This is a genomic window from Pseudomonas sp. TNT2022 ID642, assembly GCF_028656995.1.
Classification (GTDB): domain Bacteria; phylum Pseudomonadota; class Gammaproteobacteria; order Pseudomonadales; family Pseudomonadaceae; genus Aquipseudomonas.
In genome coordinates this window covers 1-115,343 of the sequence record NZ_JAMDGW010000019.1, presented here as the reverse complement: position 1 = coordinate 115,343, position 115,343 = coordinate 1, and the positions used below count along the sequence as shown (strand labels likewise).

The 115,343-nt window shown below is 59.4% G+C and carries 98 protein-coding genes and 1 tRNA gene (1 of these 99 running past the window's edge); 44 read left to right on the top strand and 55 right to left on the bottom strand.

What is annotated here, in order from left to right; all coding sequences use genetic code 11:
* On the bottom strand, nucleotides 1–630 hold the 5' portion of the coding sequence (locus tag M5G26_RS18730) for an acyltransferase (RefSeq protein WP_273916196.1). Its footprint begins 258 nt before the window's first position; 630 of the gene's 888 nt are visible here — the first part of the coding sequence; it begins with the start codon at nucleotides 628–630; the stop codon falls past the left edge of the window.
* Nucleotides 631–905: 275 nt separating this feature from the next.
* On the opposite strand from M5G26_RS18730, the gene rloA2 reads away from it, so the two are divergent.
* From rloA2 to creD, 4 genes are all read left to right on the top strand, one after another.
* The gene (rloA2, locus tag M5G26_RS18725) at nucleotides 906–1,409 is read left to right on the top strand and encodes a retropepsin-like aspartic peptidase RloA2 (RefSeq protein ID WP_134178044.1); all 504 of its coding nucleotides are present in this window, start codon (nucleotides 906–908) and stop codon (nucleotides 1,407–1,409) included.
* Nucleotides 1,410–1,477: 68 nt separating this feature from the next.
* A complete protein-coding gene (creB, locus tag M5G26_RS18720; protein WP_273916195.1) occupies nucleotides 1,478–2,158 on the top strand; it encodes a two-component system response regulator CreB in 681 nt (226 codons plus the stop codon).
* A complete protein-coding gene (gene creC, locus M5G26_RS18715; protein WP_273916194.1) occupies nucleotides 2,158–3,576 on the top strand; it encodes a two-component system sensor histidine kinase CreC in 1,419 nt (472 codons plus the stop codon). The genes creB and creC overlap by 1 nt, the downstream gene beginning before the upstream one ends.
* Before the next feature lie 169 nt (nucleotides 3,577–3,745).
* The gene (creD, locus tag M5G26_RS18710; protein ID WP_273916193.1) at nucleotides 3,746–5,116 is read left to right on the top strand and encodes a cell envelope integrity protein CreD; all 1,371 of its coding nucleotides are present in this window, start codon (nucleotides 3,746–3,748) and stop codon (nucleotides 5,114–5,116) included.
* 208 nt (nucleotides 5,117–5,324) lie between these two features.
* Here creD and M5G26_RS18705 read toward each other — a convergent pair whose 3' ends face one another.
* The 8 genes from M5G26_RS18705 to M5G26_RS18670 all read right to left on the bottom strand — a co-directional run bounded on the left by M5G26_RS18705 (nucleotide 5,325) and on the right by M5G26_RS18670 (nucleotide 14,649).
* A complete protein-coding gene (locus M5G26_RS18705; protein WP_134178039.1) occupies nucleotides 5,325–5,954 on the bottom strand; it encodes a glutathione S-transferase in 630 nt (209 codons plus the stop codon).
* 209 nt (nucleotides 5,955–6,163) lie between these two features.
* On the bottom strand, nucleotides 6,164–6,343 hold the full coding sequence (locus tag M5G26_RS18700; protein WP_038363227.1) for a hypothetical protein: 180 nt from the start codon (nucleotides 6,341–6,343) through the stop codon (nucleotides 6,164–6,166).
* Nucleotides 6,340–7,470 carry a PepSY-associated TM helix domain-containing protein gene (locus tag M5G26_RS18695; RefSeq protein ID WP_150693795.1) on the bottom strand — a complete coding sequence of 377 codons (1,131 nt, stop codon included), beginning with the start codon at nucleotides 7,468–7,470 and terminating at the stop codon, nucleotides 6,340–6,342. Before M5G26_RS18695 ends, M5G26_RS18700 begins: the two co-directional genes overlap by 4 nt.
* Nucleotides 7,471–7,544: 74 nt before the next feature.
* Entirely contained in the window at nucleotides 7,545–9,971 is a 2,427-nt protein-coding gene (locus M5G26_RS18690) for a TonB-dependent siderophore receptor (protein WP_273916192.1), read from the bottom strand.
* Between the two features lie 231 nt (nucleotides 9,972–10,202).
* Nucleotides 10,203–11,177, bottom strand: a complete 975-nt coding sequence (locus M5G26_RS18685; protein WP_273916191.1) for a FecR domain-containing protein — start codon at nucleotides 11,175–11,177, stop codon at nucleotides 10,203–10,205.
* Nucleotides 11,174–11,650 carry an RNA polymerase sigma factor gene (locus M5G26_RS18680; protein ID WP_235372422.1) on the bottom strand — a complete coding sequence of 159 codons (477 nt, stop codon included), beginning with the start codon at nucleotides 11,648–11,650 and terminating at the stop codon, nucleotides 11,174–11,176. Before M5G26_RS18680 ends, M5G26_RS18685 begins: the two co-directional genes overlap by 4 nt.
* A 354-nt stretch (nucleotides 11,651–12,004) precedes the next feature.
* A complete protein-coding gene (locus M5G26_RS18675; protein WP_273916190.1) occupies nucleotides 12,005–12,712 on the bottom strand; it encodes a 3'-5' exonuclease in 708 nt (235 codons plus the stop codon).
* The gene (locus M5G26_RS18670) at nucleotides 12,709–14,649 is read right to left on the bottom strand and encodes a putative nucleotidyltransferase substrate binding domain-containing protein (protein ID WP_038363240.1); all 1,941 of its coding nucleotides are present in this window, start codon (nucleotides 14,647–14,649) and stop codon (nucleotides 12,709–12,711) included. The genes M5G26_RS18675 and M5G26_RS18670 overlap by 4 nt, the downstream gene beginning before the upstream one ends.
* 253 nt (nucleotides 14,650–14,902) lie before the next feature.
* On the opposite strand from M5G26_RS18670, the gene M5G26_RS18665 reads away from it, so the two are divergent.
* Entirely contained in the window at nucleotides 14,903–15,349 is a 447-nt protein-coding gene (locus M5G26_RS18665) for a response regulator (RefSeq protein WP_016983746.1), read from the top strand.
* A gap of 281 nt (nucleotides 15,350–15,630) precedes the next feature.
* Here M5G26_RS18665 and M5G26_RS18660 read toward each other — a convergent pair whose 3' ends face one another.
* Nucleotides 15,631–17,808, bottom strand: a complete 2,178-nt coding sequence (locus tag M5G26_RS18660) for a malate synthase G (protein ID WP_273916189.1) — start codon at nucleotides 17,806–17,808, stop codon at nucleotides 15,631–15,633.
* A 503-nt stretch (nucleotides 17,809–18,311) separates the two neighbouring features.
* On the opposite strand from M5G26_RS18660, the gene M5G26_RS18655 reads away from it, so the two are divergent.
* Nucleotides 18,312–18,830: a glycine cleavage system protein R gene (locus tag M5G26_RS18655; RefSeq protein ID WP_095122549.1), complete on the top strand. Its 519-nt coding sequence runs from the start codon at nucleotides 18,312–18,314 to the stop codon at nucleotides 18,828–18,830.
* Nucleotides 18,831–19,053: 223 nt separating this feature from the next.
* Here M5G26_RS18655 and rarD read toward each other — a convergent pair whose 3' ends face one another.
* The 5 genes from rarD to M5G26_RS18630 form a co-directional block, all read right to left on the bottom strand.
* Nucleotides 19,054–19,941 carry an EamA family transporter RarD gene (gene rarD, locus M5G26_RS18650; RefSeq protein ID WP_007910020.1) on the bottom strand — a complete coding sequence of 296 codons (888 nt, stop codon included), beginning with the start codon at nucleotides 19,939–19,941 and terminating at the stop codon, nucleotides 19,054–19,056.
* Between the two features lie 160 nt (nucleotides 19,942–20,101).
* Nucleotides 20,102–21,076 carry a serine/threonine protein kinase gene (locus M5G26_RS18645; RefSeq protein WP_016983182.1) on the bottom strand — a complete coding sequence of 325 codons (975 nt, stop codon included), beginning with the start codon at nucleotides 21,074–21,076 and terminating at the stop codon, nucleotides 20,102–20,104.
* Nucleotides 21,077–21,242: 166 nt separating this feature from the next.
* Nucleotides 21,243–23,144, bottom strand: coding sequence for a PhoX family protein (locus tag M5G26_RS18640; protein WP_273916188.1), 1,902 nt, complete (start codon nucleotides 23,142–23,144; stop codon nucleotides 21,243–21,245).
* Nucleotides 23,145–23,214: 70 nt separating this feature from the next.
* Nucleotides 23,215–23,979 carry a TOBE domain-containing protein gene (locus M5G26_RS18635; protein ID WP_007910027.1) on the bottom strand — a complete coding sequence of 255 codons (765 nt, stop codon included), beginning with the start codon at nucleotides 23,977–23,979 and terminating at the stop codon, nucleotides 23,215–23,217.
* Nucleotides 23,980–24,166: 187 nt separating this feature from the next.
* Nucleotides 24,167–24,901 (bottom strand): ComF family protein, encoded by a 735-nt coding sequence (locus M5G26_RS18630; RefSeq protein ID WP_273916187.1) that lies wholly within the window; start codon nucleotides 24,899–24,901, stop codon nucleotides 24,167–24,169.
* 91 nt (nucleotides 24,902–24,992) lie between these two features.
* Here M5G26_RS18630 and bioB point away from each other — a divergent pair, with 91 nt between their 5' ends.
* The 11 genes from bioB to M5G26_RS18575 all read left to right on the top strand — a co-directional run bounded on the left by bioB (nucleotide 24,993) and on the right by M5G26_RS18575 (nucleotide 39,800).
* Nucleotides 24,993–26,048 (top strand): biotin synthase BioB, encoded by a 1,056-nt coding sequence (gene bioB / locus M5G26_RS18625; RefSeq protein WP_038363255.1) that lies wholly within the window; start codon nucleotides 24,993–24,995, stop codon nucleotides 26,046–26,048.
* A gap of 129 nt (nucleotides 26,049–26,177) precedes the next feature.
* Nucleotides 26,178–27,356 (top strand): 8-amino-7-oxononanoate synthase, encoded by a 1,179-nt coding sequence (gene bioF, locus M5G26_RS18620; protein WP_273916186.1) that lies wholly within the window; start codon nucleotides 26,178–26,180, stop codon nucleotides 27,354–27,356.
* Nucleotides 27,349–28,080, top strand: coding sequence for an alpha/beta fold hydrolase (locus tag M5G26_RS18615; protein WP_273916185.1), 732 nt, complete (start codon nucleotides 27,349–27,351; stop codon nucleotides 28,078–28,080). The genes bioF and M5G26_RS18615 overlap by 8 nt, the downstream gene beginning before the upstream one ends.
* A complete protein-coding gene (bioC, locus tag M5G26_RS18610; protein ID WP_273916184.1) occupies nucleotides 28,073–28,882 on the top strand; it encodes a malonyl-ACP O-methyltransferase BioC in 810 nt (269 codons plus the stop codon). Before M5G26_RS18615 ends, bioC begins: the two co-directional genes overlap by 8 nt.
* A complete protein-coding gene (gene bioD, locus M5G26_RS18605; protein WP_134178024.1) occupies nucleotides 28,879–29,559 on the top strand; it encodes a dethiobiotin synthase in 681 nt (226 codons plus the stop codon). The genes bioC and bioD overlap by 4 nt, the downstream gene beginning before the upstream one ends.
* A gap of 108 nt (nucleotides 29,560–29,667) precedes the next feature.
* Nucleotides 29,668–29,964 (top strand): pyrroloquinoline quinone biosynthesis protein PqqE, encoded by a 297-nt coding sequence (locus M5G26_RS18600; protein WP_122599233.1) that lies wholly within the window; start codon nucleotides 29,668–29,670, stop codon nucleotides 29,962–29,964.
* 274 nt (nucleotides 29,965–30,238) lie between these two features.
* Nucleotides 30,239–32,044 (top strand): phenylacyl-CoA dehydrogenase, encoded by a 1,806-nt coding sequence (locus M5G26_RS18595; RefSeq protein ID WP_150730230.1) that lies wholly within the window; start codon nucleotides 30,239–30,241, stop codon nucleotides 32,042–32,044.
* Nucleotides 32,045–32,316: 272 nt separating this feature from the next.
* Complete coding sequence (locus tag M5G26_RS18590; protein ID WP_273916183.1) at nucleotides 32,317–34,419, top strand: cytochrome-c peroxidase; 2,103 nt, start codon at nucleotides 32,317–32,319, stop codon at nucleotides 34,417–34,419.
* Between the two features lie 198 nt (nucleotides 34,420–34,617).
* Nucleotides 34,618–35,907, top strand: coding sequence for a GGDEF domain-containing protein (locus M5G26_RS18585; protein WP_122599231.1), 1,290 nt, complete (start codon nucleotides 34,618–34,620; stop codon nucleotides 35,905–35,907).
* 90 nt (nucleotides 35,908–35,997) lie between these two features.
* A complete protein-coding gene (locus tag M5G26_RS18580) occupies nucleotides 35,998–37,794 on the top strand; it encodes an acyl-CoA dehydrogenase C-terminal domain-containing protein (protein WP_273916182.1) in 1,797 nt (598 codons plus the stop codon).
* Nucleotides 37,795–38,021: 227 nt separating this feature from the next.
* Complete coding sequence (locus tag M5G26_RS18575) at nucleotides 38,022–39,800, top strand: acyl-CoA dehydrogenase C-terminal domain-containing protein (RefSeq protein WP_273916181.1); 1,779 nt, start codon at nucleotides 38,022–38,024, stop codon at nucleotides 39,798–39,800.
* Nucleotides 39,801–40,027: 227 nt separating this feature from the next.
* Here the strand turns inward: M5G26_RS18575 and M5G26_RS18570 are convergent, their stop codons facing one another.
* Complete coding sequence (locus M5G26_RS18570; protein WP_122599228.1) at nucleotides 40,028–40,942, bottom strand: LysR family transcriptional regulator; 915 nt, start codon at nucleotides 40,940–40,942, stop codon at nucleotides 40,028–40,030.
* Between the two features lie 169 nt (nucleotides 40,943–41,111).
* Between M5G26_RS18570 and M5G26_RS18565 the strand changes: the two genes are divergently transcribed.
* Together M5G26_RS18565 and M5G26_RS18560 are read left to right on the top strand one after the other, a co-directional pair.
* The gene (locus M5G26_RS18565) at nucleotides 41,112–42,395 is read left to right on the top strand and encodes an aspartate aminotransferase family protein (protein ID WP_273916180.1); all 1,284 of its coding nucleotides are present in this window, start codon (nucleotides 41,112–41,114) and stop codon (nucleotides 42,393–42,395) included.
* 193 nt (nucleotides 42,396–42,588) lie between these two features.
* A complete protein-coding gene (locus M5G26_RS18560; protein WP_003228885.1) occupies nucleotides 42,589–42,747 on the top strand; it encodes a YqaE/Pmp3 family membrane protein in 159 nt (52 codons plus the stop codon).
* Nucleotides 42,748–42,858: 111 nt separating this feature from the next.
* On the opposite strand, the gene M5G26_RS18555 is transcribed toward M5G26_RS18560, so the two are convergent.
* The 16 genes from M5G26_RS18555 to rpsU all read right to left on the bottom strand — a co-directional run bounded on the left by M5G26_RS18555 (nucleotide 42,859) and on the right by rpsU (nucleotide 63,402).
* A complete protein-coding gene (locus M5G26_RS18555; RefSeq protein WP_273916179.1) occupies nucleotides 42,859–44,670 on the bottom strand; it encodes a S9 family peptidase in 1,812 nt (603 codons plus the stop codon).
* Nucleotides 44,636–45,796, bottom strand: a complete 1,161-nt coding sequence (pqqE, locus tag M5G26_RS18550) for a pyrroloquinoline quinone biosynthesis protein PqqE (protein ID WP_095122580.1) — start codon at nucleotides 45,794–45,796, stop codon at nucleotides 44,636–44,638. The genes M5G26_RS18555 and pqqE overlap by 35 nt, the downstream gene beginning before the upstream one ends.
* Nucleotides 45,768–46,043 carry a pyrroloquinoline quinone biosynthesis peptide chaperone PqqD gene (gene pqqD / locus M5G26_RS18545; RefSeq protein ID WP_007910068.1) on the bottom strand — a complete coding sequence of 92 codons (276 nt, stop codon included), beginning with the start codon at nucleotides 46,041–46,043 and terminating at the stop codon, nucleotides 45,768–45,770. Before pqqD ends, pqqE begins: the two co-directional genes overlap by 29 nt.
* The gene (gene pqqC, locus M5G26_RS18540; RefSeq protein WP_122599223.1) at nucleotides 46,040–46,792 is read right to left on the bottom strand and encodes a pyrroloquinoline-quinone synthase PqqC; all 753 of its coding nucleotides are present in this window, start codon (nucleotides 46,790–46,792) and stop codon (nucleotides 46,040–46,042) included. Before pqqC ends, pqqD begins: the two co-directional genes overlap by 4 nt.
* Nucleotides 46,793–46,926: 134 nt before the next feature.
* A complete protein-coding gene (gene pqqB, locus M5G26_RS18535; protein WP_273916178.1) occupies nucleotides 46,927–47,838 on the bottom strand; it encodes a pyrroloquinoline quinone biosynthesis protein PqqB in 912 nt (303 codons plus the stop codon).
* 81 nt (nucleotides 47,839–47,919) lie between these two features.
* Nucleotides 47,920–47,994, bottom strand: a complete 75-nt coding sequence (gene pqqA / locus M5G26_RS18530; protein WP_003422658.1) for a pyrroloquinoline quinone precursor peptide PqqA — start codon at nucleotides 47,992–47,994, stop codon at nucleotides 47,920–47,922.
* 171 nt (nucleotides 47,995–48,165) lie between these two features.
* Nucleotides 48,166–50,565 (bottom strand): pyrroloquinoline quinone biosynthesis protein PqqF, encoded by a 2,400-nt coding sequence (gene pqqF / locus M5G26_RS18525; RefSeq protein WP_273916177.1) that lies wholly within the window; start codon nucleotides 50,563–50,565, stop codon nucleotides 48,166–48,168.
* A gap of 38 nt (nucleotides 50,566–50,603) precedes the next feature.
* Nucleotides 50,604–51,398, bottom strand: a complete 795-nt coding sequence (locus M5G26_RS18520) for a carbon-nitrogen hydrolase family protein (protein WP_150693811.1) — start codon at nucleotides 51,396–51,398, stop codon at nucleotides 50,604–50,606.
* A gap of 12 nt (nucleotides 51,399–51,410) precedes the next feature.
* The gene (locus M5G26_RS18515) at nucleotides 51,411–53,093 is read right to left on the bottom strand and encodes a flavin monoamine oxidase family protein (RefSeq protein WP_122604323.1); all 1,683 of its coding nucleotides are present in this window, start codon (nucleotides 53,091–53,093) and stop codon (nucleotides 51,411–51,413) included.
* A 223-nt stretch (nucleotides 53,094–53,316) separates the two neighbouring features.
* Nucleotides 53,317–53,778 (bottom strand): Lrp/AsnC family transcriptional regulator, encoded by a 462-nt coding sequence (locus tag M5G26_RS18510; RefSeq protein ID WP_150708514.1) that lies wholly within the window; start codon nucleotides 53,776–53,778, stop codon nucleotides 53,317–53,319.
* A 298-nt stretch (nucleotides 53,779–54,076) separates the two neighbouring features.
* Nucleotides 54,077–54,424, bottom strand: coding sequence for a PBECR2 nuclease fold domain-containing protein (locus tag M5G26_RS18505; protein ID WP_273916328.1), 348 nt, complete (start codon nucleotides 54,422–54,424; stop codon nucleotides 54,077–54,079).
* 435 nt (nucleotides 54,425–54,859) lie between these two features.
* A tRNA-Ile gene (locus M5G26_RS18500) sits at nucleotides 54,860–54,936 on the bottom strand.
* Between the two features lie 15 nt (nucleotides 54,937–54,951).
* Nucleotides 54,952–58,698 (bottom strand): bifunctional diguanylate cyclase/phosphodiesterase, encoded by a 3,747-nt coding sequence (locus M5G26_RS18495; RefSeq protein WP_273916176.1) that lies wholly within the window; start codon nucleotides 58,696–58,698, stop codon nucleotides 54,952–54,954.
* A gap of 126 nt (nucleotides 58,699–58,824) precedes the next feature.
* A complete protein-coding gene (gene rpoD / locus M5G26_RS18490; RefSeq protein ID WP_093441990.1) occupies nucleotides 58,825–60,669 on the bottom strand; it encodes an RNA polymerase sigma factor RpoD in 1,845 nt (614 codons plus the stop codon).
* Between the two features lie 67 nt (nucleotides 60,670–60,736).
* Nucleotides 60,737–62,701 carry a DNA primase gene (gene dnaG / locus M5G26_RS18485; RefSeq protein WP_127930004.1) on the bottom strand — a complete coding sequence of 655 codons (1,965 nt, stop codon included), beginning with the start codon at nucleotides 62,699–62,701 and terminating at the stop codon, nucleotides 60,737–60,739.
* Nucleotides 62,702–63,186: 485 nt separating this feature from the next.
* Nucleotides 63,187–63,402 (bottom strand): 30S ribosomal protein S21, encoded by a 216-nt coding sequence (gene rpsU, locus M5G26_RS18480; protein ID WP_002551877.1) that lies wholly within the window; start codon nucleotides 63,400–63,402, stop codon nucleotides 63,187–63,189.
* Nucleotides 63,403–63,601: 199 nt separating this feature from the next.
* Here rpsU and tsaD point away from each other — a divergent pair, with 199 nt between their 5' ends.
* The gene (gene tsaD, locus M5G26_RS18475; RefSeq protein ID WP_273916175.1) at nucleotides 63,602–64,627 is read left to right on the top strand and encodes a tRNA (adenosine(37)-N6)-threonylcarbamoyltransferase complex transferase subunit TsaD; all 1,026 of its coding nucleotides are present in this window, start codon (nucleotides 63,602–63,604) and stop codon (nucleotides 64,625–64,627) included.
* Between the two features lie 23 nt (nucleotides 64,628–64,650).
* Here tsaD and plsY read toward each other — a convergent pair whose 3' ends face one another.
* On the bottom strand, nucleotides 64,651–65,220 hold the full coding sequence (gene plsY, locus M5G26_RS18470; RefSeq protein WP_134178009.1) for a glycerol-3-phosphate 1-O-acyltransferase PlsY: 570 nt from the start codon (nucleotides 65,218–65,220) through the stop codon (nucleotides 64,651–64,653).
* Between the two features lie 74 nt (nucleotides 65,221–65,294).
* On the opposite strand from plsY, the gene folB reads away from it, so the two are divergent.
* Together folB and folK are read left to right on the top strand one after the other, a co-directional pair.
* Nucleotides 65,295–65,651: a dihydroneopterin aldolase gene (gene folB / locus M5G26_RS18465; protein WP_064390789.1), complete on the top strand. Its 357-nt coding sequence runs from the start codon at nucleotides 65,295–65,297 to the stop codon at nucleotides 65,649–65,651.
* The gene (gene folK, locus M5G26_RS18460; protein ID WP_273916174.1) at nucleotides 65,642–66,157 is read left to right on the top strand and encodes a 2-amino-4-hydroxy-6-hydroxymethyldihydropteridine diphosphokinase; all 516 of its coding nucleotides are present in this window, start codon (nucleotides 65,642–65,644) and stop codon (nucleotides 66,155–66,157) included. Before folB ends, folK begins: the two co-directional genes overlap by 10 nt.
* Nucleotides 66,158–66,248: 91 nt before the next feature.
* Here folK and M5G26_RS18455 read toward each other — a convergent pair whose 3' ends face one another.
* The 11 genes from M5G26_RS18455 to M5G26_RS18405 all read right to left on the bottom strand — a co-directional run bounded on the left by M5G26_RS18455 (nucleotide 66,249) and on the right by M5G26_RS18405 (nucleotide 80,345).
* Nucleotides 66,249–67,472 carry a multifunctional CCA addition/repair protein gene (locus M5G26_RS18455; RefSeq protein ID WP_273916173.1) on the bottom strand — a complete coding sequence of 408 codons (1,224 nt, stop codon included), beginning with the start codon at nucleotides 67,470–67,472 and terminating at the stop codon, nucleotides 66,249–66,251.
* Between the two features lie 63 nt (nucleotides 67,473–67,535).
* Nucleotides 67,536–69,098 carry a SpoVR family protein gene (locus M5G26_RS18450; RefSeq protein ID WP_095122610.1) on the bottom strand — a complete coding sequence of 521 codons (1,563 nt, stop codon included), beginning with the start codon at nucleotides 69,096–69,098 and terminating at the stop codon, nucleotides 67,536–67,538.
* Nucleotides 69,095–70,366, bottom strand: coding sequence for a YeaH/YhbH family protein (locus M5G26_RS18445; protein ID WP_007910114.1), 1,272 nt, complete (start codon nucleotides 70,364–70,366; stop codon nucleotides 69,095–69,097). Before M5G26_RS18445 ends, M5G26_RS18450 begins: the two co-directional genes overlap by 4 nt.
* 121 nt (nucleotides 70,367–70,487) lie before the next feature.
* Nucleotides 70,488–72,410, bottom strand: a complete 1,923-nt coding sequence (locus M5G26_RS18440; RefSeq protein ID WP_007910115.1) for a PrkA family serine protein kinase — start codon at nucleotides 72,408–72,410, stop codon at nucleotides 70,488–70,490.
* Between the two features lie 297 nt (nucleotides 72,411–72,707).
* Complete coding sequence (gene glpE / locus M5G26_RS18435) at nucleotides 72,708–73,037, bottom strand: thiosulfate sulfurtransferase GlpE (RefSeq protein ID WP_016983139.1); 330 nt, start codon at nucleotides 73,035–73,037, stop codon at nucleotides 72,708–72,710.
* A 33-nt stretch (nucleotides 73,038–73,070) separates the two neighbouring features.
* Nucleotides 73,071–73,952 carry a symmetrical bis(5'-nucleosyl)-tetraphosphatase gene (locus M5G26_RS18430; protein WP_273916172.1) on the bottom strand — a complete coding sequence of 294 codons (882 nt, stop codon included), beginning with the start codon at nucleotides 73,950–73,952 and terminating at the stop codon, nucleotides 73,071–73,073.
* A complete protein-coding gene (apaG, locus tag M5G26_RS18425) occupies nucleotides 73,952–74,332 on the bottom strand; it encodes a Co2+/Mg2+ efflux protein ApaG (protein WP_134178005.1) in 381 nt (126 codons plus the stop codon). The genes M5G26_RS18430 and apaG overlap by 1 nt, the downstream gene beginning before the upstream one ends.
* Before the next feature lie 113 nt (nucleotides 74,333–74,445).
* Nucleotides 74,446–75,264: a 16S rRNA (adenine(1518)-N(6)/adenine(1519)-N(6))-dimethyltransferase RsmA gene (gene rsmA, locus M5G26_RS18420; RefSeq protein ID WP_273916171.1), complete on the bottom strand. Its 819-nt coding sequence runs from the start codon at nucleotides 75,262–75,264 to the stop codon at nucleotides 74,446–74,448.
* On the bottom strand, nucleotides 75,261–76,250 hold the full coding sequence (gene pdxA, locus M5G26_RS18415; protein WP_273916170.1) for a 4-hydroxythreonine-4-phosphate dehydrogenase PdxA: 990 nt from the start codon (nucleotides 76,248–76,250) through the stop codon (nucleotides 75,261–75,263). Before pdxA ends, rsmA begins: the two co-directional genes overlap by 4 nt.
* Nucleotides 76,247–77,563, bottom strand: a complete 1,317-nt coding sequence (gene surA, locus M5G26_RS18410) for a peptidylprolyl isomerase SurA (RefSeq protein ID WP_150693820.1) — start codon at nucleotides 77,561–77,563, stop codon at nucleotides 76,247–76,249. The genes pdxA and surA overlap by 4 nt, the downstream gene beginning before the upstream one ends.
* Nucleotides 77,544–80,345: an LPS-assembly protein LptD gene (locus M5G26_RS18405; protein ID WP_273916169.1), complete on the bottom strand. Its 2,802-nt coding sequence runs from the start codon at nucleotides 80,343–80,345 to the stop codon at nucleotides 77,544–77,546. Before M5G26_RS18405 ends, surA begins: the two co-directional genes overlap by 20 nt.
* A 131-nt stretch (nucleotides 80,346–80,476) precedes the next feature.
* Here M5G26_RS18405 and M5G26_RS18400 point away from each other — a divergent pair, with 131 nt between their 5' ends.
* The 3 genes from M5G26_RS18400 to M5G26_RS18390 are packed head-to-tail and all read left to right on the top strand — an operon-like array spanning nucleotide 80,477 to nucleotide 82,933.
* Nucleotides 80,477–81,496, top strand: a complete 1,020-nt coding sequence (locus tag M5G26_RS18400) for an aminoglycoside phosphotransferase family protein (RefSeq protein ID WP_134178002.1) — start codon at nucleotides 80,477–80,479, stop codon at nucleotides 81,494–81,496.
* A complete protein-coding gene (gene murU / locus M5G26_RS18395) occupies nucleotides 81,493–82,164 on the top strand; it encodes an N-acetylmuramate alpha-1-phosphate uridylyltransferase MurU (RefSeq protein ID WP_273916168.1) in 672 nt (223 codons plus the stop codon). Before M5G26_RS18400 ends, murU begins: the two co-directional genes overlap by 4 nt.
* Before the next feature lies 1 nt (nucleotide 82,165).
* A complete protein-coding gene (locus M5G26_RS18390) occupies nucleotides 82,166–82,933 on the top strand; it encodes a TerB family tellurite resistance protein (protein WP_150693823.1) in 768 nt (255 codons plus the stop codon).
* A gap of 123 nt (nucleotides 82,934–83,056) precedes the next feature.
* On the opposite strand, the gene M5G26_RS18385 is transcribed toward M5G26_RS18390, so the two are convergent.
* On the bottom strand, nucleotides 83,057–84,040 hold the full coding sequence (locus M5G26_RS18385) for an alpha/beta hydrolase family protein (protein ID WP_273916167.1): 984 nt from the start codon (nucleotides 84,038–84,040) through the stop codon (nucleotides 83,057–83,059).
* A gap of 73 nt (nucleotides 84,041–84,113) precedes the next feature.
* Between M5G26_RS18385 and M5G26_RS18380 the strand changes: the two genes are divergently transcribed.
* From M5G26_RS18380 to trpE, 10 genes are all read left to right on the top strand, one after another.
* A complete protein-coding gene (locus M5G26_RS18380; RefSeq protein ID WP_273916166.1) occupies nucleotides 84,114–86,510 on the top strand; it encodes a PAS domain-containing sensor histidine kinase in 2,397 nt (798 codons plus the stop codon).
* A gap of 85 nt (nucleotides 86,511–86,595) precedes the next feature.
* A complete protein-coding gene (locus M5G26_RS18375) occupies nucleotides 86,596–87,225 on the top strand; it encodes a response regulator (protein WP_116028308.1) in 630 nt (209 codons plus the stop codon).
* Nucleotides 87,226–87,573: 348 nt separating this feature from the next.
* Nucleotides 87,574–88,698: an ABC transporter ATP-binding protein gene (locus tag M5G26_RS18370; RefSeq protein ID WP_134177997.1), complete on the top strand. Its 1,125-nt coding sequence runs from the start codon at nucleotides 87,574–87,576 to the stop codon at nucleotides 88,696–88,698.
* A 48-nt stretch (nucleotides 88,699–88,746) separates the two neighbouring features.
* Complete coding sequence (locus M5G26_RS18365) at nucleotides 88,747–89,790, top strand: ABC transporter substrate-binding protein (protein ID WP_038363355.1); 1,044 nt, start codon at nucleotides 88,747–88,749, stop codon at nucleotides 89,788–89,790.
* A gap of 194 nt (nucleotides 89,791–89,984) precedes the next feature.
* Nucleotides 89,985–91,232 carry an ABC transporter permease gene (locus M5G26_RS18360; RefSeq protein ID WP_273916165.1) on the top strand — a complete coding sequence of 416 codons (1,248 nt, stop codon included), beginning with the start codon at nucleotides 89,985–89,987 and terminating at the stop codon, nucleotides 91,230–91,232.
* Nucleotides 91,233–91,244: 12 nt separating this feature from the next.
* Entirely contained in the window at nucleotides 91,245–92,069 is an 825-nt protein-coding gene (locus M5G26_RS18355; RefSeq protein WP_008084123.1) for an ABC transporter permease, read from the top strand.
* A 390-nt stretch (nucleotides 92,070–92,459) separates the two neighbouring features.
* Nucleotides 92,460–93,608 carry an iron-containing alcohol dehydrogenase gene (locus M5G26_RS18350; protein ID WP_273916164.1) on the top strand — a complete coding sequence of 383 codons (1,149 nt, stop codon included), beginning with the start codon at nucleotides 92,460–92,462 and terminating at the stop codon, nucleotides 93,606–93,608.
* A gap of 114 nt (nucleotides 93,609–93,722) precedes the next feature.
* Nucleotides 93,723–94,397, top strand: a complete 675-nt coding sequence (gene rpe, locus M5G26_RS18345; protein WP_007918813.1) for a ribulose-phosphate 3-epimerase — start codon at nucleotides 93,723–93,725, stop codon at nucleotides 94,395–94,397.
* Nucleotides 94,394–95,212, top strand: coding sequence for a phosphoglycolate phosphatase (locus M5G26_RS18340; RefSeq protein WP_038363360.1), 819 nt, complete (start codon nucleotides 94,394–94,396; stop codon nucleotides 95,210–95,212). The genes rpe and M5G26_RS18340 overlap by 4 nt, the downstream gene beginning before the upstream one ends.
* 71 nt (nucleotides 95,213–95,283) lie before the next feature.
* On the top strand, nucleotides 95,284–96,765 hold the full coding sequence (gene trpE, locus M5G26_RS18335) for an anthranilate synthase component I (protein ID WP_007918809.1): 1,482 nt from the start codon (nucleotides 95,284–95,286) through the stop codon (nucleotides 96,763–96,765).
* A gap of 176 nt (nucleotides 96,766–96,941) precedes the next feature.
* Here the strand turns inward: trpE and estP are convergent, their stop codons facing one another.
* Nucleotides 96,942–98,849 carry an esterase EstP gene (estP, locus tag M5G26_RS18330; protein ID WP_134177994.1) on the bottom strand — a complete coding sequence of 636 codons (1,908 nt, stop codon included), beginning with the start codon at nucleotides 98,847–98,849 and terminating at the stop codon, nucleotides 96,942–96,944.
* Nucleotides 98,850–99,257: 408 nt separating this feature from the next.
* Between estP and M5G26_RS18325 the strand changes: the two genes are divergently transcribed.
* From M5G26_RS18325 to M5G26_RS18310, 4 genes are all read left to right on the top strand, one after another.
* Complete coding sequence (locus M5G26_RS18325) at nucleotides 99,258–99,851, top strand: aminodeoxychorismate/anthranilate synthase component II (RefSeq protein ID WP_016983475.1); 594 nt, start codon at nucleotides 99,258–99,260, stop codon at nucleotides 99,849–99,851.
* Nucleotides 99,852–99,860: 9 nt separating this feature from the next.
* A complete protein-coding gene (gene trpD / locus M5G26_RS18320; RefSeq protein WP_134177993.1) occupies nucleotides 99,861–100,910 on the top strand; it encodes an anthranilate phosphoribosyltransferase in 1,050 nt (349 codons plus the stop codon).
* Nucleotides 100,907–101,743 (top strand): indole-3-glycerol phosphate synthase TrpC, encoded by an 837-nt coding sequence (gene trpC / locus M5G26_RS18315; protein ID WP_102901756.1) that lies wholly within the window; start codon nucleotides 100,907–100,909, stop codon nucleotides 101,741–101,743. The genes trpD and trpC overlap by 4 nt, the downstream gene beginning before the upstream one ends.
* Before the next feature lie 135 nt (nucleotides 101,744–101,878).
* A complete protein-coding gene (locus M5G26_RS18310; protein WP_134177992.1) occupies nucleotides 101,879–102,580 on the top strand; it encodes a lipoate--protein ligase family protein in 702 nt (233 codons plus the stop codon).
* Between the two features lie 10 nt (nucleotides 102,581–102,590).
* Here M5G26_RS18310 and crp read toward each other — a convergent pair whose 3' ends face one another.
* The gene (gene crp / locus M5G26_RS18305) at nucleotides 102,591–103,235 is read right to left on the bottom strand and encodes a cAMP-activated global transcriptional regulator CRP (protein ID WP_103304388.1); all 645 of its coding nucleotides are present in this window, start codon (nucleotides 103,233–103,235) and stop codon (nucleotides 102,591–102,593) included.
* Nucleotides 103,236–103,471: 236 nt separating this feature from the next.
* On the opposite strand from crp, the gene M5G26_RS18300 reads away from it, so the two are divergent.
* Nucleotides 103,472–103,894: an OsmC family protein gene (locus tag M5G26_RS18300; protein WP_003228794.1), complete on the top strand. Its 423-nt coding sequence runs from the start codon at nucleotides 103,472–103,474 to the stop codon at nucleotides 103,892–103,894.
* 237 nt (nucleotides 103,895–104,131) lie between these two features.
* On the top strand, nucleotides 104,132–104,926 hold the full coding sequence (gene speD, locus M5G26_RS18295; RefSeq protein ID WP_016983471.1) for an adenosylmethionine decarboxylase: 795 nt from the start codon (nucleotides 104,132–104,134) through the stop codon (nucleotides 104,924–104,926).
* 119 nt (nucleotides 104,927–105,045) lie between these two features.
* On the opposite strand, the gene coq7 is transcribed toward speD, so the two are convergent.
* The 6 genes from coq7 to hemJ form a co-directional block, all read right to left on the bottom strand.
* A complete protein-coding gene (gene coq7 / locus M5G26_RS18290) occupies nucleotides 105,046–105,693 on the bottom strand; it encodes a 2-polyprenyl-3-methyl-6-methoxy-1,4-benzoquinone monooxygenase (protein ID WP_008077993.1) in 648 nt (215 codons plus the stop codon).
* Nucleotides 105,694–105,896: 203 nt separating this feature from the next.
* Nucleotides 105,897–106,235, bottom strand: coding sequence for a histidine triad nucleotide-binding protein (locus M5G26_RS18285; protein WP_003228789.1), 339 nt, complete (start codon nucleotides 106,233–106,235; stop codon nucleotides 105,897–105,899).
* Between the two features lie 81 nt (nucleotides 106,236–106,316).
* Entirely contained in the window at nucleotides 106,317–107,105 is a 789-nt protein-coding gene (locus tag M5G26_RS18280) for an SDR family NAD(P)-dependent oxidoreductase (protein ID WP_034155108.1), read from the bottom strand.
* Nucleotides 107,106–107,166: 61 nt separating this feature from the next.
* The gene (locus M5G26_RS18275; protein ID WP_273916163.1) at nucleotides 107,167–108,117 is read right to left on the bottom strand and encodes a DUF805 domain-containing protein; all 951 of its coding nucleotides are present in this window, start codon (nucleotides 108,115–108,117) and stop codon (nucleotides 107,167–107,169) included.
* A gap of 78 nt (nucleotides 108,118–108,195) precedes the next feature.
* Complete coding sequence (locus M5G26_RS18270; protein ID WP_095122656.1) at nucleotides 108,196–109,164, bottom strand: NAD(P)H-dependent flavin oxidoreductase; 969 nt, start codon at nucleotides 109,162–109,164, stop codon at nucleotides 108,196–108,198.
* A gap of 33 nt (nucleotides 109,165–109,197) precedes the next feature.
* Nucleotides 109,198–109,626 carry a protoporphyrinogen oxidase HemJ gene (gene hemJ, locus M5G26_RS18265; protein WP_150793336.1) on the bottom strand — a complete coding sequence of 143 codons (429 nt, stop codon included), beginning with the start codon at nucleotides 109,624–109,626 and terminating at the stop codon, nucleotides 109,198–109,200.
* A 133-nt stretch (nucleotides 109,627–109,759) separates the two neighbouring features.
* Here hemJ and argC point away from each other — a divergent pair, with 133 nt between their 5' ends.
* Together argC and erpA are read left to right on the top strand one after the other, a co-directional pair.
* On the top strand, nucleotides 109,760–110,794 hold the full coding sequence (argC, locus tag M5G26_RS18260) for an N-acetyl-gamma-glutamyl-phosphate reductase (protein ID WP_273916162.1): 1,035 nt from the start codon (nucleotides 109,760–109,762) through the stop codon (nucleotides 110,792–110,794).
* 168 nt (nucleotides 110,795–110,962) lie between these two features.
* Nucleotides 110,963–111,313 carry an iron-sulfur cluster insertion protein ErpA gene (erpA, locus tag M5G26_RS18255; protein ID WP_008077999.1) on the top strand — a complete coding sequence of 117 codons (351 nt, stop codon included), beginning with the start codon at nucleotides 110,963–110,965 and terminating at the stop codon, nucleotides 111,311–111,313.
* A gap of 71 nt (nucleotides 111,314–111,384) precedes the next feature.
* Here the strand turns inward: erpA and M5G26_RS18250 are convergent, their stop codons facing one another.
* The gene (locus M5G26_RS18250) at nucleotides 111,385–112,476 is read right to left on the bottom strand and encodes an anhydro-N-acetylmuramic acid kinase (RefSeq protein ID WP_273916161.1); all 1,092 of its coding nucleotides are present in this window, start codon (nucleotides 112,474–112,476) and stop codon (nucleotides 111,385–111,387) included.
* 3 nt (nucleotides 112,477–112,479) lie between these two features.
* Nucleotides 112,480–113,898 carry a peptidoglycan DD-metalloendopeptidase family protein gene (locus tag M5G26_RS18245; RefSeq protein ID WP_273916160.1) on the bottom strand — a complete coding sequence of 473 codons (1,419 nt, stop codon included), beginning with the start codon at nucleotides 113,896–113,898 and terminating at the stop codon, nucleotides 112,480–112,482.
* Between the two features lie 212 nt (nucleotides 113,899–114,110).
* Between M5G26_RS18245 and tyrS the strand changes: the two genes are divergently transcribed.
* Nucleotides 114,111–115,310: a tyrosine--tRNA ligase gene (gene tyrS / locus M5G26_RS18240; protein ID WP_273916159.1), complete on the top strand. Its 1,200-nt coding sequence runs from the start codon at nucleotides 114,111–114,113 to the stop codon at nucleotides 115,308–115,310.
* The last annotated feature ends 33 nt before the right edge of the window (nucleotides 115,311–115,343 follow it).

Sequence of the window (115,343 nt, the reverse complement as noted above, 5' to 3'; positions counted from 1 at the left end):
CGCCGCCAACACAAACGCCACGCCCCCGGCCTTGGGCTTGAGCAAGTGGCTAAACGGTGATTGCTGCTGCGCGCTTTTCGCAGCGGTGTAGCGGGTGCCTTCCAGATAATTCACCACGGTCACCGGCTGCCGCTTGAACAGCTCGCAGGCCTGTCTGGTGATTTCCAGATCCTTGCCGGCCAGCTCCGGGTGCTTCGCCAGAAACGCTTTTGTGTAGCGCTTCATGAACGGGTAATCCAGCGCCCACCACGCCAGCCCCAGAAACGGCACCCAGATCAGTTCTTTCTTGAGGAAGAACTTGAAGAACGGCGTGCGCCGGTTGAGCGTCTGGATCAGTGCCGGAATGTCGACCCACGACTGGTGATTGCTGACCACCAGGTACGAGGTGTCGCCACGCAGATCCTCGCCGCCGCGAATGTCCCATTGGGTGGGGATGCACAGACGGAAAATCAGCTTGTCGATTTCGGCCCAGGTCTCGGCGATCCACATCACCGCCCCCGACGCATAGTCGCGCCAGCGGCCCGGGGCGACCAGTTTGAGCAGAGCGAAAACCAGCAACGGCCCGATCAGAATCAGGGTGTTGAACAACAGCAGCAGGGTGACGAAACAGCCGGTGAGCAGGCGGCGCATAAGCAACTCTTTGCAAACGGATGGGCGCGCCATGATAAGCAGCTTCGCGCGACAGGCCAAATGTGCGCTGACGAATGTTTCACTTTTGTACCGCTATGCTGCGGGTTGGATGATCGCTCCCACGCTCTGCGTGGGAACGCCGCCCGGGACGCTCCGCGTCCCTTTGACGCAGAGCGTCACTGGATGCATGCCCACGCAGAGCGTGGGAACGATCGGGTGGAACAAGGTCTAAAATCTCGCGTCTGCCGCCCTCATTTTCCAAGGAAGCCCCTTACGTGAAATCCCTCCTTGCACTGTTTGCCCTCGTCGCCCTGCCGGTCATGGCCGCCGAGCCGACCCTGTACGGGCGCTATGAATACATCGCGCTGCCGGAAATCGGCGGTGAAGTGCTCAAGGCCAAGATGGACACCGGCGCACTGACCGCTTCGCTGTCGGCCAAGGACATCGAGACCTTCACCCGTGATGGCGATGAATGGGTGCGCTTCCGCCTCGGCACCAAAGACGCCAGCAACAAGGTTTATGAACACAAGGTCGCGCGGATCAGCAAGATCAAGAGCCGTTCGGATGAAGAGGACGAGGGCGAAAACAGCGAAGTCGCCAAGCGCCCGGTGGTCGATCTGGAGCTGTGTCTGGGCAACGTCAAGCGTACCGTTGAGGTCAACCTGACCGACCGCAGCAACTTCAACTATCCGCTGCTGATCGGTGCCAAGGCCTTGCGCGAGTTCGGCGCGGCAGTGAACCCGGCGCGTCGTTTTACGGCCGACAAGCCGGACTGCTAAGTGGTCTCATTGACGTAAGGTCAGGCTTGGGGCACCGTTCGCGCACTTAACCCACGGGCTCGGACGCCATGCCTCATATCCTGATTGTCGAAGACGAAGCGGCGATTGCCGACACGCTGATTTTCGCCCTGCAAGGCGAGGGCTTTAGCACGACGTGGCTGAGCCTCGGCGTGGCGGCGCTGGAGCATCAGCGGCAGACGCCGGCCGATCTGATCATCCTCGACATTGGCCTGCCGGACATCAGCGGTTTCGAGACCTGCAAGCAACTGCGGCGCTTCAGCGAAGTGCCGGTGCTGTTCCTCAGCGCCCGCGATGCCGAGATCGATCGTGTGGTCGGGCTGGAGATTGGCGCCGACGACTACGTGGTCAAGCCGTTCAGCCCGCGTGAAGTCGCGGCGCGGGTCAAGGCCATCCTCAAGCGCATGGCGCCGCGTCCAGTGATTGAAGCCACTTCGGCGCTGTTTCGCATCGATCCCGAGCGTGTACAAATCAGCTATCGAGGCCAGACGTTAAGCCTGACCCGCCACGAATTCCGCCTGTTGCAATGCCTCCTCGAACAACCCGAGCGGGTGTTCAGTCGCGAACAACTGCTTGATGCGTTGGGCGTGGCGGCCGACGCCGGTTACGAGCGCAGCATCGACAGCCACATCAAAAGCGTGCGCGCCAAACTGCGTCTGGTGCGTGCCGACGCCGAGCCGATCCAGACCCATCGCGGTCTCGGTTACAGCTACAGCCCGGGGCACAGCTGATGTCTTTGGGGCTGCGGATCTTTCTGGTGTATGTGCTGTTTGTCGGCCTCACCGGGTATTTCGTGCTCAACACGGTGATGGAAGAAATCCGCCCCGGCGTGCGCCAGTCCACCGAAGAAACCCTGGTCGATACCGCCAACCTGATGGCGGAAATCCTCCGTGACGATTTCAAGGCTGGCACTCTTAGCGAGAACCGCTGGCCGGAGTTGCTGCGCGCGTATGGTGATCGTCAGCCGCAAGCAACCATTTGGGGCTTACCGAAAAATCAGGTCAACCATCGCATCTACGTCACCGACGCCAAAGGCATCGTCGTGCTCGATTCCAGTGGTGTCGCGGTCGGTCAGGATTACTCGCGCTGGAACGACGTCTACCTGACCCTGCGCGGTGAATATGGCGCGCGTTCGAGCCGTAGCGATCCGAATGACGCGAGTTCGTCAGTGATGCACGTCGGCGCGCCGATCCGTGACAACGGCCAGATCATCGGCGTGGTCACCGTGGCCAAGCCCAACAGCTCATTGCAGCCTTATGTCGATCGCACCGAACGGCGCTTGCTGTTTTACGGCGCCGGATTGATCGGCCTCGGTCTGCTGTTCGGCGCGCTGTTGTCGTGGTGGCTGAGCCGCGCGCTGCACCGTTTGACCGGTTATGCCCAAGCGGTGAGCGAAGGGCGGCGGGTGGAAGTGCCGCATTACCGGGGTGGTGAACTGGAACAGCTCGCCTCGGCGGTTGAGCAGATGCGCACACAACTAGAGGGCAAGGCTTACGTTGAGCGCTATGTGCACACGCTGACCCATGAACTGAAAAGTCCGCTGGCGGCAATTCGTGGTGCGGCGGAGTTGCTGCAAGGTGACATGCCGCCGGTTCAGCGACTGCGCTTTGTCGGCAACATCGACAGCGAAAGTGCGCGGATGCAGCAGTTGATCGAACGGTTGTTGAATCTGGCGCAGGTCGAGCAACGTCAGGGACTGGAAGAACGGGTCGCTGTGCCGCTGGCGGTTTTGGTTGATGAGCTGTTGCAAGGGCAGGCGGCGCGGATTGAAGGAAAACAGTTGCGGGTCGAGCAGACGATCGCGCCGGATCTGCTGCTGATTGGCGAGCCGTTTCTGTTGCGTCAGGCGTTGGGTAATCTGCTGGAAAATGCGCTGGATTTCACCCCGCGTCAGGGCTTGTTGCGCTTCAGTGCCCAGCGCGAAGAGGAGCAGATTGTTTACCGGCTCTTCAATGAAACCGCGCCGATTCCCGATTACGCCTTGCCGCGATTGACTGAGCGTTTCTACTCGTTGCCGCGACCGGACAGTGGGCGGAAAAGCACGGGGCTGGGGCTTAACTTCGTCGAAGAGGTGGTCAAGTTGCATGGTGGGTCGATGCAGATTCGTAATGTCGAAAGTGGTGTTGAGGTGACATTGCGCTTGCCTTGATTCCGTCAAAAGATCGCAGCCTTCGGCAGCTCCTACATAGGGTTGCGTACACCTGTAGGAGCTGCCGAAGGCTGCGATCTTTTGATTTTTCCACACAATCTCCACATTCCCCCCACAAAACCCCCACACCCACTCAGCAGACTCTGCCCATCCAAACAGGGAGAGTCCCATGAACAAGAATCTGACGATAAAGCTCGGCGCCATCGCCGTGCTCATCCTGCTGTTGCTGATCCCGTTGCTGATGATCGACGGCGTCATCGACGACCGCCAACAGTTGCGCGACGGCGTGCTCGAAGACATCGCCCGCAGTTCCAGCTACAGCCAGCAACTCAGCGGGCCGGTAATGGTGGTGCCGTATCGCAAAGTGATTCACAACTGGAAAACCAACGATAAAACCAACCAGCGTTACGACGAACCGGGCGAAGAACGCGGGCGTTTGTACTTCCTGCCGGAACGATTTGAACTGGACGGCCAGGTGCAAACCGAACTGCGTGCGCGGGGCATTTATGAGGCGCGGCTGTTCCACGCCGATAACCGCATCAACGGCCATTTCTCATTGCCGGCGCAATTGGGCATCAAGGAAGACTTCAGCGACTACCAGTTCGATGCACCGTTTCTCGCGGTCGGTATCAGCGATATTCGCGGTATCGAAAATGCGCTGAAACTGGAGCTCGATGGCCAGCGCCTCGATTTCGTTCCGGGTACGCAAGTCGGTTGGCTCGGTGAAGGTGTGCGGGTCACGCTGCCGTTGCTCGACACCAGTAAAACCACGGAACTGAGCTTCGGCTTCGACCTGCGTCTGCAAGGCACTGGTTCATTGCAGGTGCTGCCGGTGGGCAAGAGCAGCAGCGTCAGCCTCACTGCCAACTGGCCGCATCCAAGCTTTGTCGGCAACTTCCTGCCGGGCAAACGTGAAATCAATGATCAAGGTTTCAGCGCCGATTGGCAGACCACGTTTTTCTCCACCAACCTGCAAGACGCCATGAGCCGTTGCGTGAGCAGCAATGATTGCGAGGCGTTCAACGGTCGTAGCTTCGGTGTGAGCTTTATCGATCCGGTGGATCAATATCTGAAGAGTGACCGGGCGATCAAGTATGCGCTGCTGTTCATCGTCCTGACATTCGCTGGTTTCTTCTTGTTCGAAGTACTCAAGAGCCTGGCCGTGCACCCGGTGCAATACGCGCTGGTCGGTGTGGCGCTGGCGTTCTTTTATCTGTTGCTGCTGTCGCTGTCGGAACACATCGGCTTCGCCCTGGCGTATCTGTTGTCGGCCAGTGCTTGTGTGCTGTTGATCGGGTTTTATGTCTGCCATGTGCTACGCAGTGTGCGTCATGGTTTGAGCTTTTCGGCAGGGCTGGCGGCGTTGTATGGCCTGCTCTATGGCTTGCTGAGCGCCGAGGATTACGCGTTGTTGATGGGTTCGTTGCTGCTGTTCGGTCTGCTCGGTGTGTTCATGGTGCTGACGCGCAAACTGGATTGGTACGGGATTGGGCAGAAGCCGGCGAAGCCGTTGGAGTTTGATGTCGGGGCGATGCAATGAGCCGGTCGCTGGGGTTGCGTGAGGATCAGTGCTGGAAGGATGAATTGGTGACGCGGATTATCGGGTATTTGCCTGTGGAACCGAGGTGGTGCCATCGCTGGCAAGCCAGCTCCCACAATGAGTTCGGTGATGACATAAATCTCCGATCTACCACAAATCCTGTGGGAGCTGGCTTGCCAGCGAAGAGGCCGGAACAGGCGCCGCCGATTTAAGGCTTGGGCATCGTGGCGATCATGGACGGTCGCTGACTCACCTCAAAGTACCAGTTGGCCAGTTGCGGGTTGGCATCACGCCAGCCCAGATCGGGGAAGCGCAAGTCGAGATAACCCAAGGCACACGCCACGCTGATCGCCGCGACATCGAAATGGCTGGTCAGCTCGGCAATCGCATCCTTTTCCAGTACAGCGAGGGCGCGGCGGATCTTGTCGCGCTGCGCTTCGAGCCATTCATCCCAATGTTTTTCCGGCGCGCGCAAAACCAGTTCATAACGCACCATCACCGACGCGTCCATGATCCCGTCGGCCATCGAAGCCAGGGTCAGACGGCGCCAGCGGGCCGCGCCTTCGCGCGGGATCAGCGGATTGCCGACGTGTTGTTGGTCGAGGTATTCGAGGATCACACGGCTGTCATGGATGACATTGCCGTCGGCCAGACGCAGGGCGGGAATCTTGCCCAGCGGGTTATCGGCATTGAGCTCGGCGCTCGGGCTGACCGGGCTGAGCACACAGTCTTGCAAGGCGACGCGATCCTGCTGGCCGGTTTCGTGCAGCAACACCATCACTTTGCGCACAAACGGGGAGAGCGTGTTGTGGTACAGGGTCATGCTGGGGGCGGACATTGGCAAACCTCGGTGATCGTCGAAGAGCAGGTGGTTAGCCTAGTCAGAACCGCGATGGCTGGCGAGGGAATTTATGGCGCCCATCCGGCCGCCATCGCTGGCAAGCCAGCTCCCACAGGTTTTTGCAGTGAACACACATTTCAGGCCCAGCAGAGATCCTTGTGGGAGCTGGCTTGCCAACGATGAGGCCATCACCGACAGCACAAAAACTACCTGCGCAGCAACAATCCCCTGATCGCTAGAAAGGCCGGAACACCCAGTCCGACCCAGCTCAGCGCATCCCAAATCCCATCCCCCAGCAACGCCGCAAACAACCCCGCCGCACTGAGCAGCGCAATCACGATCGGCGTGCTGAACACTTTCCAGAAATTCGACTGACGCGGCTTCATGCAGACGCCTCCGCCGTTTCCAGCAGGGGTTTGGCCGCTTTGCGCCGCACCACCCACAGATACACGCCACTGCCGAGCACGATGATCGTCAACACATCGAGAGTGGCCCAGAGGATTTTCATCGGCATGCCGCCATAGTCACCAAAGTGCAACGGCTGCGACATGCCCATGGCGTCCATGTACCACGGTCGTTCGGCCACCGCAGTGACCTGCAGCGTGGTGGCGTCGATCAGTACCGGCGTCAACAGATGCGAAGTCAGGTGCGTGCCGCCCTTCATGAACACCGAGTAATGGTGTTCGCTGGAAAAGCGTGTGCCGGGAAAGGCAATGAAGTCCGGTTTCATCTCCGGCGCAACTTCAGCAGCGATATCGAGCAAACGCGTGGCCGGCGCCAGGTGCGTCAGCGGTGGCGCATCGCGGTACGGTTCGATCAGCGCAGTCAGTGCGTCATTGCGCCAGGCAGCGATCAGCAGGTCGGCGCAGGCGCTGATCACACCGGTCACGCCGACCACCAGCGCCCAGGTCAGGGTGACAACACCGATCAGGTTATGCAGGTCGAGCCAGCGCAGCCGTGTCGACTTGTCCTGACGCACCGTGCCGAACTTCAAACGGCGCATGAACGGCAGGTACAGCACCGTCCCGGATACGATGGCCACGACAAACAGCAGCCCCATGAACGCCAGTAGTAATTTGCCCGGCAGCCCGGCGAACATGTCGACGTGCAGACGCAGGATAAACAGCATCAAGCCGCCATTGGCCGATGGGGTTTCCAGCGCTTCACCGGTACGTGCGTCGAGCATGAAGGTGTGCGAGGAGTTCGGTTCGGTGCCGGCGGTTTTCGCCATGATCGTCAGCACGGCGTTCGGTTCGTCGTCGTCGAAGCCAAAGTACTGCACGACGTCATCCGGGCGATGTTTTTCCGCTGCCTCGACCAGTTGCGCCAGATTCAGCCGCGGGGTGTCGGCCGGCATCTCGCGCACTTCGGGGGCATCGCCGAGCAGATGTTCGATCTCGTGATGGAAAATCAGCGGCAGACCGGTCAAGGCCAGCATCAGCAGAAACACAGTGCAAACCAGGCTGGTCCAGGTGTGGATGAACGACCAGCGGCGGATTGTTTTACTTTTCATTTCATGACCTTCAAAAACACCAAAGCCGTCCACGAGGGACGGCCAGGTAACAGGGCCTGTTTCAGCTCAATCGCTTACCACTTGTAAGTGGCGCTGGCGACGACACTGCGCGTGTCGCCGTAGTAGCAGTAGAAGCTGTCGCAGGTGGAAATGTATTCCTTGTCGAACAGGTTGGTCGCGTTGACGGCCAGCGACGCGCCATTGAGGCTGTTGACCAGACGACCGAGGTCGTAGTGCACGCTCGCGTCGAACACGGTGTAGGCGTCCGCCTTGCCCAGCCAGGTATTGGCCTTGTCGCCGTAGGTGTTGCCGGTGTAACGCACGCCACCGCCAATGCCGAAGCCGTCGAGGACGCCGGCGTGCCAGGTGTAATCGGTCCACAACGACGCTTGCTGGTTCGGCATCAGTTGCAGGCGATTGCCCTTGTCGACGCCATTCTGCACTTCCGATTTGGCCAGGGTGTAGGCAGCGATGACTTTCAGGTTGTCGGTGACGTCGGAAACCGCTTCCAGCTCCAGGCCTTTGACTTTCACTTCGCCGGTCTGACTGGTGATCGACACGTTGTTGACGAAGGTGTTGACCGAAACGTTCTTCTGGGTGAGGTCATACACGGCGGCGGTCAGCAGGGTTTTGCTGCCCGGTGGCTGGTACTTGATGCCCAGTTCCCACTGCTTGCCTTCGGTCGGTTTGAGCGAACCGGTCGAGGTGGCGTCGGCGCCTGTGGTCGGCTGGAAGGATTCGGCGTACGACAGGTACGGCACGAAACCGTTGTCGAAGACGTAGCTGAGCGCTGCGTTGCCGCTGAAGGCCTTGTCGCGCTGAGTGTTGGTGGCATCGCCCTTGTTGATGAATTTTGTGCTGGTGTGCACCCAGTCTTCACGGCCGCCGAGGGTCAGGCGCCACTGGTCGAGGGCCATCTGGTCCTGGATGTACAGGCCGGTCTGGTAGGTCTTCTGGTTGTAATCGTAAAACGCCGTGGAACGCGCCGGGCGCACGATCGGTTGACCGTAGATCGGCGTGATGACGTTGGTGGGCAGACCGTCACCGAAGATCGAGGTGTAGTTGGTGTTACTGCGCTGGTGGTCCAGACCCAGCAGCAGGGTGTGGCGGATGTCGCCGGTGGCGAAGTCGGCCTGGAAGTTGTTGTCGACGGCGAACTGGCTGATGTCTTCGTCGACGCTGGTGCTGGTGCGGTTCACATTGCCCTGAGCATCGACTTGCGCGAACGGGTAGGAGCCCGGTGTCAGCGACTGGAACGACAGATCCGACTTGGTGTAGCGCAGGTTCTGCTTGAATTGCCAGACATCGTTCAGACGATGTTCGAAGGCATAGCCCAGCGCGTAGTAGGTGCGATCGTAATATTCCCAGTCCGGATCACCCAGATTCTTGTGGTGGGAAATATCACCGAGCGGCGACTTGATCTTGGTGCCCTGCACCGGCAGGAACTGGCTGGTGATGCCGGTATCGTCGCGGGTGAACTGGCTCAGCAGGGTGAATTTGGTGTCGTCGTCGATGTTCCAGGTCAGGCTTGGTGCGATGTTGTAGCGCTTGTTGTCGACGTGATCGACCTGGGTGCCACTGTCGCGCACCACACCGCTGAGACCGTAGAGAAACTGGCCGGCGTCATCGATCTTGCCGGTGCTGGCGAAGTTGATCTGGCGGTGGTTGTCACTGCCGTATTGCAGCTGGATTTCATTGCTGGCTTCAGCGCTTGGACGACGGCTGACCATGTCCAGCAAACCGCCCGGCGGGGTCTGGCCGTAAACCGAGGAGGCTGGGCCGCGCAGCAGGGCGAGGCGGTCGAGGTTCCAGGTTTCCTGTTTCGGGTTGGCGTACACGCCTTTCGGCAGCGGCAGGCCGTCGAGGAACTGGGTCGGTTCGAAGCCGCGCACACGCAGCCAGTCGGCGCGGGTGTCGCTGCCGTAGCTGCTGGCGGTGATGCCCGGCATGTAGCGCACCGCGTCGTCGAGGCTGTGCACGCTGCGGTCGTCCATTTGCTGACGGGTCGCTACCGAGATCGAACGCGGCGCTTCGACTAGTGCGGTGTCGGTCTTGGTGCCGGCGGCGGTGCGGGTGGCGGTGTAGCCTTCAACCGGGCCCCAGGCGCTTTCGAAGTTTTCCACACCGATGACGGAAGTTTCCGGCAGGGCCAGCGTTCCTTCAGGCACGGCGACCAGGGTGTAGGTGCCGGTGCTGCTTTGTTCCAGTTGCAGACCGGTGCCGCGCAGCGCCGCGCGCAGAGCGTCTGCCGCATCGTACTGGCCGTTCACCGGTGCCGAGGTCTTGCCCGCCGCCAGCGCCGGATTCAGCGACAACGCAATACCGCCCTGGCTGGCGATCTGGTTCAGGGTGGTCGACAGCGGCGCCGCCGGCAGGTTGTAGGCGCGCGCGCTGGACGCTTGTTCAGCGGCAAGCAACGGACTGCTGATCAGCGGCGCACTGAGCGCGATGGCGACGGCCAGCAGACTGGGGCGCAACAAGGTGTCTAGCGAACGGGACATACGGCGGCTCCTGAATGGAAATATTTCTCAATTGCCTGTGTGCCGGATGAAAAGCAAAAAGTGATAGGGCTGGATGAAAATAATTTCGATTAACTGAAAGTGGAGGCTGTAGGGGCCTCATCGCTGGCAAGCCAGCTCCCACAGGTTTCAGTGCTGTTCACAAAATTGCTGCTCACCGCAGATCCCTGTGGGAGCTGGCTTGCCAGCGATGGCGGCCGCTCAGACACCACATTACTCAGGCTTGATATCGGCCTTTGCGACAGTGACCCAATACGGTGTATGCCGCTCGATCTGCACCGGCAAGGTCGGCAGCAATGCGCTCAAGGCTTTGTCGGTGTCATGCAGCGGGAAGCTGCCGGTAATCCGCAAATCCGCCACTTCCGGCGCCACACCCAAGTGCCCGCGACGATAACGCCCCAGCTCATGCACCAGATCGCCGAGTCGCGCGTTATCCACCACCAGCATGCCGCGGGTCCAGGCATCAGCGCCGGGATTGAGCGCGACAATCGAGCCCAGCCCGTCACTGCGTAGCAGCACTTGCTGGCCTTCATGGAGGATTTGCTCTTCAGGGTTGGATAGCGGGTGCGCCGCGACCGCCGACTGCAACACGCTCAGGCGCGTGCCTGCTTCTTCACGCTTGACCAGAAACCGCGTACCCAAGGCGCGCATGCTGCCTTCGCGGGTTTCAACGATGAACGGGCGCGCATCGCCATGACCGGTCTCGACGAGAATTTCGCCTTCCTGCAGGACGATCAATCGGCGCTGGTCATCGAACCGCACATCCACCGCACTGTGGGTATTGAGATTCAGCACAGTGCCGTCCGCCAGGCGCACGGTGCGCTGTTCGCCCGTAGCAGTGCGTTGATCGGCGAGCCAGTAATCCAGCGGCATGAACCGTTCGCTGGCGAACAGCCCCAGACCGACAAGCACCACAACGCTGGCCAGTCCACTGCCCAGTCTGCGCACCCGCCGGCGAATGCCCTCGCGTGATTGCAGCAGCGCACTGCGCGCCGGCCCTTTGGCCACACTGAAACGCTGATCGAGCATGCCCAGTTGCCGCCACGCGCGGGCGTGTTCTTCATGGGCCGCATGCCATTTGGCGAACTCTTCGCGCTCCAGCGGACTGCTCGAGTCGAGGGTCAGTTGCCAGGCAATCGCCGCATCCAGCACATGCGCCGGCACCGGTCTGGAACTGGCCGGGCTCACGTCGGCTCACCGTACAGGGCGATGTAGCACTGGCGTATGCCTTGCGCGAGATACTGGCGTACGCGCGGCACCGAGACGCCGAGCTTGTCGGCGATCTCGGCATGGCTGAGGCCATCGAGACGGTTATAAAGGAAAGCGGCGCGGGCCTTGGTCGACAGTTTGCCAAGCAAGCGGTCGATGGCTTTGAGGTCTTCGAGGATCATTTGCTGTTCTTCCACCGACGGTTGCTCGCCTTCGGGGATCAGCATCAACTCGGTGAGGTAGGCCTGTTCCAGGGCCGCGCGACGGAAGTAGTCGAACAGCAGACCTTTGGCGATCGCCACCAGAAAGGCCCGCGGCTCGCGCGGTGTCAGCAGGGTTTCGCGACCGAGCAGACGGACGAAGGTGTCCTGGCTCAGGTCCTCGGCGCGTTGTGGACACGTCACATTGCGTCGCAGCCATGCCAACAGCCAACCACGATGGTCGCGATACATCGCACCGACGAGCTCACTGTTAGGGCTTTGGACTGACGACACCGGACATCACCGATTGGGAAATGTTAACTAACGCGAATTGTTCGCGATTGTGGCAGAGGTGGGAATGGTTAGCAATTGGCCACTGGTCAGGTGGGCATGTAAAGGCAGACCCCTTCACCCTAGCCCTCTCCCGGGGGAGAGGGGACCGATTGGGGGATATTCAGGAGATACACCGACCTGAACGATTTTCAGTGAATCCACAATCAACTCGGTCTTTCAGGTCGATGAAAAGCCCGAGACACCTCGGTCGGCTCCCTCTCCCTCTGGGAGAGGGCTGGGGTGAGGGCGATGGATCTTGGACTTGACTCAACTTCAGAACGATGGCGCCTGCTGCCTACGCTTCCACTGACTCAACCGCTGCTGCAAATTCAACGGACTATGAATCTGCTGCCCCCGCGCCCGGCTGAACAGAATCAGCGCCAGTTCCGCCGTCGCCAGCGCATCGGCACTCGCGTTATGCCGCTCGAACACCTCAAGCTTGAACCAGTCGATCCATTCATCCAGCCCGGCCTCACGAATATTCGCTTGCGGACAGACCAGCGGTGCAATGTCGGCGACATCCAGAAACACCTGCTGCAACTTGTGCCCCAGATGCTCCTTCAACGCGCGCCCGAGCATGTGCTGATCGAACGGCGCATGAAACGCCAGCACCGGGCTGTCACCGACAAACTCCATGAACTCCAACAATGCTTCGGCCGGCTCACTGCCCGCCGCAATCGCATTCGGCCCCAATCCGTGAATCAACACGCTGGGGCTGAGCTTCAATTCGCGACATTGCAACGTGCGTTCGAACTGCTGACTGAAATCGATCGCGCCATCTTCGATCACTACCGCGCCAATCGACAGCACACGATCCTTGCTCAGGTTGAGTCCGGTGGTTTCCAGATCCAGCACGACCCAACGTTGTTCGCGCAACGTGCATTCGCTGAGCGGTGTAATCGTCGGCAACTGAGCCAGACGCTGCTGCAAATCCGCCGGCACCACCGCACTCGCCGGGCGCAGCCACGAGAACAGGCTCATAGCTGATACCGCAAGGTCAGGCTGCTTTGCAGGCGCTGGGCCTGGCGCAGGGATTCACGCAGGATGCGCCGGTCGAGGTGATTGAGGCTGTCCGGGTCGACACGGTTGGAGTAGGGCAGGTTCTCCCGCGTCTGCAGTTGATGCTGTTGCATGCGCGTCTGCTGAATGAAGTGATAGGCCTCTTCATACGCCGCGCCATCCAGTCGCTCGATGACTTCTTTCTCGACCAGCTGCCGGAAGCGCTCAAGGGTGTTGTTGGCGTCGATGCCGTTGGCCAGCGCGAGCAGTCGCGCGCCATCCACGAACGGCGTCAGCCCCTGCACCTTGAGATCCAGCGTGGCTTTCTCGCCGTTCTTGCGCGCCAGCACAAACTCGCGGAAACGCCCCACCGGTGGACGGTTGCGCAGGGCGTTCTCAGCCATCATGCGCTGGAACAAACGGTTGTCGCCGACCTGATCGAGAATGCCCCGGCGCAGTTGTTCACAGCCTTGTTCATCACCCCAGACCACGCGCAGGTCGAAATAAATGCTCGACCCGAGCAGATTCTCCGGCGTCGCCTCACGAATAAAAGCCGCAAAGCGCCGTGCCCATTCTGCCCGCGACAGACACAGCTCGGGGTTGCCGGCCATGATGTTGCCCTTGCACAGGGTGAAGCCGCACAGCGCCAGACTCTGGTTGATCTGCTGGGCAATCGGCAGCAGCTTGCCGCGAATCTCTGCCGCATGTGCTGCGTCCCGCGCGTCGAACAGAATGCCGTTGTCCTGATCGGTGTGCAGGGTCTGCTCGCGCCGGCCTTCGCTGCCGAAACACAGCCAACTGAACGGCACGCCGGGATCGCCTTTTTCGGCGAGGGTCAGTTCGATCACCCGGCACACGGTGTGGTCGTTGAGCAGGGTGATGATGTGGGTGATCTGCGTCGAAGAAGCACCGTGGGCGAGCATGCGTTCGACCAGTTGGCCGATCTCGCCGCGCAGGCTGACCAATTGTTCGACGCGCTGGGCGCTGCGAATCGTCCGGGCCAGATGCACCAGGTCGACTCGTTGCAGCGAGAACAGATCGCGCTCGGAGACCACGCCACACAGGCGCTGATCCTTGACCAGGCAGACATGCGCGATGTGCCGTTCGGTCATGGCAATCGCTGCATCGAACGCACTGTGATCCGGCGACAGATAGAAGGGCGCGCGAGTCATGTGGCGCTCGATGGCCTCGCTGAAATCGCCGATGCCTTCAGCCACGACATGGCGCAAATCGCGCAGGGTGAAAATCCCCAGCGGCGCCTTGTGCTCATCCACCGCGACGATGCTGCCGACCTGCTGCTCGTGCATCAGCTTCACCGCTTCACGCAATGGCGTGTCCGGGCTGCACGTCACCGGGTGCCGCATCGCCAGTTCGCCCAGTCGGGTGTTCAGCGAATATTGCGTACCGAGGGTTTCCACGGCTTTCTGCTGCACTTGCTGGTTGACCTGATCCAGCAGGCTGCTGACGCCGCGCAAGGCGAAGTCGCGGAAGGTGCTGGAGAGGGCGAACAGTTTGATGAACGCCAGTTTGTTCAGTTGCAGGCAGAACGTATCTTCGCCGGCCAGGTGTTCGGTGCGGGTCGCGCGTTCACCGAGCAGTGCGGCCAACGGAAAACATTCGCCGGTGGTGATTTCAAACGTGGTCTCGGTGCCGGGTTTGGTGATGTGCTGGCGTTCGCCAACCACCCGACCTTGTTTGACGATATAGAAATGTTCGACCGGGCCGTCGGCGGGTTTGATGATGCTCTCGCCCTGGCCGTAGAAACGCAGCTGACATTGCTCCACCAGATAAGCCAGGTGGGCGTGTTCCATCTGATTGAAGGGCGGGAAGCGCTGAAGGAATTGCAGGGTGCCCTGAATGTTCTGCAATACCGCGGTTTTCCCTGCCTGGGTGAAGGCGTCCGCTTTACTCATAACCATTACCGCAGTCTTTTTCGAATTGTTGTTGTCGGATCGTTCTGGCCATGGTCGACCCCTGCGGGCGGGGTGCCCATTGGACGTAAGTCTAGGTTTGCCATGCCGTTCGGCACATTTGGGAAGTGCCCTACAAAAACAGTCGGAAATTCGCCCTCCAGCCTCTTGGAAAAAAATCCGACGAAGTGCACATTGAAGCTCTGCTTAGCGATGTCTGACGACTGTGCCAGGTGATTGATTTGAAAACGTAGAGAACGCCATGTCCGACCACGATATTTTGAGCGACGCCGAGCGTGAAGCGCTCAGCGCTGTAATGCTCGAACCCGATTTGCCGCCGCAGCGTGTACTGATCGTCGATGACGATAAGGACGCCCGGGAGCTGTTGTCGGAGATACTCGCGTTGGATGGCATTCGTTGCATGACCGCAGCCAGTGGCGAAACGGCGCTGAAGATGCTGGAGGAGAAACCTTCGATCGGGCTGGTGATCACCGATCTGCGCATGGGGCATGTCGGTGGGCTTGAGTTGATCCGCCAGGTGCGCGAGTCAGTAAGGGCGGCGATGCCGATCATTATTGTGTCCGGCGATGCCGATGTGAAAGACGCGATTGCGGCGATGCATTTGAGCGTGGTGGATTTTCTGCTCAAGCCGATTGATACGGGCAAGTTGCTCGGTCTGGTCAAACACGAGTTGGGTATCGATCCTTAAAAGCCCCTCACCCTAGCCCTCCCGAAACGTCGGACCGCCCACAGGGAGAGGGGACTGACCGCGGTGGATGTGCAAGGTACACCGACCTGAAATTCCTCAGTCGAACTCCGGTTTTGAAAAGCACAGAGATCGGCTCCCTTTCCCCCTCTACCCCTTGGGGGAGAGGGCTGGGGTGAGGGGGATCGATCTTAAGCCCTCCACAAATACCAGCCCACACCGCACTAACAAAAAAGCCCTGATCTCTCGATCAGGGCTTTTTCATGTCCGGCATTCAGCGCAAGTTACAGGCCGTTGGCCTTTTTGAACTCGCGACGACGACGGTGCAATACCGGCTCGGTGTAACCATTCGGCTGTTTGGTGCCCTCGATCACCAGTTCGACCGCCGCCTGGAAGGCGATGTTGCTGTCGAAGTTCGGTGCCAGCGGACGGTACAGCGGATCGTTGGCGTTTTGACGATCCACCACCGGCGCCATGCGCTTGAGGCTTTCCATCACTTGCGCTTCGGTGACCACACCGTGGCGCAGCCAGTTGGCGATGTGCTGGCTGGAGATACGCAGCGTGGCACGGTCTTCCATCAGGCCGACGTCATTGATGTCCGGTACTTTCGAGCAGCCAACACCCTGGTCGATCCAACGCACCACGTAACCGAGAATGCCCTGGGCATTGTTGTCCAGTTCGTTCTTGATCTGCTCCGGCGTCCAGTTCGGATTGACCGCCAGCGGAATGGTCAGGATGTCGTCTACCGAAGCGCGAGCACGTTTGGCCAATTCGGCCTGGCGGGCGAACACGTCGACCTTGTGGTAGTGCAGCGCGTGCAGCGCAGCAGCAGTCGGCGATGGCACCCAAGCGGTGTTGGCGCCGGCCAGAGGGTGCGCGATTTTCTGCTCAAGCATCGCGGCCATCAGGTCGGGCATTGCCCACATGCCTTTACCGATTTGCGCACGACCTTGCAGGCCGGTGCTCAGACCGATATCGACGTTCCAGTTTTCGTAGGCGCCGATCCACTTCTCAGCCTTCATGTCAGCCTTGCGCACAACCGGGCCTGCTTCCATGGAGGTGTGGATTTCGTCGCCGGTGCGGTCGAGGAAACCGGTGTTGATGAACACCACGCGCTCGCTGGCTGCCTTGATGCAGGCCTTGAGGTTGACCGTGGTACGGCGCTCCTCGTCCATGATCCCGACTTTCAGAGTGTTGCGCGTAAGGCCCAGCACGTCTTCGATGCGGCCGAAGAGTTCGTTGGTGAACGCTGCTTCTTCCGGGCCGTGCATCTTCGGTTTAACGATGTAGACCGAACCGGTGCGGGTGTTGCGGCGCGAGGTGTTGCCATTGAGGTTGTGCATCGCCGCGAGGCAAGTGACCAGACCGTCGAGGATGCCTTCCGGCACTTCGTTACCTTGACTGTCGAGGATCGCGTCGATGGTCATCAGGTGACCAACGTTGCGCACGAACAACAGCGAACGACCGTGCAGCGTCACTTCACCGCCATTCGGCGCGGTGTAGGTGCGATCCGGGTTCATGGTGCGGGTGAAGGTCTGGCCACCCTTGGACACGGATTCCGCCAGGTCGCCCTTCATCAGGCCGAGCCAGTTGCGGTAGATCACCACTTTGTCGTCGGCATCGACGGCGGCCACGGAGTCTTCGCAGTCCATGATGGTGGTCAGCGCCGCTTCCATCAGGATGTCTTTGACGCCGGCGGCGTCGGTCTGGCCAACCGGAGTGGTGGCGTCGACCTGGATCTCGAAGTGCAGACCGTTGTGTTTCAGCAGGATGGCGATCGGCGCATTGGCGTCGCCCTGGAAACCGATCAGTTGCGCGTCATCGCGCAGGCCAGTGTTGCTGCCGCCCTTGAGGGTGACCAGCAGTTTGCCGTCAGCGATTTTGTAGGCGGTCGAATCGACATGGGAGCCAGCAGCCAATGGCGCAGCTTCGTCGAGGAAGGCTCGGGCGAAGGCGATGACTTTGTCGCCACGCACCTTGTTGTAGCCTTTGCCTTTTTCCGCGCCACCGTCTTCGCTGATCGCGTCGGTGCCGTAGAGGGCGTCATACAGCGAACCCCAGCGGGCGTTCGAGGCATTGAGAGCGAAGCGGGCGTTCATCACCGGCACCACGAGTTGCGGGCCGGCGGTACGGGCGATTTCATCATCGACGTTTTGTGTCGTTGCCTGGAAATCAGCCGCTTCTGGCAGCAGATAACCGATTTCTTGCAGGAAGGCTTTATAGGCCACGGCGTCGTGCGCCTGACCGTTGCGTTCCTGGTGCCAGGCATCGATACGAGCCTGGAAGTCATCGCGTTTGGCGAGTAGGGCTTTGTTCTTCGGCGCCAGGTCATGAATGACCTTGTCGGCACCTTCCCAGAATTTGTCGGCGGTGAGGCCGGTACCGGGAATGGCTTCGTTGTTCACGAAGTCGAACAGGACTTTGGCGACCTGCAGGCCACCGACTTGAACGTGTTCAGTCATTGCTTGCCTCACTCTGCTCAGCTATTTCGCTTTTCAGCTCTTCAATTTGACAATGAAGCCTCTGGCCATTTAAACCACAAACCTGCCGACCAGTACATGCCATTGCGGGCGGCTGGGCTGGGACCAATCAACGGCTTGGGGCCTTGCTGACGGGGCTTTCAGGGTTGCGAACAGGCCTTGGGCAGACATCGATCCAGCGTTATGTAGTGCGCGCTGCGGCATACTACATGATGAGTTGCGCTTGTGAAAATCAGACTAATTACGTCGTTCTGCGACCTCATGTCGCATTGCGGTCACATCGCGGAACGGGATGTTCTCAAAAAACCATTGGATTGTTCCAGCTAAATATAAAAAGTTGTACACATAAATGCTATTTGGCTGCTATGGCAGCGGTTTATGTGGGAGCGAGCCTGCTCGCGAAAGCGTCGGTCGCCTCAACGCAAATTCGACCCTTGCCTATACTTCCCCTTCTATAACAAAAGTCATGACAAGAGGGCGACGCCATGGACCATCTCGTACTCACTGTTTTCGCCCCGGACAAGCCCGGACAGGTCGAGCGCATCGCCCAATGCATCGCCGAGCATGGCGGTAACTGGCTGGAAAGCCGAATGTCGAGGATGGCCGGGCAGTTCGCGGGGATTCTTCGGGTGGGCGTGCCGGCGGAGGCTTACGACGAATTAGTCGATTCCCTACAAGCGCTGTCAGCTCACGGCATCCGCGTGTTGATTGCCGAAAGTGGTATCGAGCAGTCCTGCACCTGGAAACCGATTGCCATGGAACTGGTGGGCAATGATCGGCCCGGCATTGTCCGCGACATCACCCGGCTGTTGAGCGAGCAGGGCGTCAACCTTGAGCGACTGGTGACGGAAGTGCGTCCGGCACCGATGAGCAGCGAGCCGCTGTTTCACGCCGAAGCGATTCTTGCGGTGCCGCTGACCTTGTCGCTCGACGTCTTGCAGTCGCGCCTGGAAACCCTGGCCGACGATCTGATGGTCGAACTGGTGTTACGCACAGACGTTTAAGCGCTGAGCGGGTTATCCAGTTTTAACGTGCACCTGCCTGTGGATAACCTGTAGAGACCGGGCGCAGCGTCAAGCCGGCCGGGGCTTTCACGGAACTGATCAAAAAACCGCCAACATTCAGTGACTTGCACACAAACGGCGGGGATCACGCTGTGGATAACCTTGGGAAGGAACGATGCAGGCCACGAGAATCGCGGCCTGCGAGGGTTTGTGCGTTTTTTGATCAGCTGCGCCGACGCAAACTGATCACCGCATCGACGCTGTAAACGGCCAGACCGGCCCAGATGAAGATAAACGCGACCAGCGTGCTCGACGACAAGTGCTCGCCGAACAGCAGTACGGCTTGCAACAGCACCAGGGTCGGCGCCAGGTATTGCAGGAAACCGATCGTGGTGTACGGCAAGTGGCGCGTGGCGGCGTTGAAGCACACCAGCGGCACCAACGTCACCGGACCGGCCGCCACCAGCCACCAGGCTTGGGACGTGGTCCAGAACTCCGGTTGCGCGCTGGTTGCGGTCTGGTTGAACAGCAGCCAGGCGATGGCAATCGGCACCAGCATCCAGGTTTCCACCACCAGCCCCGGCAACGCCTTGACCGGTGCCTGCTTACGGATCAGACCGTAGAAGCCGAACGTCAGCGCCAGCACCAGCGACACCCACGGCAGACTGCCGACCTGCCACACCTGCTGCGCCACACCGACCGCCGCCAGGCCGACCGCGATCCACTGCATCCGGCGCAAGCGTTCGCCGAGAATCAACATGCCCAAGAGCACGTTTACCAACGGGTTGATGTAGTAACCGAGGCTCGCTTCGAGCATGCGCCCGTTATTCACCGACCACACGTAGGTCAGCCAGTTAGCCGCGATCAACGTGCCGCTCAGCGCCAGAATCGCCAAGCGTTTGGGATTGTCGAGCAGTTCGCGCAACCAGCCCGGGTGTTTCCACACCATCAGCAGCAGCGCACCGAACAGCGCCGACCACAGCACCCGATGGATGATGATCTCGACGGCCGGCACTTCGGCGATAGCTTTGAAGTAGATCGGGAACAGGCCCCAGATGATGTAGGCACTCAGGCCCAGAATGTACCCGCGACGCGGGTTGGCGGCTTGCATGCAGAATCCTTGCTTAGGCAGCTAACAAAGGAGGGATTGTAAGGAGGTTGTATAGATGTGTCGTGTCAGAACGCAAAAAGATCGCAGCCTTCGGCAGCTCCTACAGGGGAATGTATTCCAGGGTAGGAGCTGCCGAAGGCTGCGATCTTTTGATCTTTGATCAGAAGAGTTTCAGCGGTTCTTCGTTGAGCGCGGACAATTGCTCACGCAACGCCAACACCTGATCGCCCCAATAACGTTCGGTGCCGAACCACGGAAAGCTGTGCGGGAACGCCGGGTCATCCCAGCGCCGCGCTAGCCAGGCGCTGTAGTGCATCAGGCGCAAGGCGCGCAGCGGCTCGATCAGTGCCAGTTCGCGCGGGTCGAAATCGTGGAACTCGTTGTAGCCATCCATCAATTCCGACAACTGCCCGAGACATTCCTGGCGGTCGCCGGCGAGCATCATCCAGATGTCTTGCACCGCCGGGCCCATGCGGCAGTCGTCGAGGTCGACGATGTGGAACATTTCGTCGCGGCACATCATGTTGCCGGGGTGGCAATCGCCGTGCATGCGGATGTTCTGGTGCGGTGTGTTGGCGTAAGCATCTTCCACGCGCTTGAGCAGGTCGCGGGCGACGGACTCGTAGGCCGGCAGCAGGCTTTTCGGAATGAAGTTGCCTTCGAGCAAGGTGTTCAGCGAGGCGTGGCCGAAGTTCTGCACGGCGAGCGCTTCACGGTGTTCGAACGGCTTGGTCGCGCCGACCGCGTGAATCCGCCCGAGCAACTGGCCGAGGCGATACAGCTGATCGAGATTACCCGGCTCAGGTGCACGACCGCCACGACGCGGGAACAGAGTGAAGCGGAAGCCGGCATGCTCGTGCAGGGTTTCGCCGTTGTGGATCAGCGGTGCCACGACCGGAATTTCAACGTCGGCCAGCTCGAAGGTGAACTTGTGTTCTTCGAGAATCGCTTCGTTGGTCCAGCGCTGCGGACGGTAGAACTTGGCAATCAGCGGTTCGGAGTCTTCGATGCCGACCTGATAAACGCGGTTTTCGTAGCTGTTGAGCGCCAGAATGCGCGCATCGCTGAGGAAGCCGATGCTTTCAACGGCATCGAGCACGAGGTCGGGGGTGAGGGTTTCAAACGGGTGGGCCATGCTGACTCCTGCGCGCAGCAGGCTGCCGCGTCCGGCCCAGCATGGTAGCGCAGATGGCAGGCCCTTAGGGGTTTGGTGTCTGTGCTGACGCTATCGCGAGCAGGCTCACTCCTACAGGGGATCGCATTCCCAATGTGGGAGCGAGCCTGCTCGCGAAGGCGGTCTGTCAGGCGCCCACGACCCCGCCGTCCTCACGGGTAATCGCCATCACCGAGGAGCGCGGCTTGCCATTCGGCAGATGCTCAGGGAACGTCGACCCGCCGTTCTCCCCCGGATGCTGAATCCCGACAAACAGGGTTTTCTGATCCGGCGAGAAGCTGATCCCCGTCACCTCACAACCAATCGGCCCGACCATGAAGCGGCGAATCTCACCGGTCTTGGGGTCGGCGCAAAGCATCTGGTTGTTGCCCATCCCGGCAAAGTCCCCAGCATTGCTCGAATCACCGTCGGTGAGAATCCACAAACGCCCGGCCTTGTCGAAGCCCAAACCATCCGGGCTGTTGAACATGTTCTGCGGGGTGATGTTTTTCGAGCCACCTTTCGGCGTCCCGGCGTGCACGCCTGGGTTGCCAGCGACCACAAACAGGTCCCAGGCAAACGTCTTCGACGCGTGATCGTCACGGTCGGTGCGCCAGCGCAGGATCTGCCCGTAAACGTTCTTCTCACGCGGGTTCGGTCCGCCCACTGGTTGCCCGTCTTCGCCGCGCTTGGCGTTGTTGGTCAGGGTGCAATAGACCTGGCCGTCCTTCGGACTGACGACGATCCATTCCGGGCGGTCCATGCGCGTTGCGCCGACTACGCTGGCGGCGAGGCGCGCATGGATCAGCACTTCGGCCTGATCGGCAAAACCACTGCTGGCGTCGATGCCGTTTTTGCCGTGGGTCAGCTCGATCCACTGGCCCTGGCCTTTCGGGTGATCGGGGTTGCTGTCGCCAGCATCGAACTTGGCCACGTACAGGGTGCCGTGGTCGAGGATGTCGCGGTTAGCCTTGGCGTTGCGGTGGTTGATGCGGTCGCGGCTGACAAACTTGTAGATGAACTCGCCACGCTCGTCGTCGCCCATGTACACCACGGCGCGACCGTCGTCGGTCTCGGCCAGGGCGGCGTTTTCATGCTTGAAGCGGCCCAGCGCGGTGCGTTTGACCGGGGTCGATTGCGGATCGAACGGATCGATCTCGACCACCCAGCCGTGACGGTTGAGTTCGTTGGGGTTTTTCGCCATGTCGAAGCGCGGGTCGTACGGGTGCCAGTTGATTTCGCGGCTGGCGACCGTGACGCCGTAGCGCTTTTGCGCCGGGTCGAACTGCTGCTGGGCGTTGCTGCTGCCGAAGCAGTCGGTGAAGTTTTCTTCGCAGGTCAGGTAAGTGCCCCACGGCGTTTTACCGTTGGCGCAGTTCTGGAAGGTGCCGAGGACTTTTTTGCCGTGTTTGTCGGCGGCGGTTTTCATCAATTCGTGACCGGCTGCCGGGCCGCTGATGCGCAGCGGCGAGTTGCCGTGAATGCGGCGGTTGTAGCGCGAACCCTGAACGAACTGCCACTGACCGTTCTTGCGCTGCACTTCAATCACCGACACGCCTTCGCAGGCCAGTGCCTTGCGCACGTCTTCGGCCGATTGCGGCATGCCGCCGTGCGGGTAGAGGTAGCGGTAGTTGGTGTATTCGTTGTTGATCGCCATCAACGCGCGATTGCGGTCGTCGGGGAAGGCGAACAGGCTCATGCCGTCGTTGTTGTCGCCGAATTGCACTTCCTGTGCGGCGGCGGTGCCGTTACCGCTAGGGTCGAAGGCCGGGCCGTTTTTCTGCAATGGCTGGCCCCAACTGATCAGCACAGAAGACTTGTAGCCTTTGGGCAGCGTGATGACATCGGTGGTCGCAGCGGGAATGCTCTCGAAACCGAGCAGGCGGCTGTTGCCGGCGCTGACGCCGGTGGCCAGCGCGCTGCGACTCAACAGACTACCGCCGAGGAACATTGCCGCGCCACACAGTGCGCCGGCGCCGATGAAACCGCGACGGCTGAGGCCGACCATTTTTTCCAGGTCAGTGGATTGGTTTTCTTCTAATAGGCTCACATCAGGCTCCCTGCTTGGTTTTGGCAGCTACCTTAATGAGCGTCGATGACGCTTTCGTTGCAGCGCCTGATTACAGCGGTGTGCCGATCAGCACATTGGACGGCGAAAACTGCACCTGCACCGGTTGCTCGACGGTCAGCCCGCGAGTGCGCAAATCGAGCGGCTCAGCCAAGGCGCAGAGGGTATGGCCGTTGGGCAGGGTAATGCGCACTTCGCTAGGGCCGTCCTCGGCGTCGAGAATCGCTTCGATAGTGCCCTTCAGAAGATTGTGACCAGACGTTGCAGATTGCTCGGTGCCGAGCAATTCCAGCCAGCCAGCCTTGATCAGCGCCACCACTTCGGTACCGCTTTGCAGCTCCAGATGCACGGTGCTGTCGTGGGTGATCTGCGCGTCGAGGCACAGCCCTTCGGCCAGTTCGAGACGGATCAGGTCATTGCGGCCCTGCGCTTCGATCGCCACGACTTTGCCGTGCAACTGGTTGCGCGCGCTGGTTCTGAGCATCAAACGACCGAGCAGATCCAGATCGCTGGCATCTTCCGCCGCCTCCAGCACTTGGGCCTGCAAGGCTTGCAGCTTCTGATACAGGCGCAAAACGCGCTCGCCTTCGCTGGACAGTTTCGCACCGCCGCCACCCTTGCCACCGACGGCACGCTCGACCAATGGTTTTTGCGCCAGGTTGTTCAACTCATCGATGGCGTCCCACGCCGCCTTGTAGCTCAGGCCTGCGCTCTTCGCGGCGCGGGTGATCGAACCCTGCTCGGCGATGTGTTGCAGCAAGGCGATGCGCTGCGGACGGCGGACGATGTGCTGGGACAACAGGGAAGGCATGGACATGGATGGGGTGCTTTTTTGCTGTGGCGGTGGGGGAGGAAGTTGGCCGCTCGCAACGCGAGAGTCAAGCCTGACGCAGAACCCTGTGGGAGCGAGCCTGCTCGCGAAAGCGTAGTGTCAGCCAACATTGATTTTGAATGTGCTGGCCACTTCGCGAGCAGGCTCGCTCCCACAGGGGATTGTTCAATATTCAGGCTCCGGGCTTTGGCGTGCGCGCCAGACAATAGACATCGACCCGGGCGGCGCCAGCGTTTATCAGCAACCGGGCGAGAGCCTGTGCGGTCGCGCCAGTGGTCAATACGTCGTCAACCAGTGCGAGATGTCGGTCTTTTATCTGCGTATCCGGCATGAGGTTGAAAGCATTACGCAGATTGCGTTTACGCGCCTTGGCGTCGAGATCCTGCTGTGCGTCCGTCTCCTTGACTCGCCGCAGAACCTGTTCTTCGCACGGCAGATCCAGTGACTGACTCAACCACCGCGCCAGCATCGCAGCCTGATTGAATCCGCGTTGGCGCAGACGTTTACCCGCCAGCGGCACCGGCAACAACGCCTCCGGCCTTGGCAAACCCTCATCGAAGCGATGTTGCAGGTATTGCCCGAGAACGTCGGCGAGCAGGTGGCCAAACGGCCATTTTGCGTTGTGTTTAAAGCGCGTAATCAAACTGTCTACAGGGAAGCCATACTGCCATGGCACCACCACCTGTTCGAACGCCGGCGGCTCTAGCAGGCACTCGCCGCAGGTCAGGCCCGCGGCGAGGAGTGGCAAGGCGCAGGTCTGGCAGTGGTCGCCGAGCCAGGGCAGATCGGTTTCGCAGGCCACGCAGATTGGCATTTCTGCTTCTGCCGGCTCATCGCAAAGCAGGCAGGGCTGTATATTATTTAAACAGATGTAAACCTGTCCTTTGTGTCGTGGTTGACAGCGCATGACTCTTCCTTAAATATGCCGAACATCCGTGTCGCGCCTGTGGGTATTCCATTCCCGCAGCCGCCAGCCAAGCATAACCAAGGAACTACCCATGAGCGCGAGCACCACCGCCACCCTGCGTCACGACTGGTCTCTGGCCGAAGTCAGAGCACTCTTCGTACAGCCTTTCAACGACTTGCTGTTCCAGGCGCAAACGGTGCACCGCGCACATTTCAACGCCAACCGCGTGCAAGTCTCGACCCTGCTGTCGATCAAGACCGGCGCCTGCCCGGAAGACTGCAAGTACTGCCCGCAGTCCGGTCACTACAACACCGGCCTTGAAAAAGAAAAACTGATGGAAGTGCAGAAGGTCCTCGAAGAGGCTGCCCGCGCCAAGGCCATCGGTTCGACACGGTTCTGCATGGGCGCGGCGTGGAAGCACCCGTCGGCGAAAGACATGCCGTACGTGCTGAAAATGGTTGAAGGCGTAAAGGCCATGGGCCTGGAGACCTGCATGACCCTCGGTCGTCTCGATCAGGATCAGACCGAAGCGCTGGCCAAGGCCGGTCTCGATTACTACAACCACAACCTCGACACGTCGCCCGAGTTCTACGGCAGCATCATCACTACCCGTACTTACAGCGAGCGCCTGCAGACGCTGGCCTACGTGCGTGAGTCGGGGATGAAAATCTGCTCCGGCGGCATCCTCGGCATGGGCGAGTCGCTGGACGACCGCGCCAATCTGCTGATCCAGTTGGCCAACCTGCCGGAGCATCCGGAATCGGTGCCGATCAACATGCTGGTGAAAGTCGCCGGTACGCCACTGGAAAACGCCGAAGATGTCGATCCGTTCGACTTCATCCGCATGCTCGCCGTGGCTCGCATACTCATGCCGCAATCTCACGTGCGCCTGTCCGCCGGCCGCGAAGCGATGAACGAGCAGATGCAGGCCCTCGCCTTCTTCGCCGGTGCCAACTCGATTTTCTACGGCGACAAACTGCTGACCACCGCCAACCCGCAGGCGGACAAGGACATGCAACTGTTTGCGCGTTTGGGTATTCAGCCGGAAGCCCGTGAAGAGCATTCCGATGAGGTGCACCAAGCCGCGATCGAGCAGGCATTGGTTGAGCAGAAGAGCAGCGAGCAGTTCTATAACGCCGCCGTCTGATCGCCATACGGATTCCATGTAGGAGCTGCCGAAGGCTGCGATCTTTTGATCTTGTCTTTAAAAAACAACATCAAAAGTTCGCAGCCTTCGGCAGCTCCTACACAGTCATTTTTCAGATGTGAGGCCTGCATGTCTTTCGATCTCGCCGCACGCCTTGCTGCCCGTCGTGCCGAAAACCTCTATCGCCAGCGACCGCTGCTCGAGTCCCCGCAAGGCCCGCAAGTGGTGGTCGACGGCAAACCGTTGCTTGCCTTCTGTAACAACGATTACCTCGGCCTGGCCAATCACCCGCAAGTGATCGAAGCCTGGCGCGCCGGTGCTGAACGCTGGGGCGTCGGTGGTGGCGCCTCGCATCTGGTGATCGGCCACAGCGGCCCGCATCACGCACTGGAAGAAGCGTTGGCTGACCTCACTGGCCGCCCGCGTGCGCTGCTGTTCACCACTGGTTACATGGCCAATCTCGGTGCGGTCACGGCGCTGGTCGGGCAGGGCGATACGGTGCTGGAAGATCGCCTCAATCACGCTTCGTTATTGGATGCGGGTCTGTTGTCTGGCGCGCGTTTCAATCGTTATTTGCACAACGATGCGGTGAGCCTGGCCAAAAGGCTGGAGAAAGCCACCGGCAATACGTTGGTGGTAACCGACGGTGTGTTCAGCATGGACGGCGACCTCGCGGATCTGCCGGCGCTGGCCTGTGAAGCCAAGGCCAAAGGTGCGTGGTTGATGGTCGATGACGCTCACGGTTTCGGGCCGCTGGGTGCGAACGGCGGCGGCATCGTCGAGCATTTCGGTTTGAGTCAGGAGGATGTGCCGGTACTGGTCGGCACCCTCGGCAAAGCGTTCGGCACGGCGGGGGCATTTGTCGCTGGCAGCGAAGAGTTGATCGAAAGTCTGATCCAGTTCGCCCGCCCGTACATCTACACCACCAGCCAGCCACCGGCACTGGCCTGCGCGACGCTGAAAAGTCTGGAGCTGCTGCGCACTGAACACTGGCGTCGTGAACATCTGCAGACGCTGATTCGCCAATTCCGCCAGGGCGCCGAGCAGATCGGTCTGGAGCTGATGGACAGTTTTACGCCGATCCAGCCGATCATGATCGGTGATGCCGGGCGCGCGGTGCGGTTGTCGCAGATGTTGCGCGAGCGCGGACTGATGGTCACCGCGATTCGTCCGCCGACCGTGCCTGCCGGCAGCGCCCGTTTGCGCGTGACCCTGACCGCCGCCCACAGCGAGGCGCAGGTGCAGCTATTGTTAGAGGGACTGGCCGATTGCTTTGCCCAACTGTCGTCGGAGCCAAGCCATGCGTAATCGCCTGATTCTGCTGCCCGGCTGGGGCCTCGGCGTGTCGCCGATGGAGCCTCTGGCTGCGGCGTTGCAAGGGCTCGATGAACATCTGAAAGTCGATATCGAGCCGCTGCCGGAACTGGATTCCAGCGACCTGCAGGACTGGCTCGACGAACTTGATGAAAGCATTCCTCAGGACGTCTGGCTGGGTGGCTGGTCGTTGGGCGGCATGCTCGCGTCCGAGCTGGCGGCACGGCGTGGCGAGCGTTGCTGCGGTTTGCTGACGCTGGCGAGCAATCCTTCTTTCGTTGCCCATGAGCAGTGGCCGAACGCGATGCCCGGCGAGACTTTCGACGTGTTTCTCGCCGGTTGCCAGGCCGATCCGCGCACAACTCTCAAACGCTTCTCGCTGCTCTGTGCTCAAGGCGCGCAAGATCCGCGCGGCTTGTCGAGATTGTTGTTGGGCGGCGCGCCGAATACCGCGCCGGCGGCGCTGATGGCGGGACTGGAACTGCTCGCACAACTGGACACCCGCGAAGCATTGCAGGCGTTTCGTGGCCCGCAGTTTCATTTGTTCGCCGGGCAGGACGGTCTGGTCCCGGCGGAAGCGGCGGGGGCATTGTTCGCCCTGTTGCCGGATATCGAAATAGGTCTGATCGAACAGGCCTGTCATGCGTTTCTTCTGGAAGACCCCCACGGACTGGCGGGCGCTATCCAGGCTTTTTTACATGAGTGCGGTGATGACTGATTTGTCTCTTGTGCTGCCTGGCGGCTTGCCTGACAAGCGTCAGGTCGCGGCCTCTTTTTCTCGCGCGGCGGCCAGTTACGACAGCGTCGCCGAGTTGCAACGTGATGTTGGTACACAGTTGGTTGAGCGTTTGCCGCAGGAATTTGTGCCTGCGTGTTGGCTGGATCTGGGTTGTGGCACGGGTTATTTCACCCGCGCGTTGGCTTCGCGGTTTGCCGAGGGTCACGGTCTGGCGCTGGATATCGCTGAAGGCATGCTTGAGCACGCGCGGCCATTGGGTGGTGCCGAGCATTTCATTGCCGGCGATGCGGAGCGTCTGCCGTTGCAGGACTCGACTTGCGACCTGATCTTCTCCAGTCTTGCGGTGCAGTGGTGCGCGGACTTTGATGCAGTGCTCAGCGAAGCTTTTCGCGTGCTGAAACCGGGTGGGGTCTTCGCGTTTGCTAGTCTTTGTGTAGGGACGCTGTTTGAGTTGCGCGACAGCTGGCGGCAGGTCGACGGGATGGTGCACGTCAATCGCTTCCGCGAGTTCGCCCGCTATGAACAATTGTGTGCGGCCAGTGGCTTGCGCACGTTGAGTCTGGAGAATCAGCCGCACGTGTTGCACTACCCGGATGTGCGCAGTTTGACCCATGAGTTGAAAGCCTTGGGTGCGCACAATCTGAATCCCGGGCGCCCGGGCGGTTTGACCGGGCGCGCGCGGCTTCTCGGGCTGGTCGACGCTTACGAGCAGTTCCGTGAGGCCTCGGGATTGCCGGCGACTTATCAGGTGGTCTACGCCGTGTTGGAGAAACCCGTATGAGCGCAGCCTATTTCATCACCGGCACGGACACCGATGTCGGCAAGACCACGGTCGCCGCCGGGTTGCTGCACGCGGCGCGCTCTGCCGGGCTAAGTACAGCGGCGGGCAAACCGGTGGCGTCAGGATGCGAAGTGACGCCCAAGGGGCTGCGCAATTCCGATGCATTGGCGCTGTTGGCCGAATGTTCGCTGCCGCTGACTTATCAACAGGTCAATCCGGTGGCGTTCGAGCCGGCGATTGCTCCGCATCTGGCGGCGCGTGAAGCGGGTGTGGCCTTGACCGTGCAATCGCTGCTGGCGCCGATGCGCGAGATTCTGGCGATGAATGCCGATTTCACCCTGATCGAAGGCGCGGGAGGCTGGCGGGTGCCATTGGCCGATCAGGATAATCTGTCGGATCTGGCGATTGCGCTGAAGTTGCCGGTGATTCTGGTAGTGGGAGTGCGGCTGGGTTGCATCAGTCATGCCTTGCTGACGGCGGAAGCGATTGCCCGTGATGGTCTGCAGTTGGCCGGGTGGGTGGCGAATATCATCGATCCGAAGACGTCGCGGCTGGAAGAAAACCTCGCGACATTGGCCGAGCGGATTCCGGCGCCGTGTCTGGGGCGCGTGCCGAAACTCAAGACCTTGAGCGCGGAAGCGGTGGCGGATCATTTGCAACTGGATCTGCTCGACTAAGCTTTTCTCTATGGGCAGGCACTGTGCCATTAGTGTTTTTGACGGGTGTTTTTCTGGCGCCTCTGCTTCAATGGCAGCCATTGATCCTTCCCAGGGATGAGAACCGTTATGGAAATCTCCGGTAACACAGCTTTTTATGCAGGTCTGAGCTCGATTCAGAGCGGGCAGAACCGCGTCGATCAGGCTGCCAGCCAGATTGCCAACAATACGATTGAGCGTTCGGTGACCAGCCAGTCGTCCGAAGTGCAGATTGATCGTCTGCGTGGTGTTGATCGTGCCCAGCAATCGGATCTGGCCAGCAATATGGTCGAGATGTCCCAAGGCAAAATTCAGGCTGAGCTGGGCGTGAAGGTCGTCAAGGCGTCGGATGAAGTACTCGGTACGATCATCGATACGTTCGCCTGAGTTATTCCAGTCTGCATGCAGAACGCCGCGCCTTGTCGCGGCGTTTTTCGTTGTAAGTCCTTCTCCCTCAACTAATCTTTTTTCAGCGTCCGTGACTCGTTCGAGCTCATGGCGGATTGCCGTGGGCGGCGTTTGAAAATTCTGATGACGAACGGCAAAAGATCGACGCTTGACAAGATTTCGGCGTAAACGTATGTTTCAAACAACTGTTTGACCGTCACAACAAATCAACACGGTCGTTCATTCCCGGTTACATCAGCAGAGGTTTATCGCTATGCCTGACTACAAGGCCCCCTTGCGTGATATTCGCTTCGTTCGTGACGAACTGCTCGGCTACGAAGCGCACTATCAGAGCCTTCCGGCTTGCGCAGACGCAACTCCGGACATGGTTGACGCCATTCTCGAAGAAGGCGCCAAGTTTTGTGAGCAGGTACTGGCACCGCTGAACCGCGTGGGCGACCTCGAAGGTTGCACCTGGAGCGAGTCCGGCGTGAAAACCCCGACGGGCTTCAAAGAGGCTTACAAGCAATTCGTTGAAGGCGGCTGGCCAAGCCTGGCGCACGATGTTGAGCACGGCGGCCAAGGCCTGCCGGAGTCGTTGGGTCTGGCCGTGAGCGAAATGGTTGGCGAAGCCAACTGGTCGTGGGGCATGTACCCAGGCCTGTCGCACGGCGCGATGAACACCATCTCCGAGCACGGCACCCCAGAGCAGCAAGAAGCCTATCTGACCAAACTGGTTTCCGGCGAATGGACCGGCACCATGTGCCTGACCGAACCGCACTGCGGCACCGACCTGGGCATGTTGCGCACCAAGGCCGAACCTCAGGCTGATGGTTCCTACAAAGTTTCCGGCACCAAGATCTTCATCTCGGCCGGCGAACACGACATGGCCGACAACATCGTCCACATCGTGCTGGCCCGCCTGCCGGACGCACCGGCTGGCACCAAAGGCATCTCGCTGTTCATCGTTCCGAAGTTCATGCCCAATGCTGATGGTACCGTCGGTGCACGCAACGCAGTGAGCTGCGGTTCGCTGGAACACAAGATGGGCATCCACGGCAACGCTACCTGCGTGATGAACTTCGACGGCGCCACCGGTTTCCTGATCGGTCCGGCGAACAAAGGCCTGAACTGCATGTTCACCTTTATGAACACCGCACGTCTGGGTACCGCACTGCAGGGTCTGGCCCACGCCGAGATCGGTTTCCAGGGCGGCCTGAAATACGCTCGCGATCGTCTGCAAATGCGCTCGCTGACTGGCCCGAAAGCGCCGGAAAAAGCCGCTGACCCGATCATCGTGCACCCGGATGTACGCCGCATGCTGTTGACCATGAAGGCGTTCGCCGAAGGCAACCGTGCGATGGTGTACTTCACCGCCAAACAGGTCGACATCGTCAAGTACGGCGTCGATGAAGAAGAGAAAAAGAAAGCCGACGCACTGCTGGCCTTCATGACTCCGATCGCCAAAGCGTTCATGACCGAAGTCGGTTTCGAATCCGCTAACCACGGCGTTCAGATCTACGGCGGCCACGGCTTCATCGCCGAGTGGGGCATGGAGCAGAACGTTCGCGACAGCCGCATTTCGATGCTGTACGAAGGCACCACCGGTATCCAGGCACTCGACCTGCTGGGCCGTAAAGTGCTGATGACTCAAGGCGAAGCTCTGAAGGGCTTCACCAAGATCGTCCACAAGTTCTGCCAGAACAACGAAGGCAACGAAGCCGTTGCAGAGTTCGTCGCACCGTTGGCGGCAATCAACAAGGAATGGGGCGAGCTGACCATGAAGGTCGGTATGGCCGCCATGAAAGATCGCGAAGAAGTCGGCGCGGCTTCCGTGGACTACCTGATGTACTCCGGTTATGCCTGCCTGGCTTACTTCTGGGCCGACATGGCGCGTCTGGCTGCTGAAAAGCTGGCAGAAGGCACCGGCGACGCAGCGTTCTACACCGCCAAGCTGCAAACTGCGCGCTTCTACTTCCAGCGCATCCTGCCGCGTACCCGCACGCACGTGGCCACCATGCTGTCGGGCGCCAACAACCTGATGGACATGAAAGAAGAAGACTTCGCACTGGGCTACTAAGCCTTAGCGCAGTCTTTTGAAAAACCGCTGCTCCTTTGGGGGCGGCGGTTTTTTTTGTTCTGGATTTATCCCCAACACTGGGGACGGTTCCCCAGCAGAAACGGTGAGCTGACAGCGCGCCTTTCTCGTGTTTATTGATTCAAAATGTTTCTCGAAAGGATGGCCAATTAATTGCACTGCGCAGATTAACCGGCGCTCACGAGAAATCCTGTGCTGTTCCACGACGCCTCTCGCCCGGCAAAACGCATAACAACAACGTCAGGGTGAAGCACATGAACATCTGCCGACTTGTCTGGTTAATCCTCGCACTTGTTGCCTCCAGTGCCATGGCGGCAGATCCCGCAGAGGTGGATCCGCCGGTACCGGAAGTGCCAAGCCTGCAGTCCTTGCGTGGCATGCTGCCGCCCGATCCCTCCGGAACCGAGGGCGGACGCAAGGTCGACCTGATGACCGACTACGTGCTCAACCGCTCCGCCGCTATCCTGCTGGGCAAGGCGTTGTTCTGGGACATGGAAGTCGGCAGCGATGGCGCCACCGCGTGCGCGTCCTGCCACTATCACGCTGGCGTCGATCACCGCATCACCAACCAACTCAACCCCGGCCAGGCGCACACCAATGCCAACGTCGCCTCGATCTTCAACAAACCTTTTGTCGCTTCGGACATTCCCGGTGACGTGGCGTCCTACGCGACACTGTCTGGTGGCAAGGGCGGGCCGAACTACACACTGAAGAAAACCGATTTCCCGACCCATGTGCTGAGCAACCCGCTGGAACGCAACTCGCCGATCGTTTACTCGAGCGATGACGTGGTTGGTTCACAAGGCGTGTTCGACGCCAACTTCGTCAAACCCAATCAACCGCGCTTCGACAAATGCACCCAACAACCGGACGGCATTTTCCAGGTCGGCGGCATTAACGTACGTCGCAGCACTGGGCGTAACGCGCCTTCGGTGATCAACGCTGCGTTCAACGTGCGCAACTTCTGGGATGGCCGCGCCAACAACGTTTTCAACGGTTTCTCGCCGTTTGGCAATCGTGACCCCGATGCGGGCATTTATGTGACCAGCGAGCGCAACACCGTGGCAAGCAAAGTCCGGCTGGCACTCAACGACGCATCTGCCGCGTCGCAAGCGGTGGGCCCGCCGGGTAGCGGGGTGGAAATGTCCTGCGGCGGCCGCACTTTCGCCGACATCGGTCGGCGCATGCTTGATCAGTTGATGCTCAAGCAACAGCGGATTTCTTCCAGCGACTCGGTGCTCGCTTCGGTATCCGGCGCACGGCGTCCGACCTATCGCGAATTGATAAAAAACGCCTTCCAGCCACGCCTGTGGAACGCCACGCAAAATGTGCTGGTGGGCGGTGCGCCGTATACGCAGATGGAAGCCAACTTCCCGCTGTTCTTCGGGTTGGCGATTCAGATGTACGAATCCACCCTGATCTCTGACCAGGCGCCGATTGATGCCTATCTGCAAGGCGATTCAACCGCCATGAACGCGCAGCAGGTCCAGGGCATGAACCTGTTCCTCGGCAAGGGCAAGTGCGTCAATTGCCACGGCGGTCCGGAGCTGACCAATGCTGCCAGCCGTTTGCTGATGCACCCGCGTGAACGCATCGAGCGGATGGTCATGGCCGATAACCTGATCACCCTTTACGACAACGGTTTCTATAACACCGGTGTGCGTCCGACCTCAGAAGACCTCGCACTCGGTGGCTCGGATGCCTGGGGTAACCCATGGTCGTTCAGCCGCCAGTACAACAAGCTGTTGCAAGGCGGCAGCATTCCCGATCCGCTGGACGTCGATGTCTGTACCTTCGAGGCACCGCTGAGCGCAGCGATTCCTTGCGATGCCACGCTTAAACCCAACGTCAACTTCCGTGATTCGGTCGACGGCGCCTTCAAGACGCCGACCTTGCGCAACATCGCGCTGACCGGCCCGTACTTCCACAACGGCAGCCGCGCGACGCTCAAACAGGTGATGGAGTTCTACAACCGTGGCGGCGACCGTCGCGGCGAGGACGCCAACAACACCAGCGGTTTCGAGCATCCTTCGGCGAATCAGCACAACACCTCGAACCTCGATCCGGACATGACCAATCTCAACCTGACGCCTGAAGAAATCGACGCGCTGGTGAAATTCATGGAAGTCGGCCTGACCGATCCGCGTGTGGCCTGGGAACGGGCGCCGTTCGATCATCCGTCACTGGTCATCCCGCAGGGCCATATCGGTGATGAAAACGCGGTGACCCAGCGTCCGGCCAGTCCGAGAGTCACCACCCGGCAAGCGACGGATGCGTTGTTCTCGCTCAAGCCCTACGGCGCCGAAGGACGCAGCCCTGCGGAGGGGCCGTTGCTACCGTTCTACAACGATCTGTGAGGAATAACTCCAGGCCTGGCCATCAGTGATGATGGCCAGCGGCTCGCGGATGGCAAAAAACTTGGCAAAACGCTCAGATAGTCAGGTTTTCTGCCGTTAAAGAGACTGCGTGTGATCTGGATCACATTGTGTGTGCTTAACTGCACGCATTGCAGGCACAATGCCATCTCTTTGCCATGACGGGTCGGAGCTTTACCCTTGCCGCGTTCTTCCGCTGTACGTTTCAGCCATTTCCTACCTTCACTGCTGTTGTTACTTGCGGGGTTGGCGGCTGCGTACGTCAAAGACCTCAGCGTGTTCTTCACTTCGCTGTTCAATGTGTTGCCGACCCTGGTGCTGCTGTTGGGTGGCGCTTATTGCGCGGTTTACCGGCGTCAGCGCGAACTGTTTCTGATGCTCACGGTGTACATCGCCTACTTTTTGCTCGATACCCAGACCGACTATTACCGCGACAACGGCAAGGTCCGCGAAGACGCTGCGGTGGTCTTCCACCTCGTCTGTTTACTGCTGCCGCTGCTGTTTGGCCTGTTCGCGGCGTGGCAGGAACGCACGCATCTGTTTCAGGACATGGTTGCGCGCTTCGCCGTGTTGCTGGCTTTTGGCAGTGTCGCGTTGGGCCTTGAGCAGAGTTATCCCCAGGCATTGCTGATCTGGCTTTCGGAAATCCGCTGGCCGGCGCTGCACGGCGCATGGATGAGCCTGATCCAGCTGTCCTACCCGGTGTTTATCTCGGCATTCCTGTTGCTCGCCTGGCAATACTGGCGTAATCCGCGCCCGCTGCATGCGGCGCAACTGGTCGGCCTGCTCGGCGTGTTCTGGATGCTGCCGAAAACCTTCATCCTGCCGTTCACCCTGAACATCATGTGCAGTCAGGTGATGTTGATGATCGCCGCTGCCGTTGCGCACGAGGCTTATCAAATGGCCTTCCGCGACGAGCTCACCGGTCTGCCGGGACGTCGTGCGCTCAACGAGCGCATGCAGCGTCTCGGGCGCAATTACGTGCTGGCGATGAGCGACGTTGACCACTTCAAGAAATTCAACGACACCCACGGCCATGATGTTGGTGACCAAGTGTTGCGCCTGGTCGCCAGCAAACTGTCGAAGATCAGCGGTGGCGGTAGGGCGTATCGCTATGGCGGTGAGGAATTTGCCTTGGTGTTCGCCGGCAAAACCCTTGAGGAGTGCATGCCACACCTTGAAGTGATCCGCGAGTCGATTGCGTCCTACAACATTCAACTGCGCAATCAGGAAAACCGTCCGCAGGATGATCAGCAAGGTCGTCAGCGCCGCGCCGGTTCCGGTGCTTCCAGCGTTTCGGTCACGGTGAGCATCGGCGTCGCCGAGCGAGTGGAGCAACGCAACCCGGAACAGGTGCTGAAGTCCGCCGACGAGGCGCTCTACGCCGCTAAAGGCGCGGGGCGTAACTGCGTGGTTGCGTTCGGCCAGAACCGTCGCGGCGCGGTGCGCATGGATACGGCCGCAGGTTGAGTGATGACGGCGCATTCAGCGCCTGCACAATGATTGTGGGGCGTGGTGGCCGGCAGTAGGTTGGAGAAATCTGCTGACGGAGAAGCCACCATGCCTGAGTACAAAGCTCCCCTGCGCGACATGCGCTTTCTGATCGACCACGTCTTCGACTTTCACAGCAACTACGCCGCCCTCGGCGCCCACGACGCCAGCCCGGACATGATCAACGCGATCCTCGAAGAGGGCGCGAAGTTCTGCGAGAACGTTCTGGCGCCGCTTAATCGCAGCGGTGACGAAGAGGGCTGCCATTTCGACAACGGTGTGGTGACAACGCCTACAGGCTTCAAGCAGGCATTCGCACAATATGTCGAAGGTGGCTGGCATGGTCTGGCGGCAGATCCGAGCTACGGCGGCCAAGGGCTGCCAAGTTCGCTGGGGCTGGTGATCAGCGAGATGGTCGGCTCCAGCAATACCTCCTGGGGTATGTACCCGGGCCTGACCCACGGCGCGATGTCGGCGATCCACGCCCACGGCAGCGCTGAGCAAAAAGACACCTACCTGAGCAAACTCACCGCCGGTCAGTGGACCGGCACCATGTGCCTGACCGAAGCCCATTGCGGCACCGACCTGGGCATCATCAAGACCCGCGCCGTGCCTCAGGCTGACGGCAGTTATGCGGTCACCGGCAGCAAGATTTTCATCTCCGCCGGCGAGCACGACATGAGCGATAACATCATCCATCTGGTGTTGGCCAAGTTGCCGGATGCGCCGGCCGGGACCAAAGGGATTTCGCTGTTTATCGTGCCGAAATTCTTGCCGGATGCGGCGGGTGAGGCAGGCGAGCGCAACGGCGTTTCCTGCGGTTCGATCGAACACAAGATGGGCATCAAGGCCTCGGCCACTTGCGTGCTCAACTTCGACAGCGCCAAGGGTTACCTGATCGGCGAGCCGAACAAGGGCCTGAACTGCATGTTCACCATGATGAACCACGCACGGCTCGGCACCGGGATGCAGGGTTTGTGTCTGGGTGAAGCGAGTTTCCAGGGCGCGATCAAATACGCCAACGACCGTTTGCAGATGCGTTCACTGACGGGCGCCAAAGCCCCGGACAAAGCCGCCGATCCGATCATCGTTCACCCGGACGTGCGGCGCATGCTGCTGACCATGAAAGCCTTCAACGAAGGCAACCGTGCGCTGACCTACTTCACCGCACAGTTGCTCGATGTCGCGCATCTGAACAGCGATGCCGAGGCGCGTCAGGAGGCCGAAGATCTGTTGGCGTTCCTCACGCCAATCTGCAAGGCGTTCATGACCGACACCGGGCTGGAAGTGACTAACCACGGCATGCAGGTGTTTGGCGGCCACGGTTTCATTCGCGAATGGGGTATGGAGCAACTGGTGCGCGATTGCCGGATTGCACCGATCTATGAAGGCACCAACGGCATTCAGGCGCTGGACCTGCTCGGACGCAAGGTGCTGGGCAGTCAGGGCAAGTTGCTGCGCGGTTTTACCAAAATCGTCCATAAGTTCTGCGCGGCCAACGCTGAGCACCCGCAGTTGGGCAGTTTCGTTGCGCAGCTCAATGAACTGAACCAGCAGTGGGGCGACTTGACCATGAAAGTCGGGATGGCGGCGATGAAGAACCCGGATGAGGTGGGCGCGGCGTCTGTGGATTATCTGATGTACAGCGGTTACATCATCCTCGGTTATCTGTGGTTGCGGATGGCATTGGTGGCGCAGGCGCAACTGGACGCGGGCGAGGGGGAGGCGGATTACCTGCGGGGCAAGTTGGCGACCTGCGAGTTTTACTTCAAGCGCTTGTTGCCGCGTACGGCGGCGCATCGGGCGGCGATCGAGGCAGGGAGTGATTGTTTGATGAAGTTGCCGGCGGAAATGTTTGCGCTTTAAGCAAGATCAAAAGATCGTCCGATCGCGGCCCGAGCCTTCGGCAGCTCCTACATGGGACCGAGTTTTATCTGTAGGAGCTGCCGCAGGCTGCGATCTTTTTGTGGTGACTAAAAATAACAAAACAGTCACCGGTTGACCCTATGTGTCGCAAAAGTTGTTGAGGTACACTCCGGCTCAACGAAAACACCATTCCACGAATCACCTGTTTAGATCTTGCGAGGTTTGCCATGGCTGACTACAAAGCGCCGCTGCGCGATATGCGCTTCGTCCTCAATGAAGTGTTCGAAGTCGCCAAACTCTGGGCCGAACTGCCGGCACTGGCCGAGACCGTCGACGCCGAAACCGTTGAAGCCATTCTCGAAGAGGCCGGCAAGGTCACCAGCAAAAGCATCGCGCCATTGAGCCGCGCCGCTGACGAAGAAGGCTGTCACTGGGCTGATGGCGCCGTCACCACTCCAGCCGGTTTCCCACAGGCTTATCAGACTTATGCCGAAGGCGGCTGGGTCGGCGTCGGTGGCGATCCGCAATACGGCGGCATGGGCATGCCCAAAGCCGTGTCGGCGCAGGTTGAAGAGATGGTCAACTCCGCCAGCCTGTCCTTCGGTCTGTACCCGATGCTGACCGCCGGTGCCTGCCTGTCTATCAACGCCCACGCCAGCGAAGAGCTGAAAGCCGCCTACCTGCCGAATATGTATGCCGGCGTCTGGGCCGGTTCCATGTGCCTGACCGAGCCGCACGCCGGCACCGACCTGGGGATTATTCGCACCAAGGCCGAGCCTCAGGCCGACGGGTCGTACAAAGTCAGCGGCACCAAGATCTTCATCACCGGTGGCGAACACGACCTCACCGAAAACATCATTCATCTGGTGCTGGCGAAACTGCCGGACGCCCCCGCGGGGCCAAAAGGCATTTCGCTGTTCCTGGTGCCGAAGTTCATGGTCAATGCCGACGGCAGCCTGGGCGCGCGTAACCCGGCGAACTGTGGTTCGATCGAACACAAGATGGGCATCCAGGCGTCCGCTACCTGCGTGATGAACTTCGACGAAGCCGTCGGTTATCTGGTCGGCGAGCCGAACAAAGGCCTGGCCGCGATGTTCACCATGATGAACTACGAGCGTTTAGGCGTCGGCATTCAAGGCCTGGCCACCGGCGAGCGTTCGTATCAGAACGCCGTTGAATACGCCCGCGACCGTCTGCAAAGCCGTTCGCCGACCGGCGCGCAGAACAAGGACAAAGTCGCTGATCCGATCATCGTCCACCCGGACGTACGTCGCATGCTGCTGACCATGAAAGCCTCGAATGAAGGTGGCCGTGCGTTCTCCACTTACGTGGCGATGCAACTCGACACCGCCAAGTTCAGCGAAGATGCCACCACCCGCAAACGTGCGGAAGATCTGGTCGCGTTGCTGACCCCGGTGGCCAAGGCTTTCCTCACCGATCTGGGTCTGGAAACCACCGTGCACGGCCAGCAGATTTTCGGCGGCCACGGCTACATCCGCGAGTGGGGTCAGGAGCAACTGGTGCGTGATGTGCGCATCACCCAGATCTACGAAGGCACCAACGGCATTCAGGCACTGGACCTGGTCGGTCGCAAGATCGTCGGCAGCGGCGGCGCGTTCTATAAGCTGTTCGCTGACGAGATCCGCCATTTCACCGCGACGGCCAGCGCCGATCTGGGTGAATTCACCAAGCCGCTGAACGATGCCGTCAATACCCTCGATGAGCTGACGTCGTGGTTGCTGGATCGGGCGAAAAACAACCCGAACGAAATTGGCGCGGCTTCGGTCGAATATCTGCAAGCATTCGGTTACGTTGCCTACGCCTACATGTGGGCGTTGATGGCCAAAGCCTCGTTGGGCAAAGAAGCGCAGGACGATTTCTATGCCAGCAAGCTGGGCACCGCACGCTTCTACTTCGCCCGTTTGCTGCCGCGTATTCACTCGTTGAGCGCGTCGGTGAAGGCCGGTAGCGAGTCGCTGTTCCTGCTGGATGCAGCGCAATTCTGATGCGATAGCGTCATGTAAGCATTCTCTTACATGACGTGCTGCTGTTCTCCCATATGCGTAAATTGGATCCACGGCTAATCTACATTTCATGGACGTCGCGCAGGAAGCGCAAAGCAACAACACGGACACGTAGGATTCTGCCAGGGTGGCGGAGTGAAATGGATTTCAGGGAAACAGTCTGCAAAGCCCCGCTTCGGCGGGGTTTTCTTTTGCCTGAAGAAAAGTATTCAGGCCAGTGGATCCAGCGCTGGTTTCACCTCTCGCTCCATCACTTCCTCCAGCAAAGTCCGCAGTAGCGCCAAAGACGCTTGCTGGCGTTGCACATCGCGACACACCAGACCCACCTTCAGCGGTACCCGTGGTTCGCTCAGCGGTTTCCACAGCAGATCCTGATCGTCGTACTCCTTTTGCGAACGCCCCGGCAGCACCGTCGCCAGTTTGGTGTGTGGCAGGCTGTCGAGAATCCCCACCATATTGTTCAGCTCGGCCTGCACCTGCGGGCGACGTCCGAGGGCGGTCAATTGCGCCTGCCAGATCTGGCGGATCTGAAACTCTTCGCCCAACAACAACATGGGCAATTCAGCCGCCTGGCGCATCGAGACTTTCTTGAATTCACGCAAGGGGTGATCCGCCGGGATCACTAGCGTCAATTCATCTTCGTACAACATCACGCCATGCAGGCCCGGTTGGCGCGGCGGCAGGTAACTGATGCCAATGTCCAACGACCCATTGAGCAAGCGCCGCTCGATCTCAAGCCCGGTCAATTCATAAATCTGCACCACCAGATGCGGCTGCGCCTTGCGCACCCGTTCGAGCATTTGCGGCACCAGACTGGTGTGCACCGTTTGCAGCACGCCGATTGCCAGCGTGCGCAGGGCTTGGCCCTTGAAGTTGCCCAACGCCTCACGCGCTCGTTGCAGTCCGTCGAGCAGCGGCACCGCGTGGTTGTATAACGTGTGCGCGGCCAGGGTTGGCAGCAAGCGCTTGCTGCTGCGCTCGAACAGGGTGACGTCGAGGTTCTGCTCGAGCTGGCGGATCTGCTGTGACAACGCCGGTTGCGAGATCGACAGGCGTTCAGCGGCGCGGCCAACATGACCTTCTTCGTAGACCGCGACGAAATAACGCAGTTGTTTAAAATCCATAAGTAATGCTTATCGAAAATGCTGGTAAATCGAAATGGCCCGAAGCCGTCAGTAAGCCTAGTCTAACCGCATTCACAAGGCTTACAGGGCCAGAAAGCGCGATGAATAGCGTTCGCTTCGACAGTGTTTACATAGGCAGTTCAAAACACTTCAAACGAGGTGTTTTTCAATGAATCTGTTCAGTTTGCGGCGCCAGACGCCGAGTCTTGATGACCTCGCTTTCGAGGCCAACCCTTCAGACATCAGCGAAAGTCTCAGCGCCGAGCGCCTGATGCCCAGCGTCGAAAGGCCGCAACAGGTGTTCGTCCGTGGTCAGGGGTCGTGGCTGTGGGACAGTAACGACCGCGCATACCTCGATTTTTCCCAGGCCGGTGGCGCCAATAGTCTTGGTCACAGTCCTTCGGCATTGGTCAAAGCCATCAGCAGTCAGGCGCAGGCGCTGATCAATCCCGGCTTCAATCTGCACAATCGAGGCATGCTCAGCCTCGCCGAACGTCTGTGCGCCAGCACCGGCAGCGATCAGGCTTACCTGCTCAACAGTGGCAGCGAAGCCTGTGAAGCGGCGATCAAACTGGCGCGCAAATGGGGCCAACTGCATCGCGGCGGCGCCTCGCGGATCATTGTCGCGAAGCAGGGTTGTCACGGTCGCAGTCTGGCGACGATTTCCGCCTCCGACAGCTGCAACCTGCACAACCGTTTTGCGCCGTTGCTGCCGGGGTTTGATCTGGTGCCGTTCAACGACTTGCCGGCCCTGCACGCCGCGGTCGATGCGCAAACCGTCGCGATCATGCTGGAGCCGATTCAAAGCGATGCCGGCGTTATTCCGGCCACTGAACATTACCTCAAGGGTGTCGAACGACTCTGTCGTGAACTGGGCATTCTCTTGATCCTCGACGAAGTGCAAACCGGTATCGGCCGCTGCGGCACTCTGCTCGCGGAACAGTCCTACGGCGTGCGCGGCGATATCGTCGTGCTCGGTAAAGGGCTTGGCGGCGGTGTGCCATTGGCGGCGCTGTTGGCGCGGGGCAAAGCATGCTGTTTCGAGGCCGGCGAATTGGGCGGCACGCATCACGGCAATGCATTGATGACGGCGGCCGGTCTGGTAGTGCTCGACAGCGTGCACGACCGCAGCTTCCTCCAGCAGATCAACGATAACGGCCAGCACCTGCGCGAAGGTCTGCTCCGATTGGCACACCGCTACGACCACGGCGAACTGCGCGGCCAGGGCCTGTTCTACGGATTGACCCTATCAGACGATTCCGCCGAGGCCGTGGTCCACGCCGCCCTGCACGAAGGCCTGCTGCTCAACGCCCCGCAAGCCAACTGCCTGCGTTTCACCCCGGCACTCACCGTGAGTAAAACCAATATCGACGAAATGCTCCTGCGCCTGGGCCGCGCCTTCTCGCGAGTGCGAACCGCACAACTGCAATGTCGCAAGGGGATTGCCGTCTGAACTGAAGTTTCCTACCCGATTTCCAGAACCGTCTCGCGGTATAACGCACGCCCCACGCCTGATTCTTTTGGCGTGGGGCGTTTTTTTGTCGGTGGTGGCGATGAAATGGCAGTTGCACTGAACCCTGACGAACGGCGCAGGTCGATTAGCTTGTATGGCTCAAGTGAGCCAACCCCCATACAGGAGCTGCCCCATGGATTTCATTCGCATCATCATCGCTATTCTGTTGCCACCACTGGGCGTGTTTCTGCAGGTCGGGTTTGGTGGGGCGTTCTGGTTGAACATTCTGCTGACGTTGTGCGGGTATATTCCGGGGATCGTGCATGCGGTTTACATCATCGCCAAGCGCTGAGTCAGCGGCATAAACCTGTAGGACCTGCGGCACGCTGCGATCTTTTGATTTTAATTCGAGGATCAGGATCAAAAGATCGCAGCGTGCCGCAGCTCCTACAGGAAGAGGGTTTCAGTCTGTAAATCCCATCACCCGCCGATAGAACTTCCACTCCTGCTCCAGCGCATGCGCCTGATTGGCGGCGCGGCGGAAGCCGTGGCGTTCGTCGGGGTAGTAATGCGCTTCGACCGGGACGCCGTTTTGCTCCAGCGCCGAGACCATGTCGCGGGTTTGTTGCGGGACAACCACGGCGTCCAGCTCACCCTGAAAGAAAATCACCGGCACGCGGATGTTGTTTGCGTGCAACAACGGTGTACGGGCGGCGTAGCGTTCGGCGTCTTGCTCGGGATCGCCGATCAGCCAGTCCAGATAATCACCCTCGAATTTGTGCGTTGCCCGAGCCAATGCAATCGGGTCGCTAACACCGTACAAACTCGCTCCGGCGCGGAAGACGTGTTTGAACGCCAGCGCACATAACGTGGTGTAGCCGCCTGCGCTGCCACCTCGAATGAATGCGCGTTCACCGTCGATCAAACCCTGTTCGGCGAGATAACTCACCACCGCACAAGCATCCTCGACATCCACCTCGCCCCAGCTCAGATGCAGTGCCTGTCGATACTCCCGGCCATAACCGCTGCTGCCGCGATAGTTGAGATCGGCGACGGCGAAGCCGCGTTGTGTCCAGTACTGGATGCGTGGGTCGAGCATCGGGTAGCAGGCTGATGTCGGGCCGCCGTGGATAAACACCACCAGCGGCGGTTTTGGCTCGCCGCTCATCGCCGGATAAAAGAAGCCGTGAGCTTCGCCCGAACCGCTTGGGTAGCGCAGGGTTTGCGGACGGCTGATGCGTTCGGCGGGCAAGGGTGCCACGCCGCCGGCCAGCACGTTCACTTCACGCGTCGCTCGATCGATGGCGATGACCGCAGAAGGACTGATCGGCGAGGCGGCAATGCAGTAGATAAATTGCGCATCCAAAGCCAAATGCCGGAAACGGCTGTAGTCACCGGTGAAGTCGTCATCGCCTAATGTCAGACGGCCGAAACCGCCTTCACTCCAACTGGCTAAAACCGAATTTTCAACAGGCAACCAAGTGCAGCCGCCCAGTTGCCACGGTGCTGGCGCGTGATCGGCTTGCGCAGCAGGTAATGGCTCCAAACCGTCGGAAGTCTCAGCCCACGGCTGCCAGAATCCACCACGATCGGTCAGGCAATAAAGGCGATTGTCGGCATCGAATCGCGGTTGTTGGATGGACTCTTCAAACTCGGCGCCGGCAACGCATCGCGGCGAACCAAAAGCGCTATTGGTCGAACGCTCAGCCACCATCAACCGGGTCGACGTCCACGGCTGATGCGGGCGACTCCACTCGATCCAGGCCAAACGCTGGCCATCCACACTAAGGATTGGCGCCGCATAAAAATCCGCTCCCTCAGCCAGCAAATGCCGTGCACCGTCAGCCAGATCAATGGCGACGAGCCGATGCTGATCTTGCTGTTCTTCGACCGCCAGCACTTGGCCGAAAGCAAAATGCAGATCGCCATAACGGCACTCGCCCGACGTCAATGCTTCAGGCTCGCCATCGAGGTTTTGGCGATACAACTGCTGATCCGTCTCAGCAACGAATACCACCCCATCCGGCGTCAGACAAAACGCGCCACCGCCATATTCGTACACCCGACTGCGCACGCTGAAACCGTTCGGTGTCAGACATTTCGCCACACCATCGCGCGAATGCCAGATCCGGCACGCGGCATCCTCCGGTCGATACTCATTCCAGAACAGCCCGTTGGCACCGAGCTGCAGTTCGGCAAAGTCCATCCCGGCAGCGACGGCTTGCGAGGCGCTGAAAGGCTCAGCCTTTAGCGATGAGGCGCGAGTTTCGTTCATTGCGGAAGGCCAATTGTTCGATGGTTTGAGTGGCGGTCTCGGCTTCTTCGCGGGCCTTGAGGATCACGCCGTGATGTTCGGATTTGCTGCACACCGGGTCGGCATTGCTCGCATCACCAGTGAGCATGAACGCCTGGCAGCGGCAGCCGCCGAAGTCTTTTTCTTTCTCGTCGCAGGAGCGGCACGGCTCGGGCATCCAGTCGTAACCACGGAAGCGGTTGAAGCCGAACGAGTCGTACCAGATGTGCTGCATGCTGTGATCGCGCACATTGGGAAATTGCACCGGCATCTGCCGGGCACCGTGGCAGGGCAGGGCGGTGCCGTCCGGAGTGACCGTCAGAAAAATGCTGCCCCAGCCGTTCATGCAGGCTTTCGGGCGTTCTTCGTAGTAATCCGGGGTGACGAAAATCAGCTTGCACGGATGCCCTTCGGCTTCCAGCTTGGCGCGGTATTCGTTGGTAATGCGTTCGGCGCGCACCAGTTGCTCTTTGGTTGGCAACAGGCCGACACGATTGAGCTGCGCCCAACCGTAGAACTGGCAGGTGGCGAGTTCAACGAAGTCGGCTTCCAGCGCAATGCACAGCTCGATGATGCGGTCGATCTTGTCGATGTTGTGCCGATGGGTGACGAAGTTCAGCACCATCGGATAGCCGTGGGCCTTCACCGCCCGAGCCATTTCCAGCTTCTGCGCGAAAGCCTTTTTCGAGCCGGCCAGCAGGTTGTTCACTTGCTCATCGCTGGCCTGAAAACTGATCTGGATGTGATCGAGCCCGGCCTTCTTGAAGTCGCTGATTTTCTGCTCGGTCAGGCCGATGCCAGAGGTGATCAGGTTGGTGTAGAAACCCAACTGCCGTGCTTCATGAATCAGCTCGGCGAGATCCTGACGCACCAGCGGCTCGCCGCCGGAAAAGCCCAGTTGCGCCGCGCCCATCTCCCGCGCCTCGCGGAACACCTTGATCCACTGCTCGGTGCTCAGCTCTTTGCCCTGCTCGGCGAAATCCAGTGGATTGGAGCAGTACGGGCATTGCAGCGGGCAGCGGTAGGTCAGCTCGGCGAGCAGCCACAGCGGCAGGCCGACTTCAGGCTTGGGCGGCAGATCAGGCAAGTTCGATCCAGTGCTGCGCACGGGCAACCTCCATGAATTGCTCAATGTCGTCACCGAGCTCAGGCACGCCGGGGAACTGCTCATCGAGTTTGGCGATGATCGCCGCGACATCGCGCTCACCGTCAATCAAACCACCGATCAGCGCGGCGCTGTCGTTGAGTTTGATCATGCCTTCGGGGTAGAGCAGCACATGGCCTTTCTGCGCCGGTTCGTACTGGAAGCGGTAGCCGGGACGCCAGGTCGGGACTTTGCTGCGGTCGAAACTCATAAGGTGATTCCTTTATGCCAGACGCGTTGTTCGGTCACGCTGTGATACGGCGGGCGGTTCAGTTCGTAGGCCATGCTCATGGCATCGAGCATGCTCCAAAGAATGTCCAGTTTGAACTGGAGAATTTCCAGCATGCGCTCCTGGCCTTCGCGGGTCTTGTAGTGCTCCAGCGTGATTGCCAGACCGTGCTCGACATCGCGTCGCGCCTGACCGAGGCGGGTGCGGAAGTATTCGTAACCGGCCGGATCGATCCACGGATAATGCTGCGGCCAGCTGTCGAGGCGCGACTGGTGGATCTGCGGCGCGAACAGTTCGGTCAACGAACTGCTGGCGGCTTCCTGCCAACTGGCGCGGCGGGCGAAGTTGACGTAGGCGTCGACGGCGAAACGCACGCCGGGCAGCACCAGTTCCTGGGAGCGCAGTTGATCCGGGTCGAGACCGACCGCTTGGCCGAGACGCAGCCAGGCCTCGATGCCGCCGTCTTCACCGGGGGCGCCGTCGTGGTCGAGCAGGCGCTGGATCCATTCGCGGCGGATTTCCCGATCCGGGCAATTAGCGAGGATCGCCGCGTCCTTCAGGGGAATGTTCACCTGATAGTAGAAGCGGTTGGCGACCCAGCCCTGAATCTGCTCGCGGGTGGCGCGGCCTTCATACATCGCCACGTGATAGGGGTGGTAGATGTGGTAGAAGGCGCCTTTGGCGCGCAGGGCCGCTTCGAATTCGGTGGGGGACATTGGCGTGTCAGTCATGTCTGTTCTCCGGGAACAACCGTTGGATTCTGTGGTGTCTGTCAGGACGTCATCGCTGGCAAGCCAGCTCCCACAGGTTTTGTGTACGCCACAGAACCTTGTGGGAGCTGGCTTGCCAGCGATGGGGCCATCCGCTACAACACAATACTCATGCCATCGAACGCCACTTCAACATTGCGCCGCGCCAGTTCGGCACGCTCCGGCGAATCTTCATCGAGAATCGGATTGGTATTGTTGATGTGGATAAGTACCTTGCGCTGCTCAGGCAACTGCTCCAGCACTTCGAGCATGCCGCCAGGCCCGTTCTGCGCCAAATGCCCCATCTCACGACCGGTGCGGGTGCCGACACCACGGCGCTGCATTTCATCGTCGTCCCACATCGTGCCGTCGACCAGCAGGCAATCGCTCCCCGCCATGATCTCCAGCAGCGGCGCATCGACCTTGCCCAGGCCCGGCGCATAGAACAATTTGCCGCCGGTCTTCAAGTCTTCAACGATCAAACCGATGTTGTCGCCCGGGTGCGGATCGAAGCGGTGCAGCGAGTACGGCGGCGCGGCGCTGCGCAACGGCAGCGGGGTGAAGCGCAGGTTCGGGCATGCGGCCACGGTGAAGCTCTGGTCGAGTTCGATGCGGTTCCAGTCCAGTCCACCATTCCAGTGCGTGAGCATCTTGAACAACGGGAAACCGGTGCTGAGGTCTTCGTGAACCATGTCCGTGCACCAGACCTGATGCGGGCAGCCTTCGCGCAGGCTGAGCAGGCCGGTGGTGTGGTCGATCTGGCTGTCCATCAGAATGATCGCGCTGATGCCAGTGTCACGCAGGGCGCGGCCCGGTTGCATCGGGGCGAAGCTTTGCAGCTGCGCGCGGATGTCCGGCGAGGCGTTGCACAACACCCAGTTCACGCCGTCATCGGAGATCGCGATGGACGATTGGGTGCGGGCCTTGGCATTCAGGCTGCCGTCGCGAAAGCCTGCGCAATTGACGCAGTTGCAGTTCCACTGCGGAAAACCGCCACCGGCGGCCGAACCCAGAATCTGGACGAACATGAACGCTCCATCATTTCAACGCGGAAAATAAAACGCCCCGGCGAGCCGAGGCGTTGCACTGCAATTCTACGTAAGCAGAACTCAGCGGCTGGCGAAGTACATGGTGACTTCGAAGCCGATACGCAGGTCGGTGTAAGCCGGTTTTGTCCAGGACATGGGTGTCTCCTTCAGGGTGGGTGGGATAGCGCTGTCCATAGTTATAGTCCACGGCAGCGCAGAGATGTTCCAAATAGTTAGGCTGCTATGTTACTCAAAATTTCACAGGGTTTGCCCGTGAATCTTTGAGAAAGCTCCTTGCAGCCTCGGTAATGATCAATTTGTCGTTCGTCATAGGGTTTCGGGCGCGGGATCGCTGGCGAGGCAGAGCCAGCCGCCTTCGGCGTTGATTAAACGCTGAGCAGCCGCGAGCAATGTCTGTCGATCCAGGCGGCCGATGGCGGCAAGCAGTTGCTCAAGATAATCCGACGAGTGGCCGGCGAGCTTCGCCTGCCAGAGTAGTTCGGCGGCATCTTTGCTGGACAGATTGGCGTCGTCGAATTGTTCGGCGAGGCTTTTAAGATGTTGGCTGAGGCTGAACTCATCAAGCTGTTCAATCAGGGCGGGAATGCCGCTGAGGAACTGTTGAATGTGCTTGAGCACTTCCACAGGTCTGGCACTCGGCGATTGCACGCCGAACAGGATGACGGTTTGGCCCTGCATCTGGCGCAGCGCACTGAACACCGCGTAACCCAATTGCAACTCGACTCGCAGACGTTGATAGAACGGCGTCTGGCACAGCTGCGCGAGCAGGCGCCATGCGGCTTCGTCGGCGATGTTTTGGCCGGCGGTCGGGCAGCACAACAGCAAAGCGTGTTCGCTGGAGGCGCTATCGATGTGGCTCCAGTGTTTTTGCGCGGTGATCGTCGCCGGTGCCGGCAACTGATTGTCCGCAACCCCGGGAATGCGGCTAAGGGCCAGGCCCATGGCAGACTGTGTCTGTTGATTCAGACCCAGGGCGAGGCCGTCCCAGCGCGAAGTTGTCCACAGGTGTTTGGCGTCATCGCCGCTGTGGGCATATTGCAGAACATGTTCCGGTAACGCTTTAAGCAGTTGCCGAATAGGGATCAGCGGGGTTTCTGGCTCACTACGTGGCGAATCCGCATCAACTTGCGTCAGGCTTTTCAGCGCGTGCTCCAGGATGCCGGGCATCGATTCCTGAAGACCGGTGAGCTTCAGTAGCCATTGAGTACCGGTGGTGTTGAAAGACAACTCGACCCCGGCTTCGCGCGCGTCCTGCTGCGTTTGCCGAAGACTGCGTTGCAATCTTGAGTGCAGATCAGCAGTGGCTGCAGCCTCCATGTGCCAACGCAGATAGATTGCGCCTTCATCGCCGCTGTCCGGCAGCGCCTGGCTGAACTGCATCGGCGAGCGTTCGCGCCGGCCGCGCGAGCGATCCTGAGCAAACGTGCGCAGACCACGGTGGGCGCTGGTCTGGCCGCGAATCAGCCCGGCGTTGGCCAGAGGCTCGCTGACTCGCAGAAAAGGATTGGCAGCGGGCAGGTGCCAGTGCTCGCTGAAGTTATCCACAGTGCCGATTTCACCGAGGATCTGCCTGAGGGCTGCAACGCCGGAATCGGTCAGGCGGTTTTCCAACGGCTCACTGTCGAGCCGCGCCAGTTGCAGCGCGCCACTGACCTGCTGCTGACGTTGAAGCAGGGCGGCGTATTCCTCGCGCAGTGGTGCCCAGTCCTGGCGAGCAAAGAAGCTCAACCAATCGAGCAGATGTTCGCGAATGGCTTTCAACGATTCGCATGGCGCAGTGAATTGCAGATGCAGCAATGCTTGCCCGGCGAAGTGATAAATCGGCGTGGCTGTTAATCCGTCTGCCAGTTTTTGCTGCTGCAAATGCGCGAGCAATCCGCCGGGCTTGGCGCTGTTCAACCAATGGCAAAGAAACGCCAACGCCTCGCTGGACGATTCAGGCAGAGCCTCAAACGCAAACAACAGATTGCTGCGTCGTTCATCGACCTGTTGATAACTTTTCACCGCTAACGGCAGTGGCATAGCCTGCGCAACTTTATCCCCAGCCGGTAAAGTCGCTGCGAACTTCTGGGCCAGGGCTTTCAACTCATCAAGACTCTGCGGTCCGACCAGACTCAGCGTCATCTGCCCAGTTTGATAAAACTGCTGGTGGAAGTCTTTCAAGGCTTGTTGAAACGTAGCTTGCTCGACTTGCAGGCTGTCCCGATTCCCGGCGTGAAAGCCGCGCAACGAATGCTCTGCCGGTAATCCTTCGTACAAGGCAAACTGCTGCTGCGCTGCAGGATCTTGTGACCAGGCGACAAATTCCGCCTGCAACACCTCACGTTCCCGCAGCTGATCGTCCAGGTTCATACGCGGGTTGGCGAGCATGTCTGACAGACGCTCCAGCCCAGCGCTGAATGCTTGTGTCGGCAACTCAAAGAAAAAATCAGTGGTGCGTTCGCGAGTGCTGGCATTCACCTGGCCACCGTGACCTTGCACGAAAGCCATCAACCCTTGATTCGCCGGGAAACGCTCGGTGCCGAGAAACAGCAAATGTTCCAGAAAATGCGCCAGCCCCGGCCACGCCAACGGCACGTCATGGCTACCGGCAGCCACGCGCAATGCAGCGGCACTGCGCTTCAGACCGGGCGCATGACGCAGGGTCACGCGCAAGCCGTTGGCCAGGGTTTCAGTGTGAGGGCGGGGGTGAGTCGGCGCAGGCATGGGCACTTCCAGAACAGTGAAGTGCCAATGCTAGCGGATTAGCGCTGGTTCAGCGCGCCGTAAAGCTCCGGACGGCGGTCGCTGAGGTAGCGATTGGCCGCGCGCGAGTCGAGCATCAGCTGCCGATCCAGTTCACCGACGATCAGCGCTTCGTCGAGACCGGCCTGTGCGATGCGGCTGCCGTCCGGTGCAGCGATGCTGCTTTGCCCGCAATAGTGGATCTCGCCTTCGTTGCCGCAATAGTTGGCGTAGGCCACGTAGCACTGGTTTTCGAAGGCGCGTGAACGCACGGTGACGTCGGCGACGAAATCGAACGGAATCATGTTCGCCGTTGGCACCAGAATCAGCTCGGCGCCGGCGAGTGCCAGGCGTCGGGTGTTTTCCGGAAACTCCAGGTCGTAGCAGATCAGGAAACCGAGCTTCCAGCCGTTGAGTTCGACGATGGGAAAATCATCATTGCCGGGGCTGAACATCGAGCGATCCAGATCACCGAACAGATGCGTTTTGCGGTAGTTGCACAGGCGCTCACCGCTCGAATCGATCAGCTGCACGGCGTTGTAGATCTGCCCATCGGCAGTCCGCTCCGGGTAGCCATAAACAATCGCCAGACCGGCAGCCTTGGCGATCCGCCCGATCTGCTGCGCCCATTCACCGTTGTAGACCTCGGCCAAGGTGCTCACCGCTTCGGCGCCGATGTTGTAGCCGGTCATGAACATCTCCGGCAGCACCAACAGGTCGGCGCCCTTGGCCTCCATCGCCAGTTGATGCAGGCGTTGCAGGTTGGCGGCGGGGTCCAGAGGCAGCGGCGGACATTGGTAAAGGGCTACACGCATCAGGGATTCCTCTTACTCGGGCAAGGCGATAGGGCCGATGTCTTTGAACACATCACCGGGGCCCGGGTTCGCTTTATGTGTCGACCCGCCGAAATGCTTCATGATCCCCCACACCGCGTTGAGCGAGGTTTGCACTGCGCCTTCGACCCACGCCGGTGTCCACGAAACGTCGTCGCCAGCGATAAAAATTCCGCGCTGTTCGGCCGGCATCTCGTCCTGCATGAAGTGCGCGTACATGCGCTGGTTGTAGCGATAGTGGCCCGGCAGTGCACCTTTGAAGGCGCCGAGGAAGTACGGGTCGGCTTCCCACGACACGGTGATCGGATCGCCAATGATCCGCGCAGCGATGTCGACTTTCGGGTAGATCTTTTTCAGCGCGTTCAACGCCAGCTCAACGCGCTTTTCCACAGGGTGCGGGAGCATTTTCAACGCATCGCTCATCCACGAGTACGACAGGCAGATCACGCCCGGCTTGTCGTCACCGTTGTCGAACAGATAGGTGCCACGGGTCAGGCGATCGGTGAGGGTCATGCTCATCAGGTCGCGACCGGTTTCCGGGTCCTTGTCCTTCCAGAACGGCCGGTCGACCATCACGAAAGTTTTCGATGACTGCATGTAGCGGGTGCGGTCGAGGGCCATCCACATCTTCTGCGAGAACAGGCTTTCGTCGCATTCGATCTGGGTGGTCAGCAACCAGCTCTGGCAGGTAGTCAGCACGGCGGCGTATTCGCGGGTGTCGCCGTTGTTGTCGGTGACGGCGAAACGGCCATCCGGTGCGTGAGCGATTTTCTTCACGCCGGAACGCGGCGCGCCACGGTGCAGGGATTTCAGGCTGGTGCCTTCGGGCCAGTGCACGCAGCGCTCCGGCACATGCCGCCAGATGCCTTGCGGCACTTGCTCGACGCCGCCGACCACCAGGTGCTGGTGATCGTCGCAATTGGTCATCACCACACGAAAGATTTCCAGCATCGAGTTGGGGAAGTCCGAATCCCAGCCGCCGGTGCCGAAACCGACCTGACCGAACACTTCGCGATGATGGAACGACAGTTTGGCGAAGGCCTCGGACGTGGCGACGAAGTCATAGAAGGTGCGGTCGTCCCACAACGGCACCAGCGTGTTCCACAGCTCTTTCAGACGTGGCACATCACGGTCGCGGATGGCTTGCTGGATATCGGCGAACTGCGAGCCGGCCTCCAGCGCATCCGCCCAGGCGTCAGCCACTTCCTGAAACAGTGCAGGAAGATCCGCCAGTTTTTGTGCGTAATGGGTTTTGCCTTCGAGGTCGATCACCGTGCTGCCGGAGGCTGGCGTCAGCGGGTTCGGGAACGGTTTGGTTTCCAGGCCGAGCTTGTCGACGTAGTGATAGAACGCGGTGGAGGACACCGGAAAACGCATGCCGCCCAGTTCAGCGACGATGCCGTCAGTGCCGTTGAACGCTTGCGAGCGCAAACGACCGCCAAGCTTCGACGCCTCATAAACCACTGGTTTCAAACCGAGTTTCATCAGCTCATAGGCGGCCACCAGCCCGGCGATGCCCGCGCCGACAATCGCCACTTCGGCGCCGTGATTATGTTCAGGAATAGTGCCGAGACCGGCCGGGTGTTCGATCCAGTCGTCAAACGCGAACGGAAAGTCCGGGCCGAAAATGGTGACTGGTTTCTTACCGTCTGCAGGATGGCGATTGTTCTTGTTCATGGCTGACCTTGCTGGCGACCCGACGTGGGATGCGCGTCTGAGTATAGGAAAAGATGCCAGCCATTCTAGGGAGCGTAGAACACGTTAATAAGACGCAAAGTGTCGTCGTTTTGCCAATTCATCGATCAATATGACGAGGCGCGACTACACACCGACCAAAATGTGGGAGCGAGCCTGCTCGCGAAGAGGTCCTGAAATCCACCCGAGAAGCCCGATCAAAATCTTAAACCGGCTGCCCGCGATCAATCTTGCTGCTCAAAATGATCGAAGTCGTGGTCTTCTCAACCCCATCCACGCTGCCAATCTGATCCAGCAACTGATCCAGTTGCTCTGGCGAATCAGTGCGCAACCACGCCACATAATCAAACTCGCCACTCACGGCACAAAGCTGCTGCACCTGCGCCATCGCACTTAACCGACGCAACACCTCTTTGCCGGAACGCGGCTGTACCTTGATCCCGACGTAGGCCTGCAGCCCACCATCGACCACGCGCTGACCCAGGCGCACGCCATAGCCGGTGATCACTCTCGCCTTTTCCAGCCGTGCCAGCCGCGACGTCACGGTGGTGCGCGCAATGCCTAATTGCCGGGCGAGCATGGCCACGCTCTCGCGGGCGTTGATTTGCAGGGCGGCGATCAGCTGACGGTCGATTTCATCGAGCACGGGCGGGCGGGTGTCTGGCAAGGGGCGGCTCCGGTGTGTGTGGGGGGGCGATGAGTGGTGCATGTTACAGGCACTACAAGCGACACGCTGCGGGTGATGTTGGAGCGGTTCACCCAAGCGTCGACGCTAACGGTGCGCTGAAACAAAACATCGGATATTTGATTTGACTTGCCTGGCCTATTTATCAAGAATGCCAGCAAGAGCGCGAAATCTGCTGCCTTGCAGGGCATTAGCGGACGTAGGTACCTCAGCGATGCTGCAACATCGGTGTAAGGTGAGACCTCTTCATCCCATTTCCTGAGGATGCAAATATCAGGATTCAAACATCAAGGGCAGCCGCATGGCTGCCCTTTTCTTTGTCTTCAAGAATGTACCGCTTGAACAAAAGCTCGCCTTGGCGGTGTTTGTTCATCGCTCTGGCCGGTGCGTGCATGAAGTTCCAGAGGACATGCCCGTTTCGCACATCGACCACGACAAGCATGTCGTTTTTTGCCTCATAGGCATTGATGAATGCCATTCGGTGACCGCCATTATCGTAAAGGACTTTCCAGACTTCGAAAGGTCCCGTGAGCGTATCGATGGCATGTCGAACATAGCGCTCTCGGGAGTCTGGACGTTTCTCAACGATATGAGCCAGTTTGTCTCTCATGACTGCCACCCTCCCAATGGGTGTGAGGATAGTGACGGTCAGTACGGACTCGTCGAGAAACCCAAATTGATCCAGAAGGATTTTGAGGGCGTCTTCTGCGTTGTCAGCCCTTTTTATCTCGTCGATTGCCGCTGACCGAAGTTCTCTCGATAACGTTCTCAGATCAGGTAAAGCAAGGTTGATCCCAGGTTGGTTGGTCGGCTGCTTCCTTTATCAGTGGCGCAGCAATCACGAGCATAAAAACAATCCTGGACGGGCGGTGGCGTCCGGAGATTACTCGTCTGTAGAAACGGTCAACAACACGCGGGGAGGAGAGAAAACATAATTTGGGAACATTCCTACAGATCTTGCGGTTGTATTCCTAACAATGCGCTTCCGAATATTGTGCTCGCCAAGACTTCGAGCCCTAATCCATCACCCAAAAAAAAGCCGCGCAATGCGCGGCTTTCAATTTGGTGGGCCCACACGGACTTGAACCGTGGACCAAAGGATTATGAGTCCTCTGCTCTAACCAACTGAGCTATAGGCCCTCAGTAGGTCGCGGATTATAGCGACGGTTTCTCGGCTGTGCTATCCGAATAATCCGATACGGTTACACGAAGAAACGTCGCGGCGAATTCTTCTGGCGGCAGCGGCAGGCTGACGATGTAGCCCTGGATCTGTTCGCAGCCTTCGGCAGCGAGAAATTGTTGTTGTGCCTGGGTTTCCACGCCCTCGGCGATAACCGTGAATTGCATGCTCCGGCCCAGCGCGATGATGGCCCGCACAATGGCCGCGTCGTGGGGGTCATCGGGCAATCCGCGGACGAACGACTGGTCGATTTTGAGGATATCCAGCGGCAGGCGTTTGAGGTAACTGAGCGAAGAATAACCCGTACCGAAGTCATCAATCGCCAATTGAACGCCGAGGTGTTTGAGTTGGTGCAGCACGGCCAGCGCCTCTTCGGCCTGACTCATGATGAAATTCTCGGTAATTTCCAGTTGCAGTAAATCCGGCTGCAGGTGGTTGTCGTTGAGCAGTTGTTCGATGCGCCCGAGCAGATTCGGCTGACGCAGTTGCGCGCCGGCGAGGTTCACCGACAGCGGGCCGAGGCTGTCGTAGATCTGATTCCATTCGAACATTTGCCGGCATGCGGTCTCGAGCACCCAATCACCGATCTGCAGGATCATGCCGTTTTCTTCGGCCAGCGGAATGAAGTGCTCCGGCGGTACGTCGCCGAAGGTAGGGTGACGCCAGCGGATCAGGGCTTCAGCACCGACCAGGCGATGGTCGTCGAGGCTGATTTTCGGTTGGTAGTAGAGAAACAGTTCATCGCGCTCGATAGCCCGGCGCAGTTCGTGTTCCAGCGCGATGCGCTCGCTGGCCTGGGCGGTGAGGTCGCGGGTATAACTCTCGACACGGTTGCGGCCCTTGGCCTTGGAGCGGTACATGGCCGCGTCGGCGTTTTTCACCAGGGTCGCGACATCGCAACCGTCCCGTGGATAGAGGCTGGTGCCGATGCTGGCGCTGATGAAGAACTCATGCTCGCCGGCCTGGAATGGCGCACCAAAGCAGTTGAGCAGTTTGGTGGCAATGTTGTCGGCATCACTGGCCTGTTGCAGGCCGGGCAGCAGAATGATGAATTCGTCACCGCCCAGACGCGCCACGGTATCGATGTCGCGCAGTTGCTCTTTCAGGCGCACGGCGATGCCCTTGAGCAGCAGGTCGCCGACCGGATGGCCGAGGCTGTCGTTGATGTGTTTGAAACGGTCGAGATCGAGAAACAGCACGGCGCCCTGACCGCCGTTTTCCTGCTGACTGTTCAGCGCCATCAACAAACGGTTTTCGAACAGCGTGCGGTTCGGCAGACCAGTGAGCGGGTCGTGGTGCGCCTGATAGTCGAGTTTGGCTTGCGCATGCTTGAGACTGGAGATGTCGGCAAACACCGCGACAAAGTGGGTAATGAACCTGTCGCGATTGCGCACGGCACTGATGGTCAGCCAGCTCGGGTACAACTCGCCGTTCTTGCGCCGGTTGGAGATCTCGCCTTGCCAGTGACCTTCGTCGGTCAACTGGTGCCACATTGCCGCGTAAAACGCGCTGTCGTGCAGGCCGGAGGCAAGCAGGCGCGGTGTGTGTCCGAGGGCCTCGCTTTCGCTGTAGCCGGTGATTTCGGTGAAGGCGCGGTTGACTGCGCTGATGTGCTGTTGGGTGTCGGTAATCAGCACGCCTTCGGCAGTGCTTTCGAACACGGTGGCGGCCTGTTGCAGTTTTTCCTGCATCAGATGGCGCTCGGTGATGTCGCGGGCGATGGTCAACATGCAGTCTTCTTCGCCAATCGGCAGCGGACGGCTGGAGACTTCGCAGAGGCGAATCTGCCCGTCACTGCGGCGAATATGACAGGTGAAGTCACGCACAAAGCCGTCGCGGTGCAACAGGTCGAGCATCTGTTTGCGCTCGTTGAGATTGACCCATATCCCCAGGTCCAGCGCCGAACGATCCACCGACATGGCGCTATTGAAACCGGTGATACGGCTGAAACCTTCGTTGACCTCCAATAGCAGGCCATCGCTCTGGCGTGATAACAACAAACCGTCCGGTGAGGCATGGAAGGCTTTGGCGAACTTCTCCTCGGAGGTTTGCAGTTGCTGCTGGGTTTCCTTGAGCTGGGTGATATCACGCACAACGACCACCAGGGCTGGCGTGGTGTCCAGATCGAACGGCTCGGCGGAAATCAGGCCAGTGAACAGTTGGCCGTTGTTGCGGCGAAAGGGCATCTCCAGGTTGCGAATGCTGCCCGCCTGCAAACGTTGCAGCAGTCCCGGACCAACGCCGGGAATGCCCCAGATATTCAGGTCGGTCGCCGTCTGGCCAAGGACTTCCTCGGCTTTCAGCCCGATCTGTTCTTCAAACGCTTCGTTGACCTCCAGCAGGCAACCGTCGGACAGTCGTGCAATCACCAGAATGTCCGGGCACTGCTGGAAGACCGAGGCGAACTTTTGCTCCGAGAGCTGCAGTGCTTCTTCAGTGCGCTTGATTTCGCTGATGTCGATCATCAAACCGCGCATCACCGGCTCGTGGCCATGTTCGATCAGGCTGACGATGTCGCGTACCCACAAACAGCGGCCATCCGCGGTGATCACGCGATAATCGACGATGTGATCGCGACCCTCGCGCAGTGCTTCTTTGCAGTAACTCTGCGTGCGGGTCAGATCGGCCGGGTGAATGATGTTGTGCCAGAAGCCGGGGATCAGCCAGTGCGATTGTGGATAGCCGAGCAAGTCCTCGGCGTGGGGCGAGACATAGCTGTAGGTGAAGTCGCTTATCCGCGCTTCCCAGGCAATGGCCGACAGGCTCTCGACCAGGCCGCGATAGTGATATTCGCTGCTGCGCAGTTCCTGTTCGAGGTCGATGCGACGGGCGATTTCCGAACTCAGGCGACGGTTGATGCGGATCACCACGGCGAGAATCGTCACCAACAACAATAGCCCCGGTAAACCGTAGATCAGCAGATCCGACCAGAATGTCCGATGATCAAGGACGTTGCCGACCCAGTGCTCCTGAATGCTGCTGATTTCATCTGGGCTCATGTCCGCGAGCACTTTGTCGAGAATCCCCACCAGCATCTTGTTATCGCGGGGCACGGCCATTGCCAGTTGGTAGCGATAGGGGGTTTCGCCACTGACGTACAGGCCGTCGAGCTTGAGCTGGCGCAGGCTCCAGACGCTGGATGCGAGGTCGCCGACCACGGCGTCCACTTCGTCGGTCGCTAACGCCTGCAGCGCCGAACTGACATTGGGCATGGCCACCAGATTCAGATCGGGGTGGTGGGTGCGCAGCAGTTCGTGGGGCGCGTAGTTTTCCACCACGGCGATTTTCAAACCGTACAGGTCGTCAAGTTTGCGCGGTTGCGCGCCGCCGATGTGGGCAAGGATGACAATCGGGAAATCAAGATAAGGGCGGGTGAACGATAGGTAGGTCTGGCGTTCGGGGGTGGACATGATGCCGGGCAGGAGGTCGATCTTGCCCGATTTGACCTGTTCGAGCACCACCGTCCAGCTCACCGGTTCGATGGGTGTCAATTTGATTGCCAGGCGTTGGCGAATCACGTCGATATAGTCCGCCGCCAGGCCCTGATAACGGTTCTGGTCATCGCGAAATTCAAAGGGCGGCCACGACGCATCGACACCCAGGCGCAAGTCCGGGTGAGCCGCCAGCCAGCTACGTTCTTCATCGGTCAGAGTCAGCGCGTCAGCCGTTGCGGTCCAGATCATCAGTGACAGCAAAAAAAGCACGGACGCCAATCTGGGCATAACGCTCTCGTTATGGCTCGGGGATGATTGTTTCGAGTGTAGACGGGGTATGCGGGGGAGGGGCGTTGCGGAGGATTTAATCTGCCATATAAACAAAACCCCCGGCCTGGGCCGGGGGTTCTGGTATCACTCGTCGAGGAAGGAGCGCAGATGCTCGCTTCGCGTCGGGTGGCGCAGCTTGCGCAGCGCCTTGGCTTCGATCTGACGGATCCGCTCACGCGTTACGTCAAACTGTTTGCCCACTTCTTCGAGTGTGTGGTCGGTGTTCATGTCGATACCGAAACGCATGCGCAGTACTTTGGCTTCACGGGCAGTGAGGCCGGACAGCACTTCGCGAGTCGCTTCTTTGAGGCTCTCAACAGTGGCGACATCGATTGGCGACTGCATGGTCGAGTCTTCGATGAAGTCACCCAGATGGGAGTCTTCGTCATCACCGATCGGGGTTTCCATGGAGATCGGCTCTTTAGCGATTTTCAATACCTTACGGATCTTGTCCTCAGGCATTTCCATGCGTTCGCCCAGCTCTTCCGGGGTCGGTTCTCGACCCATTTCCTGCAACATCTGCCGGGAAATGCGGTTGAGCTTGTTGATCGTCTCGATCATGTGCACCGGAATACGGATGGTGCGGGCCTGGTCGGCGATCGAGCGAGTGATCGCCTGACGGATCCACCAGGTGGCATAAGTCGAGAACTTGTAACCACGACGGTATTCGAACTTGTCTACCGCTTTCATCAGACCGATGTTGCCTTCCTGGATCAGATCGAGGAATTGCAGGCCACGGTTGGTGTACTTCTTGGCGATCGAGATCACCAGACGCAGGTTGGCTTCAACCATCTCTTTCTTCGCGCGGCGGGCCTTGGCCTCACCGATCGACATGCGACGGTTGATGTCCTTGATTTCTGCGATGGTCAGACCGGTTTCGGTTTCCAGCGCGATCAGTTTCTGCTGGCAACGAATGATGTCCGGCTGCACGCGACCGATGGCTTCGGCGTACTTGCTCTTGCCTTTAGCCAGGGCGTCGGACCAGCTTTCGTCGACTTCGTTGCTCGGGAACTGACGCAGGAAATCGGCGCGTGGCATACGTGCATCACGTACACACAGTTGCATGATCGCGCGCTCTTGCTGACGCAGACGATCCAGGGCACTGCGAACACGCTCGACCAGGCCTTCGAATTGCTTCGGTACCAGTTTGATCGGCATGAACAGCTCGGCCAGTGCCAGCAACTCGGCAATCGCTGCCTTGTTGTTGCGACCGTGCTTTTTCAGGGCCTTGCGGGTGATTTCCATCTGGTCAGCCACGGCGCCGAAACGCTGGGCAGCGATGACCGGATCCGGACCGCTTTCGGCTTCTTCTTCGTCATCGGAAGATTCGGCTTCATCGTCGTCGGTGTCGTCGTCGGCTTTCGCCACTTTCGCTTCGACAGGCGGCGGCACTTCGGCAGGCGGCGCAATGCCGTCGTCCGGGTCGATATAACCGCTCAGAACGTCGGACAGGCGACCACCTTCGGTGGTGACGCGGGTGTACTCGGAGAGAATGTGGTCAACCGTGCCAGGGAAGTGCGCGATTGCGCTCATCACTTCACGGATGCCCTCTTCGATACGCTTGGCGATTTCGATTTCGCCTTCACGAGTCAGAAGCTCGACCGTACCCATTTCACGCATGTACATGCGCACTGGGTCAGTGGTGCGACCGATATCGGTCTCCACCGCTGCCAACGCGGCGGCTGCTTCTTCCGCAGCGGCCTCGTCGGTATCGGCGTCGGCCAACATAAGGGCGTCCGCATCCGGAGCACTCTCGTGTACGGGGATCCCCATGTCGTTAATCATGCGGATGATGTCTTCCACCTGCTCAGGATCTGAAATATCCTCGGGCAGGTGGTCGTTGACCTCGGCGTAAGTCAGATACTTCTGCTCACGACCCAGTTTGATCAACTCAATAATACGAGACTGCTGTTGCGCTTTTCCGGACATAACACCCTATCCACTGAAGGTCTTGGCGGGCAAAAAACAAGCCGAGGATTATACCTGAGCTATGACCTCACGCGCCAGTTGAGGTCGGGTTTGATGCGGAAACATTGCGACTTAATAGGTCGCGCAGTTGGTTTTTCTCTTCAATGCTCAGTTCGCTTTGACGCGCTTTCCTGAGCAACTGTTCCAGATTTCGCTCGCGTTGGCGGGCTGACAAGCTAGTAATGGTGTCGAAAAACTGTTGTTCAAGGTTATCTCCGTCAATCAGCCATTCCTTTTCTGCCAGTGCCTTGAGCAGGCGACCCTGTTCAGTGCCGTGCCATCGCGCGATCAACTGAAATGAGTTTAGCTTGGGATTCTTCTGTACGGCTTCGAGCAGCGCCACAAGCAGCTGGGCGTTGGTCTGATTCTCGTCCGCTATGTGCCCGGCGTCTTCGACGCGCTCGGCCAATTGCGGGTGATGGAGCAGAGTGCGCAGGGCGGTGAGGGTCGGCGACTCGACGCCAATCGGGGTGCGCGGGCGTTGCTGATCGCGATCACCGCCACGCTTGCCGTTTTTGTCCCAGGGCTTCTTGTCCCACTTTTTGCCGCCAGCGCCGGGTTTCTTCGGTGTCCACTCCTGCTGCGGCACATACATGTCCTGTGCCTGCGGCTGATGGTAGTCGCTGTAGTCCGGCATTGCGTCGTAATCGATGCCCGGATCGTAGGCGGGCGGCGCTTCCTGCGGCGCGCTTTGTGCGAGCTGGCTGACGGTCTCGCTGCTCAGGCCGGTAATTTCTGTCAGGCGTTGACGCATCAGGATGCGCAGGTTGGCGCCCGGCACTTTGTCGATCAGCGGTGCGGCGAGGGTGGCCATGTGCGCCTTGCCTTCGAGCGAGCGCGGGTCGGCCTCTTCGGTCAGTTGCTGGAAGAAATAATCGGCCAGCGGCTGAGCGTGCTGATTGATTCGGGCCTTGAAGGCGTCAGTGCCTTCGGCGCGCACCAGGGTATCCGGGTCTTCGCCTTCAGGCAGAAACAGAAAACGCGCCCGGCGGCCGTCCTGCAGGCTCGATAGCGTTGCTTCCAGGGCGCGCCAAGCGGCGTTGCGGCCGGCCTGGTCGCCGTCGAAACAGAACAAAACGTTCGGTACGACACGGAACAGGCGCTTCAAATGTTCTTCACTGGTCGCGGTGCCCAGCGTCGCTACGGCGTTCTTCAGACCTTGCTGGGCGAGGGCGATGACGTCCATATACCCTTCGACGACAATGATTTCGTCGAGGTTGCGGTTGTTCTTGCGCGCTTCATAAAGGCCGTAGAGCTCCTGGCCTTTATGGAATACCGGGGTTTCCGGTGAGTTCAGGTATTTCGGCTTGTCGTCGCCGAGCACGCGGCCGCCGAAGGCGATGATGCGCCCACGGGTGTCGCGAATCGGGAACATCACGCGATCGCGGAAGCGGTCATAACGTTTGCCGGTTTCGGCGTTCTCGATCAGCAGGCCGGCGTCGATCATGGCTTTCTGCTGAAGCGTGTCGCTGCTCAAGTGTTTGAACAGGTTGTCCCAGCCGGGCGGCGCGAAGCCGAGCCCGAAATCCCGGGCGATCTCGCCAGTCAGGCCGCGGCCCTTGAGGTAATCCACGGCAGCCTTGCGGGCGGGGTGGCTCTTGAGCGCCTGCTTGTAAAAGTCAGCGGCGGCGGTGAGCAGCGGGTAGAGCGGCGAATCAGTCGGTTGCCGTGGCTTGCGCTCGCGGCCGCTTTCTTCGCGAGGGATTTCCATGCCGGCAGCTTTCGCCAGATCCTCGACGGCCTGGGGGAAATCCAGGTTGTCGTGATCCATGAGAAAGCCGAGGGCATTGCCGCCGGCGCCGCAGCCGAAGCAATAGTAGAACTGCTTGTCGGGGCTGACGCTGAAAGACGGGGTTTTTTCTTTGTGAAACGGGCAACAGGCGGTGTAGTTCTTGCCGGCCTTCTTCAATTGCACGCGCGAACTGACCACGTCGACAATGTCGGTGCGGTTCAGCAGGTCGTCAATGAAGCTCTGGGGAATCAGCCCGGCCATGGCGTACTCGTCGTCTGCGCTGTAATAAGTCCGATGCGAAATGCTGCCGAACGCGGGTCATTGTTTGAAGCGCGCAAAATGTGCGGCTCGACCGGTGTCGTCTGCGTAATCGCTGTCGGGAAGTGTATCTGCCGAAAATCCACTGACGTTAGTACTCATCAGTCTTCGACTATCTGAAAGTGTTGCGCTGAATCCGCTGACGGCCGGTTAATGGCCTCGGATAGCTCAATAAAGCGGGCACGCATGCAGGTGCCTTGGGCTGATCGTCGTGAGAGGAATCAGTGGGTGTGCTCGTCAGTAGCCTTGAAAGGCTCGTCAGAAAAGACGTGCACCGCTGGCAAAAGAGCCAGGTCTGACGCGTGAAGCAGATTTGTCTCGGTCGCGTGTGCGGCTTCGACGGTGAAGCATCAAGCGTTTTACGCAAATGCCATTAGCCCGGCTGAGAGCCGGGCTTAGGCAAGAAGCTTGCTACGAACGTCTGTGTATTAGTACAGACGAACGGCGCGGCGCTGTTCGCGCTGAACTTTCTTGGCGTGACGCTTAACAGCGGCTGCTGCTTTGCGCTTACGCTCAGAAGTTGGCTTCTCGTAAAATTCGCGGCTACGAACTTCAGCCAGTACACCGGCTTTTTCGCAGGAGCGCTTGAAACGACGCAGAGCTACGTCGAAGGGTTCGTTCTCTTTAACTTTGACGGCTGGCATCCAGAGCTACCTTCATTCATTACCGGGGTCAACATCCTCGCGGCAAAAGAGCACTTGAAGACGTCGGTTTTTAAGGGTTGCGGATGTTAACCCCTCATCGCTCGGAATGCAAAGCCTCTGATCGAAAACCGCTGGTCGGGGCATCACGCGGCGACTATTATGCGCGCCTTCGAATTCAGCCTAAACAAGGCGCAAACCCATGCTAGTACTGGGATTAGAAACCTCCTGCGACGAAACCGGCGTCGCATTATATGACAGTGAACGCGGCCTGCTGGCCGACGCGCTGTTCAGCCAGATCGACCTGCACCGCGCTTATGGCGGGGTTGTGCCGGAGCTGGCCTCGCGTGACCACGTCAAGCGCATGCTGCCCCTGATCCGTCAGGTCTTGGCCGAGGCGGACTGCGTGCCCACCGAGATCGATGCGATCGCCTATACCGCGGGTCCTGGCCTGGTTGGTGCGCTGCTGGTTGGTGCTTCCTGCGCTCAGGCGCTGGCGTTTGCCTGGGGCATTCCAGCGCTCGGCGTGCACCACATGGAAGGGCATTTGCTCGCACCGATGCTGGAGCCAAAACCGCCGGAATTCCCGTTCGTCGCTTTGTTGGTTTCGGGCGGTCATACGCAGCTGGTTCAGGTCGATGGTATCGGCCAATACGCCTTGCTCGGCGAGACACTCGACGACGCTGCGGGCGAAGCATTCGACAAAACCGCGAAGATGATGGGCCTGAATTATCCGGGCGGGCCGGAAATTGCCAAGTTGGCGGAGAAGGGCGTTGCAGGACGTTTCACCTTTCCGCGTCCGATGTGCGATCGCCCGGGTCTGCAATTCAGCTTCAGTGGTCTGAAAACCTCTGCGCTCAACGCTTGGCAGCAGTGCGTCAGCGCCGGGGACGACAACGAGCAAGCCCGTTGCGACATCGCGCTGGCGTTCCAGCAGGCCGTGGTGGAGACTTTGACCATCAAGTGCAAGCGTGCCCTGAAACAGGCCGGCATGAAGCGTCTGGTGATCGCTGGCGGCGTCAGTGCCAACAAGGCCTTGCGCGTTTCGCTGGAAAAGATGCTCGGCGATATGAAGGGTGATGTGTTCTACGCCCGTCCCGAGTTCTGCACCGACAACGGCGCGATGATCGCGTTTGCCGGTTGCCAGCGTTTGCAGGCCGGTCAGCAGGAAAGTCTGGCGATCAGCGTGCAGGCGCGCTGGCCGATGGAGCAATTGTCGGCGTTGTGATGAGCGGCGCTCATGGGCGGTATTTAAAAATGCCGTTCGCGCCCGGCAAACAGGTCGCGTAGATTGCCGCGATGGCGCCAGACGATCAGCAGTGTCAGCGCGCTCATTGGCAACAGCGCCTCCGGTTCCTGCCAGGCCAGCAACGGCAGGGTCAGCGGCGTGGCAATCAGCGCGGCCAGCGAGCTGGTACGGGTCAGGTAGAACGTCAGCAGCCAGGCGCACACGGCCAACAGCGCAGCGGGCGGATACAGGCCCAGCAGCATCCCGGCGGCGGTGGCAACACCTTTGCCGCCACGGAAGCGGAAATACAGCGGGAACAGGTGACCGATCACGGCATACACGCCGATCCAGGCTTGATCCTGCAACGAAAGGCCCACAGCCGAGGCGATCAGCACCGGCACCAGGCCTTTGCACAGATCACCCAACAGGGTCAGGATCGCCAGTTTGCGACCGGCCAGGCGCAGCATGTTGGTGGCACCGGCATTGCCCGAGCCACTCATTCGCGGATCCGGGTTACCGGTCAGGCGGCTGAGCAAAATGGCGAAGGACAGCGAGCCGAGCAGGTAGGCGAAAGTCGCCAGTAACCAAAACATGCTAACTATTCCGGGCGAGGACGCCCTGATTCTAACGGCGCATTGCGCCCTTGTCGTGCAGCGGAGAAAAGTGCTTGGACAGAGTGTTTATCGAGGGCCTGGAAGTCGACACCGTCATTGGTGCCTACGACTGGGAGCGCGGCATCCGACAGTGCTTGCGACTTGATCTGAGCTTCGCTTGGGACAATCGCCCGGCCGCCGCCGGTGACGACCTGACCCTGGCGCTCGACTACGCCAGCGTTTCCACGCGGATTCAGGCTTTTGCCGAGCAGGCGCAGTTTCAGCTGGTCGAGACCTTTGCCGAACGTCTGGTCGAAGTGCTGATGAGCGAATTCAAAATCACGTGGGTGCGTCTGAAGCTGACCAAGCCTGGCGCCGTTCCGGCTGCCAAGGGCGGCGTGGGTGTGGAGATCGAGCGCGGATGTCGCTGACTCAGGTCTACCTCGGGCTCGGTAGCAATATCGAGCGTGAAACCCATTTGCGCGCCGGTCTTGATGCTTTGGCGACGTTTCTGGTGGATATCCGCTGTTCGGCGGTGTTCGAGAGCGCGCCTGTGGGGATCAAAAGCGGGCCGTTCTTCAACTTCGTGGTGTCGGCGTATACCGATCTGTCGTTGATGGAGCTGGATCGCCGCTTGAAATTCATTGAGGCGGATAACGGACGTTACGCGCCGGATCGCAAGGGCTTGCCGCTGGATATCGATGTGCTGTTGTACGGCGATCAGGTGGGGAATTTCGACGGACTGGTTCTGCCGCGCGCGGAAATCCTGAAAAATGCTTTTGTGCTGTGGCCGTTGTCACTGATTGCGCCGGATCGCGTGCATCCGGGTGTGGGAAAAAGCTTCGCGACATTGTGGGCTGAAGCGCAGATTGATCAGGTGCTGGCACCGGTTGCGTTCGAATGGCGTGGCGCGCAGTTGACCCCGCAGAATCTTTAAAAGCAAAAGATCGCAGCCTGCGGTAGCTCCTACAGAGAAACGCATGTTCCCGTGTAGGAGCTGCCGCAGGCTGCGCTCTTTTGATCTTGCTTTAGCTGTTTTCCTTGTAAGCCTTCAACGCTTTCAGGCGCTCACGCTTCAGCGCTTCGCCCAGTTCCGGGCCTTTGAATCCCTTCTCCAGCAACGGCTGCACCGCGACTTCCCGTGCAGCCTTGGCAGCGCCGCGTAAATATTCGGCCTGTGGATAACTTCTCTGCTCCAGCCCTTTACGGCCTCGGGCGTCCATTTCGCATGCGGCGATAAACTCTTCAAACCGCTGCGGTCGGCGATACACATCAAAGCTCTGCAACAACTCCAGCAGCGTCGAGGCCTTCAACTCCAGCGCCCGGTGGCTGTGGGTGTGGTACTTGCCGACGAGCAAGGCCAACTCCTGACAATCCTTCGGTGCCTTGAAGCGTTCGTTGACCGCTTTGATCAGCTTCAACCCGGTGTGTTCATGGGCGATATGTCGTGGCCACTGTTCTTCCGGGGTCAGGCCTTTGCCGAGGTCATGCAGCAGACAAGCCCAGCGTACCGTCAGCGGTTGTTTGTGCAGCGCTGATTGCTCCAGAACGCTGAGCGTGTGCAGGCCAGTGTCGATTTCCGGGTGATGCGCTTCCGGTTGTGGCACGCCAAAAAGCGCGTCGACTTCCGGCATCAACACTTTCAGTGCGCCACAGTCGCGCAGCACCTGAATGAATACCTGCGGCTGGTCTTCCATCAATGCGCGGGAGATTTCTTTCCAGCTGCGTTCGGCGGTCAGCACTTCCAGTTCGCCGGATTCGCTGAGCTGTCGCATCAATTCCAGCGTCTCTGGCGCAACGGTAAAACCCAATCCGGCATAACGCGCGGCAAAGCGCGCAACGCGTAGAACTCGCAGTGGATCTTCGGCGAACGCCGGAGAAACGTGGCGCAGGATTCGAGCTTCCAGATCGCGCTGACCCTGGTACGGATCGGTCAGATTCTGCTGATCGTCTTCCGCCATGGCGTTGATGGTCAGATCGCGGCGGATCAGGTCTTCTTCAAGCGTCACTTCCGGGCTGGCATGGAAGGTGAAGCCGCCATAACCGCGCCCGCTTTTGCGCTCGGTGCGGGCGAGGGCGTATTCCTCGCCGCTTTTGGGGTGAAGAAATACCGGGAAATCCGCACCGACCGGGCGATAACCCTTGGCGAGCATTTCTTCGGTGGTAGCGCCGACCACGACCCAATCGATGTCAGTGACCGGTTTGCCCAGCAAGCGATCACGTACTGCGCCGCCAACCTTGAAAATCTGCATAAAAAACCTCCGTTAGCCCGACAGGATAACCCTTGCGTCAGACTTTCGGAGGCCGGAACCGGATCAAAGATGAATGACGGCCAGATCAAGCCGACCGTAATCCCCTTCGCTGTGTTCGCTGCGTGGCGGAACGTGATGGGTTTTCATGATCTGATCGCCTTGCAAGGTTTCCAGGTGAATGTCGAAACCCCACAAACGATGCAGGTGTTTAAGTACCTCTTCAGTGGAATCGCCCAGCGGTTTGCGGTCGTGCTGTTGGTGACGCAAGGTCAGTGAGCGATCACCGCGTCGATCGATGCTGTAGATCTGCACGTTCGGCTCACGATTGCCGAGGTTGTACTGCGCAGCAAGGGTTTCGCGAATGATCCGGTAGCCGGGTTCGTCATGAATCGCAGGCACCAGCAAGTCGTCCTTCTGATCGTCATCCATGATGCTGAACAGTTTCAGATCGCGGATCACTTTCGGTGACAGGTACTGCAGGATGAAGCTCTCATCCTTGAAGCTGCTCATGGCGAATTTGATGGTCGACAGCCAGTCGCTCCCGGCAATTTCCGGGAACCAGTGACGATCTTCTTCAGTAGGTTCTTCACACATGCGCCGAATGTCGCGGTACATGGCGAAGCCCAAGGCGTACGGGTTGATGCCGCTGTAATAAGGGCTGTCGAAGCCTGGCTGGAAGACCACGCTGGTGTGCGATGTCAGGAACTCCATCATGAAGCCGTCGGTGACCAGCCCTTCGTCGTACAGGTCGTTCATCAGCGTGTAGTGCCAGAACGTCGCCCAGCCCTCGTTCATCACCTGGGTCTGGCGTTGTGGATAGAAATACTGGGCGATCTTGCGCACGATCCGCACGATCTCGCGCTGCCATGGTTCGAGCAACGGCGCGTGTTTCTCGATGAAGTACAGGATGTTTTCCTGTGGCTCGGCCGGGAAGCGTGCGTTGTCCCTGTCGCTGTACTTGTCCGCGCCTTTGGGAATGGTGCGCCACAGATCGTTGATCTGCTTCTGCAGGTGCTCTTCGCGATCTTTCTGCCGGCGCCGCTCCTCTTCGGCGGATATCGGGTACGGCCGCTTGTAACGGTCGACGCCGTAGTTCATCAGGGCATGGCAGGAGTCGAGCAAGTCTTCCACGGCATCGATGCCGTGGCGCTCCTCGCACTGCATGATGTACTGCTTGGCAAACACCAGGTAATCGATGATCGAGCTGGCATCGGTCCAGGTGCGGAACAGGTAGTTGCCCTTGAAGAAACTGTTGTGGCCGTAGCACGCATGCGCCACCACCAACGCCTGCATGCAGATGGTGTTTTCTTCCATCAGATAGGCAATGCACGGATCGGAGTTGATCACGATTTCATAGGCCAGGCCCATCTGCCCGCGACTGTAGGACTTTTCGGTGCTGAGGAAGTGTTTACCGTAGGACCAGTGGTGGTAACCCAGCGGCATGCCGACCGAGGCATAGGCGTCCATCATCTGCTCGGCGGTGATCACTTCGATCTGATTGGGGTAGGTATCCAGCGCATAGCGGGCCGCGATCCGGGCGATTTCGCGGTCGTAGGTCTGAATCAGCTCGAACGTCCATTCAGAGCCGGTGGAAATGGGTTGGCGCTTCTGCTCTTTGGCGGTCATGTCACTAACCTGCGCTGGAAGAGTTCACGGAAGACCGGATAGATATCTCCGGCCGAGACCAGTTGCTGCTGGGCAAAAGTGTCAGAAAAGGCTTCGGCGATGCGTTCGTACTCGTACCACAAGGCCTGATGTTCGCGCGGGGTGATCTCCACATAAGTGTAGTACTGCACAAACGGCATGATCTGGTTGATCAGGATGTCGCGGCAAATCGGCGAGTCGTCGTTCCAGTTGTCACCGTCGGAAGCCTGCGCCGCGTAGATGTTCCACTCGTTGCTCGGGTAACGTTCGGCCATGATCTCCTGCATCAGTTTCAATGCACTGGAAACGATGGTGCCGCCGGTTTCCCGTGAATAGAAAAACTCCTCTTCATCGACTTCCCGAGCGCTGGTGTGATGGCGGATGAACACCACGTCGATCTTGTCGTAATTCCGTTTCAGGAACAGGTACAACAGGATGAAAAAGCGTTTGGCGATGTCCTTGGTCGCCTGGGTCATGGAGCCGGAAACGTCCATCAGGCAGAACATCACCGCTTTCGAACTGGGGTTCGGTTGTTTGATCAGCAAGTTGTATTTCAAGTCGAACGTATCGAGGAACGGCACGCGATGGATGCGCGCACTGAGTTTTTCGATTTCTGCCTCGAGTTCCTGAATATCGCCGAAGTTGTCCGGCTCTTCGCGTCTCAGACGCTCAAGTTCTTCTTTGACTTCGCGCAGTTTTGCCCGACTGCTGCCGGATAGAGCGATACGCCGTGCGTGCGCCGAGCGCAAGGTGCGAATGATGTTGATGCGTGACGGGTTGCCTTCGTTGCTGATCCCGGCGCGGACGGTTTTAAAGGTGTCGGTACCGCTGAGGTTGCGCTTGACCAGGTTCGGCAGCTCAAGGTCTTCGAACATGAATTCGAGAAATTCTTCCTGGGTGATCTGGAAGACAAACTCGTCCATGCCCTCGCCGGAATTGCCGGCCTTGCCCGGGCCGCGTCCGCCGCCACCTCCCGGCGGGCGGGCGATATGTTCGCCAGCGGTGAATTCCTTGTTGCCGGGATGAACCACGGTCTGCTTACCGCCACGGCCGTGGTGAAGCACCGGTTCGTCGATATCGCGACCGGGAATGCTGATCTGTTCGCCGTGTTCCATATCGGTAATGGAGCGCCGGCTGACCGCCTCTTCGACGGCCTTCTTGATGTGGTCACGGTAGCGCCGCAGGAAACGCTGGCGGTTTACCGTGCTCTTGTTCTTGCCATTGAGACGTCGGTCGATCACATAACTCATAGGAAGCCCTCCGGGCAGCTTCAAGTTGTGAGCCTCAAGCTGCAAGTAAAAGCAGGTTCCCGGGGATCACTGGGTTACGCGCTTTGTTCTTGCAGCTCGTAGCTGGAAGCTTGCTGCTGCTTCACTGCGACTTCCGGACCCGTAGGTACCATTCGGACAGCAGTCGTACCTGTTTGTCGGTATAGCCACGTTCGACCATGCGTGTAACGAAGTCGTTGTGCTTTTGCTGATCCTCTTTGCTGGCCTTGGCGTTGAAGCTGATGACTGGCAGCAGGTCTTCGGTGTTCGAGAACATTTTCTTCTCGATGACCACCCGCAGTTTTTCGTAACTGAGCCAGGTCGGGTTCTTGCCGTTGTTGTTGGCCCGTGCGCGCAATACGAAGTTGACGATCTCGTTGCGGAAATCCTTCGGATTGCTGATGCCGGCCGGCTTCTCGATTTTCTCCAGTTCTTCGTTCAGCGCGACGCGGTTGAGGATCTCGCCGGTTTCCGGATCGCGGTACTCCTGATCCTGAATCCAGAAGTCGGCGTACAGCACATAGCGGTCGAAAATGTTCTGGCCGTACTCGCTGTAAGACTCGAGGTACGCGGTCTGGATCTCCTTGCCGATGAATTCGATATAACGCGGTGCCAGGTATTCCTTGAGGTAACGCAGATAGCGCTCGCGGGTTTCGGCCTGGAACTGTTCCTGTTCGATCTGCTGTTCCAGCACATAGAGCAAGTGCACCGGGTTGGCGGCGATTTCATGCGGATCGAAGTTGAACACCTTGGAGAGAATCTTGAAGGCGAAGCGGGTCGACAGACCGTTCATGCCTTCATCGACACCTGCCGAGTCGCGGTATTCCTGAATCGACTTGGCCTTTGGATCGGTGTCCTTGAGGTTTTCGCCGTCGTAGACGCGCATCTTCGAGTAGATGTTGGAGTTTTCCGGCTCCTTGAGGCGTGACAGAACGGTGAACTGGGCCAGCATCTTCAAGGTATCGGGCGCGCAATGCGCTTTGGCCAGGGAGCTGTTGAACAGCAGTTTGTCGTAGATCTTCACTTCGTCGCTGACGCGCAGGCAATACGGCACTTTGACGATGTAGATCCGGTCGATGAACGCTTCGTTGTTCTTGTTGTTGCGGAAGGTGTGCCATTCCGATTCGTTGGAGTGGGCGAGCAGGATCCCGGTGAACGGAATCGCGCCGAGGCCTTCGGTACTGTTGTAGTTGCCTTCCTGAGTCGCGGTCAGCAACGGGTGGAGCACCTTGATCGGTGCCTTGAACATTTCGACGAATTCCATCAGGCCCTGGTTGGCCCGGCACAGCGCACCGGAATAGCTGTAAGCGTCGGCGTCGTTCTGTGGGTATTCCTCGAGTTTGCGGATGTCGACTTTACCGACCAGCGCCGAGATGTCCTGGTTGTTCTCGTCACCCGGTTCGGTTTTGGCCACGGCAATCTGGTTGAGGATCGACGGGTACAGCTTGACCACGCGGAACTGACTGATGTCGCCACCGAATTCGGCCAGGCGTTTGGTCGCCCATGGCGACATGATGGTGTTCAGGTAGCGCCGTGGAATGCCGAAGTCTTCCTCGAGGATCGCGCCATCTTCGGTGGCGTTGAACAGACCCAGTGGCGATTCGAATACCGGCGAGCCCTTGATCGCATAGAAGGGCACTTTTTCAATCAGTTGTTTCAGCTTTTCGGCCAAAGACGATTTACCACCGCCGACAGGGCCGAGCAGATAAAGGATCTGCTTCTTCTCTTCCAGGCCTTGGGCGGCATGGCGGAAATACGAGACGATCTGGTCGATGCACTCTTCCATCCCGTGGAAGTCTTCAAAGGCCGGATAGCGACGGATCACCTTGTTGGAGAAGATGCGTGACAGCCTCGAGTTGGTCGAGGTGTCGAGCAGTTCCGGTTCGCCGATGGCCAGCAATAGACGCTCGGCGGCGGAAACGTAGGCGCTACGGTCTTTCTTGCACAGCTCCAGGTACTCTTGCAGCGAGAGTTCTTCCTGGCGTGTGGACTCGAAGCGTTGTTGGAAGTGGCTAAAGATACTCATGACGTCACCTCGCTCGATACGTGGAGCCGACGCCGGATCACTCAGTCGATGCTGGCAAACAACCGTTTTGGCAGCTGTTTGTTTACCCCCCAGAACACTTTCACGATCGACAATCGTGAAAGTCACTCCCGATGACCCGTGCGCCGGTGTACCGGCTCTCCCCTGATTTGGATGGCCTGGGCTTAAGGATAGTTGGGAATTCGGGAGGTAAAGGCGAGATACGTAATTAGTTGTGGCAAGACCGTTCGTCTGTCCGCGCAGGCCCACGGCAGCCGGGGCCTGCGCGTGACAAAAAAATTATTCGGCGGTGCCTTGCGCAGTTTCCGCAGGATAAGTCGTACGCCACAGCTCGAAGCCGCCGTCCATGCTGTAGACGTCAGAGAAGCCTTGGCTGATCAGGTACGCCGCGGCACCCTGGCTGGAATTGCCGTGGTAGCAGACGACCACAGTCGGTGCATCAAGGTCGGCGCCTTGAATGAAGGCATGCAGGGAATGATTGTCCAGATGCTTCGAGCCGCTGATATGCAGGGCGGCGAAAGTCGCCGGGTCGCGCACGTCGACGACAACGGCGCCTTGTTCACGCAGGGCCTGGGCCTGTTCCGGGGGGATTCGTTTGAATTCGCTCATGGCGGGTTCCTGTTGCTCGGCTGAAAGCGCAGTCTAACGCGGTGCGCTGACTGGCGAAGTTTGGGGGATAAGTGGTGCGACGGTCGGGGCGAGGCCGCCGTGTTCATCGCATTTGCATGACAGCCGTTCGCCGCTGTCGACATTCATCAGGGTCAGGCTGCCGCCCCAGACACAACCAGTGTCCAGTGCCGAGATGCCTGGCTCATGGATATTGCCTTCGAGTGCCGCCCAGTGGCCGAAGATGATCCGCAAGCTTTTGGTCTTGCGATCCTTGTGCTGGAACCACGGTTTGTAGCCGGGTGGGGCGGTGTCCAGACCTTCCTTGCTCTTGAGGTCGAGTTTGCCTTCGGCGGTGCAGAAGCGCATGCGCGTGAAGTAGTTGGTGATGACGCGCAGGCGGGTCACGCCTTTGAGATCGTTGTCCCATTTCGCCGGATCGTTGCCGTACATGCCGTCGAGGTAAGCGGGGAACAGGTTGTCGTCACGCAAGGCGGTTTCGACTTCGTCAGCGCATTTCAGGGCGCGACGCAGCGACCATTGCGGTGGAATGCCGGCGTGAACCATGGCGACATCGCGCTGCTCGTCGTAGTGCACGAGCTTTTGTTGGCGTACCCATTCCAGCAGCTCGGCGCTGTCCGGAGCATCGAGAATCTCGCGCAAAGTGTCGGACTTCTTCAAGCGCTCGATATTTCTAGCCGCTGCCAGCAGATGCAGGTCGTGGTTACCGAGCACGCAAATCAGCGATTCACGCATGCCATACAGAAAACGCAGGGTTTCCAGTGATTGCGGGCCACGGTTGACCAGGTCACCGACCAGCCACAGTCGATCAAGCTTTGGGTCGAACGCCACTTGCTTGAGCAGGCATTTCAGCGGTTCAAGGCAGCCCTGCAGGTCGCCGACGGCATACGTCGCCATCAGTGCAAAGATCCGGGAACGGCGAGGCGGAACGGCTTGATGATGGCGTCGAAATGTTTGCCATCGTCGGCGACCATTTCGTAGGTGCCCTGCATGGTGCCGACCTTGGTGGTCATCACTGTGCCGCTGCTGTAGGTGTGGCTCTGGCCGGCATCGATCAGCGGTTGCTGACCGACCACGCCTGCACCGCGCACCTCCTCTACATGGCCGTCGCCATCGGTGATCACCCAGTGTCGCGACATCAGGCGCGCGGGCTGCTCGCCATTGTTCTGAACGGTAATGGTGTAGGCGAAGGCGAAGCGGTCGTGCTCGGGTTGCGATTGGTCTGCCAGATAGCGGGTAACGACGCTGACATCGACCTGGTAACGGGAATCGGACATGCAAGAGGCCTTAAACGAAGCGGAACGCGGGGCGTAGCTGATGGGGAATCAGTCTAGGCAAGTATCGGGCAGTAAACCAGAGTGGCGTCCTGCCCGATAGCGTTCATCGTTTATCAGTCGGCGGCGGGGGAGGCCGGGACTTGTATCGCGAGCTGGTCGGCCAGACGTACGAACGCGGCCAGATCCAGTTGCTCCGGACGCAGGCTGCCATCGACGCCGGCGGCTTCGATTTCAGCGTTGCTGAGCAATTGCTTGAGGGTGTTGCGCAATGTTTTACGACGCTGGTTGAAGGCTTCGCGCACGACGCGCTCCAGCAACTTGTGATCCTTGGCCGGGTGCGGCAGTACCGCGTGCGGCACCAGTCGGACGATGGCTGAATCGACTTTAGGCGGCGGATTGAACGCGCCTGGGCCGACGTTGAACAGGTGTTCCACGCGGCAATGGTACTGAACCATGATCGACAGACGACCCCAGTCACCGCCGCCCGGGCCTGCGGCCAAGCGCTCGACCACTTCTTTCTGCAGCATGAAGTGCATGTCGCGAATGATGCTGGCGTTGTTCAGCAGATGAAAAATCAGCGGTGTCGAAATGTTGTACGGCAGGTTGCCGACCACACGCAGACTATTCGGCGCGGCGTTCAGGCTGTTGAAGTCGAACTTCAGTGCATCGCCTTGATGCAGGTTGAAATTGCTCTTGCCGGCAAACTGCTGATTGAGGATCGGGATCAGATCCTTGTCCAGCTCCACTACGTCGAGTTGTGCGCCGGAGGACAACAGGCCGGCGGTCAGTGCGCCCTGGCCCGGGCCGATTTCCAGCAGGCGGTCTTCGGACTTGGCGCTGATGGAGCGCAGGATGCGGTCGATAACGCCAGCATCGTGCAGGAAGTTCTGGCCAAAGCGTTTGCGCGCCTTGTGTTGGTATTGCTCGGTCATAAACGGGTCTCGGCCATCTGGTAGGCGGTTTCCAGGGCGACTTGCAGGCTGCCGGTGTCGATCTTGCCGCTGCCGGCCAGATCCAGGGCTGTGCCGTGGTCGACCGACGTGCGGATGATCGGCAAACCGAGGGTCACGTTGACGGCAGCGCCGAAGCCTTTGTACTTGAGCACAGGCAAGCCCTGGTCGTGGTACATCGCCAGCACTGCATCGCAGTGCTCCAGATATTTGGGGGTAAACAGAGTGTCGGCAGGCAGCGGGCCACGAAGGTCCATGCCCTCGCCGCGCAGGCGCTCTAATGTCGGTTCAATGATGTCGATTTCTTCATGGCCCAGGTGGCCGCCTTCACCGGCGTGCGGGTTGAGCCCGCAGACCAGGATACGTGGCTGGGCGATGCCGAATTTGTTTTGCAGGTCGCTGTGCAGAATCCGCGTCACGCGCTCCAGCCGTTCTGGTGTGATTGCGTCGGCAATCTCGCGCAGGGGCAGATGAGTGGTGACCAGTGCCACGCGCAAACCACGGGTGGCGAGCATCATCACCACTTGGGCGGTGTGGGTCAGGTCAGCGAGGAATTCCGTGTGCCCGGAAAAGGCGATCCCCGATTCGTTAATCACACCCTTGTGCACAGGCGCTGTGATCATTCCGGCGAAGTCGCCGTTGAGGCAGCCGTTACCGGCGCGGGTCAGGGTTTCGAGGACGAACGCGGCGTTGGCCTTGTCCAGCTGCCCGGCGAACACGGGGGCGCTCAGCGGAGTATCCCAGACGTACAGACTGCCTGCGGGTGCTGGAGCATCCGGCCAGTTGCCAGGCGCAACATCCAGCAAAGTGACAGCCAGCCCCAGCTGCGCGGCCCGCTCTAGGAGCAGGTCACGGCTGGTGATGGCAATCAGGGGATGTGGCTGGGCTTGCGAGGCGAGCAGCAGGCACAGGTCGGGACCGATGCCGGCTGGTTCGCCGGGTGTCAGCGCGAAACGCTGGGGTTTCACTGCGCTGCCTGGTCTGCACCAGGGAGTTTGATCTCTACGTACGCTTCGTCACGGATCTGACGCAGCCAGGTTTGCAGCTCTTCGTCGTATTTGCGGTTACGCAGTACGGTCATGGCTTGCTGCTCGCGGGCCTGTTCGGTGCTGTCGGTGGCGCGACGGCCAAGGACTTCCAGAACGTGCCAGCCATATTGAGTCTGGAATGGCTTGGACAGCTGACCTTGTGGGGTCTTGGCCATCACCTCGCGGAATTCCGGTACCAATGCGTTCGGGTCGATCCAGTTCAGGTCGCCGCCGTTGAGAGCGGAGCCCGGATCTTCAGAGTAGCTTTTCGCCAGAGTGGCGAAGTCTTCACCGGCCAGGATGCGGTCATACAACGATTGCACCAGGGCTTTGGTCTTGGCTTCGTCGCGAATCGGGCTTGGCTTCACCAGAATGTGGCGAACATGCACTTCGTCACGCATCTGCGCTTCGCCACCACGTTTGGCCAGCAGCTTCAAGATAATGAAACCGCCCGGAGTGCGTGCCGGCTGAGTGATGTCGCCAACGGCCATGCTGCTCAACTCACGGTCGAACGGCGGTGGCAGTTGTGCGGCTTTACGCCAGCCCATGTCACCGCCTTCCAGAGCGTTGTCGCTGCCGGACTTGGCAACGGCCATCTGACCGAAGTCGGCGCCTTGCTTGAGCTGTTGGTAAACCTCCATGGCCTGACGGGCAGCACTCTGAATCGCATCAGAGTTGGCGCTTTCCGGCGTCGGGATCAGGATGTTGGCCAGGTGCAGTTCTTCGGACAGTTGCATTTTGCCCAGGTCGGATGCGAGGAAGTTCTTCACTTCCTGCTCGGAGACCTGAATGCGCTCTGCCACGCGGCGCTGACGCACACGGCTGATGATCATTTCGCGCTTGATCTGGTCACGGGCGTCGTCGTAGGACAGACCGTCGCGAGCCAGAGCGGCGCGGAACTGCTCAACCGACATGTTGTTGCGCTGGGCAATGGTGCCGACCGCCTGGTTCAGTTCTTCATCGGTGATGCGGATGCCGGAGCGGTCGCCGATCTGCAGTTGCAGGTTTTCGACGATCAGGCGCTCGAGCACCTGTTGATCCAGTACGCCAGGAGGCGGCAAGCCGCCGCCACGCTTGGCGATGGTCTGCTGCACTTCGTGGACGCGCTGGTCCAGTTGGCTCTGCATGACCACATCGTTGTCGACGATCGCTACCACTTTGTCGATGGACTGTACTGCGGCGTTGGCCGCAGTACCCAGGAACAGCGCGCCCAGCATCAGCGGGCGCAGACAATCAGAAAGCTTGGTCTTCACGTTCACGATAACCTTGAATGCCTTTGTCGAGGAAGCTCTCTACCTTGGCGCCGGTGAGGCCGCCGAGTCCCTTCAGAACAATTTGGAGGAAGACGCCATGGTCGCCTTTTTCGTTTTGCGGAGCTTCCTGGCTGAACTCGTCATAGGAAACCCAGTAACGGTTGATCAGGCGCAGTTTCCAGCAGCAGTTGTCGTACTCGAAACCACCGAAGGCTTCCAGGGTACGGTTACGGTTGTAGTCATACTGCCAGCGGCTGATCGCGTTCCACTGCGGAACGATCGGCCAGATGACCGAGAAGTCATGCTGCTGGATCTTGTAGTAGTCCTTCACGTAGCCAGGTGTGCCTGGTGTGCCGTAGTCACCGCCGCCCACCGACCATTTACCGGTGTTCTGGTCGTAACGAACCTGGTCGTTGCGATAGCGATAACCGGCGTTGATAACCTTGTTCGGGTTGTCTTCAGGCTGGTAGTGGAACATCGCGCTGCCGGAGCGTGGGCTGCGGCTGTCCGGATCCCAGTTGTAGTCGGCCGTGGTGCGCCAATCGCGGTTCCAGCGGTATTCGTATTCCAGTGCATATGGCGAAACGTTGGATTTCGCGTCGTCACGGGTTTTGGCATCGATACCTGGCAGTTGAACTTCGCGATCCTTGAAGTACAGAGCCTGGCCGACACTGATGCGTTGACGTTCGAAACCGTCGTCTTCAATCCAGCGGCTGGTCACGCCCAGCGACAGCTTGTTCTCGTCGCCGACACGGTCGGAGCCGGAGAAACGGTTGTCGCGGAACAGCGAGGCGTAGTTGAAGGTGTATTCGCTGGTGTCGAATACTGGAATGTCTGTCTGGTCTTTCTCGGGTACATAGAGGTAGAACAGGCGAGGTTCCAGGGTCTGGCGATAGTTCTTGCCAAAGAACGACGTATTGCGGTCGAAGTACAGACCGCTGTCGATGCTGGCAATCGGTACGCCACGATTTTGCGAGCTGCTGAACGACTCGCCAAGTGCGGAAGCATTGTTGCGGTTGGTCACGAGGTCATCTTTACCCTGACCATCGAGATCCAGTTGATACTGGGTGTACTGATACTTCAGCGACGGCTTCAGGAAGCCATAAGTCCAGTTCATCGGCAGGCTGACACCCGGCTTGAGATTCAAGCGGTCGCCATTGGCACGTGCCAGACCCGTGATGTTGTTGTCCAGGCGCGACTCGGTAGTGACGCCGTCTTCCTGCACAAAAGTGCCACTTCTCAGGTCACGGTCGAAACGGACAAGCTCGGTCTCGTAATCGAAATTCAGACCTTCCGGGTGATACGGCAGTTGACCATTGAAGGTGATCTGCGGCAGACGGCCATACGGCGTGATGTTCGAAACCGTAGCCAGTTGGTACTGCTGAGCATTCAGACGAGCCGTGTAGCTGTCACCACGATAGGTAACCGAACCCTGCTGGTTGACGAAGTCTTCGGATTTCACGCCAATCTGATCGGTCTGCAGATCCTGGAAGTAATAAGGATCGCTGATCTTGGTGTAGTCAACCTGGGTGAGCACGCGGGAGTCGAGACCGCCCTTGTGCTGCCAGTTGTACATGTAGCGAGTCTCGCTGTAGTCGGACTGACGCTTGCGATCATCGTCCTCGTCATTGAGATAAGCGGCACCAAACTGACCTTCACTCGACTTGGTCAGGTAACGGAACTCACCTTCCACCAACATGCCACGCTTGCTCATGTAACGCGGGTACAACGTGGCGTCGTAGTTCGGCGCCAGGTTGAAGTAGTACGGCGTGACCAGCATGAAGCCGGTGTCGCTGCCGCTGCCAATGGTCGGCGGCAGGAAGCCCGACTGGCGACGGTCGTCGATCGGGAAGTAGATGTACGGCGTGTACAGAATCGGGATGTCTTTTACGCGCAGCGTCACGTTGGTCGCGGTACCGAAGCCGGTGGCCGGGTTCAAGGTGATGTTGTTGCCCTTGAGCTGCCAGGCATTGCTGTTCGGTTCGCACGTGGTGTACGTGCCGTCCTTCAGACGGATGATCGCGTTCTCGGCACGCTTGGCGTACAGCGCGTTACCGCGGATACGCGATTTGTGCATCACGTATTCGGCGTTGTCGACCTTGGCTTCACCGGTGTCGAGCTGCACGTCGGCATGGTCGCCAACGATCAGCGCGCCGTTGTCACGGATACGCACATCGCCATTGAGTTCGGCGCGGCTCTCGGCCTGATACAGGCTGGCCTCGTCGGATTCGACCTGCATGCTGCCCTGACGCAGGACGACATCGCCGGCCAGCGTACCGACTTGATCATCGGTGTTATAGCGCGAGGCTTTTGCGCCGATAAAGGTCGGAGCATCGCTTTTATTCGTCTTGTCATTCATGCCAGGACGAATCGGTTCGATATAGGCACCAGAGCAGTAAGGCCCGGTCTCGGCCAATTGAGCGGCGGTGAGCTTCTCGCGCGGAACCCAGTCGAGGTGACTGAAGTCTTCGCTACGGGATTTCAAACCGCGGCCCTTGGCTTCGGTGACGAGTGCCGTTTTCGGGCCAGTGTCGGTAGTCGAACCGTTCTCGGTTGGCGCTTCGCCAGCGGCGCTGACGGCACTGCCGTCATGCACTGGACGCGGCGGCAACGCAGCAGCCGGTGATTTGGGCGCACAGTCCCAACCACCCGAAGCCGAGACGGAGCAGTCATACTGCTCGGCGGCAACAACGAATTGACTGGCCAGAGGTTGCATAGCCAGCAGACTGCCGGTTACCAACAACGGAAATTTTTTACGAAACGCGGGGGATTTCAATGCCATCTTATTAGTCCGGGCTTCCTGCGTGCCATCTGCCCGCGGTGGTGGGCCGCACGCCTCTCGATGGTCTGAAAAAGATGCTGGATAATAAAGCATGACCCGCTTGACGGCTAGCGCCGTCGGAGACCCTTGCAATGCCTGACCAAGATGTACGCTTGCAACACCTGAAAGTTTGGCTCGATGAGCAGTTGGCAAACCTGTTTGCAGATCAGGGCTGGGGCGCCGTGCCCCCGGCCACGTTGACCGCGGCCAGCAGCGACGCGAGTTTCCGCCGTTACTTCCGTTGGGAAGGTGAAGGTCGCAGCTTCGTCGTGATGGACGCACCGCCGCCCCAGGAAAACTGCAAACCGTTCGTGGATATCGCTTTTTTGCTGGCGAAATCCGGAATAAATGTGCCGAAAATTTATGCCGAAGACCTCGAGCGTGGATTTCTTTTGCTCAATGACCTGGGCAACAAGACCTATCTCGACGTGATCGATGGCGAAAATGCCGACGCTTTGTTCAACGATGCCTTGCAAGCGCTGCTGGCTTTTCAGCAGTTGCCGATGGTTGCGCCATTGCCGAGCTACGACGTTGCCTTGCTGCGTCGTGAGCTGGAACTGTTCCCCGAGTGGTATGTGAAACGTGAACTCGGCGTCGAATTCGATTCGGCTCAGCAACAACAATGGCAACAGATCAGCGATCTGCTGATTGACAGTGCACTCGCCCAACCGAAAGTACTGGTGCACCGCGACTACATGCCGCGCAATCTGATGCTCAGCGAGCCGAACCCCGGCGTGCTGGATTTCCAGGATGCGGTCTACGGCCCGGTCACCTACGACGTGACCTGCCTGTTCAAGGACGCCTTCCTCAGTTGGCCTGAAGAGCGCGTGCGCGGTTGGCTGGAAAGTTACTGGCAGCAAGCCTCGGCGCTGAACATTCCGGTGCAGCCGGACTTCGAAGACTTCCTGCGCGCCAGTGACCTGATGGGCGTGCAGCGTCACCTGAAAGTCATCGGCATCTTCGCGCGTATCTGCCACCGCGACGGCAAGCCGCGTTACCTGGCCGACGTGCCGCGTTTCTTCTCTTATATAGAAGCGGTGATTGCGCGTCGTCCCGAATTGGCGGAGCTGCAAGCGTTGTTCACCAGCCTGCGGGGTGGAGCAACAGCATGAAGGCAATGATTCTGGCGGCAGGCAAAGGCGAGCGCATGCGCCCGCTGACCCTGACCACGCCGAAACCGCTGGTACGTGCGGGTGGCGTGCCACTGATCGAGTATCACCTGCGCGCTTTGGCGGCAGCAGGATTCAACGAGATCGTCATCAACCACGCTTGGCTCGGTCAGCAGATCGAAGATTATCTGAGCGACGGTTCGCAGTTTGGCGTGAGCATTCAGTACTCGCCGGAAGGTGAACCGCTGGAAACCGGCGGCGGGATTTTCCGTGCGCTGCCGTTGCTTGGCGATGATGCGTTTCTGGTGGTCAACGGTGATATCTGGACCGATTACGACTTCAGCGTCCTGCACCAGCCGATCAACGGTCTGGCGCACCTGGTGCTGGCGGACAACCCGGCGCATCACCCGGACGGTGATTTCACGTTGCTCGATGGTCAGGTGATCGACGGCCAAAAAGACGCCACGACCCTGACCTACAGCGGCATCGCCGTATTGCATCCGCAACTGTTCGACGGCTGCGCCGACGGCGCGTTCAAGCTGGCACCGCTGCTGCGCAAGGCCATGGCGGCTGGCGAAGTCACGGGCGAGCGTCTGAAAGGTCACTGGGTGGATGTCGGCACGCATGAGCGTCTGGCCGAAGCTGAAACCTTGATTGAAGCGAGTCGCTGACATGTTGTGGCCAGGGACTCTGATTGGAGCCGGTGCGGGTTTTGCGATCGCCAGTATTCCGGGGGCCATGCTTGGGGCATTGTTGGGGCAGGCGCTGGATCGGCGCCTGCACTTGCAAAGTTGGGGGCATCTGCGGGAAAAACTCGGCGGTCGGCCGATGTTGCGTAACGACGAGCTGTTGTTTGTGTTGCTCGGCCGTCTGGCCAAGAGTGACGGTCGGGTCACCGACGGGCATATCCAGCAGGCACGTAACGAGATGCGTGCGCTGGAGATGAGTGAGCCGGCAACACGCCGGGCGATTGCTGCGTTCAACCGCGGCAAGTCGGAAAATGACAATCTGCGCGGCTATCTGCGGCGCCTGAGCGCGCAACCCCATGCGGCCGAAGGTGTGTTGCGGGCGTGCTGGCGGATGGTCTGGGCCGATGGTCGCGCGGGCGTCAGCGAGCGTGAATTGCTGGCGCAGTGGGGCAAATGGCTGGGCTGGACAACGCATCAGGTACAGGCGCTGGCCAGTGAATACGAGCCGGGCAAACGTCCGATTGTCAGTGCCGCGGTGAGCTATCAGGAGGCGATGCGGTTGCTCGGGGTGTCGGCGTCCAGCGAGCCGGCGCAGATCAAACGGGCTTATCGGCGCCTGCTCAGTCGTCATCATCCGGACAAGATTGCCGGTACGGGGGCGACGCCAGTGCAGGTGCGTGAGGCGACCGAAAAAACCCGCGAGTTGCACAGTGCCTACACATTGATTCGTGAACGGCGGGATTTTCGCTAGTCGTTAGAGAGGCTTCGTCTGTAAAGGCTTCTTCGCGAGCAGGCTCGCTCCCACAGTGGATTGTGTACGCAGATCCAATGTGGGAGCGAGCCTGCTCGCGAAGGGGGCGACTCGGTCTTGCGGTCAGTCCGTGTTCTGCGGATTCAGCCAGCCACGCACCCGGCGGAACAACTGTTCCTGTTCGGCTTTGTTATCCGGCAGGGCCTTGAGCGCGACTTGGCTGAACGCCGAGGTCTTCAAGCGCTTGTTCGCCTGCATGCGCTCCAGCGCAGCGTTGCGATCCAGCGGCTTGTCCATATAGAAAATATCCACGGTCGGCAATTTCAGCGTTGGCGTCAGTTCGGCCAGTGCCGGTTTGGCCTTGGCCGGTGCCTGCGCATCGACCATGACGAATTTTTCGACCTGCGCGGTTTGTTTTTCAGTCAAATACCGCGCGGCCCAATAGGCACCGGTGCCGTGGCCGAGTACGACAATGCTGCGCGCACTTTGCTGTTCGGCGTAGCCAATCGCCGCGTCGATCCGCGCGAAGATACGCTCGGCATCGGCCTTGGCTTGTTCTTCGGTGGTCTCGGCAACGACCTGATCGGCCACTTCGGCTTCACCGCCCGCCGCCTGTTCGATCGGTTGTGCAGTGGTGGCATCCTTGCTGCCGCTTTCCGGTGCTTTCGGCGCTGCGGCTGGCTCAATTACACGCGGGGCAATCGTATCGCTTTGCAGATCTGGCAGCGTGATGCTGAGGCTGCTCCAGTCGGCGTTAGGCAATTTTTGTCGCAATGGGCCGATTGCCTGCGGCCAGTCAGCGGTTTCGCCGGCGCCGGGGATGATGATCACCGCGCCTTTGGGTTCGGCGGTGTTGGCCGGTTTCCACAGGGCGAGGAAGGTGTCGCTGCCGGCCTGCAACTGTTGCTGTTCTTGTGCCGGGACTTTACGTTCCAGTGCGGCGGCCTCTTCCTGACTACGCTCAAGCAGTGGCTGGCGTTCGGCCGGTTTTTCTTCTGCCGGTTTTTCCGCCGCAGGGGCGGGGTCGGCGGCTTCGACGGAAAACGCACAAGGCAGGATCAGCGACAGGCACAATGCTGGCATTGCCAGGCGGTAAACAGAGGGCATCGGTTATTCCAGGCCAGAAAGTATCCCGGCAGCCTAATGGGTTGGTCAGAATTTGTCAGTGTATGAGACTTCAATGAAGCGATTTTGCTGCCTGTGGGTTATCGGCTGTTTGTGCTTTCCCTTGATGGGGTGGGCGGCGCCTGCGCCGCCGTCACATCTCGCACAGTTGTCGGCGAGCCAGCAGCAATGGCTGGCGCAACACAATGAATTGCGCGTCGGTCTGGTGTTGCAAGCCCCGTATGCGCAATACGACCGGCGCTTGCAGCGGCTGTCGGGGGCCAACGTCGAGCTGATGAAGTTGTTGGCCAAGACGCTCAATGTCGAGCTGAGCTGGCGCAACTTTCAGGACCTCGGGCAACTGGAAACCGCCGTGCGCGAGGGCGAGGTCGATATCGCTCCGGGCCTGAGCCAGACCCCGAATGCGTTGCGTCTGTGGCAGTTTTCCGACCCTTACATGCGCGTGCCGCAACTGGTGGTCAGTGACCAGAAGGCCAGTGCGGTGATCGATCTGGAGAAACTCGACAGCCAGGTCCGCGTCGCCGTGCGCATGCCCAGCAGCACCGCCGACTATCTGCGCGGCAACTATCCGCATCTGAACCTGCAAGGTGTGCCGCTGGAGCGTCAAGCCTTGCAGTTGCTGTTGAGTCAGCAGGCTGCCTACGCCGTGGTCGACGAGGCACAACTCGGACGGTTGTCGGTAGAGCCGGAGTTCGCCGGACTGGTAGTCGTTGGTGATATCGGCCTGCCGCAACTGCTGCGCGTCGGCTCGCGCCGCGATTGGCCAGAGTTGGCGGGCATCGTCCAAAGTGCCTTGCGCGCGATTCCGGCCAAGGATCTGGAGCAGTTGCACAGCCAATGGCTGCAACCGAAATATCCGCGGCTGTCGGAGTCGCCGGGGTTCTGGCAGAACCTCAGCCTGTTGTTCGCGGTAATGCTGTTGAGTTGTGTCGCGATCGTGTTCTGGCAGCGCCGCCAACAGCACAGTCTCGAACAGCGACTGCTGGCCGCCCGGGAAGACATCGCCTTGCGCGCGGCCAGCGAAGAAGCGCTGCGGTTGACGCAGTTCTCCATCGATCAAAGCACCGTCGGCATTCTCTGGGTCAACTGGGACAGCCATGTGCGCTACGCCAATCGTGCGGCGGAAATCATGCTCGGGTATCCCTCGGGCGGACTGATCGAACGGCCATTGATCGACTTCGAGCCGGGTCTGCACATGGATCGCTGGCTCAATCTATGGAAGCGCGCACGGGCCAGCGAAGAGGGGCCGTTGAGTTTCGAGACCAGTTGCGTGCGTGCCGATGGCAGTGTTTTGCCGGCGGATGTCTCGCTGAGTTTCTTGCGTTTTCGTGACAGTGAGTATCTGGTGGTTTACCTCACCGACGTCACCGAGCGCCGTCGCGCCCTGGCGGCGTTGCAGGAAAGCGAGGCGCGTCTGCAAGGCATTGCGGCGAATGTGCCGGGGTTGGTGTTCCGTCTGGAGCGGGCGCCGGTGACCGGGCAGATCGACTTTGCCTATATCAGTGAGGGCAGCGAAAGTCTGGTCGGTTACGCCCCGGCCACCCTGGCCCATCGCGACATGGGCCTGCGCAGCCTGGTGCATCCCGACGACAAGGCCAGTTATCACCGCACTCAGGATCAGGCGCTGGACACCGACAGCGATTGGTCATGGCAGGGCCGAATCCTCACGCGTCAGGGCGAGCAGCGTTGGGCCGAGATCAAGGCGATCACCCGGCAACTGGAGGATGGCGCCTACGTGTGGGACGGCATCGTCTGGGACATCACCGAAAGCAAGCGTATCGAGCTGGAGCTGGCGGCATCGCGCGAGCAACTGCGCGAACTGTCGGCACACCTTGAAAGTGTGCGCGAAGAAGAGAAGGCGCGAATTGCTCGCGAGGTTCACGATGAGCTGGGGCAAATGTTGACGGTGCTGAAACTGGAAACTTCGATGTGCGAATTGGCCTACGCGCAGCTCGATCCGGGGCTGAACGAACGCCTCAACAGCATGAAGCGCTTGATCGCCCAGTTGTTTCAGTTGGTGCGCGATGTGGCGACGGCATTGCGACCGCCGATTCTCGATGCCGGGATTGCGTCGGCGATCGAATGGCAGGCGAGGCGTTTCGAGGCGCGCACACAGATTCCGTGTCTGGTGCAGGTGCCGGATAATCTGCCGGCGCTGAGTGATGCCAAGGCCATCGGGCTGTTTCGGATTTTGCAGGAGGCGCTGACCAATGTGATGCGCCATGCTCAGGCGCATACTGTGGAACTGACGCTGGCGCTGGAAGGCGACGAATTGTGTCTGACGGTCAGTGATGATGGCGTAGGATTCGTCCCCGCTGCCGGTCGGCCGACTTCGTTTGGTTTGGTCGGCATGCGTGAGCGGGTGCTGATCATGGGTGGACGGTTGACGCTGGAGAGTGAACCGGGGGAGGGCACCAGTCTGGTGGTGCGGGTGCCGGTGAGTGAGGTCTGAAAGTCTGTAGTGTTTGGGCTGACGCTATCGCGAGCAGGCTCACTCCTACAGGGAATGGTGTGTACCTGAAATCTGGAGAAAAGATTTGATCCGTGTACTGGTAGCCGAAGACCACACCATCGTCCGCGAAGGCATCAAGCAATTGATCGGCCTGGCCAAGGATCTGCAAGTGGTGGGCGAGGCGAGCAATGGCGAGCAATTGCTCGAAACCTTGCGTAGCGTGCCGTGCGAAGTGGTCTTGCTCGACATCTCCATGCCCGGCGTCAATGGCCTCGAAGCAATCCCGCGCATCCGTGCGTTGAACAATCCGCCAGCGATTCTGGTGCTGTCGATGCACGACGAAGCGCAGATGGCCGCGCGGGCGCTGAAGGTCGGCGCAGCCGGGTATGCGACCAAGGACAGTGATCCGGCGCTGTTGCTCACCGCTATTCGCAAAGTCGCGGCGGGGGGGCGTTACATCGATCCGGATCTGGCGGATCGCATGGTGTTTGAAGTCGGCCTGACCGATGCGCGGCCGCTGCATTCGTTGCTGTCCGAACGCGAGTTCTCGGTGTTCGAACGCCTGGCCCAGGGCGCCAACGTCAACGACATCGCCCAGCAACTGGCGCTGAGCAGCAAGACCATCAGCACCCACAAGGCGCGGCTGATGCAAAAGCTCAACATCACCTCGCTGGCCGAACTGGTCAAATACGCGATGGAACACAAACTCCTCTAAATGCACCACAAAACTCTGTGGGAGCTGGCTTGCCAGCGATGAGGGCATGTCAATCACATCAATGTCGGCTGACCCACCGCTATCGCTGGCAAGCCAGCTCCCACAGGTTTCGTTGTTTAACCCTGGATTGTGGGCATATCTGTTAGCGACACGCGCTTTTGCTTGTTCTCGCAGCTTGCCGCTCAACCCTCGCCACTGCCTTATCCATTAGCGCCATCCTTGTAGGGCAATCCCTACCCCCAACCTTCCATCCGGCTGAGGCGATTCTCTCCTGCGCCCCGATTTGCGTGGCCGTCAGCAACCACTAGGCTTAACCCACAAGCAGTCATCAACAACAAAGGTGTGGGTATGAGCCAGGTCGATACAAACGCAGGGGCCAGTGATGTGCTGGTCAGCTTTCGTGGAGTGCAGAAGAGCTACGACGGCGAGAACCTGATCGTCAAAGACCTCAACCTGGACATTCGCAAAGGCGAATTCCTCACCCTGCTCGGGCCGTCCGGTTCCGGCAAGACCACCAGCCTGATGATGCTCGCCGGTTTCGAAACGCCGACCGCCGGTGAGATTCTGCTGGCCGGGCGCTCTATCAATAACGTGCCGCCGCACAAGCGTGACATCGGCATGGTGTTCCAGAACTACGCGCTGTTCCCGCACATGACCGTGGCGGAAAACCTCGCGTTCCCGCTGACCGTGCGTGGCCTGAACAAAAGTGACGTCAGCGACCGCGTGAAGAAAGTCCTCAGCATGGTCCAGCTCGACGCGTTCGCCTCGCGCTACCCGGCGCAGCTGTCCGGTGGTCAGCAGCAGCGTGTGGCGCTGGCCCGCGCGCTGGTGTTCGAACCGCAACTGGTGCTGATGGACGAACCCCTCGGCGCCCTCGACAAACAACTGCGTGAACACATGCAGATGGAAATCAAACACCTGCACCAGCGCCTCGGCGTGACCGTGGTTTACGTGACCCACGATCAGGGTGAAGCGCTGACCATGTCTGACCGCGTCGCGGTGTTCCATCAAGGCGAAATCCAGCAGATCGCCCCACCGCGCACGCTTTACGAAGAGCCGAAAAACACCTTTGTCGCCAACTTTATCGGCGAGAACAACCGCCTCAACGGTCGCCTGCTCAGCCAGAGCGGTGAGCGTTGCGTGGTCGAGTTGGGCCGTGGCGAAAAGGTCGAGGCGCTGGCGGTCAATGTCGGCCAGACCGGCGAACCGGTAACCCTGTCGATCCGTCCGGAGCGCGTCAGCCTCAACGGTTCGAGCGATCAATGCGTTAACCGCTTCTCAGGGAGGGTGGCGGAATTCATCTATCTGGGCGACCACGTCCGGGTGCGCCTGGAAGTCTGTGGCAAGACCGACTTCTTCGTGAAACAACCGATTGCCGAGCTCGATCCAGCGCTCGCGGTCGGTGACGTGGTTCCGCTTGGCTGGCAGGTCGAGCACGTACGCGCACTCGATCCACTTCTAGAGGCGCATTAATCGCCCCGGCAATACCAACACCAACCCTGCACGTGGAGAGAACAATAAATGTTGAGATCCCTGAAGTTCACCGCCCTGACCCTGGGCCTGATGGGTGCGGCCAGCGCGATGGCCGCCGGCCCGGATTTGACCGTGGTGTCGTTTGGCGGGGCGAACAAGGCGGCGCAAGTCAAAGCCTTCTATGCACCGTGGGAAGCGGCGGGCAACGGCAAGATCGTCGCCGGCGAATACAACGGTGAAATGGCCAAGGTCAAAGCCATGGTCGACACCAAGAGCGTGTCGTGGGACTTGGTCGAAGTTGAGTCGCCAGAGCTGTCCCGTGGCTGCGACGAAGACATGTTCGAACAACTCGACCCGGCGCTGTTCGGCAAGACTGAAGACTACGTCAAAGGCGCGATTCAGCCATGCGGCGTGGGCTTCTTCGTTTGGTCGACCGTACTGGCTTACAACGCCGACAAGCTGAAAACCGCGCCGACCAGTTGGGCGGATTTCTGGGACACCAAGAAATTCCCGGGCAAGCGTGGCCTGCGCAAAGGCGCCAAGTACACCCTCGAATTCGCGCTGATGGCCGATGGTGTGGCGCCGAAAGACGTCTACAAGGAACTGGCGAGCAAGGGTGGCCAGGATCGCGCGTTCAAGAAACTTGATGAGCTGAAGCCGAGCATCCAATGGTGGGAAGCCGGTGCGCAACCGCCGCAATACCTCGCTTCCGGCGACGTAGTGATGAGCTCGGCCTACAACGGTCGCATCGCTGCCGTGCAAAAAGAATCCAACCTGAAAGTGGTGTGGAACGGCGGTATCTACGACTTCGACGCATGGGCTATCCCGAAAGGTCTGGACGCCAAGCGTGCCGAAGCGGCGAAGAAATTCATCGCCTTCTCGGTACAGCCGCAGCAACAGAAGACCTACTCGGAAAACATCGCTTACGGCCCGGCCAATACCCAAGCCGTGCCGCTGCTGGCCAAGGATGTCCTGAAAGACATGCCGACCACCCCGGAAAACATCGCCAACCAGGTGCAGATCGACGTCAGCTTCTGGGCTGACAACGGCGAGCAACTGGAACAGCGCTTCAACTCCTGGGCGGCGAAATAAGCCGAACCTGGTGATGGTGGACTTGCCCACCCCTGTAGGAGCGAGCCTGCTCGCGAAAGCGGTAGATCAGCCAGCATGGATGTTGAATGTGCTGGCCTCTTCGCGAGCAGGCTCGCTCCCACAGGTAGCAGTGTTTCAACACAACAGAGGTGGTTCGCCACCTCTGTAACGATCAAAGATTTGCGGAGTACGTCATGGCCATCGCCGTTCCCCTGAACGAGGGCAACAGCCCCACCTTGAAGCAGAAGCTCAAGCGCGCCGAGCGGGTCAACCGCTGGAAGGCTCAAGCGCTGATTGCGCCGCTGGTGCTGTTTCTGCTGTTGGTGTTTCTGGTGCCGATCGTGGCGCTGCTCTACAAAAGCGTCGGCAACCCCGAAGTGGTCGGCGGCATGCCGCGCACCGTGGCGGCCATCGCCAGTTGGGACGGCCGCGGCCTGCCCGCTGAACCGGTCTACAAAGCCGCCGGCGAAGACCTCGCCGAAGCGCGCAAAAACCAGACGCTGGGCGATCTGTCCAAGCGCTTGAACATGGAGTTGGCCGGCTATCGCAGCCTGCTGACCAAAACCGCCCGGGCGCTGCCCTTCGCCAGCGAACCGGCCTCTTATAAAGAAGCGCTGGAAGCACTCGACGAACGTTGGGGCGACCCGGCCTACTGGCAAGCGGTCAAACGCAACACCAGCAGCATCACCCCGTACTACTTGCTGGCAGCGGTCGATCACCGTATCGACGACCTCGGCGAAGTTGCCCCGGCCACGCCGGATCAGGCGATCTATCTCGACATCTTCGCCCGCACGTTCTGGATGGGCCTGGTCATCACCGTGATCTGTCTGGTGCTCGCGTATCCACTGGCCTACCTGTTGGCGAACCTGCCATCGCGACAAAGCAACCTGCTGATGATTCTGGTGCTGCTGCCGTTCTGGACCTCGATTCTGGTGCGTGTTGCCGCGTGGATCGTGCTCCTGCAATCGGGCGGTCTGATCAACAGTGGCTTGATGGCCATGGGCATCATCGATAAGCCGCTGGAACTGGTGTTCAACCGCACTGGCGTCTACATCTCGATGGTGCACATTCTGCTGCCGTTCATGATTCTGCCGATCTACAGCGTGATGAAAGGCATCTCGCCGACCTACATGCGTGCCGCCATTTCCCTCGGCTGCCACCCGTTCGCCAGTTTCTGGCGGGTGTACTTCCCGCAGACCTATGCCGGTGTCGGCGCTGGTTGTCTGTTGGTGTTCATCCTCGCCATCGGCTACTACATCACCCCGGCGCTGCTCGGCAGCCCGAACGATCAAATGGTCAGCTACTTCGTCGCCTTCTACACCAACACCAGCATCAACTGGGGCATGGCCACCGCACTGGGCGGGCTGTTGCTGCTGGCGACCGTAGTGCTTTATCTGATTTACAGCTGGCTGGTCGGCGCCAGTCGCCTGCGCCTGAGCTAAGGGGAATTCGAGATGCTGAGTCCTTACATGTCGCCCATCGAACGGGTGTGGTTCTACAGCCTGCGGATTCTCTGCGGCTTGATTCTGTTGTTCCTGATTCTGCCGGTGCTGGTGATCATTCCGCTGTCGTTCAACTCGGGGAGTTTTCTGGTCTATCCGCTGCAAGGCTTCTCGCTGCAGTGGTATCACGACTTCTTCGCTTCGGCGGAATGGATGCGTGCGCTGAAGAACAGCATCATCGTTGCCCCGGCGGCGACGGTGCTGGCGATGATCTTCGGTACGCTGGCGGCGATTGGCCTGACTCGCGGTGACTTCCCCGGTAAAGCGCTGGTAATGGCACTGGTGATTTCGCCGATGGTGGTGCCGGTGGTGATCATCGGTGTGGCGAGTTATCTGTTCTTCGCGCCGCTTGGATTGGGCAACAGCTTCTTCTCGCTGATCGTCGTGCACGCGGTGCTGGGTGTGCCGTTTGTGATCATCACGGTGTCGGCGACGTTGCAGGGGTTTAACCATAATCTGGTGCGGGCTGCCGCGAGTTTGGGTGCATCGCCATTGACCGCGTTTCGTCGGGTAACCTTGCCGCTGATTGCGCCGGGGGTGATTTCCGGGGCGCTGTTTGCGTTTGCGACTTCGTTTGATGAGGTGGTGGTGACGTTGTTTCTTGCCGGGCCTGAGCAGGCGACGTTGCCTCGGCAGATGTTTAGCGGGATTCGGGAGAACCTCAGCCCGACCATCGCCGCGGCCGCGACCTTGCTGATCGCTTTCTCGGTGATTCTGCTGCTGACCCTGGAATGGTTGCGTGGGCGCAGCGAGAAACTGCGCACTGCTCAGGTTTAAGGGCCAGATCAAAAGCTTACCCCCTCACCCCAGCCCTCTCCCCCAGGGGGGGCGAGGGGGAAAGGGAGCAGATCTTCATGGCTTTCGAGGCCTGAGTTCGACTCGGTAATTCAGGTCGGTGAATCTCCTCCATCCACCTCGGTCAGTCTTTTACCTTTTGGGGGAAGGGAGCAGATCGTTGTTTTTCAAAGCCTGAGTTCGACTCGGTAATTCAGGTCGGTGTACTTCGAGAGTACAACTCGGTCAGTCCCCTCTCCCTCTGGGAGAGGGTTAGGGTGAGGGGCTCTTGCTCTTGCCCTCGATAGGTCATTCACCACCTGAATAGCAGACAACCCCAAATCCCCAGCTAATCTTGTGCCCAGCTCCCACATCTATAAGAGGCTGCGCACGATGAATCTGTCCCAGTTCAAAATCGCTCACAAACTGATCACCGGCGCCGCCGCCATCGAACAACTGGCCGCCGAACTCACACGCCTCGACATCGACAACCCGTTGATCGTCACCGACGCCGCGCTGGTCAAATCCGGCACGGTGGAGCTGGCGCTTGTGCAACTCGGCGGGCGCGATTACGAGATTTTCGACCGCGTGCTGCCCGACCCGGAGATCGCCATCGTTGAAGACTGCATGCGTGTTTACCGCGAAGGCGGGCATGACGGCTTGATCGGCCTAGGTGGCGGCAGCGCCATCGACATCGCCAAAAGTGTCGCTGCCTACGCGGGATATCACGGCGCGCTGGAGGATCTGTTCGGCGTCGACCAGGTGCCGCGCAAAGGCCCGCCGCTGATCGCCATCCCGACCACCGCCGGCACCGGCTCCGAAGTCACCAACGTGGCGATCCTCTCGGACAAAGTCGCGCAGTTGAAGAAAGGCATCGTCAGCGACTTTCTATTACCGGACGTCGCGCTGGTCAGCCCGCAGATGACCCTGACCTGCCCACGCAGTGTCACCGCCGCCAGTGGCGTCGACGCCTTGGTACACGCCATCGAATCCTATCTGTCGGTCAACGCCTCGCCGATCACCGACTCGCTGGCCATCGGCGCTATCAAACTGATCGCCAAAGCGCTGCCCAAGGCCTACGCCAACGGCGCCAACCTGCAAGCCCGCGAAGACATGGCCACCGCCAGCCTGATGGCCGGCATGGCGTTCGGCAATGCCGGAGTCGGCGCGGTGCATGCGCTGGCGTATCCGCTGGGCGGGCGTTTCAACATTGCCCATGGCGTCAGCAATGCCTTGCTGCTGCCGTATGTCATGACCTGGAACAAGATGGCCTGCGTCGAGCGCATGCAGGATATCGCCGAAGCCATGGGGGTGAAGACCACTCATCTGAGTGTCGCCGAGGCGGCGGACAAGGCCGTTCAGGCGATGACCGATTTGTGCGCGGCCGTGGAAATTCCTGCCGGGCTGCGCAGTTTCGGCGTGCCGGAAGAGGCGATCCCGGCGATGGCCGTGGAGGCCGCAGGCATTGAACGGCTGATGCGCAACAACCCGCGCAAACTCAGCGCTGTGGACATCGAGAAGATCTACCGCGCGGCGTATTGAGTCAGCGCCGGTCATTCGTCATGGCACAACCCAATCATCGCGGTCACGGTGCGCGCTTGGAAACTTGAGGTATACAATGCGCGCCATCGTGATTTAGCTCAGAAAAGGTGCGTCATGCAGCCCTTCGTAATTGCTCCGTCGATTCTCTCCGCCGACTTCGCCCGCCTCGGCGAGGAAGTAGACAACGTTCTCGCCGCTGGCGCTGACTTCGTCCACTTCGACGTCATGGACAACCACTACGTGCCAAACCTGACCATCGGTCCGATGGTCTGCGCGGCATTGCGCAAGTATGGCGTCACCGCGCCGATCGATGCGCACCTGATGGTCAGCCCGGTGGATCGTATCGTTGGCGACTTCATCGAAGCCGGCGCGACTTACATCACCTTCCACCCGGAAGCCACGCTGCACGTTGATCGTTCGCTGCAACTGATCCGTGAAGGCGGCTGCAAATCCGGTCTGGTGTTCAACCCGGCGACGCCGCTGGACGTGCTCAAGTACGTGATCGACAAGGTCGACATGGTCTTGCTGATGAGCGTCAACCCGGGCTTCGGCGGGCAGAAATTCATTCCCGGCACCCTCGACAAACTGCGCGAAGCACGGGCGATCATCGATGCCTCGGGCCGTGACATCCGTCTGGAAATCGACGGCGGCGTCAACGTCAACAACATCCGCGAAATCGCCGCTGCTGGTGCTGACACCTTTGTCGCTGGCTCGGCGATCTTCAACGCGCCGAACTATCAGGAAGTCATCGACAAGATGCGCTCCGAACTGGCGCTGGCGCGCCCATGAGCGGTTTTGAGCAGCTGTTCCCGGGAAAACTGCCACGGCTGGTGATGTTCGATCTGGATGGCACGCTGATCGACTCGGTTCCAGACCTGGCAGCGGCGGTGGACACCATGCTGCTCTCCCTCGGCCGTCAACCGGCGGGCATCGATTCGGTGCGCGAATGGGTTGGCAACGGCGCGCCAGTATTGGTGCGCCGTGCGTTGGCCGGTGGTATCGATCATTCGGCGGTGGATGACGTCGAAGCCGAGCACGCGCTGGAAGTGTTCATGCAAGCCTACGGTGCCAGCCATGAGCTGACCGTGGTCTATCCCGGCGTGCGCGACACCCTCAAGTGGCTGCACAAGCAAGGCGTGGCCATGGCGCTGATTACCAACAAACCGGAGCGTTTCGTCGCACCGCTGCTGGATCAGATGAAAATCGGCCGCTATTTCAAATGGATCATCGGTGGCGATACCTTGCCGCAGAAGAAACCGGATCCGGCGGCGCTGTTCTTCGTGATGAAAATGGCCAACATCCCGGCCTCGCAATCGTTGTTCGTCGGCGACTCGCGCAGCGATGTGCTGGCGGCGAAAGCGGCGGGGGTCAAATGCGTGGCGTTGAGTTACGGCTACAACCATGGCCGACCGATTGCCGAAGAATCGCCGGCGCTGGTGATCGACGATCTGCGCAAGCTAATTCCCGGTTGCCTCGGTTCGGCCGCTGAGATAACGTTGCCCGACGCTGCTCAATCCCATTCTGGAAACGCCATCGTGGTGGTCACTCGCAAACTCTGGATGAAAGTCATCAAGGCCTTGGCCCGCTGGCGTTGGCGCGCCTGACTTGTTCCTGGCCGGCCTGCCGGCGCGTTTGCATACCTGACTGATTTGCCCCTCACACCACGAGGCACCTTATGATCCGCGAAGAATTCCTGCGCTTGGCCGCTGACGGCTACAACCGCATTCCGTTGGCCTGCGAAACCCTGGCCGACTTCGACACGCCGCTGTCGATCTACCTGAAACTGGCCGACCAGCCTAACTCCTACCTGCTCGAATCGGTGCAGGGTGGCGAGAAATGGGGCCGTTACTCGATCATCGGCCTGCCATGCCGCACCGTGCTGCGGGTTCACGACCATCACGTCAGCATCACCGTTGATGGCGTTGAAACCGAAAGCCACGATGTTGAAGACCCGCTGGCCTTCGTCGAAACCTTCAAGGCGCGCTACAACGTGCCGACCATCGCCGGTCTGCCGCGTTTCAACGGCGGCCTGGTCGGTTACTTCGGTTACGACTGCGTGCGTTATGTCGAGAAGCGCTTGGGCAAGTGCCCGAACCCGGATCCGCTGGGCGTGCCGGATATTTTGCTGATGGTTTCTGACGCCGTTGTGGTGTTCGACAACCTCGCCGGCAAGATGCACGCGATCGTGCTGGCCGACCCCGCGCAGGCGGATGCCTTCGAACAAGGTCAGGCGCAATTGCAGGCGTTGCTCGAGAAACTGCGCCAGCCGATTACTCCGCGCCGAGGCTTGGATTTCAGCAAGCAGCAATCCGCTGATCCAGTGTTCCGCTCCAGTTTCACTCAGGACGATTACGAAAAAGCCGTCGACACCATCAAGGAATACATCCTTGCCGGTGACTGCATGCAGGTCGTGCCGTCGCAGCGCATGTCGATCGACTTCAAGGCTGCGCCGATCGATCTGTACCGCGCGCTGCGTTGCTTCAACCCGACGCCTTACATGTACTTCTTCAACTTCGGCGACTTCCATGTTGTTGGCAGTTCGCCGGAAGTGCTGGTGCGGGTTGAAGACAACCTGATCACCGTGCGTCCGATCGCCGGCACGCGCCCTCGTGGCGCGACCGAAGAGGCGGACGTGGCGCTGGAAGAAGATCTGTTGTCGGATGACAAAGAGATCGCCGAGCATTTGATGCTGATCGATCTGGGGCGTAACGACACGGGTCGCGTTTCGGAAATCGGTTCGGTGAAACTCACCGAGAAGATGGTCATCGAGCGTTATTCCAATGTGATGCACATCGTGTCCAACGTTACCGGCCAGTTGAAAGCCGGGCTGACGGCAATGGACGCGCTGCGGGCGATTCTGCCGGCGGGCACCTTGTCGGGCGCACCGAAGATTCGCGCGATGGAAATCATCGACGAACTGGAGCCGGTCAAGCGTGGCGTCTACGGCGGGGCGGTCGGTTACTTCGCCTGGAACGGCAACATGGACACCGCGATTGCGATTCGTACGGCGGTGATCAAGAACGGCGAACTGCACGTGCAGGCCGGTGGCGGTATCGTCGCCGACTCGGTGCCGGCGCTGGAATGGGAAGAAACCCTGAACAAACGCCGCGCGATGTTCCGTGCCGTGGCCCTCGCCGAGCAAACCCCGGAAGCTTGAGCAGCTTGCGCAAAAACCTGTGGGAGCGAGCCTGCTCGCGAAGGCGTTGTGTCAGCCAACATTAATGGTGGCTGACACACGCTCTTCGCGAGCAGGCTCGCTCCCACAGTGGGCTTTGTGTTCGGCAATAAAAAAGCGGCGCCTGTGAGGGCGCCGCTTTTTTTGTGCCTGCGGGTTTAGAAGTCCAGCACTACCCCGACATTCACACCTTGCTGGGTAAAATCATCATCCTTGCGCAACGAATACCCGCCGCGCAGCGCCAGATCAGCCGTCAGCTTGTGGCTCACACCCAGGCTCAAGCGGTTCAAATGGCTCTGCGGCGTATAGCCTTCGAGTTTGAAGTCGTTGGCCGGCAAGGTATTGAGCGCGATGTTGACCTTCTGCACGTCATCTTCGTACTCACGCTCATGAGCGTATTCGCCGAACACCTGGGTTTGCGGGGTGATGTTGTACTTGCCCTGCAAGCCCAGCCCCAGGCGTTTCGAATCGCGGGTCTGATCATCGAATGTCAGTGCCGTGGCGCGGTTGCTCTTCTCGGAGTAGCCATCGACATCAACGCTGGCGTAGTCGGCGCTGACGAACGGCGACAGGTGCCACTCGCTGCCCGGCTGGGCAATGTCATAACCGACACGCGCGCTGAAGGCCCAGAGGCTGCCGTCAGTGTCGCCTTTCTCCGCGCCTTCGCTGACGCCGAGATCGAATTTGCGCTTGAGGTTATCGTAGTCGAGTTTGCCACCGGTCAACGCTGCGTCAGCCCACCAGCGGTTTTGCTGGAACTGGGCGAATGCCGTGGCCATGTAGCTGTTGAGTTTGTAGTCCGAGTCGTTATGTCCGGCTTCCAGATTCTGCCGGTAGAAACCGCCGGCCACGCCGACGCGCCAGGCGTCATTCAAGCGATAGCTGCCGCCGACGTTGAGGTTGTAACCGCTGCCGTCGGCGCTAGCGCCGCTGCTTTGGCTGTCGACATCCAGATGCTGGCCGCCGGCGGAAACAATCGCGCGCCATTGGCCGACCGCTTGCCAGTTCTCCCAGTCCGCCTGCCATTGGTTGCGCAGTTCGTCTTGGTGCGCGCGCACGGTGGCGTGGGCCATTTCCGGCAATAGTGTCAGTTCCCAAGGTGCGGCGAGGAGGGAGTAGGCGTAGTCGGAGATCAGCTTTTGTCCGGCTTCGGTCGGGTGTACACCGTCGTTGTAGATCAGCTTGGTCGGGTCGGGTGTCGCACTGTTGATCCCGTAACGAGCGTTCTCGGTGCAACCGCTGCCACTGAAGCAGGTCGCGGTCAGGTTCTGATCGGTGGCGAGGCCAAAGCGCCCAGGATCGGCAAACACTTCCGAGAGCAGCACCGGAATGTTCAGCGGAATGACTTCGGCGTTGATGCCTTGCAGGCGTGTGACCAACTGGCTGTTGAACTGCGTGGCGAGCTGGCTGCTGAAGGCTTGCAGGGGCGTACCGTTGATGGCTGGCGTCAGGCCGACATCAGGCAACAGCCAGACCATCACGTATTTGGCGCCGGCGGTTTGCAGGGTTTGCACGCTGTCGGCCAGTCGATCGGCGGCGGCGTTGGCTTGTGGCAGGCTGAGAATGCGCCCTTGCAGGAAGTCGTTACCGCCGCCAGAGATGTAATACAGCGCATTCGGGTCAGCGCGAAAGCCGTTCGATGGCAGGTAACCGGCACGGGTGCGCTCGCCGGTGGCGGATTGCGTCGTGATCGAGTCAAGAATCTGGTCGGTACGATAACCGCCCACGGCCCAGTTGTTGCCGTCGGCCTGGCCGTTTTCGGCTCGCACTGCCGAGCTGGAAGAGGCTGTCTGGTCTGGCGAAAAGCCAAGGCGTCCGCCGAGCAACTGCGTGGAATTCAATGAATACAGTTCACCGCTGCCATCCTGATAAACCGGCCCGGTCCGGTTGGTGTAACGCTCGGTGGAGCCGGCCGGTCCGCCAGTGTCGGCGAAGGTTCCGGCGTCATTCAGACTGTCGCCGAAAACTATGAAATTCGAATAGGGATTGGGTGCAGCATTGGCCTGAGCACAAGCCAGTGCGAGCAGGCAGCCAGCCAGCGGTACAAACAACGTCTGTTTGATCATGAGCAAGTCCGTTTATTTATTGTTGTAGGTGAACGAAACGACAGTACCAAAAACTCCCGGCGTTTTGCCATCGGTCGCGAATCCTTCCCCGGTTTCATCTCCCGCAGCCCCGGCCATATTGCACGCTCCGCCCAGCTAAGTTACTGTGCCGGAACGTATGAACGAGACCTTCCCCGTGTTGATCACCAGCAAACTTCTGGATCAAGTCATCAAGGCACACGCCCGCTGGCGTTGGCGCGCCTGAATCTTTTCTGCCGGCCCCGCCGGATCTGTATCGCTTTGCCTTCCTTGCCTGTTTGAAATGCCGCTGTGCCGACGCATCTTCCTGCGTCCGACATCGTGCAGCGCCCTGCGGGCAAGTGATCTGAAGGCTGTTTTCAAATCAGAATTCAAGAGGTTCGACACGCCATGTTGCTGATGATCGACAACTACGACTCCTTTACTTACAACGTTGTGCAATACCTCGGCGAGCTGGGTGCCGAAGTCAAAGTGGTGCGCAACGACGAGCTGACCGTCGCCGAAATCGAAGCCCTCAAGCCTGAGCGCATTGTGGTTTCCCCCGGTCCTTGCACGCCGACTGAAGCCGGCATCTCCATCGAAGCCATCAAGCACTTTGCCGGCAAGCTGCCGATCCTCGGTGTCTGCCTTGGCCATCAGTCCATCGGCCAGGCGTTTGGCGGTGACGTAGTGCGCGCCCGCCAAGTGATGCACGGTAAGACTAGTCCGGTATTCCACGAGGACAAGGGCGTTTTCGCCGGCCTCAATCATCCGCTGACCGTCACCCGTTACCACTCGCTGATCGTCAAGCACGACACGTTGCCCGATTGCCTGGAACTGACCGCATGGACCCAGCACGATGACGGTTCGGTCGACGAAATCATGGGCCTGCGTCACAAGACCCTGAACATTGAGGGCGTACAGTTCCACCCCGAGTCGATCCTGACCGAACAGGGTCATGAACTGTTTGCCAACTTCCTCAAACAAACCGGCGGCACGCGCTAAGGACTTCCCATGAATATCAAGACAGCCCTGGGCCGTATCGTCGAACACCTCGACCTCAGCACCGATGAAATGCGCGATGTGATGCGCGAAATCATGACGGGCCAATGCACTGACGCGCAGATTGGCGCGTTCATGATGGCCATGCGCATGAAGAGCGAGAGCATCGACGAAATCGTCGGCGCCGTGTCGGTGATGCGTGAGCTGGCCGATCAGGTCGAACTGAAGACTCTCGACGGCGTCGTCGATGTGGTTGGCACCGGCGGTGACGGCGCAAACATCTTCAACGTGTCGACGGCTTCTTCGTTCGTCGTCGCGGCAGCCGGTTGCACCGTGGCCAAACACGGTAACCGCGCGGTATCGGGCAAGAGCGGCAGCGCCGACTTGCTGGAAGCGGCCGGCATTTATCTGAACCTGACACCGGTGCAAGTCGCGCGTTGCATCGACAACGTCGGCATCGGTTTCATGTTCGCCCAGACCCACCACAAAGCCATGAAGTACGCCGCCGGCCCGCGCCGCGATCTTGGCTTGCGTACGTTGTTCAACATGCTCGGCCCGCTTACGAATCCGGCCGGTGTGAAGCATCAGGTAGTGGGCGTATTCAACAAGGCGCTGTGCCGGCCACTGGCCGAAGTCTTGCAGCGTCTGGGCAGCAAGCATGTGCTGGTGGTGCATTCGAAGGACGGTCTGGACGAGTTCAGTCTCGCTGCGCCGACTTTTGTCGCCGAGCTGAAAAACAACGAGATCAGCGAATATTGGGTCGAGCCGGAAGACCTCGGCATGAAAAGCCAGAGCCTGCACGGTCTATCGGTCGACGGCCCGGAAGCCTCGCTGGCGCTGATCCGCGATGCTCTCGGCAAGCGCAAAACCGAAAACGGCCAGAAAGCCGCCGAAATGATTGTGCTCAATGCCGGTGCAGCGCTGTATGCCGCTGACGTGGCCAGTAGTTTGAAACAGGGCGTCGAGCTTGCGCACGACGCTCTGCACACCGGTCTCGCTCGGGAAAAACTCGAGGAGCTGGGTGCCTTTACCGCGGTATTCAAAGTGGAGAATGAGGGATGAGTGTACCGACGGTTCTGGAAAACATTCTGGCGCGCAAAGTTCAGGAAGTCGCCGAGCGTAGCGCTCGCGTCAGCCTGAGCGAGCTGGAAAGTCTGGCCAAGGCGGCCGATGCACCCCGTGGTTTTGCCCAGGCATTGCTGACCCAGGCGAAGAAGAAGCAGCCTGCGGTGATTGCCGAAATCAAAAAGGCTTCGCCAAGCAAAGGCGTGATCCGCGAGAACTTCGTTCCCGCCGACATCGCCAAGAGCTACGAGAAGGGCGGCGCGACCTGTCTGTCCGTTCTGACCGACATCGATTACTTCCAGGGCGCCGACGCTTATCTGCAACAGGCTCGGGCCGCATGCAGCCTGCCGGTGATCCGCAAGGACTTCATGATCGATCCTTACCAGATCGTTGAAGCCCGTGCGCTGGGCGCCGACTGCGTGCTGTTGATCGTCTCCGCACTGGATGACGTGAAAATGGCCGAGCTGGCCGCCGTCGCCAAAAGCGTCGGTCTCGATGTGCTGGTCGAGGTACACGATGGCGATGAGCTGGAGCGCGCATTGAAAACCCTCGACACGCCGTTGGTCGGGGTCAACAACCGTAACCTGCACACGTTCGAAGTCAGCCTGGAAACCACCCTCGACCTGCTGCCGCGCATTCCGCGCGATCGTCTGGTGATCACTGAGAGTGGCATCCTCAATCGTGCCGATGTCGAGCTGATGGAAATCAGCGACGTGTACTCGTTCCTGGTCGGTGAAGCGTTCATGCGCGCGGAAAATCCGGGCACTGAACTGCAGCGACTGTTCTTCCCGGAGCGCGGCACTTCCATCAGCGGTTCGACCCTCGACTGATTGCAGTTAGACCGAGTCGACTGCTTCGCGAGCAGGCTCGCTCCCACATGAACATGCATGCCAAATGTGGGAGTGAGCCTGCTCGCGAAGGGTTCATCGAAACCTCTGAAGATTTCCATATTGCCGGAGCCCTCCATGTCGCTGCCAACCCCGCTGACCATTGAAGCCGGCCTGCAAGCCGAACAGGACTTGCTGGCCTCGGTCTGCGCCGGCGACGCAGAGTTCGGCCTGCTGTTCTGGCAACCCAGCGATCGCGCCCTGGTCATGCCTCGCCGCCTCAATCGTCTCCCCGGTTTCGACCACGCCTGCGAAGTCTCCGCCGCCGCTGGCTGGCCCGTCCTGCTGCGTGAAACCGGTGGCGAACCCGTCCCGCAATCAGCCGCCACAATCAATATCGCTCTGGTTTACGCACCACCACGCAGCGAAGGCGATCTGAACCGCATCGAAACCGGCTACCACCGTCTCTGCGATCCGATCTGTCAGTTGCTGGATGAATTGGGCGGCACATCATCGTTGGGCGAAATCGATGGCGCGTTCTGCGACGGCCGCTTCAACGTCAATCTCGACGGCCGCAAAATGGTCGGCACCGCCCAGCGCTGGCGCCAGAGCCAGGGCGGCCAGCGTCCGGTCGGTCTGGTGCACGGGGCGATGCTGATGGATAACGAGCGCGAATCGATGGTCGCCGCGGTCAATCGCTTCAACGAAGCGTGCGGCCTGGAGCAACGCGTGCGGGCTGAAAGCCACATCGCCCTGCATGAGAAATTCAACGCGCCACAGGCCTTGGCGCGTCTCGATGAGCTGTTTCGATTGATGCTGGCGCAGATGTACAGCGCCTGACGTTACCGGTTTACCGCGTTCCGAAGACCACCATGGTCTTGCCTTTCACATCGACCAGGTTGCGTTCCTCAAGATCCTTGAGTACGCGACCGACCATCTCCCGCGAACAACCGACAATCCGCCCGATTTCCTGACGGGTCACCTTGATCTGCATGCCGTCCGGGTGAGTCATCGCATCCGGTTGTTTGCACAGTTCCAGCAGGCAACGCGCGACTCGACCGGTTACATCGAAGAACGCCAGATCGCCAACCTTGCGCGTGGTGTTGCGCAGACGTTGTGCGATTTGTCCGCTGAGTACGTAAAGAATGTCCGGATCCTGTTGCGACAATTCGCGGAACTTGGCGTAGCTGATTTCCGCGATTTCACATTCGACCTTGGCCCGCACCCAAGCGCTGCGCTCTTGCTCTTGGCCGGCTTGTTCGAACAGGCCCAGTTCGCCAAAGAAATCCCCGGCGTTGAGGTAAGCGATGATCATCTCGCGGCCATCATCGTCTTCGATCAGGATCGTCACCGAGCCCTTAATGATGAAGTACAGCGTGTCGGAGCGATCGCCCGCACAGATGATGTTGCTCTTGGCCGCATGGCGACGGCGCTGACAATGCATCAACAGCTTGTCGAGGTTCTTGATTTTGGGTGTGGGGGTAATAGCAACCATGGTTGTATCCCGAAAAGACTGCACGGTGATGTTTGGTTTTTTTATGAGGCGCTGAAGGCGGTCGCTACACAGCTGGCATGGGCGCCAGCGAATTGGCGCCAGCTTAACAGACACTTCGTCGAAAATTCGAGAAATTACCTACGTCGCGGAGGCATCCGTCCTAGGAACGTGGCTCGCTGTCCGGGCGAAGCCCTGTGCTAAGCTGGCGACCCTTTTTTTACAGTGGAGTCTGGGCGATGAAGGCACGCATCCAATGGGCTGGCGAAGCCATGTTCCTCGGCGAATCCGGTAGCGGTCATGTCGTGGTGATGGACGGTCCGCCGGACGCCGGTGGTCGTAATCTGGGTGTTCGCCCGATGGAAATGCTTCTGCTGGGCGTAGGCGGTTGCAGCAACTTCGACGTGGTCAGCATTCTGAAGAAGTCCCGTCAGGCGGTTGAAAGCTGCGAAGCCTTCCTTGAAGCCGAGCGCGCGACTGAGGATCCGAAGGTGTTCACCAAGATCCACATGCATTTCGTGGTCAAGGGCCGCGGCCTGAAAGAAGCCCAGGTCAAGCGTGCCATCGAGCTGTCCGCCGAGAAATACTGCTCCGCTTCGATCATGCTCGGCGCGGCTGGTGTTGCGATCACCCACGACTACGAAATCGTCGAACTCGGTTGAACCGACATTCAACTATCATAAAAGCAGTGCAGACTCTGGCGATCCCCCGCTGACGTCTGCATAATGCGCCACTTTTTTCAGGGCAGTGATCGGTCAGCCGACGGATCAGCCGCCTGAACAGATAACCAAAATCGCCATCGCGAAGAGGTGTTAACCGTCCTACGCAGGTGCGTCGTTCGCACTTGACGGGCATGCTTGATCACGCGGCCGGGCCGCATACATAGAGAGTTTTTAACGGTGAAAAGCAAACTCAAGCTCCACGGGTTCAATAACCTGACAAAGACCTTGAGCTTCAACATCTATGACATCTGCTACGCGGAAACCCCGCAAGACCAGCAGGCTTACGTCGAGTACATCAATCAAGAGTACAACGCGAAACGCCTGACGCAGATTCTCACAGAAGTTGTCGAGATCATTGGTGCCAACATCCTGAATATTGCCAGTCAGGACTATGAACCTCAGGGCGCCAGCGTCACGATTCTGATTTCTGAAGAGCCGGTAACCCCGACTGAAAGCCAGATTGAAGAGTCCCCGGGTCCATTGCCCGAAATTATCCTGGCCCACCTCGACAAGAGTCATATCACGGTGCACACCTACCCGGAAATCCATCCGGACGACGGTATTGCAACCTTCCGTGTGGACATCGATGTGTCGACTTGTGGTGTCATTTCACCGCTTAAAGCGCTCAATTTCCTCATTCACCAGTTCGATTCGGACATCGTGACTGTGGATTATCGTGTGCGCGGCTTCACCCGTGACGTTGAAGGCAACAAGCACTTCATCGATCACGAGATCAACTCCATCCAGAACTACCTTTCCGAAGACACTCGCGACGCGTACCAGATGACCGACGTGAACGTGTACCAGGAAAACCTGTTCCACACCAAAATGCTGCTGAAGAACTTCGAACTGGATAACTACCTGTTCGGCGACGCCACCAGCAACCTGTCCCCCGAGCAGCGTGCTCAGGTGACCGATCGGGTGAAACACGAAATGCTCGAAATCTTCTACGCGCGCAACATGCCGACCTAAGATTCCCGGGCACAAAAAAAGGCGACTGTCTCAGGACAGTCGCCTTTTTTATTGTTGAAACAAAGACCCCTGTGGGAGCTGGCTTGCCAGCGATGGGGCCTTGTCCGGCAATACACTTCTCAAATCCGATAAGTACTCTTGGTCATCACCTTGGCCAGAATACTCATCCCGAACTTCACCGGCGCCGGAAAGCGGAACCCGCCAGCCTCCAGTGCACTTTCGGCATGATGTTCTTCATCAATGCGCATCTGCTCCAGAATCGCCCGGGACTTTTCATCCTCAGCCGGCAATTGCTCCAGGTGTTCATTCAAGTGCTTGCACACCTGATGTTCGGTCGCCGCAACAAAACCGAGGCTGACCTTGTCGCTGATCAACCCGGCCACCGCACCAATCCCGAACGACATCCCGTAAAACAGCGGATTTAAAACGCTGGTATGGCTGCCCAACTGATGAATACGTTGTTCGCACCAGACCAGATGATCAATCTCTTCTTCGGCGGCGTGCTCCATGGCCTCGCGCACCTGAGGTAGCTTGGCGGTCAGCGCCTGTCCCTGATACAGCGCCTGGGCGCAGACTTCACCGGTATGGTTGATGCGCATCAGGCCGGCGACGTGGCGGGTGTCTTCGTCGCTCATTTGCGTGTCCGGCTGCAAAATCGCTGGCGACGGACGGTACGGCTGGCCACTGAAGGGCAGCAGGGTACGCATCGCGGCATCGGCTTGCAGCAGAAGACGGTCAATCGGCGAGTAGTGACGTTGGGTAGTCATGCTGACCTCCGGGAAGAATCTCGACGGCCAGTTTAACCGAATCGGCCGGGGGAAGGTTTGCGCTGGGTCATCAGTCACACTGGATGTGCTTTTTGCTTTATGTAGGAGCTGCCGAAGGCTGCGATCTTTTGATCTTGTTTTTGATACTCGAAGATCAAAAGATCGCAGCCTTCGGCAGCTCCTACACACAGGTTTGCTGGGTATCAGCCCGGCGGCCAGTTCATCTGACGCTGACCGAGTACGTGCATATGAATGTGATAGACGGTCTGCCCACCCTTCTCATTGCAATTCATTACGACACGGAAACCTTCTTCGCAACCCAGTTCCAGTGCCAGACGCTGCGCAGTGAACAGGATATGCCCGGCCAGTGCCTTGTCGTCTTCGGTCAGGTCATTGAGGGTGCGTACCGGTTTTTTCGGGATGACCAGAAAATGCACCGGTGCCTGAGGGGCGATGTCGTGGAACGCCAGAACCTGGTCGTCCTCGTAGATGATCTTGGCCGGAATTTCCCGGTTGATGATCTTGGTGAACAGAGTATCCACTGCTGTTTTCTCCGTTGTTTGGGCTGGTCTGAGTGTACGCAGGGCGGCTTATCCCGCCCAGTGTTTTACCTGTAGGGCATTTCAGCGCGGGCAGTAAGCCTTGTTGACCATGCCGACAATGGTACGGTTGAGCCAGCGCGAACCCAGTCGCGGTAAAAACGCGAACCAGCGGTTGCGCCGCCCCGGAATGATGATGGCGCGGTTCTTGTCGAGGGCGCGCACGGTGTACAGCGCCACCTCCTCGGGGCTCATCAACAATTTGCTGTCTTTGAGTTTGTCGCTGTTCAGCTGCGCCGTGCGGAAAAATGCCGTGCGTGTCGGGCCTGGGCAGAGCACCGAAACCTTCACCGCGCTTTGTTTGAGCTCAACCCGCAAGGCCTCGGAGAAGTGCAGAACATACGCCTTGCTGGCGTAGTAAGTGCTCATCCACGGGCCTGGGTTGAAGGCGGCCACCGAGGCGACGTTGAGAATCTGCCCGCCACCCTGCAGCGCCATGCTGTTGCCGATGGCGTGGCAGAGACGGGTGAGGGCGAGGATGTTCACTTCGATCAGGTCCTGCTCGGTCATCCAGTCCTGTGCGAGAAACGGGCCGCAGGTGCCGATGCCGGCGCAATTGACCAGCAAGTCGATCTGTCGGTCACCTTCTTCCAGTTCCAGCAGGAAGCCGGACAGACGCAATGGCTCACCCAGATCGCAGGCGCGGAACAGTACCTCGACGCCAAAACGCTGGGTCAATTCGATCGCAATGCTTTCCAGCTGATCACGCTGTCGGGCCACCAGAATCAGGCTGCGGCCACGCCGGGCCAGTGCTTCGGCCATCGCCAGGCCGATGCCGCTGGAGGCGCCGGTGATCAGTGCGTAACGGGTCATGCAATTCTCCATCGCAACAGCTCCGCGCCGGCGACGCGGGTGTCACGGCGGGGAGCGCTGTTCATTCTTTCGCAGAGTCTACAGGGGCCTGCGCCGCTTCGGCTGCCTCGTCGGCGGATTCCGCTGGCGCTTGGACCTCTACTTCGACTTCATCAGTGGTCACCGAGCCACTTTCGTAGCTGCTTTCCAGATTGCTTTCATATTCCTGCTGGATGGCCGAGATCCCGCCGAGCATTCCACCGACAAAGATCAGCGCGAAGAACACGATCCACAGGGAGCACAGCACTTTCACGGCGGTGCTGTTGGGCGGCGGGGGAGGGCCATAGCGATTGGCGCCGGTATTGCCCGGTACGACCATGATCACCAGCGGAAAGAAACTGCCCACGAACGGCACCAGGTTCAGCAACCAGAGCCAGCCCGACCAGCCGATATCGTGCAGACGCTGAACGCTGAACAGAATGCTGACAATCAGGAAGGCGATAAACAGGAAGAAGGCGAAGATCCCGCCGATGATCAGGCCGGTAGTGGAGTCGCCCGCGACCAGCCCCAGAGCCAGCAGAGCGAACACGCCTACAATTGGCAAGGTCACCAGACTCAGCACCATTGTCCACGCCAGAAAGCGCAGGCGTCCGATCCGGCCTTCGACGCTGAACGGCTTGAGCGTGGCGAACGCTGACAGACTTTCGCCAACACTTGCGCGAGGCGGTGCATACGGCGAGTCCGGTTCGGCCACAACGGCGGTGTGCTCATGGACGTCCGCCAGGTTCAGCTCGATTGCCGTTTCAGCTTCGATGCGTGCATCAATTCCGGTTTTGCTCAGCGCTTGCAGATAGGCCTGCGCATCGCTGTGGGACAAATCACGCTTGAGTGCGACGCTGCGACCGCTGAACAGGCGTTCGATCGCGGCCACATCGCTTTTGAACAGATCTGCCAAATTGAGTTTGGCAGTGGTGATATCGACACCGGGCTGTAGAGCTCCGTCGAACACGATCTTGTAACGGGGTTCGCTCATGGCCGAGGCATCCTTGTCGCGAATGGATTGAAAGGTCAGCAGTGTAAGGCCAGTCCATTGGGGCTGGCCTGATTTTTCTTAGCGTGGCCAGCGTTGCGGTAGCTGGGCTGCGCGTTCCTGTGCCTGGCGATACTCGGCGTCCAGCCGTGCGATCAATTGATCCACGCTCGGCAGGTCATCGATCTGCCCTACGCCTTGACCGGCCGACCACACAGTCTTCCAGGCTTTGGCTTCATCACTGATCGGCTTGAGCTTGTCACCGAAATTGACTTCACCCTTGCCTTGCAGAGCAGCCATATCGAAACCGGCCGCCTCCAGGCTCTGACGCATAAAACTCGCCGGCACTCCCGAGACCGCTGGAGTATGGATGATGTCCGCAGCCTTGGCTGTCAGCAGCATCTCCTTGTAGGCGTCAGGCGCATGACTTTCGGTGGTGCCTATAAATCGCGTACCGAAGTAGGCCAAATCCGCGCCGAGCAGCTGCGCGGCGAGAATCTCATGACCGTGGTTAAGACATCCTGCAAGCAGCAGGGTTTTATCGAAGAACTGGCGGATCTCGGCGATCAGCGCAAAAGGACTCCAGGTGCCAGCATGGCCCCCGGCGCCAGCCGCCACGGCAATTAACCCGTCGACACCGGCTTCGGCGGCTTTCTCGGCGTGGCGGCGGGTGGTCACGTCGTGGAAGACCAGGCCACCATAGCTGTGTACCGCGTCGACCAGTTCCTTCACCGCGCCGAGGCTGGTGATGACGATTGGCACTTTGTGCTCGACGCAGATGTTCAGATCCGCCTGCAAGCGCGGGTTACTGTTGTGCACGATCAGGTTCACCGCGTACGGCGCCGGGTTGTCCAGTGTCGCCAGGCCCGCTTCGATCTGTTCCAGCCAGGCTTTGAACCCGCTGCTTTCGCGCTGATTCAAGGCTGGAAAACTGCCGACTACACCGTTACGGCAGCAGGCGAGCACCAGCTCAGGGTTGGAAATCAGAAACATCGGCGCCGCCACTACAGGCAGACGCAGACGTTGTTCGAGCAAAGCGGGCAGCGACATTATGGATACCCCAAAGATCTGTAGTTGTTGAAGTTAGAACGGCTTGACCACGACCAGAATTACGATAGCCAGCAATATCAGAACCGGCACTTCATTGAACCAGCGATAAAAGACATGGCTGCGGGTGTTTTCGCCACGGGCAAAACGTTTTACCTGCGCGCCGCACATGTGGTGGTAGCCGATCAGCAACACGACAAGGGTCAGCTTGGCGTGAATCCAGCCACCCATGCTGAAGAGGCTCGGGTTGAGGTAGATCAGCCAGCCGCCGAAGATCAGCGTCGCGATCATCGCCGGGCCCATGATGCCGCGATACAGCTTGCGCTCCATGACACTGAAGCGCTCTTTGCTGATCGTGTCTTCGCTTTGCGCGTGATACACGAACAGACGCGGCAAGTAGAACAGCCCGGCAAACCAGCAAACGACGCTGACAATGTGAAAAGCTTTGATCCATAGATAGAGCATTTTTAGTTATTCCAGGTTCACGGTAAGCCGGATAGTAGAGGCTTGAGCGTCCGCACGTCACCTTGACGGTTGTCGCAGGCGCGCGCGGCCCCTATTATCGACGGCTTTCCAGTGGGTTCTTTGAGGGCAGGTTATGGTCAAGGTCGGTATCGTCGGCGGCACGGGTTACACCGGTGTCGAACTGCTGCGTCTGTTGGCGCAGCATCCGCAGGCAGAAGTGGTAGTGATCACTTCCCGATCCGAGGCCGGTCTGGCCGTGGCTGACATGTACCCGAACCTGCGCGGACACTACGACGGCCTGGCCTTCAGCGTCCCGGACATCAAGACCCTCGGCGCTTGCGACGTAGTGTTCTTCGCTACACCGCACGGTGTGGCTCACGCATTGGCCGGTGAATTGCTGGCGGCGGGCACCAAGGTCATCGATCTGTCGGCAGACTTCCGTCTGCAAGACGCTGAAGAGTGGGCCAAGTGGTACGGTCAGCCGCACGGCGCACCGGAGTTGCTGGACGAAGCGGTTTACGGTCTGCCGGAAGTCAATCGCGAGCAGATCAGGAAAGCTCGCCTGATCGCCGTGCCGGGTTGCTATCCGACCGCGACGCAGCTGGGTTTCCTGCCGCTGCTTGAAGCCGGTCTGGCGGATGCTTCGCGTCTGATCGCCGACTGCAAATCCGGTGTCAGTGGTGCCGGTCGTGGTGCGGCTGTAGGCTCGTTGTACTCCGAGACATCGGAAAGCATGAAGGCCTACGCGGTGAAAGGTCACCGTCACCTGCCGGAAATTCGTCAGGGTCTGCGTCGTGCAGCGGGTAAGGACGTTGGTCTGACCTTCGTTCCACATCTGACCCCGATGATCCGTGGCATCCACTCCACGCTCTACGCGACGGTGGTTGATCGCTCAGTGGATCTGCAGGCACTGTTCGAAAAGCGTTATGCCAACGAACCGTTCGTCGACGTGATGCCGGCCGGCAGCCATCCGGAAACTCGTAGCGTGCGTGGCGCCAACGTTTGCCGTATCGCCGTTCACCGTCCGCAGGATGGCGATCTGGTGGTGGTGCTGTCGGTGATTGATAACCTGGTCAAAGGCGCGTCGGGTCAAGCGGTGCAGAACATGAACATCCTGTTCGGGCTGGACGAGCGCTTCGGTCTGGCCCACGCCGGTATGCTGCCGTAACACTTTAAGTCGCATAGCAAAAAGGCCCGTCAAACGGGCCTTTTTGCATTGTAAGCAGCTCGTCGGCTTTATTGATATACCGTAACAATAGTTGACCGATTTTCTAGGACAAGCGGATAATGCGCGTCATCACGCATTATGGCGGCGTAACGCCGGGAGATAGTCAGCATGAGCGTCGAATCCTTCACCCCCACGGCTTTGCAATTCACCCACGGTGCCGCGCACAAGGTGAAGAGCCTGGTCGATGAAGAGGGGAATGATCGCTTGAAGCTGCGCGTATTTGTTACGGGCGGCGGTTGTTCAGGGTTTCAGTACGGCTTCACTTTCGATGAGGATGTGGCCGAGGACGACACCATCGTCGAGCGCGAAGGCGTGAGTCTGGTGGTAGATCCGATGAGCTTCCAGTACCTGGCCGGTGCTGAAGTGGACTACCAGGAAGGTCTGGAAGGTTCGCGTTTCGTGATCAAGAACCCGAACGCCACCACGACATGTGGTTGCGGGTCTTCGTTCTCGATCTGATCGCTCCTCGCTTCAGATAACAAAACGCCGCAGAGCCTTACGGTTCTGCGGCGTTTTGCTGTGCGTGATGTTTAGGCGGGATAGATCGCACCCAGCACCCGCAACCCGCGGGCGCCGGTGACGCTTGGGCGGTTGGCAGCGATGCCTTCGAGGCAGCAATGGGCCAGCCAGGCAAAGGCCATGGCTTCGACCCAGTCCGGGTCAACGCCGTGAGTGGCGGTGCTGGCGACCGTTGCGTTTGGCATCAGGTCGGCCAGACGCTTCATTAATGTGGCGTTGTGCGCGCCACCGCCGCAGACCAACAGTTCCTGGGTATCAGTCTGAGCGTTTTGCAGCGACTCGACGATCGTCAACGCGGTCAGCTCAAGCAACGTCGCTTGCACATTCTCGGCAGCAAAGGCTGGCAGGTGCGAGAGATGTTGTTCCAGCCAAGGCAGGTTGAACACTTCGCGGCCGGTGCTTTTCGGTCCCTTGGTGACGAAGAACGGGTCGCTGAGGAGTGCGTTTAGCAGTGTCGGCTCGACTGTACCTGTTTTAGCCCAGTCACCATTGCGATCATAATTTTCGCCGCGTTGCTGGTGAATCCAGGCGTCCATCAGCACATTCCCAGGGCCGCAGTCGAAACCGGCTACAGGTTTGGTCGGCTCAATCAGACTCAGATTACTGAAACCGCCGACATTCAAGACGGCCTGGTTACCGGTACGCTCTTCAAATAACGCTTCATGAAATGCGGGCACCAGCGGAGCGCCTTGGCCGCCGGCCGCCACATCGCGACTGCGGAAGTCGCTGACTACGGTGATACCGGTCAGCTCAGTCAACAGAGCGGGGTTGCCGATCTGCACGGTGAAACCGCGCGCCGGCTCATGGCGGATGGTCTGGCCGTGGCTGCCGATCGCACGAATGTCTCGTGGTTTGAGCTGCTGCTGATCGAGGAGGGTATGAATGCCCTGCGCCGCGAGCTTCACCCAGTTCTGCTGGGCAATCGCCGAGCGGGCGATTTCATCGGGGCCGCTGGCGCACAAGCCAAGCAGCTCTGTGCGCAGGGGGGCGGGCATGGGAATGTAGTGCGTGGCGACCAGTTTGATCGCCGAGGTCTGTTCGATCAGGGCAATGTCCAGACCGTCGAGACTGGTTCCGGACATCACGCCGATATACAGGGCCATGACTTAGCGCTTGCTCGAAGCCAGCATGGTGGCCTTCTCTTGATCCATGCGCGCCATCAGCGGTTGGCTCTGTGCAAGGAAGCGAGCACGTTCGGCTTTGGCAATCGGATCAGCCATTGGCAGCTTCTGCCCCAGCGGATCGACGTGAACACCATTGACCTGGAACTCATAGTGCAAGTGTGGGCCGGTCGAGAGGCCTGTAGTACCGATGTAGCCGATGACTTGGCCTTGCTTCACGGAACCGCCAGTCTTCACGCCTTTGGCGAAGCCTTGCATGTGGCCGTACAGCGTGCGGTAAGTGTTGCCGTGCTGGATGATCACCGTGTTGCCGTAGCCACCGCGGCGACCTGCCAGCAGTACTTTACCGTCGCCGGCAGCCTTGATCGGCGTACCGCGTGGCGCAGCGTAATCAACGCCTTTGTGGGCGCGGATCTTGTTGAGAATCGGGTGCTTGCGGCCCATGGAGAACTTCGAGCTGATGCGGGCGAAATCCACCGGTGTACGGATGAACGCCTTGCGCATGCTGTTGCCGTCAGCCGTGTAGTAGCTGCTGTTGCCTTGCTTATTGGTGTAACGCACGGCGGTGTAGGTCTTGCCACGGTTGGTGAAGCGGGCAGACAGGATCGGACCATTACCGACCGCTTTGCCGTTGACCACTTTCTGCTCGTAGATCACATCGAATTCGTCGCCTTGGCGGATGTCCTGAGCGAAGTCGACGTCGTAGCCGAAGACGCTGGCCATATCCATGGTCAGGCTATGAGAGAGGCCGGCACGGGCTGCGGATTGCGAAAGCGAGCTATTGATGACGCCATGGACGTAAGCAGTGCGGACGGTCGGTTTCGCGGTAACCCGGTTGAAGGCATAACCCTTGTCATTCTTGGTCAGGGTAATGGTTTCGACGTCGCTGACCTTGCTGTGCAGGCTGGTCAGTTGGCCTTGCGGATTCAATTCGAATTCGAGTTTCTGGCCGTGTTTCAGCTGGCTGAACTGTTTGGCTTGCTTGTCGCTGGCCAGAACTTCGTGGACGGAGGCCGCCGGCAGACCGACCTTTTCGAACAAGGTCGACAGCGTATCGCCCTTGGCGACGATGACTTCACGGTGCCCTGGGGCTTTCGGCGTTTCAGCGATTGGCGCAGGTACGGCCTCTGCGGTTTGTGCGGTGTTTTCGTCAGTGTTTTCGATTTGAGCAAACGGAGAAGCTACTGGCTCATTTGTGGCTTGAGCGGCGTCAGCAGCGTCTTGATCTTGTGTCAGTTGTTCAGCAGGACTTTCCAGTTCAAGGCTCAGGGTCGTCTTTTTGGCTTCAACATCACTGGAAGGGAATACCAGGAGAGCCAGGCTAAGAAGGGCGGCGATTCCACTTGCGGCGAGCAGGTGGGTCTTCGGGTAAAGCGGCGGCGCTTTAGACGGTTCTGTGGTCATAGGTAATTTTGACTTTGAAAAATGATGAATTGGAAAAGATGAATGACATGATGAAGATGAAATAACTGTATAAAATATAACCAAATCATCTCTGAAGCAAGTCTACAGACATCGCGTCTGTGGATTGGTGTCCGTGCGCCGGGCAAAACTTGTAATTGGTGCGCGATCTTGTATGGTTGGTTCCCTTTGAATCTGAGCCTTGCGGGTCTGTTATGAAGTCGGTTGAAGAGCAGCTAGCGCTGATTAAACGTGGTGCGGAAGAACTGTTGGTCGAGTCCGAGCTGGTCGAGAAGCTCAAGCGCGGCCAGCCGCTGCGTATCAAGGCTGGTTTCGATCCAACCGCTCCGGATCTGCACTTGGGTCATACCGTGCTTATTAATAAGCTGCGACAGTTCCAGGAGCTGGGGCACCAAGTGATCTTCCTTATAGGTGACTTCACTGGGATGATCGGTGATCCGAGCGGCAAGAGCGCCACTCGTCCTCCGTTGACTCGCGAGCAGGTTCTGGAAAACGCCGAGACGTACAAGACTCAGGTTTTCAAGATTCTCGACCCGGCGAAAACAGAAGTTGCGTTCAACTCCACCTGGATGGACAAGATGGGGCCGGCGGACTTTATTCGCCTGACTTCGCAGTACACCGTCGCGCGCATGCTTGAGCGTGATGACTTCGACAAGCGCTACACCACCAATCAGCCAATCGCGATCCACGAGTTCCTCTATCCTTTGGTGCAGGGGTACGACTCGGTTGCACTGCGTGCGGATGTCGAGCTCGGTGGTACCGATCAGAAGTTCAACTTGCTGATGGGGCGTGAGTTGCAGCGTGGATATGGTCAGGAGGCTCAATGCATTCTGACCATGCCGCTGCTCGAAGGTCTGGATGGCGTGAAGAAGATGTCCAAGTCATTGGGCAACTACGTCGGCATTCAGGAAGCGCCGGGTGTCATGTACAGCAAGCTGGTTTCGATTCCGGATGCGTTGATGTGGCGTTACTTCGAGCTGCTCAGCTTCCGCTCGATGGATGAGATCAATGCGCTGCGTGCTGATGTAGAAGCCGGCGCCAATCCGCGTGACGTCAAAATCAAACTGGCGGAAGAGATCGTCGCGCGTTTCCATGGTGAGGAGGCTGCGGCCAATGCTCATCGTGCAGCGGGCAACCGCATGAAGGATGGCGAGCTGCCGGATGATCTGCCGGAGATCGAGTTGGTCTCTGCTGAAGACATGCCGATTGCAGCTGTCCTTAATAAGGCAGGCCTGGTGAAGAACTCTGCAGCGGCGCGCGACTTGTTGGCGTCAGGCGGTGTGCGTGTGGACGGTGAGGTGGTTGATCGCTCCTTTATATATGTACTGGGCGCGACCCACGTTTGCCAGGCGGGCAAGAAGGCATTTGCGCGTATTACGCTCAAATCCGAGTAAAGCTGAAAATAAGGGTTGACGGCGAATTTCAGA

Excerpts from the sequence above, each read along its gene's own strand:
- M5G26_RS18390 (WP_150693823.1), top strand. The coding sequence starts at position 82,166 with ATGTTGTGGCCAGGGACTCTGATTGGAGCCGGTGCGGGTTTTGCGATC.
- M5G26_RS18655 (WP_095122549.1), top strand. The coding sequence starts at position 18,312 with ATGGACCATCTCGTACTCACTGTTTTCGCCCCGGACAAGCCCGGACAG.
- M5G26_RS18670 (WP_038363240.1), bottom strand. The coding sequence starts at position 14,649 with ATGGTTATGAGTAAAGCGGACGCCTTCACCCAGGCAGGGAAAACCGCG.
- rpsU (WP_002551877.1), bottom strand. The coding sequence starts at position 63,402 with ATGCCAGCCGTCAAAGTTAAAGAGAACGAACCCTTCGACGTAGCTCTG.
- M5G26_RS18270 (WP_095122656.1), bottom strand. The coding sequence starts at position 109,164 with ATGTCGCTGCCCGCTTTGCTCGAACAACGTCTGCGTCTGCCTGTAGTG.
- M5G26_RS18695 (WP_150693795.1), bottom strand. The coding sequence starts at position 7,470 with ATGAAAAGTAAAACAATCCGCCGCTGGTCGTTCATCCACACCTGGACC.
- hemJ (WP_150793336.1), bottom strand. The coding sequence starts at position 109,626 with ATGCTCTATCTATGGATCAAAGCTTTTCACATTGTCAGCGTCGTTTGC.
- M5G26_RS18560 (WP_003228885.1), top strand. The coding sequence starts at position 42,589 with ATGGATTTCATTCGCATCATCATCGCTATTCTGTTGCCACCACTGGGC.
- rpe (WP_007918813.1), top strand. The coding sequence starts at position 93,723 with ATGCAGCCCTTCGTAATTGCTCCGTCGATTCTCTCCGCCGACTTCGCC.
- M5G26_RS18450 (WP_095122610.1), bottom strand. The coding sequence starts at position 69,098 with ATGACCGCCAAAGAGCAGAAGCGCCAACCCATTTCCACCGGCTCTGAA.
- trpD (WP_134177993.1), top strand. The coding sequence starts at position 99,861 with ATGAATATCAAGACAGCCCTGGGCCGTATCGTCGAACACCTCGACCTC.
- bioF (WP_273916186.1), top strand. The coding sequence starts at position 26,178 with ATGTCTTTCGATCTCGCCGCACGCCTTGCTGCCCGTCGTGCCGAAAAC.
- M5G26_RS18615 (WP_273916185.1), top strand. The coding sequence starts at position 27,349 with ATGCGTAATCGCCTGATTCTGCTGCCCGGCTGGGGCCTCGGCGTGTCG.
- creD (WP_273916193.1), top strand. The coding sequence starts at position 3,746 with ATGAACAAGAATCTGACGATAAAGCTCGGCGCCATCGCCGTGCTCATC.
- M5G26_RS18565 (WP_273916180.1), top strand. The coding sequence starts at position 41,112 with ATGAATCTGTTCAGTTTGCGGCGCCAGACGCCGAGTCTTGATGACCTC.
- bioB (WP_038363255.1), top strand. The coding sequence starts at position 24,993 with ATGAGCGCGAGCACCACCGCCACCCTGCGTCACGACTGGTCTCTGGCC.
- M5G26_RS18515 (WP_122604323.1), bottom strand. The coding sequence starts at position 53,093 with ATGAACAAGAACAATCGCCATCCTGCAGACGGTAAGAAACCAGTCACC.
- M5G26_RS18365 (WP_038363355.1), top strand. The coding sequence starts at position 88,747 with ATGTTGAGATCCCTGAAGTTCACCGCCCTGACCCTGGGCCTGATGGGT.
- M5G26_RS18590 (WP_273916183.1), top strand. The coding sequence starts at position 32,317 with ATGAACATCTGCCGACTTGTCTGGTTAATCCTCGCACTTGTTGCCTCC.
- M5G26_RS18680 (WP_235372422.1), bottom strand. The coding sequence starts at position 11,650 with ATGTATCGCGACCATCGTGGTTGGCTGTTGGCATGGCTGCGACGCAAT.
- coq7 (WP_008077993.1), bottom strand. The coding sequence starts at position 105,693 with ATGACTACCCAACGTCACTACTCGCCGATTGACCGTCTTCTGCTGCAA.
- M5G26_RS18280 (WP_034155108.1), bottom strand. The coding sequence starts at position 107,105 with ATGACCCGTTACGCACTGATCACCGGCGCCTCCAGCGGCATCGGCCTG.
- pqqC (WP_122599223.1), bottom strand. The coding sequence starts at position 46,792 with ATGACTGACACGCCAATGTCCCCCACCGAATTCGAAGCGGCCCTGCGC.
- M5G26_RS18360 (WP_273916165.1), top strand. The coding sequence starts at position 89,985 with ATGGCCATCGCCGTTCCCCTGAACGAGGGCAACAGCCCCACCTTGAAG.
- M5G26_RS18665 (WP_016983746.1), top strand. The coding sequence starts at position 14,903 with ATGTCCGACCACGATATTTTGAGCGACGCCGAGCGTGAAGCGCTCAGC.
- argC (WP_273916162.1), top strand. The coding sequence starts at position 109,760 with ATGGTCAAGGTCGGTATCGTCGGCGGCACGGGTTACACCGGTGTCGAA.
- plsY (WP_134178009.1), bottom strand. The coding sequence starts at position 65,220 with ATGTTTTGGTTACTGGCGACTTTCGCCTACCTGCTCGGCTCGCTGTCC.
- pqqF (WP_273916177.1), bottom strand. The coding sequence starts at position 50,565 with ATGCCTGCGCCGACTCACCCCCGCCCTCACACTGAAACCCTGGCCAAC.
- M5G26_RS18245 (WP_273916160.1), bottom strand. The coding sequence starts at position 113,898 with ATGACCACAGAACCGTCTAAAGCGCCGCCGCTTTACCCGAAGACCCAC.
- rsmA (WP_273916171.1), bottom strand. The coding sequence starts at position 75,264 with ATGACCGAGCAATACCAACACAAGGCGCGCAAACGCTTTGGCCAGAAC.
- trpC (WP_102901756.1), top strand. The coding sequence starts at position 100,907 with ATGAGTGTACCGACGGTTCTGGAAAACATTCTGGCGCGCAAAGTTCAG.
- M5G26_RS18675 (WP_273916190.1), bottom strand. The coding sequence starts at position 12,712 with ATGAGCCTGTTCTCGTGGCTGCGCCCGGCGAGTGCGGTGGTGCCGGCG.
- M5G26_RS18495 (WP_273916176.1), bottom strand. The coding sequence starts at position 58,698 with ATGCCCAGATTGGCGTCCGTGCTTTTTTTGCTGTCACTGATGATCTGG.
- pqqD (WP_007910068.1), bottom strand. The coding sequence starts at position 46,043 with ATGAGTTTCGACCGCAGCAAAGTCCCGACCTGGCGTCCCGGCTACCGC.
- M5G26_RS18520 (WP_150693811.1), bottom strand. The coding sequence starts at position 51,398 with ATGCGTGTAGCCCTTTACCAATGTCCGCCGCTGCCTCTGGACCCCGCC.
- rarD (WP_007910020.1), bottom strand. The coding sequence starts at position 19,941 with ATGCAAGCCGCCAACCCGCGTCGCGGGTACATTCTGGGCCTGAGTGCC.
- creC (WP_273916194.1), top strand. The coding sequence starts at position 2,158 with ATGTCTTTGGGGCTGCGGATCTTTCTGGTGTATGTGCTGTTTGTCGGC.
- erpA (WP_008077999.1), top strand. The coding sequence starts at position 110,963 with ATGAGCGTCGAATCCTTCACCCCCACGGCTTTGCAATTCACCCACGGT.
- M5G26_RS18555 (WP_273916179.1), bottom strand. The coding sequence starts at position 44,670 with ATGAACGAAACTCGCGCCTCATCGCTAAAGGCTGAGCCTTTCAGCGCC.
- glpE (WP_016983139.1), bottom strand. The coding sequence starts at position 73,037 with ATGAGCGAATTCAAACGAATCCCCCCGGAACAGGCCCAGGCCCTGCGT.
- M5G26_RS18355 (WP_008084123.1), top strand. The coding sequence starts at position 91,245 with ATGCTGAGTCCTTACATGTCGCCCATCGAACGGGTGTGGTTCTACAGC.
- M5G26_RS18380 (WP_273916166.1), top strand. The coding sequence starts at position 84,114 with ATGAAGCGATTTTGCTGCCTGTGGGTTATCGGCTGTTTGTGCTTTCCC.
- M5G26_RS18325 (WP_016983475.1), top strand. The coding sequence starts at position 99,258 with ATGTTGCTGATGATCGACAACTACGACTCCTTTACTTACAACGTTGTG.
- M5G26_RS18635 (WP_007910027.1), bottom strand. The coding sequence starts at position 23,979 with ATGTCCATGCCTTCCCTGTTGTCCCAGCACATCGTCCGCCGTCCGCAG.
- dnaG (WP_127930004.1), bottom strand. The coding sequence starts at position 62,701 with ATGGCCGGGCTGATTCCCCAGAGCTTCATTGACGACCTGCTGAACCGC.
- M5G26_RS18275 (WP_273916163.1), bottom strand. The coding sequence starts at position 108,117 with ATGAGCGAACCCCGTTACAAGATCGTGTTCGACGGAGCTCTACAGCCC.
- M5G26_RS18250 (WP_273916161.1), bottom strand. The coding sequence starts at position 112,476 with ATGGCCCTGTATATCGGCGTGATGTCCGGAACCAGTCTCGACGGTCTG.
- bioC (WP_273916184.1), top strand. The coding sequence starts at position 28,073 with ATGACTGATTTGTCTCTTGTGCTGCCTGGCGGCTTGCCTGACAAGCGT.
- M5G26_RS18645 (WP_016983182.1), bottom strand. The coding sequence starts at position 21,076 with ATGGCCCACCCGTTTGAAACCCTCACCCCCGACCTCGTGCTCGATGCC.
- M5G26_RS18340 (WP_038363360.1), top strand. The coding sequence starts at position 94,394 with ATGAGCGGTTTTGAGCAGCTGTTCCCGGGAAAACTGCCACGGCTGGTG.
- bioD (WP_134178024.1), top strand. The coding sequence starts at position 28,879 with ATGAGCGCAGCCTATTTCATCACCGGCACGGACACCGATGTCGGCAAG.
- M5G26_RS18350 (WP_273916164.1), top strand. The coding sequence starts at position 92,460 with ATGAATCTGTCCCAGTTCAAAATCGCTCACAAACTGATCACCGGCGCC.
- M5G26_RS18705 (WP_134178039.1), bottom strand. The coding sequence starts at position 5,954 with ATGTCCGCCCCCAGCATGACCCTGTACCACAACACGCTCTCCCCGTTT.
- trpE (WP_007918809.1), top strand. The coding sequence starts at position 95,284 with ATGATCCGCGAAGAATTCCTGCGCTTGGCCGCTGACGGCTACAACCGC.
- M5G26_RS18630 (WP_273916187.1), bottom strand. The coding sequence starts at position 24,901 with ATGCGCTGTCAACCACGACACAAAGGACAGGTTTACATCTGTTTAAAT.
- M5G26_RS18570 (WP_122599228.1), bottom strand. The coding sequence starts at position 40,942 with ATGGATTTTAAACAACTGCGTTATTTCGTCGCGGTCTACGAAGAAGGT.
- M5G26_RS18405 (WP_273916169.1), bottom strand. The coding sequence starts at position 80,345 with ATGGCATTGAAATCCCCCGCGTTTCGTAAAAAATTTCCGTTGTTGGTA.
- rpoD (WP_093441990.1), bottom strand. The coding sequence starts at position 60,669 with ATGTCCGGAAAAGCGCAACAGCAGTCTCGTATTATTGAGTTGATCAAA.
- M5G26_RS18580 (WP_273916182.1), top strand. The coding sequence starts at position 35,998 with ATGCCTGAGTACAAAGCTCCCCTGCGCGACATGCGCTTTCTGATCGAC.
- M5G26_RS18455 (WP_273916173.1), bottom strand. The coding sequence starts at position 67,472 with ATGCAGATTTTCAAGGTTGGCGGCGCAGTACGTGATCGCTTGCTGGGC.
- M5G26_RS18400 (WP_134178002.1), top strand. The coding sequence starts at position 80,477 with ATGCCTGACCAAGATGTACGCTTGCAACACCTGAAAGTTTGGCTCGAT.
- folK (WP_273916174.1), top strand. The coding sequence starts at position 65,642 with ATGTCGCTGACTCAGGTCTACCTCGGGCTCGGTAGCAATATCGAGCGT.
- apaG (WP_134178005.1), bottom strand. The coding sequence starts at position 74,332 with ATGTCCGATTCCCGTTACCAGGTCGATGTCAGCGTCGTTACCCGCTAT.
- M5G26_RS18430 (WP_273916172.1), bottom strand. The coding sequence starts at position 73,952 with ATGGCGACGTATGCCGTCGGCGACCTGCAGGGCTGCCTTGAACCGCTG.
- pqqB (WP_273916178.1), bottom strand. The coding sequence starts at position 47,838 with ATGTTCGTCCAGATTCTGGGTTCGGCCGCCGGTGGCGGTTTTCCGCAG.
- M5G26_RS18385 (WP_273916167.1), bottom strand. The coding sequence starts at position 84,040 with ATGCCCTCTGTTTACCGCCTGGCAATGCCAGCATTGTGCCTGTCGCTG.
- tsaD (WP_273916175.1), top strand. The coding sequence starts at position 63,602 with ATGCTAGTACTGGGATTAGAAACCTCCTGCGACGAAACCGGCGTCGCA.
- M5G26_RS18310 (WP_134177992.1), top strand. The coding sequence starts at position 101,879 with ATGTCGCTGCCAACCCCGCTGACCATTGAAGCCGGCCTGCAAGCCGAA.
- M5G26_RS18300 (WP_003228794.1), top strand. The coding sequence starts at position 103,472 with ATGAAGGCACGCATCCAATGGGCTGGCGAAGCCATGTTCCTCGGCGAA.
- crp (WP_103304388.1), bottom strand. The coding sequence starts at position 103,235 with ATGGTTGCTATTACCCCCACACCCAAAATCAAGAACCTCGACAAGCTG.
- creB (WP_273916195.1), top strand. The coding sequence starts at position 1,478 with ATGCCTCATATCCTGATTGTCGAAGACGAAGCGGCGATTGCCGACACG.
- estP (WP_134177994.1), bottom strand. The coding sequence starts at position 98,849 with ATGATCAAACAGACGTTGTTTGTACCGCTGGCTGGCTGCCTGCTCGCA.
- M5G26_RS18690 (WP_273916192.1), bottom strand. The coding sequence starts at position 9,971 with ATGTCCCGTTCGCTAGACACCTTGTTGCGCCCCAGTCTGCTGGCCGTC.
- M5G26_RS18600 (WP_122599233.1), top strand. The coding sequence starts at position 29,668 with ATGGAAATCTCCGGTAACACAGCTTTTTATGCAGGTCTGAGCTCGATT.
- murU (WP_273916168.1), top strand. The coding sequence starts at position 81,493 with ATGAAGGCAATGATTCTGGCGGCAGGCAAAGGCGAGCGCATGCGCCCG.
- M5G26_RS18595 (WP_150730230.1), top strand. The coding sequence starts at position 30,239 with ATGCCTGACTACAAGGCCCCCTTGCGTGATATTCGCTTCGTTCGTGAC.
- tyrS (WP_273916159.1), top strand. The coding sequence starts at position 114,111 with ATGAAGTCGGTTGAAGAGCAGCTAGCGCTGATTAAACGTGGTGCGGAA.
- M5G26_RS18440 (WP_007910115.1), bottom strand. The coding sequence starts at position 72,410 with ATGAGTATCTTTAGCCACTTCCAACAACGCTTCGAGTCCACACGCCAG.
- M5G26_RS18700 (WP_038363227.1), bottom strand. The coding sequence starts at position 6,343 with ATGAAGCCGCGTCAGTCGAATTTCTGGAAAGTGTTCAGCACGCCGATC.
- M5G26_RS18575 (WP_273916181.1), top strand. The coding sequence starts at position 38,022 with ATGGCTGACTACAAAGCGCCGCTGCGCGATATGCGCTTCGTCCTCAAT.
- M5G26_RS18445 (WP_007910114.1), bottom strand. The coding sequence starts at position 70,366 with ATGAGTTATGTGATCGACCGACGTCTCAATGGCAAGAACAAGAGCACG.
- M5G26_RS18660 (WP_273916189.1), bottom strand. The coding sequence starts at position 17,808 with ATGACTGAACACGTTCAAGTCGGTGGCCTGCAGGTCGCCAAAGTCCTG.
- M5G26_RS18370 (WP_134177997.1), top strand. The coding sequence starts at position 87,574 with ATGAGCCAGGTCGATACAAACGCAGGGGCCAGTGATGTGCTGGTCAGC.